Consider the following 115,343-nt stretch of genomic DNA (forward strand, 5'->3'; position numbering starts at 1 on the left):
TAAAAGATTTGGAAGGAATTAAAGGAGATTTTGTGAATGATTATCAAACCATACCCGTAAAATATGGAGAAAGATTTACAAAAATCTTAATTTCGGTGATCGTATTAGTGTCTTTGAATCCAATTTATTTTTTATGGAAGTATCCAGAGATTGGAGAAATGAAATATTATTTTTATTTAGTATTCGTGATTTTTTTGTTTTTTCCGATAGCTTTATGGAAAGCCGAGAGCATGAAACAATACAATATGTTACATAATATACTTAAATTTTTAATTGTGTTAGGAGTTTTAAGTTTGATGTTGATAGATACTTCTGTTTTGATATCTAGAGTTTTACAGAAAATATAGGGTGTTTTTCTTTTCCTAAATTTTCAAGATGTAAATCAATTTTTAACTGTATTTTTGCAAAAAATAAATTTTTTAAAATGAGTACAGAAAGAAACTCGTCGAGAGGACGACAACAACGATCTAATAATTCGGCACCAAAAAGAAAGAATACTTCTCAAGGGAGCTTTGATAAAAAACCTAGTGGATTCAAAAAACGTCCAAGTAAGTTTGAGAAATCAGCGCCTGCTAAAGTTGTAAAAAATGATGTTGGAGGAATTAGATTGAACAAGTATATTTCTAATTCAGGTGTTTGTTCTCGAAGAGAGGCAGATGTTTTAATTGCTGCCGGTAGTGCTATGGTAAACGGCAAGGTGATTACTGAAATGGGGTACAAGGTACAATTAACAGATGAAGTTCGTTTTGACGGAACCTTGATCAACCCTGAAACTAAGAGATATGTTTTGCTAAATAAGCCTAAGAATTATATTACCACTATGGACGATGAAAGAGGTCGTAAAACGGTAATGGAATTGGTACATATGGCAACAAAAGAACGCATCTATCCTGTAGGTCGTTTGGATAGAAATACAACAGGATTATTGTTGTTTACGAATGATGGTGAGTTGGCGAAAAAATTGACACATCCAAAGCATAATGTGAGAAAATTATATCACGCTTCTTTAGATAGAAAATTCGCGGTAAGTGATTTGCAAAAATTAAGTACAGGCGAGTTTATGGTTGAAGGGAAGAAAGTGTTTATTGATGATGTAGCGTATGTTGAAGGACAATCAAAATCAGAGGTAGGAATTGAAATCCATTCAGGGAGAAATAGAATTGTTAGAAAGATTTTTGATACTTTAGGATATAAGGTTGTAAAATTAGATAGAGTTATTTTTGCTGGGATGACCAAGAAAAATATTCAAAGAGGTCATTGGAGACATTTGACAGAACAAGAATTAAATAACTTAAAAATGATATAACACGAATCATTTTAGAGATAATAAAAAAGCCTTTTCCAACGAAAAGGCTTTTTATTTTTTAGTGATTTTTATTGCATGTAGCATTTCTCTCTTTCCAGGAGGTCCTGGGAGTCTACTTACGGTAAATCCAACAGCAATCATTGCTCTTCGTACACTTCCTTTAGCAGAATAAGTGACTAACACGCCATTTTCGTTTAGAGAATTGTACATTTTCTGAAAAATTTCTTCTGTCCAAAGTTCTGGTTGAACGCGAGCTCCAAAGGCATCAAAATAAATCAAGTCAAATTTTTCAACATCATCAATGTCTTTGATGAATTGTTGTCTTTTTGTTAGGTAAAAATCTTCGTGAATTTTTTGTCTTTTATTCCAATCGAATAGATGCATTTCCTCAAATTTATGAGAAAAATTTCTAGCTTCTAATTCTGAAACATAATTCAATTGAAGAATTTCATCCTCCTGAATTGGGTATGCCTCTACACCAGTATAATCAATTTTTAAGTTTTTTTTGGCAGCCTCTAACAAGGTGATGAAGCAATTAAGCCCTGTACCAAAACCAATTTCTAGAATTGATAAATCTTTTTTCTGATGTGTTTCTAATCCATTTTTAATAAAAACATGATAAGCTTCTTGAATAGCACCATGTTTAGAGTGGTACTGTTCGTCCCATTCAGGCATGTGTATGGTTGTAGAACCGTCAGAAGTTATGATGATTTCTCTTTTCAAAACGAATTATTAATTAGGTAACAAATATACCTAAAGCTTTTAGGATTGCTAAAGTTTTGATGTTTTATTTGTTTTCATAAAAATGATGTGTCAATTTGATGCGATAATTCATAGAAGAATATGCCTATTATCAATAAAAGTGTTATTTTTGTAGTCTTGTTTATAACAAACAATTTAGATCATGATATTAGACAAAACAACAGAAATCGACATCCAAAAAGTAGCAGAATCTAAAATCTCACAAATAGATTTTAGTAATCTTTCTTTTGGAAACGTCTTTACAGACCACATGTTAGAATGTGATTACAAAGATGGTAAATGGCAAGCTATTAAAATTAGACCTTATGGTCCTATTTCTTTAGATCCTTCTGCAAAAGTCTTTCATTATGGTCAAGCTATCTTTGAAGGGATGAAAGCATACAAAGATGAGAAAGATCAAATTTGGATGTTTAGACCCGATGAAAACCAAAAAAGGTTAAACAAATCAGCAGTGAGATTGGCAATGCCTGAATTTCCAGAAGGAATGTTCTTTGATGGCTTAGAAACTTTATTGAACATTGAAAAAGAGTGGATTCAAAAAGAAGAAGGAAGTTCTTTGTACATCCGCCCATTTGTGATTGCAACAGAGTCTGGCGTATCTGCCAATCCTGCAAAAGAATATAAGTTTATGATTTTATGTTCTCCAGCGCAATCTTATTACAGTGGAGAGGTTAGAGTATTATTTGCAGATACTTATAGCCGTTCGGCAAGTGGTGGTGTAGGGTTTGCAAAATGTGCTGGAAATTATGCAGGACAGTTTTATCCAACAAAATTGGCTAATGATGCAGGGTACCAGCAAGTAGTTTGGACCGATGCAAGCACGCATGAAAATTTGGAAGAAGCAGGAACGATGAATGTTTTCTTTAGAGTAGGAGATAAGTTAATTACAGCTCCAACTTCTGATAGAATTTTAGATGGTGTAACACGTAAAAGTGTATTAACCTTAGCTAAAGATTTAGGAATTGAAGTAGAGGTAAGAACTATTTCTGTTTATGAAATTGAAGAGGCCGCAAAAAACGGATCGTTGAAAGAAATGTTTGGAGCAGGTACTGCTGCGGTAATCAATCCTATTTTAGGGTTTAGTTTTAGAGGGACTGATTATGAGTTGCCTAAAACGGAAAATAATTATGCTTCGATTTTCAAAGAAAAAATTACAAGTATACAAACGAAAAAAGCCGAAGATAAATTCGGTTGGACATATAAGGTTAGAGAAATATAGTCCAGTGATAAAATGAATATAAAACTTGTGTAATTCAATTGCACAAGTTTTTTGGGATATAGAAGTGCCTATCTTTTTGATATAAATATTATGAATACTACATTAGAACAAGCTAAAAATAACATGATTTCTAAAGGTTTTTTGGATGTTGAAACTCCAGAAAAGATTGATTATGTTAAAGAAATCCAGAGATTAAAGAAGGAGAAAAATGCTGTTATTTTAGCACATTATTATCAAGAAGATGCAATTCAAGATATTGCAGATTTTGTTGGTGATAGTTTAGCATTAGCACAAGAAGCTGCAAAGACAGATGCTGATATTATTGTTTTCGCAGGAGTGCATTTTATGGCCGAAACTGCAAAAATTTTAAATCCAACAAAAAAGGTTTTACTTCCTGATTTAAAGGCAGGTTGTTCTTTAGCTGATTCTTGTCCTCCAGCTGATTTTAAAAAATTTACAGAAGCGCATCCAGATCATAAAGTGGTAACTTATATCAACTGTTCAGCTGAGATTAAAACAATGAGTGATGTTGTTTGTACTTCAGGAAACGCGGTTAGAATTATAGAATCTTTTCCTAAAGATCAGAAAATAATTTTCGCACCAGATAAAAATTTAGGAGATTACCTAAATAAACAAACAGGTAGAGATATGTTGTTGTGGGATGGGGCTTGTATGGTGCATGAAGCATTTTCAATTGAAAAATTATTGGATTTACATGCAGAACACCCAGATGCTGAAATTATTGCGCATCCTGAGTCTCCTGCACATATTCTTAAAACAGCTTCTTTTATTGGTTCTACTGCAGGTTTGTTGAAGTATGCTAGGGAGAGTAAAAAAGAAAAGTTTATTGTGGCTACGGAAGCTGGAATATTACATGAAATGATAAAGCAAGTACCTAATAAAGTATTGATCCCAGCTCCTGCAGATGAAGATAATACCTGTGCTTGTAGTGAGTGTGCTTACATGAAATTAAATACGATGAAAAAATTGTATACCTGTATGCAACATGAATTGCCAGATGTTGATGTGGCTCCTGAAATGGCGGCAAAAGCATTACTGCCAATCGAAAGAATGTTAGATTTGTCTTAATAGATACCTACTTAATATCTCTCAAAGAAAAAAAATGATCAAAACTGATTACCTTGTAATAGGGTCTGGTATTGCAGGATTAACCTACGCATTAAGAGTAGCACATCATCATAAAAATAGTAATGTCATTATTGTTACTAAAGATGATAAAAGCGAATCAAATACCAAGTACGCCCAAGGAGGGATCGCTACGGTGCATGATTTAAATATTGATTCTTTTGAGCAACATATTCAAGATACATTAATTGCTGGTGACGGACTTTGTGATGAAGAGGTGGTTCGTATGGTTGTGGAGGAAGGACCGGATAGACTTCAGGAATTGATTGATTGGGGAGTTCAGTTTGATGAGAATAATATAGGAGACTTTGATTTAGGTAAAGAAGGTGGTCATTCTCAAAACAGAATTTTACATCATAAAGACATTACAGGTTACGAAATTGAACGTGCCTTGTTAGTAATGATTTCTAAAACTTCGAATATTGAAATATTTGAAGAACACTATGCAATAGATTTTATAACAGAGCATCATTTAAAGCCTGATTTGCAAAATGAAAAATCTGGGATCACTTGTTTTGGAGCTTATGTGTTAGATAAAAGGGCCAATGAAGTTAAAACAATAGTGTCAAAAATGACGATGATTGCTTCTGGAGGAAGTGGACAGGCCTATACTACTACTACAAATCCGTTAATTGCTACGGGTGATGGAATAGGAATGGCATATCGTGCAAAAGCAGAAATAGAAGATGTTGAATTTGTTCAATTTCATCCAACGGCTTTGTATCAATTGCCACAAGAGTCACCAGCTTTTTTAATTTCTGAAGCGGTGAGAGGTTTTGGAGCTAGATTGAGAACTGCAAAGGGTGAGTTTTTTATGAAGAAATATGACGATCGTGAAGAATTAGCTTCTAGAGATATTGTTGCTCGAGCAATTGATACAGAATTAAAAGCTAGTGGAGATGATTATGTGTTTTTAGATTGCACTCATTTAAATTATAAAAAATTCAAAAAGCATTTTCCAAATATCCTAGATAAATGTAAGAGTTTAGGTATCGATATTAGAAAGAAATGGATACCTGTTGTTACGGCTGCACATTATATTTGCGGTGGTATTAAAGTGGATGTTCATGGTCAGACTTCCATAGATAATTTATTTGCATGCGGAGAGTGTACTTCCACTGGGTTGCATGGAGCAAACAGATTGGCTTCTAATTCATTGTTAGAGGCATTAGTGTACTCTCAGCGTAGTTACGTGAAAAGTATTTCTAGATTAGAAAGTATTGATTTAAATGAGAGTGTGCCTGATTGGGATACTGCTAATACCTCCCAAAATAAAGAGAATATTTTGATTACACATGGTCGTTCTGCTGTGCAAAAAATAATGAGTGATTATGTTGGGATAGTAAGGTCTAATAGACGACTAAAAAGTGCCGAAAAAAGACTTAGCTTTATTTATGAAGAAACGGAAGAATTGTATAAGGAATCAATTATTTCTGTTGAATTATGTGAATTAAGAAATTTAATCACTACGGCTTATCTTATTTGTAAATTTTCGATGAAAAGAAAAGAAAATAGAGGAGGCTTTTTTAATAAAGACTTTGTGTAATCTAGTTTTACAATAAAATTATAAAACTAGATGTACCTGTAAGAAGTTCTTTTTCATAGCAATCTTCCCAACGATTCTAGCAATTCGTTTACAGTCAAAGTCAATGCATTTCTCAATGGATTGAAAATAAATAGGATTATTCATACTATGTTTCTTTTGATTAAAAGATGTGTAATTACATCTTTTAAAAACATTCTTAGGGGTGCAACAAAGGTACTTGATTGTAGTAATTACAGCAATCCTAATTTATGTCATATTTTGAAACTCACTATTTTTAGGGAGTGTTTTTTTCGGTTGTTTGTTCTTGTGAATTTCGATCAAAAAATGCTGAATGTATGGCAGTGAAATGTGAGGATAGCTATTTGATTTATGAGTTTTCCTTGTTGGATGTTCGTTGTTTTTTGATAAACTAAGAGTTTAGGATTTCCTCGATATTTGGTTTGAAATAGTCTGGCCCTTTTAACACCTTTCCATCTTCACGATAAATAGGTTTTCCATCCTTACCAAGTTTACTCATATTGCTTCGCTGAATTTCGTTAAAAACTTCTTCAATTTTATGTTGCATTCCATGTTCTAAAATAGTTCCACATAATATATAAAGCATGTCTCCCAAAGCATCTGCAACTTCAACAATATCATTGTTCTCAGCGGCTTCTAAATATTCTTCATTTTCTTCAGCCATTAGATTGAATCGTAACTTGTTTTTTGCTGTTCCTAAATTTGCTATCGGTGCCTCATTGATTCCAAGCTTAAAAGATTCGTGAAATTCTTGTACTGCTTTTATTTTGTTTTTCATTTTAAAGTATGATTTTGAAATTGTTCTTTTTGTAGTTAAAAAGATAATTTTCCTTATTGTTTTGATTATTTTTGCCTAAAATACAAAATTATGTTTAGTAGTGGTCAATTGGCTTTTGCCGGTTTTTTTGTTGTAGCGTTTGTAGCTTTAATGATATGGAGTTATAGAAAAGATATACAGCGTCATAAATTACATTATAAAAATGTAGGCTACAAAGTAGGAATAACCTGTGTTGTGGTGATATTTGTATTTATAGTTCTGAGAATTTTAATACACTAATCTGCAGGTTCTGTTTGATTTAACAGGTCGTGGTCTAAAATGATTTGCCCCTCTTTACTGAATTTTACTGATGAGGTAAACTTGGTGTCAACTAGTAAGTTGTTAAAGGCATATGAGTGCATCTTGTATACTTTTTGGGCATATGATTCCTCGTGATATTGAAACAAGATATAAATATTTGCTTTTAGTTTTAAAAGTTCCTTGTTGCTGTATTTGTGCAAAGGACTGTTTTTATCAATTTTGTGAACTATGGTCCACATGGTTGGTAAATAAGAGACCTTGTCACGTTCTAATTCCAATTGAAAAAAGGATCTTTTGAACGTTCCTTTTTTATCCTTTTCAGTAATAGTTAAAGTAACTTTGATTTCAGGTTCAATCATGATAGTGGTTCGTTTGTTAGCGAGCCTAAACATGAGTGCTCTTTCTTCTTCAAAATCTCTTACTACTAAAGATTTGCTGAATTTTAATGATGGTTTTGGTTTAGAAAATCTACCATATAGTAAACCAGTAATAAAAGAAAAACTCATCAAGCCTGCCAAAGCTTCCAAAGAAGATACTACACCGCTAAGTATTCCCGTAGGAGATATAGCACCATAGCCTACGGTTGTAATTGTTTGGGCGCTAAAATTGAAAGCATTGAGAAAATTTTCCCACCAATAACCAGATGGTATGGTGAGTTCTTCAATTCCTATCCATAAATAGATGAGTGCAAAAAAAGTGTTTAATAATATAAATCCAAGACTCACCAATAAAAGAAATACTCCCCAAGACAGTCCTAGTAGATAGGTGTATAAGTCATCAAAATTTCTGGATCTATTGAGGTGAAGTACATTTGAAGCCCCTTCTGGAGTAATAAAACTCTGTACATTTTCGTTAGAGATGTATCCTAAACCTGGATCTTTTATTTTTTTTGCCATAACCTGAATTCCTGTCCAAGCAAATATAGGAACTTTGTGATAAATTTAATTTTTTATGCTCTGATGAAATTTGTAAATTATGCTGTAAAATAATGAATTATGGTTCTGAGGTATATCTGTTTTTGCTGTGTTGTGGTCTTTATGGTTTCATGTAAAACTACAAAAGAGAAAGTGTCTTCTCAGGTTGATTCTGAAGAGGTGGTTGTAATTGCAAATGATAGTTTAGAATATGAGATCATTATTATTGATCAAGGTTTTCAAACGTACTTAAATAGTATTGCAAAACCTAGATGGTATTATTCTGATGAGTTTTATAGAACAAAGAATAAATTTTACGTCACAGAATGGAATATTAGAGCTAGAAATCCGCAAAGGTATTCACCTAATATATACGAGCAACAAATTGATTATGATGTGAATATAGATTACGGTATAGAAGTAGATTATAAACTTTATAATTATTTCAAGTTTGTGGAATATAAATATAAAGTTAAACCGTTTTAGATTTTATAAATCCAACAAGTAGTGTGACCCATGATCCGATCAAAACCAATCCTCCTAGCGGGGTTATAAACCAAATTGATTTTGCTGGAATACCTCCAATGGTGATTGCATAAATAGAACCAGAAAACAAAAATATTCCTGCTAATAAAGCAAAACTGGTGTAGGTTTTAATCTTCTCAGATAGTATCTGAGTAGTGTTTATAAATAACAATACTAATACATGATACATTTGATAACGTACGGCAGTTTCAAAACTTTTTAAAGAGTCATCAGACAGAATTTCTTTAAAAGCATGAGCACCAAAGGCACCAAGTATAATGGTTAGTATGCCTAGAACTGCGGTCGTAATTAATAAGGTTTTTCTCATCACTGTTTTTGTCTAAATATATGGCAAGATATGTTATAATTATTAGAATCAAAAAAGAATGAATAATGAGTGAATAGTTCTTATTAAGGTAGAAAATAATATGTAAATTTAGAATCTAAAATAGATGAAATGAAACATAATTTTACGATAATACTTATAATTCTAGGGACTGTTTTTGGGGGGTGTCAAAGAAAAGTAGATCAATCAGAGGTAGATCTTTCTGTAACTGAATTTGCAATTCAAATAAGAAATGGAAATAGCTTTTTGTTAGATGTAAGAACGCCAGAAGAAGTGATCACAGGAAAAATTAAAGGAGCAAAAGTATTGAATATTCTAGGACCCGAATTTGAAGAGCAATATATGTATTTACCAAAAGATAAAAAGCTTTATGTGTATTGTAGGTCGGGAAATCGAAGTAGAAAAGCGGTGAAATTTTTAAAAGATAAAGGTTATAAGTCGGTTTATCATTTAGATGGGGGAATGAATGCCTGGAAAAAGGAAGGTATGCCCGTTGGAGATGAATAGGTCTATTTGAAGTAATCTAAGTATTCACTATTTATCAATAATTGTAAAAATGAAATCTGAAAAAGAAAAAATGTTGTTTGGTGAATTGTACAATGCGGCGGATAGTGAATTGGTTCAAGAAAGAATTAATGCAAGGGAGTTATTAAAAGAATTTAATGACTCTAGTGAGAAGGATTTGAAATTGCGTAAAAAACTATTAGGTGTATTATTGCCTGAGGCAAAAGAGGAGATAGAAATACAACCACCATTTTTTTGTGATTATGGCTACAATATTAAATTGGGAGCAAAAGTTTATTTTAATTTCAATTGCGTGTTGTTAGATGTAATGCCTATAGAAATAGGACCAAGAACGTTAATAGGTCCTAATGTTCATATTTATACAGCTACCCATCCGATGGGATATAAAGAAAGAGCTTCAGGTTTGGAGTCGGCTAAGCCAATTTCAATAGGTGAAGATGTTTGGTTAGGAGGTAGCTCAGTCATTTGTCCTGGTGTAACAATAGGAGATAGAGTTGTTATTGGAGCAGGAAGTGTTGTTACTAGAGATATTCCAAACGATGTGTTTGCAGCGGGGAATCCGTGCAGGGTGATTAGGAGTTTAGAGGTTTAAATTTTGTGTGTTTCCCTAGGGCGTTGAGAAATGGATGTATCAGGAATTTACATCTTTAAATAAAAATCTTTTACCAAGTTTTTATAAGCTTCGGTATAGATATGTCTTTCAATTTCTATAGTGAGGGTTTCTTCAATAACAGTCTTTTTTGTTAAAGAAAACTCTAGTAGACTTCTTTTGATTGGACTGCTTTCATTTCCTTTAACTCTACAGATTCGATTTAAATGTAGACTTTGCTGTTTTGCTAGTCCAATAAATTTTTCCTCTTCTTTGAAAGGTATAATTACTTCAAATCTACCATTGTCGTCTAATAATTTAGATGCAGCATAGGTTAAATGTTCAAAAGGCATGGCATCTTCATACCGTGCTGTTGCGCGTTCACTATTTTCAGATGGATTTGAATCTGTGAAAAATGGAGGATTAGAAATTATCAAATCATAAGTATCCTCAATTTCTTGAGCATATTCTTGTATAGAAGCATGGTAACAGAATAACCTATCAGACCAATTACTGTTTTCGAAATTAGTAACGGCTTGTTCAAAAGCAGGTCCATCTATTTCTACGGCTTCAATTATCTGAGCGTTGCTTCTCTGTGCTAACATCAAACTTATTATTCCGGTTCCTGTTCCTAAATCTAGTACTGAAAATTCATCAGCAACTGTAGCCCAGGCACCTAGTAAAACACCATCTGTCCCAATTTTCATGGCACATTGATCTTGTTCAATTGTGAATTCTTTGAATTGAAAAGGTTTACTCATCAGTAACGGAATAAAATTGTAGGTTTTTATAGGTACATGTCCACCAAACCTTCCGGTGTTTTTAAAAACATGATTTCGTTTTCTCGATCTACTTTTATGATAAATTCATCGAGCATAGGGATTAACATTTGTGCAGTCCCAAATTCAACTTCAAATAAAGGTTGAGCAGTCGTGGCATTTACACCAGTTATTGTGCCAATAGCTCCGTGCTTTTCATCTTCAACTTGGAATCCAATTATTTCATGGAAGTAGAATTTTTTACCAGTAAGTTTCGGCAGCATGGTAAGCGGTAGATAAATCCCAGCCTTTAATATAGCATCCGCATCTTCTTCATTTTCTATGGTTTCAAATCTAACGCGTAGTTGATTCCCTTTTTGTAGTAATGAAGATTCAATAAAAAATGGAATCAAGTTATTGCCAAGGTTGACAAAAACTGATTCCATTTCTTGGTACAATTCAGGTTCGTCCGTATCAAGTTTGATAACGACTTCTCCCTTAAAACTGTGTTTTCTAACGATTCTGCCTAAATAAAAACAATCTTCTTTACGCATATCGCTAAAATGATTTACTCAGCAGCTTTTTCTTCAGTTGCATCTGCTTCTGGAGCAGCTTCTTCAGTTGCTTGAGCAGCAGCTTCAGCTTTTAAAGCATCTTCAGCAGCCTGAGCGTCATCAATTCTTTTTTGGTTTACTGCTTGTTCAGCTGCGAAAGCTTTTGCTTTAGCCTCTGCCTCTGCTGCAGATAATCCATCTTTTTTAGCTTGGATTCTTGCTTCTTTTTCAGCAACCCATGCATTGAATTTTTCTTCAGCTTGCTCTTCAGTAATAGCTCCTTTACGAACTCCACCAACCAAGTGATTTTTCAACATTGCACCTTTGTAAGATAAAATTGCTTTCGCAGTATCTGTAGGTTGTGCTCCGTTTTGTAACCATTGTACAGCTCCATCAACATCTAAATCGATAGTTGCAGGATTTGTGTTTGGGTTGTAAGTTCCTAATTTTGCTAAGAATTTACCATCTCTTTTAGAACGAGCATCTGCTGCTACGATTGCGTAAAATGGTTTTCCTTTCTTACCGTTTCTTTGTAGTCTAATTTTTACTGACATAATTTAAATTTTAAGGTTCTCGACCTTGATTATTAATGAGCTGCAAAAATACACTTTTTTATCAATACAACGTAAAATTTCACAAAAAAATAATACTCTGTAATTCAGGTGGTTGTGTTGTGTGTATCTAGGGTGTTAGATGCAGTATGTTCTTGCAGTAAGTTCAAAACGTTTTACTTCTTCCAGGGCCCACCCGTCTGGCTTGTGGAGTTCTGTAGCTAATAGTTGAGCTATGATTGGAGCCACTGAGATACTTGCCTGTGCGTCTAAGAATAGAAGCCTTGTTCTTCGGGCTAGTAAATCTTCAATGGTTTTCGCTTTTTCGTATCGAATAGAGAAAATGATTTGGCCTTTGGTTATTTCGTATTTTGGATGAATTTTGTCTTGATACGATTTCTTTCCTTGAATTAATTTTTTAATTTCTATGGCGTCAGTTCCGTAGATACTTAATTCTTTATGAATCGTAGCGTTTTTATCGTAACCATGTAGTTTTAATGTAGCGGTAGGGGACTTTATTCTTGGCAGCGAAACTAAGGTTGAAGCAGTGTTGATTACATCTTTTGCCATTTTTCTATAGGTAGTCCATTTACCTCCCATGATACTCACTAGTCCGCTATCACTCACTTCAATTCGATGTTCTCTTGAAATCTCCGAAGTATTATTGGGATTTCCAGAGCTAGCTAAAGGTCTGATACCTGTAAAAATACTTTTGATATCTTTTTTTGTTGGGTTTTTGGTTAGGTATTGAGCCGCATGGTTTAACAGAAATTCGATTTCATTTTCTTGAGCAGTTGGATCCAAGGGGTATTTGTTAATGGGGGTGTCGGTTGTACCGATTAATAGTTTCTCATGCCAAGGAACAGCAAATAGTACTCTTCCGTCTTTGGTATGAGGTATCATAATGGCTTTGTTTCCGGGCAGAAACTCCTTGTCTAGAACTATATGGACGCCTTGACTTCCCTTCATTATTTTGGTGCTTTTGAGATTGTCTTTCCTTCTGATGTTGTCTGCATACACACCTGTTGCATTTATGATGACTTTTGCTGTTATGTTAGTTTTAGTTCCTGTTTCAATGTCCTCTATGGTTCCACCGTTTATTTTGTTTTTGGACTTTGTAAAGTTGTTGAATTTTGTATAATTTAATAAAGTGGCTCCGTGATTTTCTGCCGTACGCATCATGCTAATTAATAGTCTTGTATCATCAAACTGTCCATCGTGATATAATACGCCTCCTTGCAAGTTCTTTTGCTCTATCGTAGGCAGATGTTTTATCGTTTCTTGTTTAGATAGGAATATAGAATCTCCAAAGCTTTCTTTACGAGCTAGTAGGTCATATAATTTAAGACCAATGCCGTAGAAAGGGCCTTCCCACCAATCGTAATTTGGTACAATAAACTCTAAATCATGTACAATGTGAGGCGCATTCTTTTTTAAAATAGCTCTTTCTTTTAGTGACTCCATTACTAAACTAATATTCCCTTGTTGCAAGTATCTTACACCTCCATGAATAAGTTTTGTGCTTTTACTAGAAGTACCTTTCCCAAAATCACTTTGCTCAACTAAAAGTGTTTTGTAACCTCTAGATGCGGAATCAATTGCAGCTCCAATACCTGTTGCCCCTCCTCCAATGATAAGAACATCCCAAGTGATGCTTTCTATTTTTTTATTCATGTTTATGATGTGCTAATTGTTGTTGTAACCAAACGGGACGATCTGTTGTAATTGCGTCTGCTCCGAATTGTAGAAATTGTAATGCTTTTTGGGCTGTATTGATAGTCCATATATATTCTAGCAAATGATGATTTTTTATTTTTTGAATGTAATTTTTATTAGCAATAGCACCTGCCCATAGATTCAAGCCGTCAAAATTAGCGAGCTTCGCTTTTGTAATGTATTCATCAAGAGGAAGCATCTCTGATATTGTTTTGGATGTGTAATCTAAATCCAAAAGCCATAGACAATTAGAATTTGGGAATTTTTGTTTTATAATTGCTAAGGTTTTATAATTAAAGCAGATTAATTCTACTTTGCTGTGATGGACGTTTTTTAATTCTTTAATTAAAAAAGGTATAATGCTATGATTACTTTTAATTTCAATTACGAGAATACCATGTTTGGGGATTATTTTTATAATTTCTGAGATGCTTGGTATCCTTGTGTTTGCCCATTTTTCAGCTTTCCAATTCCCTACATCTAGAGTTTTTAATGTACTGAGGTTTTCTTCTTTAACAGTAAAGTTTTGACCTGAAATTTTTGATGTGTTTGCATCATGGATTGCAACAATTCTATTATCTTTAGTGAGATGAACATCAATTTCTACGCGAATTATATGTTGTTGCCAAGCAAGGGTGATTGCTGGCAAAGTGTTTTCGGGTGCATCATATGAGGCGCCTCTATGAGCAATTATTTTTGAGTTGATGTCTATCATCTGTTACAAGTTTAGTCAATATTCTTGAGACTAGGCAGAGTAATTTATTTAAAACAAAATAGTTTTTAGTGATGATAAAATAAAAACTATCAATTTGTTTTATGCGTTGGTTTTGACGATCTTTGAAGTATCAAAAAGAATAGAAATAATTTAAAACAAAATATAATGAAAAATAGTATTGGAATAGAAAAGGAAAAAGCAGAAGGGTTGGTTGTTAAATTGAATCAATTATTGGCGGATTATCAATTGTTTTATCAGAACGTAAGAGGGTTTCACTGGAATATTAAGGGAAAAGATTTTTTTGAATTGCACTTGAAATTTGAAGAGTTTTATGATGATGCAGTTATTAAAATTGATGAAATTGCGGAAAGGATACTAACTTTAGAAGGAGAGCCGCTTCATACATTTAGTGATTATTTAAAAAACGCCAAAATAGAAGAGGCTAAGGGGGTAACTGATGGAACAAAAGGAGTTGAAACAGTTTTGAAAAATTTTGCTGTATTAATTAGTCAAGAGCGTGCTATCTTAGCGCACGCTGGGGATGCAGATGATGAAGGAACAGCAAGCTTAATGAGTGATTATATTACTGAGACGGAAAAAACAATATGGATGTTGAATTCATATTTACGCTAAAAAATAATTTCTGAAAGAAAAAAGCAGTGTTTAGATACACTGCTTTTTTTTGATTTGTTTTTATTTTGTTTAGATAAGTTTGATTTGGTAATTAACAAATGATAATAATTGATTGTTTTTGGTAAATATATGTTAATAAATAGGTCGGTATTTAGTGAATCTTATTTTTTTTGAGCGCTTAGGTCTTATTTTTGCATTCAAGATGTTTGAGGAGAAATTTGTTCTCAAGGTTTTACTAACAATATTATTTTAGTTTTATGAAAGGCAAGGTATGTTATCAGTGTAATTCTAATGATCGTGTAACGAAGGAATCATTTGTGTTAAGTTTGTTGAGGGTTGTTGGTATAAGAAAATACCGATGTAGAAATTGCTATAGTAGATATGTATATCTAAGTTTAGTACATAGGTCATACAAATTTTAAGATTTGAAATAGTTTTTCCAATTACAAGAAAGAATTTAAAAATATAAAATAGGGTCAGATATAGTCTGACTCTATTTTTTTTGTTTGAATTTTTGAGTAGCCATTGTTGATAAAATTCAAACGGTTGGTCAATAAATATTTGTACTTTTAAACCTTCTTAATCACAGAGCACACCATACTTTTATGTATTTAATATTTGACACTGAAACTACCGGGTTACCAAAGAGTTATAAGGCTCCTATGACCGATATCGAAAACTGGCCTAGATGTATACAAATTGCTTGGCAATTGCATGATGATTTAGGGAATGTGGTAGAGCATGATAATTTTATGGTGCAACCAGAAGGATTCAATATTCCTTTTGATTCTGAGAAAATTCATGGTATATCAACAGAATTGGCGCAAGAGCAAGGAATCACTCTGAAAGAAGGGCTAGAGCGGTTTAATAAAGTATTAGAGCATACGAAGTTTTTAGTTGGGCAAAATGTAACATTTGATGTTAACATAATGGGAGCTGAATTTATTCGTGCTGGAATACAACCTAATTTTAAGGCATTTGAATTTGATAGTTTTAATTTAGAAGATTACAACTTTAGTACCAAAGCTCCAGCCAATAGAGCAATGTCTATTGATGATTTAAAGGAAGATGATAAAAATAGCTTAGGGATTTTAGATACCTGTACAGAAGTAACTGCTGCGATGTGTCAGATTCCTGGAGGTAGAGGAGGGAAGTTTAAGCTACCAACGCTAACGGAGCTACACAATTATTTGTTTGGAGTTGGTTTTGGTGAAGCTCATAACGCAACAGCTGATGTTGAAGCAACAACTCGATGCTTTTTTGAATTGCTAAGGAGAGAGCGTTTTACAAAAGAGCAACTTGATGTAACTCCGGAATATTTTGTTGATTTTAAAAAACAGAATCCAAACCCGATTGAGGTAATTGGATTGAAGCACTTAAATCTTAAACAAGAAAGTGATAAGATAAGAAAACGGCAGTCTGAACAAGAAGGAGCTGCAGGGAAAGGGATTAATGTAAAGGAAAGTCTTGAACAGTTAAAGAATGTGTCTTTCGGACATTTACATAATCACACGCAATATTCGATATTGCAATCTACTATAGAAATAGGAGCCTTAGTAAATACAGCGGGTAAGTATAATATGTCTGCTGTGGCCATGACGGATACGGCAAATATGATGGCTGCTTTTCATTTTACGAATGCGGTTGATAAATATAATAAAGGTCTTAAAGCAAAAAGAGAAGAAGCTGAAGAGGCAGGAGAAACATTTGAAGGAAAAGACTTAGTTCCTATTGTTGGTTGCGAATTTAATGTTTGTAAAAATCATTTAGACAAGTCTCAAAAAGATAATGGATATCAAGTTGTTCTTTTGGCAAAGAATAGAAATGGATATCAAAACTTGGCAAAAATGTCTTCTACGGCCTTTGTGGATGGTTTCTATTATGTACCTCGTATAGATAGGAATATCATTGAGAAATACAAAGAGGATGTAATTGTGCTTACAGGTAGTTTATTAGGTGAAGTACCTAGTAAGATATTAAATGTTGGTGAAAAACAGGCAGAAGAAGCTTTAGTTTGGTGGAAGGAGCAATTTGGAGATGACCTTTATATTGAATTAATGCGTCACGGTCAAGAGGATGAAAATGTTGTGAACAAGGTATTGTTAAAGTTTGCAGAACAGTATAATGTAAAGACTGTTGCAACAAATAATACCTTTTATATAAGTAAGGAAGATGCAAATGCACATGATATTTTATTGTGTGTAAAGGATGGTGAAAAGCAAGCTACTCCAAAAGGAAGAGGAAGGGGCTATAGATTTGGGCTGCCAAATGATGAGTATTATTTCAAGTCTCCGGATGAGATGAAAGAATTGTTTGCTGATATTCCTGAAGCTATCACTAATATCGAGGAATTGGTAGGTAAGATTACACCATTTACTCTTGCAAGTGATGTATTGTTGCCTGCGTTTGATATTCCGGAGCAATTTCAAGACAAGAAAGATCTTGAGGATGGTGGAAAGCGGGGTGAAAATAATTTTCTTGGACACCTTGTGTATGAAGGAGCAAAGAAGCGTTATGGAGAAATTACACCAGAGATAAAAGAACGCTTAGATTTAGAATTAGATGTTATTGAGAAAACCGGATATCCAGGTTATTTCTTGATTGTTGAAGATTTTATTAGAGCGGCTCGGGATATGGGAGTTTCAGTGGGGCCAGGACGTGGGTCTGCCGCAGGTTCGGTTGCTGCTTATTGTTTATGGATTACCAATATAGATCCAATAAAGTATGATTTGCTTTTTGAGCGTTTCTTGAATCCAGAACGTATTTCCATGCCCGATATTGATATTGATTTTGATGATGAGGGACGTGGACGTGTTATTGATTATGTAATTGATAAGTATGGAGCGAATCAGGTAGCACAGATTATTACCTATGGTACCATGGCTGCAAAATCATCTATTAGAGATACAGCGCGAGTTTTAGATTTACCATTATATGAGGCGGATAGAGTAGCGAAACTTATTCCAGGAATGAAATTGAAAAAGATTTTTGGACTGGATGATAAGGCATTAGCGGATAAATTACGCTCTGAAGAAATTGAAATGGTTAATGAGTTGAAGCGTATTTCAGATGGAAACGATTTGACTGCTGAAACTGTTAATAAAGCTAGAATATTAGAGGGATCCGTTAGGAATACGGGTATTCATGCTTGTGGGGTAATCATTACACCAGATGATATTACAAAGTACGTACCCGTTTCGGTGGCAAAAGATTCGGATATGTATGTCACCCAGTTTGATAACTCGGTGGTAGAGGATGCCGGTCTGTTAAAAATGGACTTCTTGGGTCTGAAGACCCTTACCTTAATCAAACATACTTGTAAAATTGTCAAAGCACGTCATAATGTAGATTTAGATCCTGAGTCTTTCCCAATAGATGATGTAAAAACATATGAGCTTTTCCAAAGAGGAGAAACGGTTGGTATATTTCAGTATGAATCTCCTGGGATGCAAAAATATATGCGTGAATTGAAGCCGACAGTTTTTGCGGATTTAATTGCAATGAACGCCTTGTATAGACCAGGACCTTTGGAGTATATACCTAGTTTTATCAATCGTAAACATGGTGTAGAGGAGATATTGTATGATTTGCCTGCTGAAGAGTACAAGAATCGTTTGGCAGAAACCTATGGTATTACAGTATATCAAGAGCAAGTAATGTTGCTTTCTCAAGATCTAGCTGGCTTTACAAAAGGTCAAGCGGATACCCTGCGTAAGGCGATGGGTAAAAAACAGATTGCGGTGCTAGCTAAGATGAAACCATTATTTGTCAACCAGGCCGCTGAAAGAGGACATGATGAAAAAGCTTTAGAGAAAATATGGAAGGATTGGGAGGCATTTGCATCTTATGCTTTTAATAAATCTCACTCTACGTGTTATGCATGGATTGCTTATCAGACAGCATATTTAAAAGCACATTACCCAGCAGAATATATGGCTGCCGTGCTTACGAATAATATGAATGATATCAAACAGGTTGCCTTTTTTATGGAAGAGTGTAAACGTGGAGGTTTAACCGTGTTAGGTCCGGATATCAATGAGTCGTACCTGAAATTCTCTGTTAATGAAGAAGGAGCAATCCGTTTTGGTATGGGGGCGATCAAAGGAGTAGGAGGGGCTGCTGTAGAAGAAATTATTAGAGAAAGAAAAGAAAATGGAAATTATACTTCCATTTTTGATGTTGTAAAAAGAATAGATTTAAGAGTTGCAGGAAAGAAAGCTGTTGAAGGTTTGATATTGGCCGGAGGTTTTGATTCTTTTAAGAGTACTCATAGAGCACAATATTATGTTCAAGATGAGAAAGGAGCTACTTTTCTTGAGAAAGCCTTAAAGTTTGGGAATAAGTACCAAGAAAGTCAAAATTCATCTCAGGTATCTTTATTTGGTGAAGCTTCTGCGGTAACTTTCCCAGAGCCAGATATTCCGGGTTGTGATACTTGGGGAACTATGGAATTGTTGGCTCGAGAAAAAGAGGTAACAGGAATGTATATCTCTGCACATCCATTAGATGATTTCAAAAATGAAATGCGTTTTTGTAATACAACGTTGGCTGCTTTTAAAGGAGATTTAACTAAATATTTGGGACATAAATTAAGTATTGGTGCTATTTTAACAGGAGTAGAGCATCGGGTTTCAAAAATGGGTAAAGGCTGGGCAACTTTTACGGTAGAGGATTATGGAGATAGTCATGAATTTAGAATTTTTGGAAATGAATACTTGCAATTCAGACCGTTTTTAACAGAGAATACCTTTTTGTATATCAACGCTGTTTTACAACCGGGATGGACAAATAAAGAAACGGGTGTTCAGGGGGAGCCGAGATTGAAGTTTACTAATTTCATGTTACTTCATGATGTTATGGACGAGAAATGTGAGAAAATAACAGTGCAGTTAAACATGAACGAAGTAACAGAAGAATATGTTCGGTTTTTGTATGAAGTGTTGTCGGATTATTCTATAGCTGGGAAACAAAAATTATCTTTTACCATACGAGAACAAAGAGAAAAAATTGATTTAACAATGCCAAGTAGAGGAATGAAAATCAATGCATCCCCAGAGTTTTTTAGTCGCATGGAGAAAGAAAATATTCGATATAAAATTAATTAATGGCCGGAATATATATTCACATCCCTTTTTGTAAGCAGGCTTGTCATTATTGTGATTTTCATTTTTCTACATCTTTGAAGAATAAAGAAGCAATGTTGGGAGCAATTCATAAAGAACTAAAGGATAGGTCTAAGGATTTCAAAGATCAGGAGATTAAAACAATTTATTTTGGTGGTGGAACACCTAGTTTGTTGTTGCAGCAGGAAATAGATGCTATGTTAGAAGTGGTTTTTGAGAATTTTTCTGTTTGTGAAACTCCAGAAATTACGTTAGAAGCAAATCCTGATGATTTAAATTTAGGAGCAATAAAGGAGCTTTCTGTGTCAAGGGTGAATAGATTGAGTATTGGTGTGCAGTCTTTTTTTGAGGAGGATTTAAAAATGATGAATAGAGCACACAATGCAATGGAAGCTAAAACTTGTTTGGAAGAAGCATCAAAGTATTTTGATAATATTACCGTAGATTTAATTTATGGAATTCCCGGTTTAACAGAGGAACGCTGGCAGCAAAATATGGATACTGTTTTTGATTTAGGGATAAATCATATTTCTTGTTATGCTTTGACGGTTGAGGAAAAAACTGCCTTGGCGAGTTTTATTAAAAACAAAGTGTATCCGCCTTTGGATGAAGCATTGGCTTTAAAACATTTCAACTCTCTAGTTTTTCAGGCTAAGAAAAATGGTTTTGTGCATTATGAGATTTCTAATTTTGGAAAACCTGGTTATTTTTCGGAACATAATTCTTCGTATTGGAAAGGAGATTGTTATTTAGGAGTTGGTCCTTCCGCTCATTCTTATTATGATCAAAAGCGCTTTTGGAATATCTCAAATAATTCAAAATATATTAAATCCGTACAATCTGGTGAGGAATATTTTGAAAAAGAGGTGTTGTCTGTTTGTGATATGTTTAATGAAACAGTGATGATTGGTTTGAGAACTATTTATGGGGTAAGCTTAGAACAGGTTAAGAACGATTTTGGGTTGACTTTTTATGATTACCTTTTAAATCAAGCGGATGTTTTTATAAAAGATGCTACCTTAGAGGTTGAAGCAGGAATTTTAAAAACAACTCAAAAAGGTAAGTTTTTAGCAGATGGTATCGCCTCTCAGTTATTTTTTATTCAGGATTAATTTGTAATTAAAGGAGGAGAATCAGGACAGAATACTTGTTCGGAATTGTTATGAAATATTTTAAAAAAAACATACACAGATTAAAAACTGCCTTAAAAAAAGGATTGACACCTCATCAATTGGCATTGAGTATATCCTTAGCAGTTATGTTGACTCTTTTTCCAATATATGGAATTACCATATTGATATTTACCATGATTACGGTTCCATTACGGTTAAATTTGAGTATCATGATTGCGGTTAATTTTTTGATAGAGCCATTGCGATTTATATTGTTTATTCCGCTTATGAAAATTGGGTTAGAAATAATGGGAGAGACAGTTGTGCCGTTTACTTTTGAAACTTTACAAAGGAGTTTTGATGTTAGTTTTTGGAAGACATTGCAGTCTTTCTCTAAAGCGTTTTTGCATGCCTTTGTTGGTTGGGTTTGTGTTGTGATCCCCATGTCTTTTGTATTGTATTTTAGTTTGCGAACGATATTTAAACATGCTAGGAAAAAGAAGGCTAGTTTAGGGTTTTAAGTTTAGAGAGTTCATTTTTATTATATATTATCAAAACATGTTTTTTTATGAATGTTGAAAAACTAAGAGATTATTGTTTGTCTAAGCCACATGTAACCGAGGAGTTTCCATTTGATGAGGTAACATTGGTGTTTAAGGTAGCTAATAAGATGTTTGCATTAACGGGATTAGAAAAGCTACCTGCCTCTGTAAATTTAAAATGTGATCCAGAAAAATCATTGGATTTACAGGATTCCTATGAGCAAATAAAACCAGGATATCATATGAATAAAAGGCATTGGATAACGGTTGAGTATACCAATTTACAAGATGCTTTTTTGTATGAGTTGGTAGATCATTCCTATGATTTGGTAGTGAGTAGTATGACTAAAAAAATGCGCAAAGAATTTAATTTGTAGAAATCAAAATTATTAACTTAAGTTCTGATGTTATTGAGATGTTTTTAATACATTTAAAATAATATTTAAAAGAGTTGACTTGTGTTTTGGTATCATGAAGATTTAGAAAGGTTGGAGAGAGAAATTGCATTGCTGGATGAAGATCCAAAAATGATATTTTATGGGAGTTCTTCGTTTAGGTTGTGGGATAATTTGACAAATATTTTTAAAGAGTATAAGCCGATTAATTTGGGTTTTGGTGGATCTACTTTAGGAGCATGTACTTGGTTTTTTGATCGAGTATTTGAAAACATCAAAAAGCCTGAGGCGATTGTAGTATATGCAGGAGATAATGATTTAGGCGACAATCGACACCCTGAAGAGGTGGTTCTTTTTTTTGAAAACCTACTTGCGAAAATTAGAGATAAATACGGAAATATTCCTTGTACCTATATTTCAATTAAACCAAGTATTAGTAGATGGTATTTGTCTGATAGTATTCGATATACAAATAGTAATATTAAAGAAATTTGTTTAAAGGACGAGAATTTTCATTTTGTAAATATTTATGATGATATGCTAGATGAAAATGGTTATCCTGATGGTAAATATTTTATAGAAGATGGGTTGCATTTGAGCAAAAAAGGATATCAACTTTGGGCTCAAAAGTTGAAAGAGAAAAAAGAAATATTTCCTGAGAAAATTAAAGTAAAAATGTGATGTAATCCAAATTATTCTAGATATATGCTATGAAAAGAGAATATCATAAATGGTATAGTCCCAATTTAGAAAAAGAAATGGAATTGCTTGTTTTTGGCCATTCTGGAACTAAAGTGCTTTTTTTTCCGCCTCGTATGGGGAGATTTTATGATTATGAAAATTGGAATGTTGTTGAATCTTTGTCGGATAAAATAGAGCAAGGTTTTTTACAGTTATATTGTGTTGACAGCGTCGATTTAGAGTCTTTTTATAATAATTTTAGTCACCCCGGCTATAGAATTTTTAGACATACTCAATATGAGAAGTATATAATAAGAGAGGTGGTTCCGTTAAGTGATAAGTTGAATTCTAGTTCTCATTTGATTTCTGCGGGTTGTAGTTTGGGGGCTTATCATGCGGTGAATATTGCCATGAGGCATCCTCATTTATTTTGTAAGGTGGTCGGTATGAGTGGGCGTTATGATTTGACTGAATCCAAAGGTTGTTTTCAGGATTTATTAAGTGGTTATCATGATACAGAGGTGTATTTTAATATGCCAAATCAATATTTAAAAAATTTGCATGATCCTCAGATTTTGAAGGAACTTAGACGTATGGATATAGTTCTTGCAATAGGAAAAGAGGATTTGTTTTTAGCTAGTAATTTTCTTTTGAGTGGCATTCTTAAATCTAAAAACATAAGTCATTGCTTGTATGAGTGGGATGAAGAAGCGCATAAAGCCAGATATTGGCGAAAAATGGTGAAAATTTATATTTAAACTAAGGTTACTTATTATAGAATGAAGTGGTTTTTTATTTTGCAGAAAGTTCTGTAAAGTATTTATAGAATAAAGGGATGGTTTCTATCCCTTTTAGAAAGTTGAATACTCCAAAATGTTCGTTGGGAGAATGTATAGCATCACTGTCAAGCCCAAATCCCATAAGGATAGATTTACTGTTTAGTTCCTTTTCAAACAAAGCTACAATTGGTATACTACCTCCAGATCTTTGTGGTATTGGTTCTGTGTTAAATGTGTCTTGATAAGCTTTTTTAGCTGCTAGGTATCCGATGGAATCAATTGGTGTTACGTATGGGTGGCCTCCGTGATGAGGGATCACTTTTACCCGAACAGATTTTGGAGCTAAGCTTTTGAAGTAAGTGGTGAATGATTTAGAGATTTGTTCGTGATTTTGACCAGGAACAAGACGCATTGATATTTTTGCATGAGCTTGTGATGGAATTACTGTTTTGGCACCTTCTCCGATATATCCACCCCAAATTCCATTCACGTCTAGAGTAGGACGAATGGAATTTCTTTCGTTCGTAGAGTATCCTGTTTCACCATGTATATCATTTATGTCAAGAGCGTCTTTATAGTGCTCCAAAGAAAAAGGTGCTTTGGCCATTTCAGTTCTTTCCTCTTTAGAAAGCTCTTCTACATTATTGTAGAAACCAGGAATTGTAATTCGGTTATCTTTATCCTGCAGTTTAGCAATCATTTGTGTTAATATGTTGATTGGGTTTGCTACCGCACCTCCGTATAAACCAGAGTGTAAATCTCTATTGGGTCCAGTTATTGAAACTTCCACATAAGAAAGTCCACGTAATCCAGTGGTGATGGATGGTTGTGTATTCGAGATCATTCCTGTATCAGAAATTAGGATAATATCATTTTCTAATTTTGTTGCATGTTCTTTTACAAACCATTCTAAGCTCGGTGATCCTATTTCTTCCTCTCCTTCGATCATGAACTTTACATTACAAGGTAGTTCTTCATGTTGAATCATGTATTCAAATGCTTTGATATGCATAAACATTTGTCCCTTGTCGTCACATGCACCTCTTGCGAAAATAGCACCCTCAGGATGGATTTCTGTTTTTTTTATCACAGGGTCAAATGGGGGGGAGTTCCATAGCTCTATCGGATCGGCAGGCTGTACGTCGTAATGACCATAAACAAGGATAGTTGGGAGTTCAGGATTTATAATTTTTTCAGCATAAACAACGGGATAACCAGGTGTGTCACATATTTCAACATTGTCACAACCCACTTGCTCAAGTTGACTCTTTACAAGGGTTGCAGTGTCCAAAACATCTTGATTGTATGCAGCGTCTGCGCTAATAGAAGGAAGTTTTAAAAGATCAAATAATTCTGATATAAATCTATCTTTTTGGTTATCAATGTATTGTTTTCTGTTTTTCATAGGCTAAAAAAAAATGTTTCTCAAAAATAAGAAAAAAGGAGAGAACTGCTTTGAAGTTTACTAGTATTGTGTATATTTGCAATCGCAATTATGCTGCAGGCGTGGTGGAATTGGTAGACACGCTAGACTTAGGATCTAGTGCCGCGAGGTGTGAGAGTTCGAGTCTCTCCGCCTGTACAACGTAAAACCTCAACTCTTTAAATTTAAAGATGTTGAGGTTTTTTTATGCTTTGGTTTGTACGATTTCTGTACGATTACAAGTGGTTTTAGTGTTTTTTCTTTATCAAAGTTTGGATTTCCTTGTTGTTGTCCTTAATGTTTTCATGGAAACTTTCATAGGATGAGGTTATAGCGTCAATGATCTTTATGAAATTTTCTATTTGTATTGCGTAATAGTTAGATGTGTCTATTATTTTTTTTTCTATTTCAAATAGATTAGCGGTTTGTCTGTTTGGCTTTAATGTCTTTAATGGGGTTAGCAGTTTTTTGTAAATTAAATCAAATTCCCTTTTATCGAAATCTTCATTGTTTATTTCTGTTCTTGCTGAAGTTAAAACTGAAAGATTATTATCTAAGGAAACAAGAGTTTTTTCCTTTTGTTTTATGTCAAGGTATTCTTCAAATAGTATTGCTAGGTTTTGATGTCCAGCCGTTATTTTTCTTTCGTATTCGTAAATTTCCTTCTTAGCGAATAAGAAATATTCTTCTGCTTTTATTATAGTATCATTTATGTTTAATAGGTGATTTTTAATTTTAATATATTCTATTTCAATTAAACTTATTTTTAATATTTCATCAATGTGACTATTTATAGAGAAGCCAACAGGTAAAATTGGAGGTGTTCCTTTTTTTATACTTGTATTTTCGATGAAGTCTGAGAATTTAGAAGATAGAGACTCTATTTTAGTGTCGCAAAGGTGCTTTACAAGTGCCAAAAACGTCTTCTTTTTGTTTTCTGTTTCTATCGATTTGGTATTGTTGTGGTAAAGTCTATTGAAAAAATAACCTAAGGCAAAAATTATAACTGATGTAACAGTTGGTATCCATATTTGTATAGACGAGATAGTGTCATTGTTTCTTAAGTATTCTTCATTTTTTTTGAAATAATAGTTTAATTCAGATTTAATATCTAATAGACTTGCGTTTAGTTCTTTTAGTTCTGTTGAGTGAATGTAAATAGTATCTGTACCTTTGGATTCAATGATTTTTTCTTTGTTGCCTTTCATAGCCTTTTTTTTAGCAATATTAAATAGAAGTTCTCGGTAAAAGAAATAAAGTAGTTTAAAATAAAAGTAATTACAATATTTTTACTTTATTGATTTAAATAAAAAGAGGTACAACTTTACGTCATACCTCTCTTTTGCTATAGATTTAAAACTACTATTCCAGTAGTTAATTGAAGTTACTTAAATAAAATTAATATTCAAAGCATTTTATTTTTAAATTGTTGAAACGGAATGAATTCTGCTTGTTCAATCAGTTTTTTTAGTTGTAAATATCTTTTTGTTGGCTTTCCTTTATAGTTTTTTCTGAAGTGTTTTTTGTTAAGTTCTTCGTAGTAAAGGTCAATGTTAAAGTGTTCTTTAAATTGCTTGTATAATGTTCTGTATTGTTTACTCTGAATTTGACTTTCATACATATGGTTTTTAAAGGCTTCACGATGTAAAAAGTATCTACCTACTAAATACAGTTTTCTGCAGGGTTTGTTTGTTGTGGGGCATAAGAAATACCAAATAGAACCCTTTCCAAGATTTGACTTCATTTGTATTAGTTTAATTTTATAGTCTGTTTGTTCTCCGTTTGCTACGTAGTTTAGTTCTAAGAAAGGTTCTTTACTTTTTGTATTAACAGTTATTGAAATTTTACCAGTTTCTTGTTCGTTTCTACTCCATTTAATTGTGCCGTTTATAATCTGATTTCCTTCAAGGTATTTCCATTCTTTAAGTTTAGTAATGCTGATTTGTTTTGCATCATCTAGTAGTATTGGGAATGTATAAGGTTTTGCCATTTCTTACTTTGTTATGTGTTTAATTATTTACGATTGTAACCTAGATAGTTAGGGAACATTAATATTTAATCTTTTAGTTTTTTTATGTCGTATGAAGGAATCATTCCTATTTCTTCTATAAAAACAGTGTTCATAATCTCAATAGCTTGGACTTGGTCTTCAATTTTGATAATAATGGAATCGTGAATCGTAAAAGGAACAATTCCATTATAAACAAGTTTCTTTGCTATGCAGTCTATAAACAAGTAACTCTCAAGTTTCTGTAAATAAATGGGTAGTATATTATGGGCTTTAACTTTTAACGCTTTTGTTACTTCGTAAACAAAGGGAAAAACACTTGAAAATAGTTTTTTGTCATCTTCATAAGGCACAAATTTTTTATACTTACTAAAGCATTCATTTTGAGAAAAAAGAACTTTAAACATCACATTCTTTACTTCTTTTCTTGTTGTAGCACCTGAATAGAGCTTAACAAAATCATCATACAACATACCTTTTATAACAGTATTATAAAACGTTCTAAATTTCACCAAATCATTGCTTTCTAAGTTTTGGTGAGATAATAAAACTTGCTTAATCCTTTTAATACCAAAGGCTTTGATTAGGTTCTCTTTATCTAAATAACAACATAAGGTATCCTTATTGTTTATTATACTATCTATTAATATACCTAATAAAAAAGGCTGTGAGTTCTTTAAGTCAATACTAACATAATCACCTTTGATAAACTTTTTTAAATCACTTTTTAAATTAGTCAGATTTGTATCAAGTCTCTTATTGGTTTTGTTTCTTTTGAAGTATCTAAACCTCTTATCTTCTATTTGATTTAAAGCGGTTAAATAATTTAATTTCTGTTTGTCATTTGCATTGATTTCAACCCATTCAATTGCTCTTTGATAGTCAATATCCACTTTCATTAATTCATCGTACATTGCCCTTAAATGAGGTTCTAATCTGTTAACGTGCGACCTCTTATTGCTACATTTCTTTAATAGTGTTTTGCTTAATTTGGACTCTTTGGTTAGCTCTATCTGTTGTATGTTTTTTATGAATACTGGATTTATCTTATAGCCTAAAGATTTGACTCCTATTTTATAATCATTATCGCATATTATAAACTCACCATTTTTTAATATTTTAATGTATCTAGTTATATTACTAACAGTTACACTTTTCAAAAACTCACTATTTAAAGAAAAGTATTCGTTCTTTTTGTCTTGTATTTGCTTTGTAGTCAAATAATGAATGACATAATAGAAATAAGTTATTTCAAATTTAAAATTAGGAGGACACTTACTTAAATAATTATGTAATTCTTTAACTAACAGATCGGGCAAATACAAGATTATTGGCTTGTAGACCCTCATCGCTAAAAGAGTTTTAATTGGTTAGAATTAGTAAGTTTTTCGAACTCGTCAGGGTTTGTGCTTAATAACTTTGCAGGATATTTTGTGTATGGACAAACCTCGTTATTGATGGATTCTTTTAAAAGACCGTTTAATTCGTAATTTCTTTTAAATCTACAAGCATTATCAATATTAATGTTCAATGATTTACAAAGGGCTTTTTTTGTTGTTGTGATGTGTCTTAAGGCAATATAAAACAAGTGTTCTTCTGAGTATTTCTTTTTTAGTTCTTTAAGAGATAGTCGTGTTCCTAGTTCAACTTGACTTTGAATGTATTGTAAGTTTAAAAACTTATCTTTACCTATTCCGTTTGCGTTCGGTGTTATAGGGTTATGTTTGTTGTTTGCATTCATAACCTTATTTTTTTAAAGGTTTCAAAGATTGCAACAACTCTGCTTTTTTGTAGTATCTGCGGTTACCTATTCCGTAAGCTATCACTTTGCCTTTGTTAGTCCAGTGCCAAAGAGTAGAGCTGTCTATTTGTAGATATTTGCACGTTTCTTCACGTGTTAACAAAGCATCAGATTCGTGTGTGTTAAATGCTTTTTTAAAGTCTTCTATTTGACTTTTTCTGTCGTCTTTGATTAGCTTTGCTAAATCATCAAGAGTTACATTTTGTAATAAAATTGAATTTTGCATTATTGCAGTATTTATGATTAATAATACCGCAAGATTGCCCTGTTGTTATGTTCTTAAAGAATAGGTATTGTATCTTTTTGGACACGCTTTGTGTTATCTATTGATTAGCCTGTTATGTGGTTGTATAGTGCTAATCTTTTTTCGTTCGCAGATGAATTGATATCTGTAAATCTGACTTTTTCAAATGAATCTTGATAGAATTCACTCATCCAATCTTGCATATTTTTATTTCCAACATTTTCATGAATTAATTTATTATACTTCATTATCTGAAACATGAAATCGATATCTGTTCTACTCGTAGTGGTGATTTTGAATTCTTGAAACATACTTTTCCAAATCTCAAAGGAATTATTTACAAAAACATTATTATAAAGTTCTTTTTTTGTTTCATTTTTGACCTTATCTGTTGTTTGAACGTCCTCAGGTCTATTTTCTTCAGGTTTTGTTAAATGATTAAGTTTATCATCCAAAAAGGCGGAATATCTCTTGCAGTATTTTAGAAGTTTTTGTTTGCTCTTGAAGGTATGATGTTTGTTTTTTTGTATGAAATCTTCTAAGCCATCAATTAAAACAGTTAGTTTTTTATATTCCAAAGAGATGAATTCTTTTTTTATCCAAATATCATTTATAAATAATTTTGTGTTTTGTTTTTCTTCTTTTAGATATTCTTCTAAAGCTAAATCATAGTACTCAGGTATTAAATCAGGGCAATTCATAGGGAATTTTAATTTGCCTTCGGTTAAATATATTTTTTCATAAAACTCTCTATCTGTGTAAAGTTTATTTTCTAGTCCTGAATAATAAAAATTTCCTTCATCACATTGTAGTGTGTAGTCTGTTTTTTCGTCTAGATGAACAAATATTTGTTTAATAGTGTTTTCGATAAATTCAATATCTGAATAGCTTAAGTGTCCTCTGAATTGCTGGTTTGTGATTAAATATAACGGTATTTGGAAATTGTTTGGTTTCAGAGAATCAATCTCTTTTTGGGTGTCAGAGATGTCTATGTTTTTTGATTCTTGGTCTGACAATATCAAGTAGAGTTCTTTTTTTCTACTGTAATATAAATTTAGAATTTGGTCTTTTATTTTTTTTACTACAGTATTGCAATTATCATAGAATTCCACCACGCTAACAAAATTATCTCTTTTCTCCGTTTGTTGATGTCTAATTAAGTGAACCTTTAATGTGTCAGGGTTTTTTATGAAACCTGATAGAATAATATTTAAATAGTTGGTTTTATTCATAGCGTTATTTTTTTAAAATTGGAGGTATGGGGTTGAAAGTTGTTTTTTAGTTGAAGTATTTGCCTATTTCTAAAGCTAAATCTTTATTGCTTTTGCCGATGTAATTCAGGAACATTACTTCGGTACTATGTCCTGTTATGTTTATTAATAAAGAGGTTGGTATTGTTGTGTAGAAATTTGTAGCAAAAGAGCGTCTGCCAATATGTGAGGTTACTAGTTCGTGTTTTTTATAAGTACCTGATTGTTTTCTGAAAACCTTACTTCCTTTTTTAGTTTCAATCATTTTACTTCCTTTGGTTGGTTGGTTTATTTCTGCTAGTTCGCAAACTGTTTTTATGAAGTTATTATATTTTTGGTCTGAAATTTTATAAGGAAACTCTCCGTTTCTTTTATTGAGTATTTCAATTACTTTAGGATGTAGAGGAACTGTCATATTTTTACCTGTTTTTACTTGTGTGAACTCAATTAGGTGTTTTTCATTTTCAATCCTAATTTGCTCCTTTCTAAACCTCATAAAATCAGATATTCTTTGCCCTGTATAACAACTAATAATTAGCCAGTCTTTTGCGTTATCTAAACTATCCGTTAGTTTTTCTTTAGTGATGTTCTCAATTTTAGTTAAATCTTCAAAGGTTAAGTAAATTTTATCTACTTTTTGTCTATCTACTTTTAAACTGTCCAATTGGTGGTGTGTTTCAATTCCTAAAAATTTAGCATGTTTACAAAAGGTTTTAATAAAAACAAACGCTCGTTGTATTGTGTTTTGAGCGTATAATTCATCTTTACAATAATTAACAAATTCATTTTTGAAATTATCGTTAATGTTTTTTATAAAGATGGTTGATTTTCTGTAGGCTTCAAAACGTATTAAGAGTTGTTTTATTACTTTTATTTTTTTTAACGTACTCTGAGTTGTTTCATTTTTACGGTAGTTAATATAAAAATCAATATAGTTTACTAAATCGTTAGGTGCTTTTTTGTTTTGTTGCGGAGGGGTGTAATAGTTGTCGATTTGTATTTGTAGCCACTCCTTATTTATTGAATTAATATTAGAAGAGTTGAAGGCTTTTAAAATATGGTTTTCAATCTTATTAAGTTCGGTGTTGATTTCAGCTTGTTTGTTTATGATGTCAATATCTTTTGATTTCTTTTTGTGTTGCTTAGTCCAATATGTTTTTGAGATTCTTAATAATTCTTTTTTTGTTTTAACGGCTAATACAAAATCGGTGTATGGTACTTCAATTCTTTCTCTTGTCTTTTTGTCTAATACCTTTGAAGGTATACTTGAGTTTCTATAAAGAAAACGTAATACTAGATTTTCTTGTTCTTTTGTGGATCGATATAGGAAGTTTACAGAAGCCATGATAAAAATGTTTACTGTACAAATATAGTATTTGTGTACGGTTTTTGTACGGCTAAATAAAAACTAATTCAAACCGAATCGAAATACATCAAAAATGAATATATTTGATTCTGTTGTTTTTATTGGCTTTTTTATTGTTTTGTGAATAAAAACAGTGGCGCTAAGGATTAGTGAATTTTTATTTTATGTACTCTCTCCGCCTGTACAAATAAAAAGCTTCTCTGTTTAGAGAGGCTTTTTTGTTTTAAGAAGGTTTTACTTTTCGAATTGAAATCTGTTATATAAGTTGTTTTTCTATTTTTAAGAGTAAGTTTCTTTCATTGAAATGATTCTAGAGTTTACTCTTTTTGACATTCCAATACTGTTTTTTTGTGTTGGGTAAAAAACTAAATAGTTGATTGTAAGCAATCTGTTTTAGAAGATGATTTTTTTGTAAATAAAAAAAACTCTCAAGAAATCTTGAGAGTTTTTTAGTAGCGTGAAGCAGAATTGAACTGCTGACCTCCGGGTTATGAATCCGACGCTCTAACCATCTGAGCTACCACGCCTTTTGCGGGTGCAAATATAGAATAAATTTGAGTTATTGCAAGGAAAAAATAAAAAAAATATCACCTTTTAAAATTATTTTTTTTTATTGAAAAAATAGCATACATTGTGGACATAAGATGTATAAATATGAGTAAGATTAAATTTGAATTAGAATTTCCAATTCATGCTTCGCCAACAATGTTGTATCAATATTTCTCTTCGCCTTCGGCGCTGGGAGAGTGGTTTGCTGATAATGTAAATTCAAGAGGTCCGATGTATACTTTTATATGGGATGGAGCTGAAGAGCAAGCAAAGCGTTTAGTTGATAAAACGGATGAAAGAACCAGGTATAAGTGGGTTGAAGATGAAGATCCAGATTCTTATTTTGAGTTTAAAATTCAGATTGATGCTATTACTAAGGATGTTTCTTTGATTGTTACTGATTTTGCGGAAGAAGATGAAATGGAAGAAGCTAAATTACTTTGGGAAAATCAAATAGGAGATCTAAAGTCAACAATTGGTGCATAGAGCTTGTTAGAAAAAATATTAACGCCTTGAACTTCTGTTCAAGGCGTTTTTTTTGTTTAAATTTGTCGCTCTAAAAAAAAGAAAATGGTTAATTATAACGGTGCACTTATTGAGAAAGAAACTTTTCATCTTTCTAAAAATAATAGAGGGTTTGCCTATGGAGATTCTTTATTTGAAACAATTAGAATTGAGGAAGGGGAGATATGTTTTTTAGAAGATCATTATTTTAGATTGATGGCTTCGATGCGTATGATACGTATGGAAATTCCTATGAAGTTGACCCTAGATTATTTAGAAAAACAAATCCAGAATCTTGTGAAACTAGTGGGAGAGGATGTTGTAACTAAAGTAAAATGCACTGTTTATAGAAAAGAAGGTGGATTATATACGCCCCAAACGAATGAAATTGAATTTCTTATTGAAGCGTTTGATACGGTTGCAGAGGTTAAAACTTCCTATGAGATAGATTTATATAAAGACCATTATTTAAACTCAGGATTGTTATCTACTTTAAAGTCTTCTAACAGATTATTGAATGTTGTAGCTAGTATTTATGCCAAAGAGAACGATTTAGATGCTTGTGTTTTGATTAATGAAGATAAAAAGCTTGTTGAAACAACAAATGCCAATATCTTTTTAATAAAAGACGGTGTGATCAGAACACCAAAATTATTAGACGGATGTATCAAAGGTGTTGCTAGAAAGAAAATTATTGAGATTATTGAAAAAGATGAGACCTTTGAGCTAAAAGAAGAGTCTATTTCGCCTTTTGATTTACAAAAAGCGGATGAGGTTTTTGTTTCGAATGCCATTGTAGGTGTTCAGTCAGTAACTAAATATAGAAAGAAGAATTTTGAAACTTCAGTGGGGAGTAGAATAGCAAAAGCTTTTAAAGCTTTGCCTAAAACTTAATTTAGTTTTGGGTCTGATGGTGCGTTTGCCCAAAGCGTGTATTTGCCACCGATTTCAAGAAGATGATTTTTCCAAAACGAATTGTTTTTTTCTTTTAAAATATTAGGATAACTGTTTTCTATGCAAAACCAAGAGTTGGTGTCCATTTCATCTAGTAGTTGATTGGATGACCATCCCGAGTAGCCAAGGAAAAAACGTATGCTACTGTTGTCAATCTTTTTGTTATTAAGTAAATCTACTAAAGAATTAAAATTACCGCCCCAGTAAATGCCATTACCAACCTCTATGCTGTTAGGGATGTGTTCTGGTATTTGATGTATAAAATAGAGGTTGTCTTGTTCAACTGGCCCACCTTGATAAACGATAAAATCACAATCAATATCTGGTATTAAATCACGTAGGGTATAGGATAGTGGTTTATTAAGGATAAAACCAATTGAGCTATCTTGAGAATGTTCCGTAAGTAGTACTACAGATCGATTGAAAGAACTATCATTTAAAATAGATGGTTCTGCAACTAAAAGTCTCCCTTTATGAGGTGCTAATGAGTCCATTTATGTTTGGGTTTAGATATGAAGATAGTGAAAATATGGAACAAAAAAAACTTCCTTAGAAAACCAAGGAAGTTTTTGATAAGATATTTTCTTATAATTAGTTTACTGAGTCGCTTAATCCAGCTCCTGCTTTAAACTTAACGATGTTTTTAGCAGCGATTTGAATAGTAGCTCCAGTTTGAGGATTTCTACCTTCTCTAGCTTCTCTTTTAGATACTGACCAAGTTCCCCATCCAACTAAAGCAACTTTACCTCCACCTTTTAAAGTTTTAGTTACGTTATCAGTTAAAGATTCTAATGCAGCTTTAGCAGCAGCTTTTGAGATTCCTGCGTCAGCAGCCATTTCACTAATTAATTCTGATTTGTTCATAATTATAGTTTTAAAAATTAAAAATTGGTTTTATATTTTTTGTTTTGTCTTAACAAATATAGCAGGAATAAGGGTTCGTGCAAGTGTTGGACATAAAAACACCCTACTTTGTTAATAAAAGAGGGGTAATTGTTAATAACACCTGTCTTTTTTACACTATTTCTTCAGTTTTTTATCAGTCCTACTGTGCTTTGGCTCCTTTTTCAAAGGTATAACCGTTAAGTAAACTAGCTGAATCCATGCGCTTTTTCCCTGATAATTGCAGGCCTAAGACTTTTAGATAGCCATCTCTAGTCGCTATTTTTAGGGATTTTTTATCGGTTATTATGGATCCTATTTCTTCGTTGTGTTGTTCAAATTCTTTCTCTACATCATAAATTTTCAATTTTGATTCCTTTGAGTCGTTTATGAAGTTTGTCCAAGCAGCAGGGTAAGGGTTCAATCCTCGAATAAGATTGTAAATCTCGTTTAAAGGTTTTGTCCAGTCTATCTTACAAGTGTCAGTATGGATTTTATAGGCAGCTTTTGTGATTTTTTCTGGTTGAACCGTTGTTGTTGCTTTGCCTGATTCGATTAGTTTTAAAGTATCTATCACAAGATCACTTCCAAGATGCATTAATTTATCATGTAATATCCCTACCGTTTCATCTTCGGCTATGTCTGTTTCTTTTTGAAGGATGATTGCACCCGTGTCAATTTTATCGTCTAGGAAAAAAGTGGAAACTCCAGTTTTTGTTTCACCATTGATAATTGCCCAGTTGATGGGTGCTGCTCCTCTGTAGTCAGGTAATAAAGAGGCGTGCAAATTAAAAGTTCCTAGTTTAGGCATGTTCCAAACAGCTTCGGGCAGCATTCTAAAGGCAACAATAATTTGCAAGTCTGCATTAAGGTCTTTTAATTCCTCTAAAAATAAAGGGTCTTTTAAATTTGTTGGTTGTAGAACTGGTAAATCATTCAGTAAGGCAAACTTCTTAACTGCAGATTCATTTAGTTTTCTTCCTCTTCCTGCGGGTCTGTCTGGAGCGGTAATAACTCCTACTATATTATAGTTTTCTGTAAGTAACTTGTCTAATATGGCCACCGCAAAATCTGGAGTACCCATAAAAACGATTTTTAAATCTTTCATGGTATGAATTATTGGAATGATAATTTCTAATGTTGCAAATATAGAGTTCTAATTGCAAAATTGAAGTTTGATTGACTTATTGTTTGTGAGAGATATCATAATATCCTAAGTCATTTAGTGCAACTAGATTTTGTTCTACTAATTGTTCTAAAGTGTTTAAAATGTCAATTTCTTGATATTGTGTAAGTTTTAAAACGAGTTCTCTAGATGTTGTAGCATTACTCGAATAAAGTAGGGTTAAAATGTGCTGGGCAAGGTTTTTTTCTGTGGTTCTAGTTTTATTCTTTAAACATACATCACAAATGCCGCAGTTTTCTGTTTTAGTTTCTTTAAAGTAGCTGAGGAGTTGCACGCTTCTGCATTTGTTTGTGTTTTCTACAAATGTAGCAATTGCAGAAGCCTTAAAGTCTTTATTATGTTGTAATCTTGATATGGCTTTTGCAATGGTGTTGATTGTTCTATCATCATCTCGAGCAACTAAAAATTTTAAATTTGCAGAATTACTAGCAGGATAATAATTGATGATTCCATCTTTAGCTAGTTTCTCAAAGTGTTTTAAAACCTGTTGTATGGGAAGGTTTAGTTTTTTTGCTAAGTTGTATTCATTCACTTGAACAGTGTTTTCAAAAATCCCGCCAAATGAACGTAGAATTGTGGTGATGAATTTATCAACTGAAGGGTATTGTTGGGTGTAATTTAAAACAGTATCACTAGAGGTTATAAATTTTACACTGGTTTTTTTTTGAAGTCCTTCTGAAAACGAAACTATTTGATGGGTAGCTAGTGTTTTCAAGGCGTTATATGTTTTAGTGTAGGGTAACTTATAACTATTGCAAAATTTATTTATTTCAAAGCTGAATTCTTCTAATGGAAGTTCACCTATGGAAATGGTGTAAAATTGGTTCAATTGAAAATAAATCTTTTTTAAATAATCAATTGTAACTTCTTGTTCTATATGGTTTTTCTTAAATAAATTAACATCGTTTTTTTGAAGTAACATTACGGCAAAAGCTTTTTTACCATCTCTTCCAGCCCTACCTGCTTCTTGTAAATAATTCTCTATACTGTTAGGGATTTTTAGATGAATAACGACACGGATATTTGGTTTGTCGATTCCCATTCCAAAAGCATTGGTTGCAATTATTGTTGGTGTTTTTTCTGTAAACCAGTTGGTATACGCAAGTTGTTTTTCATTGTTGCTAAGTCCCCCATGATAAAAAGTGGTTTTAAAACCTTGAGTGTTTAAAACATCGCTTATTTTTTTAGTCTCTTTTCTTGTATTCGTATAAATGATTGTAGGTGCATTTATTTTTGTGAGGATTTGTTTTATCTTAAAAATTTTATCTTCAACTTCAAATATTTGATAGGCTAAATTTTCTCTCTTAAATGATTTTTGAAAAATTTGTGGCGTGTCAATTTCTAATTGTTTTGACATGTCTTCCAAAACTTTTGGTGTGGCGGAAGCAGTTAAGGCAATAGTATTTGCATCCGGACATAATTCTTTTAGGATTTTTAGTTCTAAGTAGGAAGGTCTAAAATCGTGTCCCCATTCAGATATACAATGCGCTTCGTCTATGGCAACTAAAGAAATATTCAGTTGTTTTATTTTTTCTTGAATAAATGTGGTTTGCAGTTTTTCTGGAGATAGATATAGAAATTTTATATTATTAAACTGGATGTTGTCAAAAAGAATAATCGTGTCGTTTTGCGACATTGGTTTGTTTAACGCAACCGCTTTAATTTTTTTTCTATGTAGACTTTCAACTTGATCTTGCATCAAGGCTAGTAGTGGAGAAATAACTAAACAAACCCCTTTTTGAGCTAAGGCAGGAACTTGATAGCAAATGGATTTTCCGCCTCCAGTAGGGAGTAAGGCAATACAGTTTTTTTTAGCTAAAACGGTAGAGACTATTTCCTCTTGTAAAGGTCTAAAGGAATTAAAACCCCAGTATTTTTTTAATATGTCTTTAGCAGTATTCAGTCCTTGTAATGTATATAATTAAAAATACGAAAGTTTTTTTAATTGATGTTTTTTAATACAAAATCTACTCTGTTTTCGATGCTGTCTAATGGGATTTCTATAGCCTTGTAGCCATAATCTTGATAGCTTTTTAATAATTCTAAATGGATTTTTTTTGCTTCATCAAAGGATTCATAGCGTTCGTTGTCCGTGGTGTGTATTTTTTTCCATGGGGGGCATATAAAAACAAGATCATACGAATGCTTGTTTAAAAAATCATTAAAATTTATTTTGTGTTTGGAGTCTGCAAAATTTAGATATGCAATGATGTCAATGACACCTCTGTCAAAAAAAACAATTTCCGTTTCGTTTTTTTCAGCATTGAAAAATTGTTCAATTCTTTTTTCTAGCAAAATTTCACTAAACATAATAGGAGAATCTAGGAATAAATGTTCAATGCCTTTTTCTCTGGCCTCTAATATAACCTCCCTAGAAATTTCTGGCATGCAATGTTGTCCTTTTGAGATAAGAGCATTGATGATGCTTGATTTTCCTGTACTCGGACCACCAGTAATTATGATTTTTTTCTGCATGTTGCAAACATACTATTTTTACACTTGAAACGTTACTTAACAAAGCTGCAATCTTTGTATTGGAGCGTATTAAAATAAACAAAATCAACATTTCACAAGTCATCGATAATGTGTAATTTTGTGTTCTTTAAAATAAGAGAAGAAATCGTTTAGAAAATACTAGAATAATGAGTAAGCAATCAGAATTTTACGATAAGTTAAAAGAAAGTTTGGATAACGCATCCACTTTTCCGTCAAAATATCTATTTAAGTTTATAGTTCCAACTACTAAAAATCAATTAAAGGAGGTGAAAGATGTATTTGATTTACCAGGAGTAGTGATAAATACCAAAAATTCAAAGACAAACAAATACGTAAGTGTTTCAATTACTAAAGTTGTGAAAAGTTCTGATGAGGTAATTGCTAAATACAAAGAAGTTTCAGGAATTGAAGGTATTATTTCTTTGTGATACTTTTAACACAAAAAGACGTAACCATAGAATAACTTGCAAGATTGAAAATAGAATAGATTTACCACCTATTGTTTGTTTAAAATATGAAAAAATTTATGCTTAAGAAAATTAAAACCATTGCCTTTTTTTTATTGATAGGATCTTCTGTGATAGCACAGAAAAATAGAGATAAAGTTTTATTGAAAATTGACAAGGAAAAAGTATATGCTTCCGAATTTGAACGATTGTTTGGAAAAAATAAAAATTTAAAAATCCAAGGTGAAACCCCGAGTATAGATGAGGATGTTCAGCTTTTTGTTGACTATAAGTTAAAGTTGATAGAGGCAGAGGAGCTTCAAATGGACACCATAGCCTCTTATATTGAAGAGGTGGCAAGGTATAGAAATCAGTTGGTACTGCCATATTTGAATGATGATAGTTTAATTGATAGCCTAGTTTTAGAAGCTTATGATAGAACGTTGTCAGAAATACGTGCAAGTCATATTTTAATAAGAGTTGATAAAAACGCTACGGATACGGTAGCTGCTTATGAAAAAATTACTGCGATCAGACAAAGTATTATTGATGGAGCTGACTTTGATGCTGTAGCCAAAGAGAAGTCAGAGGATCCAAGTGCTAAAACAAATGCGGGTGATTTAGGTTATTTTTCTGCTTTTAGAATGGTATACCCTTTTGAAAGTGCTGCCTTTAATACTCCAAAAGGAGAGTTGTCTGAGGTTTTTAGGACACAGTTTGGATATCATTTCTTAAAGGTTGTTGATGTAAGAGAATCTATGGGAGAGATGGAAGTAGCGCATATAATGATTAGGGATACTACCGCACCTGGAACATCTACAATAAATAAAGTGTATGATGAGCTTTTGTCAGGTACAAGTTTTGAAGAGTTGGCAAAAAAATATTCTGATGATAAAAGATCTTCTGTAAACGGAGGGAAGTTAAATAGATTTGGTGTTGGTTCATTGCCGCCTCCATTTGGTGAGATTAGTTTTGCTTTGACACCAGAAAATAAATATTCTAAGCCTTTTAAAACGGCATATGGTTGGCATATAGTAAAATATTTAAACCATTATCCAGTAAGTAGTTTTGAAGAAGTGAAAGAGGAATTGCTTCAGAAAACTAAAAAAGATAGTAGGTCTAAAACATTGTCAAATCCTGTAGTTCTAAGATTAAAGAAGGAATATACCATTGAAATAAATGAAACTGCAAAAAAGGAATTTGAAAATCCTAGTTTTGTAGTTGTAGACTCTTTGAATACTTGGTTGGTTAAAATTCAAAATGATACTTTAACGCAAAAAGATTTTTCTAATTATATAATGAATAGAAGAGATCGTACGGCAATGCAAAATTTTAATCCTTTTTTGGATCAGGAGATTTTAGAGTATTATAAAGTGCATTTAGAGGAAACAGATGAGGAATTTAAAAATTTGTTTCAAGAGTATAAAAATGGACTTTTGTTATTTGATTTGATGAAAGAAAAAATTTGGGATGCTGCTCAAAACGATACTATTGGTTTACAAGAGTTTTATAAATCTCACAAAGCAGATTATATCAAGCCAGAATCATTTAATGCGGTTGTTGTGAGTACTAAAATTTCTGAGCAGGTAGAGGCTTTGAAGGAATTAGTTTCTGATTCAGATTCTATTGCAAAAGTAACTATGGCAGTTGAGAAGAAAGAAGGTGTTTTGATCAAGTCTGGTTCTTTTGAGAAAACTAATGCAATTTTTCCTAAAGAGGTGAATTTTGTTGTTGGTGAGACAAATGTATATCAGCAAGGTGATTATTCTGTTATTGTAAAAATATTTGAAAAAGAAGAAGCTGTACAGCAAGAATTTGATGATATAAAAGGGAAGGTTATAAGTGATTTCCAAAACCAAATTCAAGAAGACTGGTTGGCGGGTTTAAGAGCCAAACATGAAGTGAAAATTTATAAAAGGACCGTGAAGAAACTTGCCTCTCAAATGGAAATTTACAGTGAGTAAATATATTTATTACATATCGTTAATTGTAGTTTTTTCTAGTTGTGACTTCTTTCAGTCCACGCAAAAAAATAAGGATTCTAAGTTGATAGCTAAGGTGTATGACCATAAGTTTTATCAAGAAGATTTAGAACTTGTTTTTCCACATGATGTTGCTAAAAAGGATAGTGCAGAAGTTGCAAATAATTTAATTTTGGCATGGGCTAAGAAAAAATTATTGTTGCAAAAGGCAGAAGTTAATATGCCAAGTCAGAATGAGAATTTAGAATTGTTGGTCTCTCGTTATCGTGAAGATTTATTTATCAACTCATTTAAAAAAGCCTTAGTTCTAAAAGAATTGGATACGGTTGTTTCTCATGACGATTTGAAGAAATATTATGAGGAGAATAAAGCAAGTTTTAGAATAAATGAAGAGTTGGTGAAGTTTAAGTATATTGCTTTAAAACCAAATGATAAAAATAAAGCGAAATACAAGCGTTTGCTTTTGTCTAAGTCAATGAATGATTTGTTTATTTTAGATGAACAGACAGATAAAATGCAGAATGCCTTCTTAAGCGATTCTTTATGGTTTCGATATAAAGATGTGCAACGAAAGTTACCGGTCTTGAAAAATTATTCTAATACAACGGTGCTTAGACCTAAGAAATTTATTGCAAAAAGCTACGAGGGAGATCTGTATTATATTTATATTAAAGATGTTTTGAATAGAAATGAAATAGCACCTTTACGCTACGTGTCTAACACAATTGAGCAGATGGTTGTGCAGCAGCGAAAGTTACAGATGATTCATAAAGTAGAGGAAGTGTTGGTAGATGATGCCATGAAAAATAAACAATTTGAAATTTATTAAGATGATAAAAAGAATAATATCACTTTTACCAATTCTTTTTTGTGTGCTGGTTTTACAGGCTCAAAAAATTAAAGTGGATGGTGTTGCCGTAGTGGTAGGAGAAAATATTGTATTAGAATCAGATGTTGAAAAATTCAAGCAAGAGGTTTATAATAATAGTGAAGGGAAGATTACAATGTCTGATTGTGAGATGCTCGAGCAAATTATGTTACAGAAATTGCTAGCACATCATGCTGTTGTTGATAGTGTGATTGTCTCTGATGCTGAAATTGAATCTGGCGTAGAACGAAATATCGCTTATTTAAAACAACAATTAGGTTCTATAGAAAAGGTATATAAAATGTATGGTTTTGATGATGAAGATGATTTGAGAAAAGAATTGCTTCGTATTGAGAGAGAAAATACATTGATACAGAGAGAAAAACAAAATGTGGTTTCAGAGGTGAATGTAACTCCTGAAGAGGTTCGTGTATATTTTAGGAGTTTGGAGTCTCAAAATAATTTGCCTCAATTTGGTGCTGAAATAGAAATGGCCCAAATAGTGATGCATATAAAGCCATCTGAGAAAGAAAATCAAGAGGTTATCGAGAAGTTAAAAGGAATACGTCAAGATATTTTAAATGGGTCTAGTATGCGTATGAAAGCAGTATTGTATTCAGAGGATCCTGGGGTTACTCAAAATGGAGGAAAATATACCTTAACTAGAGAAAGTCAGTTTGTAAAGGAGTTTAAGGAAGTTGCCTTTAGTCTGGATGAAGGTGAAATTTCAGAGCCTTTCAAATCTGATTTTGGATATCATATTATTCATCTTGAAAAGATAAAAGGTCAGGAGTTGGATGTACGTCATATTTTAATTCAGCCAAAAGTAACACAAGAAAAGTTGAAAGAGGCAGAAGAGAAAATTACGCAAATAAGAGATAGTATTTTAGCAGATGAGTTGACCTTTGAAAAAGCGGTTTTAAAGTATTCTCAAGACAAAGGAACACGTCAAAATAAAGGGATTATTATCAACCCTCAGACTAATGATTCTAATTTTGAATTGACCAGAATGGATCCTAGTTTGTATGGGAGAGTTAGTTCTTTGAAAGTAGGAGATATTACAGAGCCTTTCTATGACGAAACGAGAGAAGGTTTAAAGATGTTCAAGTTAATTGTTTTAAGAGAAAAGAGAGAAGCTCATACAGCAGATTTCACAAGGGATTACGTGAAGATACAGCAAATGACATTGCAAAAAAAGCAAGAGGATGCTATGGAAAAGTGGTACAATGATCATGTTGTTGAAACCTTTGTTAAGATAAATGAAAGCAACAAAAGTTGTGATTATAAATACCTTTGGGGACAAGAATTATAAAAAAAGAGAGCTAGTTAGCTCTCTTTTTTTATAATTATTTTTCAAAAAAACTGAAGACATTACCACCGTATCTTTTTTCATAGGAGAAATTAGGGTGGTTGTCTAGTTTTGTTTGTTTTGAGTGCTCAACGATTAATAAACCATCTTCGTTTAACAAGTCCTTTTCAAAAATAACAGTTGCAATTTTTGAGAAGTCTTCATCAGAAAAATTATAAGGAGGATCTGCAAATATAATATCGGCTTTGATCTTCGTCTTGTCAATAAATTTGTAGACATCACTTTTTACAGTATTGATATCAAAGTCAAAATCTTTACAAACTTCGTTGATATATTTGATACATCCATAATGTTTGTCAACCGAGGTTATTTTTTCTGTTCCTCTAGAAGCAAATTCAAAACTAATGTTTCCTGTCCCGCTAAAAAGATCTAAGACTTCTAAATCTTCAAAATAATACGTGTTGTTTAGGATGTTAAAAAGAGATTCTTTAGCCATGTCAGTCGTAGGTCTTACAGGCAGGTTTTTAGGAGCACTTAGACGTCTTCCTTTGTGTTTTCCGGAAATGATTCTCATGTTTAATGAATCTGTTAATTATTTCAAATTAGTTAAAAAGTAAGCTGTGGTTGTGTTTAGACAGGCTAGCAAATTCGGCAGTATTTGGTAGGTTTTGAGCTTTGTGAAATGAAATGTTTCTGATGTAAGTATAAAGAATGGAAAATAATTCCGATTCTTTCTCGATACTACCCATTAATATCAAATGCAATTTTTCTGTGTCGAATTTTAATTGTTCTGCAGTAAAAAGAATATAGTAAATAAAATCTTGAGCAGTTTGAAATTCGAATCTATTAACGACTTGTAGTTGATCCTGTTTATAGGCTACCAATTCAAAATTTCTTTCATTTACATGGATGTAAATTTTATCAGAATTATTGGATGTGTGTAGTTTACTTGTGCTTTCTATTAGTTTGGTGAAGCTATGGAAGTATTCAAATGAACCGTATATATTAAATAGGAAGTTATTAATATTTACAAAAGGAATATAAACAGTATTTGCGTCTATACTACTCAGTTTATCGGCACAAATAAAATCTATTGGTAAAACCTTTACCGTATGGTTTAAATAAGATTTTAGGTTGTTTTCGTCGAACAGAGAATCGGGTACTAAGGTTGCCAATTCATTTTGATGTATAACTTCTATCTTTTTATAATCTTGCTTAAGAAATTCATTCTCCTCATAAATCGCTTCTATGTTTTTAAGTAGCGTTTCTGGAGTAAGCGCTTTGCTTTCAAATTCAAAAGACTGAAAAACAATAGTTTGATTTCTTAGTGGCGAATAGACGCAAAAAGAAAATCCATCCAAATTAATTTGGATGGACAATTGAGTTTCTTTTAAATCAGTGTTTTCAACTGATTTACAAATGATATTATTTACCCTTTTTGTCATAAAAAGGAGGCCAGTTTCCGTTTGAATTAACTTCTTCTAATGAACCTACAGATAAAAATGGACCTTTTACCTCGTCTCCACCAATAGCTTCTTTTTCTTGTCTTACCAAGTGTGGGTCTAAACCTTTTAAAATTACTTCTTTATCAACTTTGGCAATAAATACAGGAACTTCTAAACCTGCTACTTTAGTGATGTAACCAACTGTAATTTTAAATTCTTCGTTAGTGTCAGGTACTTTAAGCATTTGAGTATAGTCTCTACCTTTGAAAACTGTTTCTTTAACAGATTCATATCCGGTAGTATCAGTTACTTTTTCCTCAACCTCAACCATAATTGGTTGCCATTTAGTTCCTTTGTTAACTTGTTTGATTTCGTTGTGAGTATTAGTAATAGCAAATTCAGCTGAATCTAAAAACTTAATAAGTTTCTCTCCATTTCTCTCGAATTTACCTGTAATCGTTTTATGAGCATCTTGTGCATCACGAATCATTCTTAAATTCTCAATTACTTTTGCATATCGTACCTTCTTTTCAATGTTAAAACGAATCGGTCCCATAATACTATCATAGATAGAATAACCTAAATATCCTGCTACACCAAGTAGTACAATTGAAACAAGCCACTGAAGTTTTAAAGGAATGAATTTCATAATAAGGATGGCTAACAAAACTGCTACTGCAATCCCTGCAATTAAAGTAATTATCATTGTGATTTAAGTTTTAAAAATTGAATTAGACAAATCTACAATTTTTTTTGAACCATAAAAATTTTTAAGGACAAATCAATCCCTATCTTTGCTTTTTTTTGACCCTATGATTAAAACCTCTTCCAATTTTTACAAAGAATTGATAAAAACCTTCCCTTTTGAGCCCACAAGTACTCAAAATGAGCTCTTAATGATGTTGTCTGAATTTCTTTTTTCCAAAGATTCTGATGCTGTTTTTTTATTGAAAGGTTATGCGGGAACAGGTAAAACATCAACAATAAGTACGCTTGTAAATAATTTATGGAAAATTGGTCAAAAACCAGTTTTGTTGGCACCTACAGGTAGGGCCGCAAAAGTAATTTCATTATATTCTAAAAAGCAGGCTTTTACAATTCATAAAAAAATATACCATCCTAAAAAAACATCTAACGGTGGTGTAGAATTTACAAGACAGGTTAATAAACATACGAATACTGTATTTTTTGTTGATGAAGCGTCTATGGTTCCAGATGCACCTAGTAATTCTAAGTTGTTTGATAATGGTTCGTTGTTAGATGACTTAATGGATTATGTATATTCTGGTAAAAATTGTAAAATGATTTTAATCGGAGATACGGCTCAATTACCTCCTGTTAAATTGGAAGTTAGTCCCGCTTTGGATGAAGATAATTTAAGTTTTCATTACAGTAAATCTGTTTCGTTGATTGAATTAGACGAGGTAATGCGTCAACATAAAAACTCTGGGATTTTGGTAAATGCAACCCAGTTAAGAATGTTTATTAGTAATGATAGTTTTGCTGATTTTCAATTTAATTTAGAATATCCAGATGTGGTTAGGTTAATTGATAGTTATGATATTCAAGATGCGATTCATACCTCTTACGATCAACATGGCATTGATGAAACAGCCATTGTTGTAAGGTCTAATAAAAGAGCGAATCAATACAACCAACAAATAAGAACTAGAATTTTAGATAAAGAAAATGAGATTTCTATTGGCGATCATATTATGGCTGTTAAGAATAATTATTTTTGGTTAAAAGATTCAGCGGAAATTAGTTTTTTGGCAAATGGAGATACCTTTGAAGTGTTAGAAATTTTTAACACAAAAGAATTGTACGGTTTTCGTTTTGCTGAAGTAAAAATACGTTTGATAGATTATCCATCGCATCCTCCTGTGGAAACAGTTCTTTTATTAGATACATTGATGTCAGAGAGTCCTTCTTTGTCCTATGAAGAATCAAATAGGTTGTACCATGAGGTGGGTAAGGATTATGAGGATATCAAATCAAAATACAAAAAGCTTTTAGAGATTAAGCAAAATAAATATTTTAATGCTATTCAGGTAAAATATTCTTATGCGATGACCTGCCATAAATCTCAAGGTGGGCAGTGGGATACTGTTTTTATAGAAAAACCATATTTACCGGATGGACAAAGTGTTGATTATTGGAGGTGGTTGTATACGGCAATTACAAGAGCAAAAACAAAATTATATTTGTTAGGCTTTCAGAATGAAGATATAGAGGAGCTTTAATTGAATTTATAGGAAATTTGAATACTTCCATAAGTGTTTGTGTTTGCTTCAATCGTTTCTGTTTTTTTTGAATATTTGATCACAGAGTAAGAAAGATCAAATCTTTTTATGCTGTATCTCAATCCAAATTCTAATTCATAGATAATTGAATTGATGCCATAAGTGATAGGGCTATTGTCGTTGAAAAGACTTCCTTGGATGGTTGCGTTGTAAAGTGCATATCCAATTTGGGGTTTGATAAATAAAAATAGCTCGTTTTTTTGATTTTTATCTACCTTATTTAGGTTGCTTGCAAATAGTGAACTGTTTGCGTAATTGTTAAGAGGACGGTTAAAAAGGTTGATTCTACTATAGATATTTGTGTTTATTTCAGAAAATATGGTTCCTAGCTTTAAGGAAGTTGTTGATGTAAAATCGAATCGCTTTTTGACTTTTTTACTAAAGGGTTTTAAAAATAAAAACTCCATACCAATTCCTAGTGTATTTTCAATTTGATATTGCCATCCTTCTGCAGGAGAAAAGCCATATAGGTTATGGATTATGTTTTGTAGGTCTTGAGCCATGGCGGATGGGCCTAGTACACCGAGTTCTAAGGTAGACTTTAATCCATAATTTTTATCCGAAAAAAATAGTTGACTGTATTGGGCAAACGCATAGCCAGCATAAGGGCGATCTATTGCTTCTGGGAAATGCGAATTTGCAAATTGAGGTGTATACATTTGCTGACCGATTCTAAATTCATGAATTTTTTTGAGTTTGGACTTCTTACTAAGGTACCTGAAGTATAAAAATGTCCCATTGGTGTAGTATCGATCGTAATAGGTAGAGGTGTATAGATCATTATCGCTGATCAGCCCAAATTCTTTCGAAAAAGATTTTTGTGCTTGAATGTGAGAATTGTTAACCAAACAGAATAGTAGTATCAAAAAATATAAAGCGAAGCAGTTTCTCAAAGGCATGGTTTTTAAAATGATAAGATAGTAAAAAATACAAAAAAGCTCTGATTTAGAAATCAGAGCTTTTTTACTAACCAAACTTAATTTATGAAATGAAAGGTAACCACTCCCTTCGAAAAGAGTACTGCAATTACCGTGCCAAAAAAATAAATTTAGTTAATGTGTTTTTGCGCTTTGTAAGATGAACGTACCAAAGCACTACTTTCAACATGTTTAAAACCAAGTTCTAAACCTATAGTTTCGTATTTTTTAAATTGTTCTGGTGTGATAAATTCTTTTACGGGTAAATGTTTTTTACTCGGTTGCAAGTATTGTCCAATCGTAACAACATCTACTTTCGCTTTTGCTAAATCTTTCAAAGTTTCGATCACTTCTTCCTCGGTTTCACCCAAACCTAACATGATTCCAGATTTTGTTCTTCTTTGACCATTATCTTTTAGGTATTTTAAAACTTCCAAACTACGATCATATTTTGCTTGAATACGTACCTCGCGTGTCAATCTTCTAACCGTTTCTAAATTATGAGAAATAACTTCAGGTGCTGCTCTTAACAAGCGGTCAATGTTTTTTTCTATTCCTTGAAAATCAGGAATAAGAGTTTCTAGAGTTGTATTCGGGTTTGCCCTTCTGATCGCTTGAATAGTTTCTTCCCAGATTATAGAGCCACCGTCTTTTAAATCATCTCTGTCGACAGAAGTAATAACGGCATGCTTAATTTTCATGATTTTAATAGATCTTGCAACTTTTTCCGGTTCATCCCATTCTACTGTTTCAGGTCGTCCTGTTTTAACTCCACAAAATCCACAAGATCTAGTACAAACATTTCCTAAGATCATGAAGGTAGCAGTACCTTCTCCCCAGCATTCTCCCATATTAGGACAACTTCCGCTTGCACAGATTGTGTTTAATTTATATTTGTCAACTAGGCCCCTTAATTCCGTGTATTTTTTTCCTACTGGCAGTTTAACGCGTAGCCATTTTGGTTTTGTAACTTTATTCTCTTTAATTACTTCTTCTGACATAACCTGTTGTTTTAGGTGCATGCAAAGTTACAAATAAAGTATTTTATATGGTGTTGAATATAATCGAAAAAAACAGGCGAATATCTGTCAGATATTCGCCTGTAAAGTTGTTTTTCACAGTATTAATAAAGAGGAATCTTTTGAGAAGCAATTCCCTTGGATGTATTAAGTCTTATAATATATACTCCTTTGGTAATTTTATCGGTTGGTATTTGAGATAAATCTTCATAGCTCTCTATTACAACTCCAAGCGTATTAATTAATTCTATTTCTTGTATGTTTAAAGAATTTGGTTTCTCTATTTTTATGAGTTGTGAATCCGAGTCATAGTGTACAAATAAACCTTCGATAGTTACATTATCTTCATTAGATAGTGCTTCATCTTCTTTGAAAACAATTGAGAATCTATCTGAATATTTACCGGTTTCCAATTCTAATGAAATCAAATTATTGTCTGTGATATTAGAGAAGGTGTTATTCAGGTGGTCTTTAAGAAATATAGGGTATTCTACATTCAAATTTTCATCTAACATTAAATAACATTTACCTGAGTAATTCATGTTAATTGTTAAAGGAACTTCAAGGTCTTCCGATATTTCTTCAATCCCAGCGATTACATAAGCTTGTCTAGCGTCGTTAAATTGGAAATAAGCATCAGTACCATCTAAATCAAAAACTTGACTGTCGTAACCCGGATCATAGTCGAAGCTATTTCTTTCATCAAAGGTTACTGCAATTTGTCTATGTAAAAGAAGCCCGTCGTTATTGGTGTACTCAAAACCAAGTTTTATACCTATGATTTTATTTTCTTTTGTTTTTGGTTGTTTCGTTTTTCCTTTGAAAAATATTGAATTCGTTCCGTCAACAGCGATATGTTCTGCAGTTCCATTAGCATGAAGTCTTTGGGTATTTTTAAAGGTAATTGTTCCAGCAGTTTCGGCACCTTTTACAAAGAAGCCTTGACCCACAGGGATATAATCTTTCGGTTGGTCTGTTCCTGCTCCTATTCCACCTGGGGCTGCGCTTTCAACAGTAGCACTTGTTCCCATGGTTGCGGTTCTTGTCGCATATCCTCCTTGATAAGATCCTTGTGCATGTGAACCGTCAGATTGTTGCCAAAAATATAATGTTGAAATAATTGCATTTTCACCTACCGGGTTGTTGTCTTGAAAAAATGCATCAACATTAAGAGGTGATGGATAAGGGTTACCTATTAATGAATTATGTTGAGCGCTAATAGGGGTTGTATAATCACCATCGTGAGGTGTTCCAACAAACGTGTAGTTTTGAGGAGCACCTGGACTTTTTAAAATAAATGCTTCTCCTGACTCAAATGTTCCTGTTTCTTTTTGTTGAATCCAAGAAGTTGAACTGAGTCCGTTAAGGTAACTATAAATCCAATAATTAGCTAGCGTTAATGGAGTGTCTTCTGTTTTTAAGCTACCATCTAAATCACTTGCTGAGTTGTAGGATTTAAATACAATATCATCTGGGAAAGTACTTGGTGTAATCGGTGTTGTTCCGTCTTTTAAAACATCACCTACTGTAAAATTGTCTATTTGACCTAACGTTGCTACTGGGGAAGTAAGATAGTTGTATTGATATACCGTTGCAGCAGTAGCAGTCTGTTCTATGTAGAACTTACCTAGTCCTGAAACCATTGAGCTACCAGTGTGTGTTTGGATTAATTGAGCATCACCAATCATTTTTAAATCTCCGTCAAGTTGCAATTCATTGGCAACATGAAGATAATGACCAGAAGTTACACTTAGAGTAGATCCTGGTTTAATCCATAAACATCCAACTTCAACATCAGCAGAAAGGATAGCATCTTTACCTCCATTTGAATCGATAGTTAAAAGGTTACCTGGAGAGTCGTTGTCTGTATCGTCTGGTGTACCTCCGTTAGATCCTCCTGACCAAGTTTCCGAGGCTCCATCCCAAGTGATACCTGTAATTTCAGTGAATGTAAAATATTTAGTTCCATCAAAATCATAAGTTCCTGTCAGTTGGCTTGTTCCGTTAATGGTTTCACTACTTAGAGATACATATTCCACATTAGTAGTAAATGTTGGATCATCTGCAATGATAATAGCTATTTGGTCTGAGCTGAGAGTGTTTCTAATAGTTGTTTCGTCGGCTGCAATTTTAACGGTTTCAACATCTCCTGTTTCTACTACCTTCCAAATACGAGACATTCTGTTTGCTGTGCTGCAGAGAATAGATGAGGCTACGGTAGTGTTTGTGATAACTTCTGCGTTATTTCCCCACATCAAAAAATCTTTATCCGTACTAAAAGAGTTGTTATTTGCAGCGTTGCTATCAGCGATGGTGGTTTTTCCAATGGTTATTATGGCACCATCATTAATTGATTTTGATTGTTTTTGACTAAAATTACGAGTATCATCTCTACCGATTCCAGCGACATTATTGTGATAAGCTGTGTTGGATTGATAATTCCAAACTATTGTTGAGCCATTGGATAAAATGTAGTTTCCTTCTATTATCGAAGAATTACTATGGTCTGTTTGATCTAACGTAAAGCCATATTTAATCCCTAGATAAGATTCAATTAGTTGTCTCTCTTCATACGTATGTTCATTAGTAAACAACATTATTTCAGCAATACTACCTTCAATGGTTCTATTATCAATCCCTCTATCTCTACCGATAAAATAATTTGTTGTGTTATTTGATAAATTACTATCGAAAATTCTAGAATGTAATTCAAAATTATCAGGTCTAGCATGGGTTTTTAAATCTGTATTTAAGCCGTTTACAAAGTTTAAGTTACTGTTGCGTACATCGTTTGGTGTGTATGTTGTGTTAAAAACTTGAGTGTCGTCAGAATGACCGTGACCAATATTATTACTTAAATTAGTGAAAGGAGTTGTCCAAGAAGCTGTTGAAACGTCGTTGTAAACAATATACATCGTTCTAGGATTCATATTTGCACTTGTAATCGTCATTCGATCATTATTTCCAGGAGTAAATGTGATTACTGGATTGAAATTCAAAAGGTTTTGTGTAGAATTAGGCTCTGATCCGCCACTTCCAGTAAAATTATTATCATCCGTAAAAATGTCATTGTTATTTGTGTCACTTTGATCTTGCCATGAGGTGACTTCGGTTCCTCCAATTACTCCGATATCAGCTCTTAGCCATAATGTATTTCCTATACCTGCAGTAATGTCAATTAATTCATCTCTGAAATCTACATCACCTCCAGAATTTAAATCACTATCAGAATCAGGAAAACCAGTCAAGTTATCGATGATACCATTTACATCTAAATAATCGTTAGAAGGGTAGATGTAAGTGTCCAATCCATTAGTTCCAATTACTCCTGTTAAAAGATCCGATAAACCGGCTTCTACTGTGTCGTCTGCGCCTTCACTATCAGAGTCTGTGTTGAGGTAGTCTTCCGCTGTAGCATTCGTTGTGTTGTGTGGTGTTAATCCATTTGTTCCAGTGTAGGCATCATCTAATCCATCTGAATTATTTGTTCCTAAAGGAGTGATATAGCTACTAGTGGGTTGGGCTTCTAGGTTATCAGGTATTCCGTCATTATCTGAGTCCAAATCTAAAAAGTTTTGGATCCCATCATTATCTTCATCACAATTTACAAATAAGACTGAAAAAGGAATATTTGTTTCTGTAATGCTAGATGATGAATAAGTTACAGATAGCTCTTCTCCAATTAAGTTTTCATAAAACAAAACTTCAAAAGTATAAATACCCGGAGTTAAGGCTATTGTTCCTGTTTCCTTTCTAGGGGCATGGTTCCCATCATTGGTTACCACCTCAATACCTCCGATATACAATTTGGAACCATCATCCGATGTGGTAGAAAATGTGTATGTCTCAGAGGTGAAAATATTTATATAACCCGTATATCGTATACCAAAAGTTTCATTGTCGTCTGGAGTTATTAGTGCTTGTAATGAGGTTACATCAAAATCAGATACTGTCCCTGTTTGTAGACTTCCTGTTGATGGAATGTTGTCTACAGACGGAGAATAAGAGCCATCATAAAATTCATAGTTCAAACTTCCTGTACATGGACTACTTTCAGTGGTGTCCAATATTCCATCATTATCATCGTCAATATCATCGATGTCATCAATTCCATCGTTATCATTGTCACCACTGTTAGTGGCGTCCCTGTAATCAACATCACCACCTGCAAGCTTATCTCCATCATCATCAGGAAGGTCTGATGGGATGTCTATAGATCCATTTACATCAGTATATGTATCGGGATAATCTGGGCTGTTAGCTAACCCATTGGTCCCTACATTTGTGTTTAATGAAACGATTCCCGCCTCAGTAGTATCATCTGCACCTTGATTATCTGAGTTTAAATCAAGATAGTCGGGGTTATCCGTGTTATCGGTATTAATAGGGGTTAGTCCGCCGGTAGCTGTATATGCATCATCAACACCATCTAAGCTATAAGTTCCGAGTGGTTCAATATAATTTATAGTGGTCTGGGCTTCTACATTATCTGGGATTCCATCACCGTCAGAGTCTAGATCTAGATAATTGGGAATACCATCGCTGTCAGTGTCGGTTGGGTTACTTAGAGGATTGTTGTCTGAGTCTAAGTTTGCATCTTCTATAATGTCATAGATTCCGTCATTATCACTATCGATATCAGCATCATCTGCTACACCATCATCATCAGTATCCGGGAAACCACTGATTAATTTTATAAATATTGCTGAATCATAGGCGCTGTCAGAAACATCTGCGATTGCAAATTTCACCTCATATTTACCCCCAGGTACCAATCCAGTTGCAGAAGCTCTAATTTTTGTTGTAATTCCATCATATTGGATTTGAATATCACTCTCTGTAGCCGGGCTTTGCGGTGCAGGGTTGTTTATAAAATAACTAGCTTGTCTATTGTCACAGATGTCAGGGTCACCTTCATTAGCCCCCGCAACATAAGTTTCATTTCCATCGTTAATAGTTGCAATAGATACCGGATTAATGGTTCCTGGAACTAAAGCGATATTTTCAGTTGTACCATAGGTTCTTACTCCAAACTCATCCTCTTCATAATAGGTTACAAAATAGCCAAAGACATCATTAAAACTAGTACATGCATATTCATTATATTCCTCAGAAGCAAATTGATAATCGATCGTAAGAACGGTTGCGTCATAATCTAACTCAGCATCAAAAGTTAAAATCATTGGATCATTCATACTTCGGAAACCACCAGCTCCATCACTAGCTAGTTGAATAAAATCAGAATGTTCTGCATTGTCAGAAGGAAGGTTTGTGGAATAACTGTTACTGGTATTCCCTGAACTTGAAGCATTGAATGAATTGGCTACACTACCTGAAGTTAGGATAATTCCGTCGCTCACTGATAAGCCAATATCGTTTCCGTTGGTAAAAGTCCCATATTGGCCATTTGAACCAAAGGCAATAACGGGCGAAGTAAGGGTAACACCAGGGCCTTCTATGGCTGTCATTAGGTCTGTTGCACTTACCCCATCCCAATTGACATCTGTAGCAAAATCAAAGGCAAAAACGCCAGCTGCTTTATTTATAGCATGCGGTTTTATATTGTTTGTTTTTGAAGAAACGGTGTGCACCTTTCTTTGCATGACCTTTTTGTGAATAATTTTATCAATCATACTTCCTTTAAATACAAAAGACATATAGTTGAAAGTGGGGTGTATGATGTCGGTGTTTGGGTTGCTATTCTTAGCGAATAATGAGTTTAAACCAAATAAAAGAATGACGAGATAGGTTGGGGGACTATACTTTTGAAACAAGGTTGTTAGCTTTTTATTAGATTGGTCTAAATATAGCTTTTTTTTCTTTATTACCAGGGATAAAAACCTAAGATAAACGTGTTTATTACATTTGTTACTACAAGGTTTGCGTGAGTTGGTTTTTTTTGAGAAGATTTTTTCGATAAATATTATAATTTAGCGCCACAAAAATTTAGAAATAGAATTAAATTATTAAATTATCATGGGAATTATTTCATTTATTGGCTTTACTGCTTTGGTAGCCATAATAGCTTTCTTGGCAACAAGGAAGAACAAACAATCAGCTGATGGCTACTTTTTAGGAGGTCGTAGTTTAACAGGTCCTGTAATTGCTGGTTCTTTGTTACTTACGAATTTATCAACTGAGCAAATTGTAGGGTTAAATGGAGCTGCATTTGATGAAGGAATATTGGTAATGGCATGGGAAACCCTAGCGGCGATAGCTATGGTTGTGACCGCTGTGTTTTTGTTACCAAGGTATCTAAAAGGTGGGATTACTACCGTTCCTCAGTTTTTGGAAAGCAGGTATGATAAATTGACAAAGACTTTAGTTTCAGGATTGTTTTTATCAGGGTATGTAGTTGTATTGTTACCTATTGTTTTGTATTCTGGAGCGTTGGCAGTAAATACAATGTTTGATGTGCCTCAAATGCTTGGAGTAGATGAGTTTACAGGGTTGTATATTACGGTTTTTGCAATTGGAACGATTGGAGTTTTTTACGCTGTATTTGGAGGGTTGAAAGCGGTAGCTGTTTCAGACTCTATCAATGCAGTTGGACTTTTAATAGGTGGTTTGGCTATTCCTGTTTTTGGGTTGATGGCTATCGGTTCTGGTAGTATTGGAGAAGGATTGGATGTTTTAGTGTCTTATTCTAAACCGTTAGGAAAACTTAATTCTTTAGGAGGTCCTGATGCATCAGTGCCTTTCGGAACAATATTTACAGGTATGATGTTAGTTCAGTTATTTTACTGGGGAACAAACCAAGCAATTATTCAAAGGGCTTTAGGTGCTAAAAATTTAGCGGAAGGGCAAAAAGGATTGTTGTATGCAGCATTCTTGAAAATCTTGGGACCTTTAATGTTGGTTTTACCAGGAATGATTGCTTTTTATATGGCACAGCACCCAGAGAGTTTTAACTTTTTTGCAGCAGGAGATGCTATTAATAAAGATCAGGCATATCCATTATTAGTGAAGCAAGTTTTACCAGCGAGTATGGTAGGTTTCTTTGCTGCTGTATTATTTGGTGCAATTTTAAGTTCATTTAACGGAGGATTGAATAGTTCTGTAACTTTATTCGGGTTAGATATTTATAAAGCTCATATTAACACAGAGGCCTCTGATGCGAAGGTGGTTAAGGTTGGTAAAACTTTTGGTATCTTTTTAGCAATTGCTGCTATGTGCATTGCCCCATGGTTGATTAAAGCATCAGGAGGGTTGTTTGCATACCTACAAGAAGTAAATGGATGTTACTCGATTCCTATTTTTACAATTATTGTGGTTGGATACTTAACAAAAAGAGTTCCTGCAATTGCTGCAAAAGTTGGATTGTTTTCAGGAGTTGTATTGTATTCTATAAGTCAGTTTATTATCAAGCCTATGATGGTGAGCTCTGCTGTTGCTGATGCAAAGGCATCTGGGGTTTCTGATGCGCTAGAATTAGCGATGGTAGAAAGTACTGCTTATCCTCATTTTTTACATGTGATGGCCATCTTATTTGTGTTGAATATCATCATCATGCTTATTATTGGTAAGTTAAAACCGAGAGAAGTTGATTTTGTACAGGAGTATACAGAGCAGGTAGATATCAAGCCTTGGAGTATATTAAAACCAGTTAGTATTGTTATTTTAGTGATAGTAGTCGGAATTTATGTGTATTTTAGTTAAAACTTAAAAACACAAGATAAAAAAGAGCTAGTAATTAATTTTACTAGCTCTTTTTTATTGTAATCATAAACATATGTTGTTAAGAGAAATAAAAATGATATATTAGTGCCGCTTAAACACTAACTTAAATTATATATTATGACAACAGGATTTCATTTTTGGGATTACTTCATTTTTGTAGCTTATGCCATTTTAATTCTAGGAGTAGGATTATGGGTTTCAAGAGATAAAGATGGACATCAAAAAAATGCAGAAGATTACTTTTTAGCAAGTAAATCACTACCGTGGTGGGCTATTGGTACATCATTAATTGCGGCAAACATTTCAGCAGAACAATTTATTGGGATGTCTGGTTCAGGATTTGCCTTAGGGTTGGCTATAGCATCCTATGAATGGATGGCAGCTTTAACACTTATTATCGTAGGAAAATATTTTTTACCGATTTTCATTGAAAAAGGATTGTATACAATTCCAGAATTTGTTGAAAAAAGATTTTCTACCAACTTAAAAACAATTCTTGCAGTTTTCTGGATTGGATTGTATGTATTTGTCAATTTAGCTTCTGTTTTGTATTTAGGAGGTTTGGCTATTGAGACTATTATTGGTATAGACATGATTTATGCCGTAATTGGTTTGTCTCTTTTTGCTGCGGCATACTCTTTATATGGAGGATTGTCGGCTGTTGCTTGGACGGATATTATCCAGGTTGTTTTCTTGGTTTTGGGTGGTTTGATTACTACTTATTTAGCATTGAATACCGTTTCTGGAGGAGAAGGAGCATGGCAAGGAATGTTGGCTGTATATGAGGCAGCTCCGGACAGATTTAATATGATCTTAGAAGAAAGTAATCCGCAATATGCAAACTTACCTGGAATTGGAGTTTTGGTTGGGGGATTATGGGTGGCAAACTTGTATTACTGGGGATTCAATCAGTATATCATACAGCGTACTTTGGCTGCTAAATCATTAAAAGAATCTCAAAAAGGTATTCTGTTGGCAGCTGCATTAAAGTTAATTATTCCTTTTATTGTGGTGATTCCTGGAATAGCGGCTTACGTAATTGTAAATGACCCTGCGTTAATGGCAAGCTTAGGAGAAGTTGGTAAATTAAATATGCCAAGCCTTGATGCTGCAGATAAAGCATATCCTTGGTTGTTACAGTTTTTACCAACAGGATTAAAAGGAATTGCATTTGCAGCATTGGCAGCCGCAATTGTATCTTCTTTGGCGTCTATGTTGAATTCAACATCTACCATTTTTACAATGGATATTTACAAGCAATATATAAATAAAGAGGCGAACGATAAGACTACAGTAAATGTAGGACGTATTTCTGCAGCTGTTGCTTTGGCTATTGCAGCTGTGATGGCTCCATTGTTAGGAGGTATTGATCAAGCGTTCCAATTTATTCAAGAGTATACAGGAATTGTAAGTCCAGGAATTTTGGCTGTTTTTATGTTAGGATTGTTTTGGAAAAAAACAACAAACAAAGCAGCTATCTGGGGAGCTTTATTATCTATTCCAGTAGCAGTATTGTTTAAGATGACAAGTATGCCTTGGATGGATCAAATGGGATTGACAACCTTAGTAACAATGGCGATTATTATTGCTATTAGTTTTATGCAAAATAAAGGTCAAGATGATTCTAAAGGAATTGATTTGAGTAAAGGTGTATTTAATACTTCACCATTATTTAATATTGGTTCTTTTGCTATTATGATTGTACTTGTAGCATTGTATGCTATGTTCTGGTAAAATAGAATGCTTATAAAACAAAAAGCCACTCAAATGATTGAGTGGCTTTTTTTATAGTTAAAAGTTGAAGATTGTTAATCTTCTACTTCCTCTTCTACTTCCTCTTCGATTTCTTCTTCTAATTCTTCGCTTTCAGTTTTGTCACTGATTTCTTCAAATGAATCACTTGGTTCAAGCATACGAAGGTTTTCAGGTACTTCTTCATTTAACGGAGCTTCTTCTTCACCATCATAGTATGGAAATACATCAAGAATAGGAGATTCAACAACACTCGGGATTTCATAATTACTTACGGTATCTGTTAAGCTTGCTGCCAAAACATCATAAGCATCTTTTACATCATTTGCTTGCACTAAGATGTATGAATTCGCTCTTTTTTCTGATCCTTTTTCTTCATCTATCGTGATACAAGATAATTTACATTTAAACCATCTATCTCCCGCTTCATTTGGACAAATTTCTGCAAAGTTAGCAACCTTGATATTTGTAATTTTAAACTCTGTTGAAATGTATTGAGCCATTTCCTCATTTACTCTTGCTTCAGCTTCTGTAAAAGACATTGCATCAAATAAATAGGGCTGGTTGAATGTTTTTACTCTATCATCCTCGTCAATTCTGCTATATTTTATTTTACATTCGTACCACATAGTTGTTTGATTTATAGTTAAAAATTTGAAGAGCAAATATAAACTTTTGACCTAAATAGTTCCTGTTAGTAGTCTAAAATATTTATTAAGATTCTGTTTATAAATCACCACCAAGTAATAAAGAGTTTATGTGTGTTGTTTTTGTTGTCTTTTCTCCAGATTAAGGGACTTTTTTTTAGGTTGATTTGAACTTTTATTTCTTTAAGTATATCAGAAAATGAATGCCAGGTACTGTTGTTTTTTGGATGAACCAACCAATCTTGTTTACTAGGTATGTTGAAGCTTGAATCTATATACGGGTTAGACTTGAAATCTTTTATAGAAATATAAATACCACAGATTGCATTGGAGTTGATCTCTGAAAATTCTTTGGTTTCAAATGAAAAGGGAATGAATAGTTGTGCTTTGAAAAATATAGCTTGCCGAATGGATGAAATATTAAGCTTTATTTTTTCTTTAGTTTCTTCTTTGAATAGCAATGGGAATTGGTGAGAACTAAGTTTGTGGATTTTTTTTGAAAGATTGTCGTTCCGGTTAGGACCAATCCATTGATCAAGATTAGATCCTAGAATATTGGGGTCGAATAAATAGAATTTATAGGCGATTTCTACATGGAATAAATGATTGGTATTTTTGTTCTGTAAAATTATATCTAGTTCACCTATAGTTCTTTTTTCTTTTTGAATTTGAATATTTTCATAACAAATGGTGTAAAGATTGGCAGTTGTGATTTCTGAATGAAAAAAAACTTCGACTCTTTTACCTAGCATTAAAGATTTACTGATGTTAAAGTTCGGAGTTTCTGCGGTTTTAGAAATTTGGAATATTTCCTGCTCAAATGGATTGTTTTCTTTTGTGAAAATTGAAGGGGTATCAAGATAACCTTGGTATTGTAAATTGTTGGTTGTTTTTTCGTCCAATGAGGTACTAGTTTTAGCAAGTTGAATAATCCTAATGTACTACGAAGATAGTTTTTTATCATTACTTTTGTAGTAAATACACAAGAGACAAATGCCTGAGTTAATAAAAATATATGAGCAAAATATCAATCCAAGACAAATACAAAAAGCGGTAGATGTTTTGAGAAAAGGTGGATTGATTATATATCCAACCGATACTGTTTACGGTTTGGGATGTGATATAACAAACAAAAGTGCTCTCCAAAAAATAGCTCAGATAAAAGGTGTGAAATTAGAAAAATCTAACTTTTCTTTTATATGTAAGGATCTTAGCAATCTTTCTGATTATGTAAAACAGATTGATTCTTCTACGTTTAAGTTGTTGAAAAGAGCTTTGCCAGGGGCTTATACTTTTGTGTTGCCTGGGAGTAAAACCTTGCCAAATGCATTTAAGAATAAAAAAACTGTAGGGATTAGAGTTCCAGATAATGCCATTGCCATAGAGTTGGTGTCCTTGTTAGGAAATCCAATAGTTTCAACTTCTATTCATGATGAGGATGAAGTGTTAGAATACACAACAGATCCTGAGTTGATTTATGAGAAATGGCAATCTAAAGTGGATGTTGTTATTGATGGTGGTTATGGTGATAATCATGCATCAACTGTTATTGATTTAACAGGGGATGAGCCGGAAGTGATTCGAGAAGGAAAAGGAAGTTTAGAGGTGCTTTAAGCATAGGATGCTAAAATAACGGGTTGATTTTTGCATAAATTTTGATTCATAACTACTTCTAGACCTTAAAAAAGAGGGTTTGTTTTGTAACTATTTATCTTACCATATCCTGTTTTTGGAAACATAGATTTTCTTAATGGTTTCCATTTTTTAATATATTTTTCTACAAATTGTTTTTCCAAAGCTGCAGCTTCAATAATAGAGGGCAATCTGTTTTTTTCGAAGTTGATGGTTTTGCTCAGTTCTTTATCTGTTGCGCTAATAAACGTAAACGCTTCGTTGCATTCAATAAAACCTTTGCTGACTTTATCAATCAATGTTTTTATCTCCTGATCGGTCATTTCAGGGTTTTTAAACCTCTTTTGTTTTGCCTCAATATATTTGTTGTAATCGATAATTGAGATATTCAATTTCTTCACTATTTCGTTGTATTCTATAAAAGCAATGTTGTTTAATTTTGCTGCAATTACTTTTTTTGTTATTTCATTTGTTACACCGCACCAAATAATTCTTTTATTGCTTTCCTCTAGTTGTTGTTTGTCGTTCAGAAGGTCTTTTTTTTGGATGATTTTTTCGAAAGAATAATTGCCTTTTTGGTCGAGTTTTTGGAAGTTTTTTTCTTTGAATTCTATGTGTCTTATTGGGTTATCCATAAACTGCCATATCGGATCGAAAGGAATATGAGTTTTTATAAAATCTTTTGGGGTGATTAAAAAATATTTATCTCTAAAATGTCTGACATATCTATCTTCTTTGATGTACCCAGCAGACCAGGTAGTATCAATAAAATAATATTTTGAGTCGATTTTGATAGCATTCCAGGCATGCCCTATATCAGGAATATTCCCTTGATAGTCTCTTGTATATCCCACTATAATAAAAGTTTCTAGGCCAATTGATTGAGTCATATCAAGAAACAAATCAGCATAGTGTTGGCATACACCTGATCTTTTTTTTAGAACATAGTTTACACAGTCTTGTGAAGAGGTATACTTTGGGAGATTTTGTAGCATTTGATAATCATAAGAAATATTATGAGTAATCCATATGTAAATCGCTCTTGCTTTTTCTGTTTCAGTATGTAAGTCTTTTGTCAGTGCAGATGCAATTTGTTTCGAGGTATATAGTGAATAATCTACCTTTTTTGAAGCATTATCAATTGATGTGAAATCGGTTTGGGCGTAACTATAGCTACTAATATACATTAGTAAAATAAATACATTTTTTTTATCATAGCAATATGATGTTTTCCAGCATTTGTTGCTGGGCAATTATAAATTTTTTGATTTTCTTATGTTTAGAACAAAATGACTCCATACAATACTAGTGGTATTGTAGTATTTTAAATTGTTGTGTTTGAAGGTTCTTTTGGCAATCATTTTTTTTAGGTTACTGTAAAAACTGATATGCGATTTAATAATCGCAATCATATGGATCGGTCTTCCTTGCAGGGTAAAACGAATACCAGCAACAGCATCTAGTACCATTCTGATAAAAATAAATAAAATAACTTTGTTGGAGGGCAAGTTTTTTAATAGAGAATACAAACTGTTTCTGAAATTTAAAAATGTCTTGTAGGAGTTCGCTTCGCTTAAGGTAGCGCCTCCCACATGATAAACAGCAGAAGCTCCAACATATTTAATATCGTAGCCCAAATTGCTCGTTCTCCAACATAAATCAATTTCTTCTTGATGGGCAAAATAATCTTCGTCAAAACCATTTAATCGATGGTAGATTTCAGATTTAATAAAAAAACAAGCCCCAGAAGCCCAATTAATATTTATGGTATCGTTGTATTGACCTTTGTCTTTCTCTAAAGAATTGAAAATCCTTCCTCTACAATAGGGATAACCAAGAATATCTAAGAATCCACCTGCGGCACCAGCATATTCAAACTTTTTTTTGTTTTTGTAATCCAAAATTTTAGGTTGAATAATTCCTGTATTTGTGTTTTTTTCAAACTCTTTCTGGATTGGAACCAACCAATTTTCTGTTACAGAAACATCAGAGTTTACAAGAGCATAGATAGGTGCATTAATATGCTGAAGAGCATCGTTATATCCCTTTGCAAATCCACCGTTTTCTGCATTAGAAACCACCTGAACAGTAGGGAAGTTCTGCTTGATAAATGAAACAGAATCGTCAGTAGAAGCATTGTCTGCTATATAAATAGAGGCACCCTCACTGTGTTTTATTATTGATGGCAAAAACTCTTCTAGTAATTTTTTACCATTCCAGTTTAATATGACTACAGCGATTTTCATTCTTAATAAGTTGCCCGAAAGGCAAATAGCGATTGTTTCAAAAGTTGAATGCAAACATACTTTAAAAAAGCGAGTATTGTTACATGCAACTTAGTTAAAAGAATTAGAAATGTATTATTTGTAGGAAGGTATGTCTTTTAAAAAAGTATAAGCCTCTTTAATAGGGTCGATTTGACAATAAAAATGTGAAAGACCATTGGTAACTACCAAATAATTAGCGTTTAATTTTAGGTTATATCTTGCAATTTGATCAAAAGTGCTTTGGGTAATTTCAACAGAGGGAGCTTTGCATTCTACAATAATTTCTGGCAATCCTTGTTTGTTGAAAATTAAAATATCTGTTCTTTTTTTTAGTCCATTTACGGTCAGTTGTTTTTCAACGGACATAATAGATTCTGGATATTTTTTTTCTTTTCTTAAATAAGAAACAAAATGCTGACGTACCCATTCTTCTGGGGTTAGTACAATATATTTTTTTCTAAGGTTATCAAAAATGAATCGCTTATTTTCGCTACTTTTGATTTTGAATTTGCAAGGAGGCAAGTTTAAAATAGTCATAAAACAAAACTAAGTTTTTTAGAGGAGAAGCAATAGGCTTTTTCTAAAAAATAGAGACGCATGAATGAGGTAAATCAAATTGTATCAGATATAAAAAGTGGTAATGCCAAGCCTGTTTATATTTTAATGGGGGAAGAGTCTTATTACATTGATAAAATATCCGATTATATTGAAAATAATGTTTTGACTGAGGAAGAGCGTGGTTTCAATCAAATGGTTTTGTATGGAAGAGATGTTACTGTTGATGAAATTGTATCGCAGGCAAAACGTTTCCCAATGATGACAGAGAAAACTGTGATTATTGTGAAAGAAGCTCAAGATCTTTCTAGAACGATTGAAAAACTAGTTTCCTATGTAGAGAATTATCAGCCTACCACGGTGCTTGTGATCAACTATAAATATAAAACGTTAGACAAGCGAAAAAAGTTAAATAAAATTGCCTCAAAAGTTGGGGTAGTGTTTGAAAGTAAAAAGTTATACGAGAACCAAGTAGCAGATTGGATCCGAAAAGTATTAAATGGTAAAAATTACCAGATGGAACCCAAAGCTGCTCAAATGTTGGTTGAGTTTTTAGGGACTGATTTGAGTAAAATAAGCAATGAGTTGGATAAACTTGTTTTGATTTTGCCTGAAGGTACTATCATTAATCCTGAACACATTGAGGAAAATATTGGAATCAGTAAAGACTTTAATAATTTTGAACTTAGAAAAGCTGTTGGAAATAGAAATGTGGTAAAGGCAAATCAGATTATAAATTATTTTTCCAATAATCCCAAAAGTAACCCTACGGTGATGACTGTTTCTTTATTGAATAGTTATTTTACTCAATTGTTAATGTATCATGGCTTGCAAGATAAATCCAAAGCTAATGTAGCTAAGAATTTGGGGGTAAGCCCATATTTTGTTGATGATTATGTTGGTGCTTCAAGAAATTATCCGATGAGAAAAGTGTCTCAGGTTATTGGTTTCTTGCGAGATGCAGATGTAAAGAGCAAGGGAGTAGGAGCTTCTATTTCGCAAAATGATTTATTGAAAGAACTATTGTTTAAAATTATGCATTAATTTTTTTAAAATGTTTCGCTACTTATTATTACTATTTTTTGTGTTGGTTGTTTTTCCAAGAGTTACAGCTCAACAATCCATAAACCAATTAGATGCTAATGGGAAAAAGACGGGTGTTTGGATGAAAAAATATTCTAATGGTAATCTCCGCTATAAGGGGCAGTTTGTTAATGGGAAAGAAGTTGGGGTTTTTAAATTTTATACAGAGGCTTATTCAAGTCGACCATCAATAATTAAAACATACGAAAGTCAAAATCCAGTATGTAAGGTTCAGTTTTTTACAGACACAGGAGTTCTACAAAGCGTAGGAGGTATGATCGGTAGACAACGAACAGGAAAGTGGCTTTATTATGATGGTACCGGCAAACGCGTCATTCTTGAAGAAAATTATAAAAATGATAAACTTTCTGGAGAAAAAAAGATTTACTATCAAGATGGTACGTTAACAGAGGTAAGTCATTATAAAAATGGCTTATTGGATGGGGAAAGTCTTCGTTATACAGATCAAGGAAAATTGATCGAAAAAGTTCCTTATGTTCAAGGAAAAATCCATGGTAAAATATATTATTATCATAATACTGGTGTTATTAGAGAAACGGGGCATTATGATCATGGCAAACGCGTTGGTCGTTGGGAATTTTACATTGATGGAGAATTGGCAGGGTTTGAAGAACCGAATAAAAAAGTGGTGAAAAAGCCAATTAGCATGGAGGAGATAAATGCAAGAAAGCAAAAAAAATAGTTTCCTTATAGCTTTTTTAGGCTTTTAAACATAGGCTTTTATTCAAATACTATTCCGTATCTTTGCAGTCTTAAATTTTGAAGTAAATGAAACGTGTAGTTGTTGGACTTTCCGGAGGAGTAGATAGTAGTGTGGCGGCCTATTTGTTGCAGAAACAAGGGTACGAAGTTATTGGCTTATTTATGAAGAATTGGCATGATGACTCTGTAACAATATCTAATGAATGTCCATGGCTAGAAGATAGTAATGACGCAATGATTGTTGCTGAAAAATTAGGGATCCCTTTTCAAGTTGTAGATTTAAGTGAGCAGTATAAAGATCGAATTGTAGATTATATGTTCCGTGAATATGAAATGGGACGTACACCGAATCCAGATGTTTTATGTAATAGAGAGATTAAGTTTGATGTATTTATGAAAATTGCATTGGATTTAGGAGCTGATTATGTGGCAACAGGTCATTATTGCAGAAAAGGGACTTTAGAAAAAAACGGATCAGAGGTTTATCAATTATTAGCAGGAAAAGATACGAATAAGGATCAATCTTATTTTTTATGTCAATTGTCTCAAGAGCAATTGTCAAAAGCTCTTTTTCCAATTGGAGAATTAACAAAACCAGAAGTTAGAGAAATAGCGAAAGAACTTGATTTGGTTACGGCTGATAAAAAAGACTCTCAGGGTTTATGTTTTATAGGAAAGGTTAGGTTACCTGAGTTTTTACAACAAAAATTACAACCAAAGGAAGGAGTAATTGTTACCATTCCAGAGAATTCTGAAACTTACAATCAAGAGGTTCCTGATTTTAAAAATAAAGAAGAAGAACTAGCATTTTTTAGTAATAAGTTTACCTATAGTATTTCTGATGGTAAAACCGTAGGAAAGCATCAGGGAGCCCATTATTTCACAAAGGGACAACGTAAAGGTTTAGCTGTAGGAGGAACCGTTGAGCCTTTGTTTGTGATAGATACTGATGTTGAAGAAAATGTTATTTATACCGGTGAGGGAAAGAATCATCCTGGTTTGTATCGAAAGGTTTTATTCGTTTCTAATGAAGAATTGCATTGGATAAGAGAAGATTTAGCATTGAATGATGGAGAATCTCTTGAAGCAAAAGCAAGAATCAGATACCGACAAACACTAGAGGCTGCGACGCTTTATAAAGTGAAAGAAGGTTTGTATGTAGAATTTGAGAATCCTCAATCTGCTATTACTGAAGGACAATTTGTTGCTTGGTATTTAGAAGATGATTTGGCAGGATCAGGAGTAATTTCGTAAAAAAAAGTATCAATGAAACACTGGATTCAAGCAGCAAGGTTAAGAACACTACCATTATCATTGTCAGGAATTGTTTTGGGGGCTTGTTTAGCTGCTAAGTATGATAGTTTTGATGAGTGGATTTTTATTTTTTCAATTCTTACAACCATCGGTTTTCAAGTATTATCTAATTTTGCTAATGATTATGGTGACGGTGTTAAAGGAACAGATAATGAGCATAGAATTGGACCCGAAAGAGCGTTGCAGAGTGGTGCTATAAGTCCTAAACAAATGCTGAGAGGTATTTATATCACTGTTGTAATCACTTTGATGGTTGCTTTGTATTTGATTTATTTAGCATTTGGGGTTGAAAATTTCGGTTTTTCAGTTTTGTTCTTTTTTTTAGGACTTGCCAGTATAGCGGCTGCCATTAAATATACAATGGGGAAAAATGCTTATGGGTATAGTGGATTAGGTGATGTTTTTGTTTTTGTCTTTTTTGGATTGCTTAGTGTGGTTGGGAGTTTGTTCCTTTACACAAAAACGGTCGAGGTCAATAGTTTTTTACCTGCATTCTCAATTGGATTTTTAAGTGCTGCGGTACTGAATCTGAACAATATGAGAGATAGAGCATCTGATATTTTATCAAATAAAAATACTTTAGTGGTAAAAATGGGAGCTATAAAAGCAAAACAATACCATTATTCTTTATTGATTTTAGCCTTTGTCTCAGCGCTAGTTTATGTGGCATCTGAATATGAAAGCCCAATTCAGTTTTTATTTTTGTTAGCTTTTGTGCCCCTTGCTTTTCATTTTGTGCGAGTTGTTAAAAATAAAGAAGCAGAAGCGTTAGATCCTGAGTTGAAAATAGTAGCATTGAGTACCTTTCTGTTTTCTTTGTTGTTTGGTCTAGGACAATTTTTATAAGAGTACAAAAAAAGTTAGTTTCGCCAACCTAATGAAAAAGGAAATTGCAGCTTTATTTTTTTATATGCTTTACATGGTGGCCATGATGCGACCTGTTATGCCTATTTTGGAATATTATGCAAATTACGAATATGTTGCAACTGTTTTGTGTGAAAACAGAGATAAGCCAGCAATGGCTTGTAATGGAAAGTGTTATTTAGAGAAGGAGTTAATTAAGGTAGCAGCGAGTCCTAAGACCCAAAAACAGCAACACCATTCTAGCATTCCTCAAATAGATTTTACCAAGTATCCAGTGTCTCCAATTCAAAATACTCAATATGGGTTTGTAAAGGAGAACTATAAAGTTTCAGAAAACTGGTTTTACTTGATTGGAAAACCTAGACAAATTATAACTTCTATTTATAGGCCTCCACTTTCAGTGTAATTACATACGAATCAACATTTTTATGTTGAAAAATAAACCTTCTCATTTTTATATGAGTTAGGGAGGTATTAATTTATATTACACAAAACACAAATGCGTATCATAATATTGAGCTTTTTCCTATGTTTAGGAATAAGCTCGAACGCCCAAACGGCACAAAAAATAACAGCAACAATATTAGATAGTGAGTCTAAGGAACCAATTAGTTTTGCTTCTATTCAAATACATAACTCTAAGCAGGGAACAATAGCTGATCGATTCGGTTTCTTTCAATTAGAGATGGATACTTTAGCTAGGGAAATATTAATTTCTTCCATTGGATATAAGTCCAAAGTTATTAGTTTAAATAATATTAAAAACACTATTTATTTAGAAGAAGCAACTGACGTGTTGGATGTAGTAATTGTTTCTGCTAGTAGAAACAAACAATTAAGAAAAGAGATTCCGGTTGCAATGTCAACAGTATCATCAAAAGAACTTCAAAATTCTAAACCAGTTTCTATTGATGAGGTTTTGAATAAACAGAGTGGTGTCTTGATGGTTGATTTAGGAAATGAACAGCATATGATGGCAATTCGACAACCTATCAGTACTAAGGGAGTATATCTTTATTTAGAAGATGGGTTACCAATTCGACCAAGTGGAATTTTTAATCATAATGCGCTGCTTGAACAAAATATGGCTGCAGCTAGAAGTATAGAGATTATAAGAGGATCTTACTCTTCTCTTTATGGAAGTGAAGCAATTGGTGGCGCCATAAACTATTTGATAGCGAATCCTAGTCTAATTCCAACGGCAGAAGTAGGGTATCGACAAAATAATTATGGGTATTCTAGATTTGATTTCAAAGCTTCAAATACTATTGGTAAAACAGGGGTTTATTTCAGTGGTTATAAATCTAAGGTAGAAGATGGTTTTAGAGAGTATGGAGATTATAGTAAAGAGGCGTTTACTGCAAAAGTAGTGCATTCATTTTCTGATAATTTGATTTGGAATAGTTCTCTTACCTATGTAGATTACTTTAGTGAAATGAGCGGAAGTATTTCATATGATAAATTTATAGCTAAAGATTATACTTCAGATCATACGTTTACTTTTAGAGATGCCAAGTCAATTAGAGTAAAAATTGGATTGAAATATGATTGGAACAATAAACAATCAACTAGTTTAACCTTATTCTATAGAGATAACACAATGATTCAGAATCCGTCCTATAGAATTTCTAATAGAACGGAACACGATTCTTTTACAACAGGAGAATTGAATAACAATAGTTTTCATAGTTACGGCTTTGTTGGACAACATAATGTAATTGTCAATGATAAATTGAAAGGTAGTTTTGGGGTTAGTTTAGATAATAGTCCAGTTACATATGAGGCAGAGAGGACTTCTGTTTACAGAAATGATCAAGGAGTTTTTGAGAGTTATACTTTATTGGATCAAAAATTATCGGACTATAATGTAGATTTGATGAATACTGCGATGTATCTATTATGCGATTATAAGTTTACAGATTATTTTAGGGCAAATTTCGGACTTAGATTTGACCATTTTAATTATGATTTCACAAATCATTTGGGGATTGATGCAAATTCTTATAAGGCTCCAAATTCTGAAAATACTTATGCCGCTCTAACTCCAAGACTAGGGGTGCTGTTAGTAACTTCAAAAAATAATAGTTTATATGCTAATTTTAGCACAGGATTTAAACCTCCAAGTGTTGGTGAGTTGTATAAAGGAACAGATGTGCCTTTGTTAGAGCCAAGTAGATATAATAATTTTGAGTTGGGTGAGACTTTTGTTAATTCCAATAGAAGGTTTAACATGGAACTTGCTTTGTATTATCTAAGAGGAGAAAATGAGGTTGTATCTGTGAAGTTTTTAAATGATGATGGCATTGATAGTTCAGAAAATAGAAATGCTGGAGTGACAGAACATTACGGTTTAGAGTATCTGTTTAGATATAGACTTGTTGATGAAATTGAACTTAGAACAAGTGGATCGTATTCCAGACATAGGTATGTCGATTTTGTTACAAATACCAGACCCGATAAGGAAGAAGATTTTAGTGGGAATGACATGCCTGGAGCACCGCAATGGATAAATAATGCTGAAGTTAGCTATGAACCGCATTTTTTAAAAGGTTTACGTTTGGGGTTAGAAATACAGCATGTTAGCCCATATTTTACTGAAGATGCTAATGAAATAGATTATGTAGGATATTCTTTTTTTAATGTAAGAATGGGATATAGAACCAAACATGTTTATGTATGGTAAAATGTAAATAATTTATTTAATACAAATTATGCAACTAGGGTTTCAACAAGTTGGGGTAAAACAACTTATACGCCAGGTACACCCCAGACTTTTAATATAGGAATCTCTTATGCTATTTATTAATGAAAAAAATAATTTTTATCAGTTTGTTTCTGGTGGGTATTTCCTGTAAAAGGAATAAGGGAGCATCGGAAATTTCTCTTGGGGAGGTTTTTGAAATATCAACATTGGAAACTGAAAATGAAGGTGCTTTTTTAGCAGACGGTTTAAACAATGAAAAATTTATTTGTTGGACTGAAGAGTATAGTACAGGCAATATTTTTGTCTATAAACGGTATAAAGATCATGTGTTTATGGAGAAAGTTGTGGTGCCAACCACTCTTGGGTTACAGTCGCACCATGAAAGTATGGCTAAATTGGGTGTTACAAAAGAGGGACTTATTTTCTGTTTATTTCGCGTGGCAAATCCTACTAAAATGAATAAATATGGAGGGACCCTATTTTATACAACATCAAAAGATAATGGAAAAAATTGGTCCGAAAGGGAGAAGCTTGTGCTTGAGGAAGAATCTACAAGTCAAAGTTTTTTTGATATAGAAAGGATGAAAAATGGTGAATTGGCTATTGTTTGGTTAGATAATAGATTTTCTACTAGAGAGAAAAGAGGGAGCACGCTTTTTTTTAATCACACCACTTTTGGTAAAATTGTAGAAAAGGAAACACCTATTGCTTTTAATACTTGTCAATGCTGTAGAACTGATTTGTTGGTTGATGGAGCAGAATTAAAAATTGCTTTTCGGAATATAGTAGGAAAAAACATTCGTGATATGTTTTTTATCAGTTCCTCGGATGGAGGAGTCTCATTTAATGAGGCAAAACGGATTAGTAGTGATAATTGGGAGTTGGATGGTTGTCCGCATACAGGTCCCTCACTTGCAGTAAGTGGTTCTACTGCTGCGGTATGGTTTACTGCAGGTAAAGGCAATAAAGGCTTGTTTTTTGCAGAAAAAAAGAATAAAACAGCTGGGTTTGGAAAAAGAATTGAAATTTCAGAAAATGGAAATCATCCTCAAATGACATTTGCGAAAGGAAATTATTATGTAGTTTATGATGCCTATTATACGAAAGCAAATACAACCTTTCAACAAATCAAGTTACTTAAAAAGAATATATTTGCATCAGATGAAATTATTTCTTTGGCTATGGATGAAACGATGAATTCACATCCTGTTATTTCAAAGATTTCTGAAAATGAACTGCTTGTAGTTTGGACTAAATTAGATGGTAGAAATAAACAAATTCAAGCAATAAAAATTAATATTTAAAGGAATGAAAATTCATACTCGAATACTCGTTTTAATATTTTTTTTAGCAATTTTTTGTGCTAAAGGACAAGATAAAAGATGGTCTTCGGCACGACCTGATGGTCATGCTCCGATAGGTGTTATGGGAGATCATGTGCACCATAAAGGGGAATGGATGGCATCTTACAGATACATGAATATGAATATGTTTGGGAATATTTCTGGTACGGAGGAAGTTGGTTTTGATACTATATTTCAAAAGTATATGGTAGCCCCTCAGTCGATGGTTATGCAAATGCACATGATTGGAATGATGTATGCACCTTCAGATATATTCACATTGTATTATATGGGAAGTGTTTGGAATAATGATATGAGTTTGTTGACCCGAACGAAACTAAATTTTCAGACGAATTCAAATGGTTTAGGAGATGTGAAATTGGGTAGTTTGATCCAATTGTTTAATTCAGAGCGCAGAACGATGCATTTGAATGTTGGAGTTTCTTTACCTGTTGGTAGCATCACAAATGAGGGGGTGACGCCAGCTTCTGATCCAGAGGAAGTAAGGCTAGGGTATGCAATGCAATTAGGTTCAGGTACCTATGATGTAACTTTAGGAACTACTTACCTTAAGCAATATTACAATATGTCCTTTGGATTACAGACTACCTACCTTTTAAGAACTGGAGAAAATGTGGAGGGATATACTTTAGGGAATACTTGGAATTCAACTTTTTGGATGGCATATTATATTACAAAAAAATTCAGTGCTTCTGCAAGGTTGAATTATGATATAATTGATGCTATAAATGGTGCGGATAAAACGTTTAACCCAATGATAGCAACGGTGTATGATGCTAAAAACTCTGGGAAAAGGCAGTTGAATTTTTCTGTGGGTGGTAATATGGCTCTTTTTAAAGGAGATTTAAAAGGGCTAAGGTTGTCTGGAGAATTTGGAATTCCATTATATCAATATGTTGAAGGTATTCAAATGGAGGCGAATTTTTTGTTTACAATGGGCGTGCAATACGCTTTTGGTGGACATTAGTATAGGTTACTTTAATAAAATTTTGTGAAACGGTAAGATTTAATTCTTGCCGTTTTTTTTATTTTTAACCGCTTTAATAGAGTTCTCTTAATTAGATGTACTTGAAAGAGATAGTATTAAAAATTAAAGTAAATTTGATAAAATTCAACAAAATCTTCAGGATTAAATGAGATATCTATTGTTATTATTGTTTTTGGGAATTTCTACGCATAGAGTAGTCTCTCAAAAACCGGAAAAATTATCGTCAAATCAAATATTTGAAAAGTTAGAAGAATTTAATTTTTTAGGGACAGTCCTCTATATTGCTGCACATCCTGATGATGAGAATACCCGATTGATAAGTTATTTGTCGAATCAGGTAAAGGCTAGAACAGTTTATTTATCTTTAACTAGAGGTGATGGGGGGCAAAATTTAATTGGTCCTGAAATAAGAGAATCATTAGGAGTTATTAGAACTCAAGAATTGTTAGCTGCGAGACGTGTTGATGGTGGCGAGCAAAGATTTTCTAGGGCTAATGATTTTGGGTATTCGAAGAATCCAACAGAAACATTAGGTATTTGGGATCGAGAGAAAGTTTTAGCTGATGTTGTATGGGCCATCCGAACCATTCAGCCAGATGTAATTATTAATAGATTTGACCATAGAACTCCGGGTACAACGCATGGTCATCATACTGCTTCTGCGATGTTAAGTTATGAGGCATTTGATTTGGCAGGCGATCCTTCAAAATTCTCATCACAATTAGATTATGTGGATACATGGAATCCAAATAGATTGTTTTTTAATACTTCTTGGTGGTTTTATGGGAGCCAAGAAAAATTTAAAAATGCAAGTAAGGAAAACTTACTTCAATTTGATATTGGGGTGTATTACCCACAAAAAGGTGTTTCAAATAATGAAATTGCAGCACTGGCAAGTAGTCAGCATTTATGCCAAGGCTTTGGTCGTCTTTCTTCACGTGGTTCAGAAAGTGAATATGTAGAGTTTTTAAAGGGAGATTTTCCTCAGGATAAGTCTAATTTGTTTTCCGGGATTGATACCTCGTGGAATAGAGTAAAAGGAGGAAAGGAAATACAAGAGATTATTGATCCTATTATTGAAAATTTTAATTTTAAAAACCCTGCTGTGCATTTAAAACAATTGATGAAAGCCTATGCAAAATTATCAAGTATTTCTGATGATCATTGGAGGGAGTTAAAAGAAAAGGAGTTAGCTGATATCATATATGCATGTGCAGGCTTGTATTTAGAAGCCTCTTCTAAAGTTGCTTCATCTACACCAAATGGTTCTGTGGATGTGGCATTGGAGATTTTGAATAGATCTCAAAATGAAATTAAATTAAAATCTCTTACCTATCTTCCGAATGGTAAAAAAGAAGAGAAAGATGTTTCTTTATTAGAAAATAGCAAACAGTTGTATAAAGAGAAAATTTGGTTGAAAGCTGAAAAAACTACAAGTCCATATTGGTTAGAAGAATTAGGGAATCTTGGAATGTATACCGTAAAAGATCAGGCTTTAATTGGTCTGCCCAATACTCCAAGAAATATAAAGGTGGTTTTTGAATTGGAAATTGAAGGGGAATCTATTTCCTTTGTGAAAGATGTGGTTCGTCGTTATGCGAAACGAGATAAAGGAGAGTTGTATCAACCTTTTGAGGTATTGCCGAAAGTAACCGTTTCAATGGGGGATCCAGTAGTTGTATTTGAATCAGATGCTGCCAAATATGTTGAGGTTACTATAAAAGCAGGAGATCAAAATGTAAATGGAGTTGTGGAACTTTGTCATGCACAAGGATGGACAGTATCGCCAAGAGAGATAAACTTTTCAATTGAAAAGAAAGGTGCAACAAAACAATTTAAATTTAAAGTCACGCCACCAAAAAATCAATCAGAAGCACAAATTTCGGTGATCGCAAGGGTAGACGGCGAGGCGTATGATAAAGAATTGGTTGAGATCGCTTATGATCATATTCCAACGCAAAGTGTTCTGAAACATTCAGTAGCTAAAGTAGTACGAATGGATATAAAGAAAAAAGGAACTTCTATTGGGTATATTGAAGGGGCTGGTGATATGGTGGCAGAAAGCTTAGCACAAATTGGATATGTGGTTCATAAAATTGATCCAAAAGAAATACAGTTAGAATTGTTAAAAGGGTTTGACGCTGTGGTTGTTGGAATTAGAGCCTATAATACGATAGAGCAATTAAAGTTTAAGCAATCAATTCTGTTGGACTATGTAAAACAAGGAGGAAATCTTGTCGTTCAATATAATACAGCAGGAAGAGGTGGTGTAGATGTTGGGGCTCCCTTTACATTGGAAGTTTCAAGAGATCGTGTTACAGATGAACAGGCTGAAGTAACGTTTTTAAAGAAAAAACATGCTTTGTTGAATAAACCGAATAAAATTACAGGCAAAGATTTTGAAGGATGGGTACAAGAACGTGGATTGTATTTTCCTAATAAATGGTCCAATGAATATACCCCTATTTTAGCAATGAATGATCAAGGCGAACCTTCAAAAGAAGGAAGTTTGTTAGTAGCTCATTATGGAAAAGGAACTTATATTTATACAGGCCTGAGCTTTTTTAGAGAGCTTCCTGCGGGAGTTCCAGGGGCTTATAAGTTGTTTGCAAATATCTTATCTTACAACAAAAAATAGTGATATGGAGAAACCTATTTATAAATGGAAAAAGATTTACACTGTGGTTTTATTAGCCAATGTAATATACTTTGTTCTGTTTTATTTAATAATGAATCAATATTCAATTTAATATCAAGCTATGGAAATTGTAGATTGGTTAGTTTTAGTAGGAACTTTATTGTTCATTGTAATTTATGGTTCCTATAAAACAAAAGGAAGTAAAAATGTTCAAGAGTTTATAAAAGGAGGAAGTGAGTCTAACTGGTGGACAATTGGACTTTCGGTTATGGCAACCCAAGCCAGTGCGATCACATTTTTATCAACGCCTGGTCAGGCTTTTAATGATGGGATGGGGTTTGTTCAGTTTTATTTTGGACTGCCTTTGGCAATGGTTATTATTTGTTTGGTTTTTATTCCTATTTACCACCGGCTTAAGGTGTATACTGCTTATGAGTTTTTAGAAGATCGATTTGATTTAAAGACACGCTCCTTAGCTGCTATTTTATTTCTGATTCAACGAGGCTTGGCTGCGGGAATAACCATTTTTGCACCAGCAATCGTTTTGTCAGCAGTTTTAGGTTGGGATTTAATTCCTTTAAATATCGCTATTGGGGTGTTAGTTATTATTTATACGGTTTCTGGAGGTACTAAAGCGGTTAGTGTTACACAGAAACAGCAAATGGCTATTATTTTTTCGGGAATGTTTATCGCTTTTTATCTAATTTTAGATTACTTGCCAGAAAATATAACATTTACCAAAGCACTTGAGATTGCGGGAGCAAGTGGGAAAATGGATGTTCTAGATTTTTCTTTTGATCTGAATAATAGGTATACTATTTGGACTGGTATTTTAGGAGGAACCTTTTTAATGTTGTCTTATTTTGGTACGGACCAAAGTCAAGTTCAACGTTACCTGTCAGGAAAATCAGTAAGAGAAAGTCAATTGGGTTTGATTTTTAATGGACTGCTAAAAATTCCAATGCAGTTTTTTATTTTATTAGTAGGAGTTTTTGTTTTTGTGTTTTATCAGTTTAATTCGGCGCCATTAAATTTTAATCCGAAAGCAACAGAGGTCATCATGAATTCTGAGAATAGCGCTTTATATGCAGATTTAGAAAAGAGTCATAGGGCAATTGAAGAAACAAAAAAAAATCTATTGTTAGAAGATTTATCTACTTCAAATATTACCGAAATAAAAGCGCTAAATAAAAGAGATCGAGCTTTAAAAGAAGAGGCGAAAGAACTTATTTTAAAAACGGATGCTGATGTAGAAACAAATGACAAGGATTATGTGTTTATCCATTTTATTTTGAACAACCTTCCTAGAGGTTTGATTGGATTGTTACTTGCGGTGATTTTGTCAGCCGCCATGTCTTCTACAGCCTCAGAGTTGAATGCTTTGGCTTCTACAACAACAATGGATTTGTTTAAACGGAATGCAGTCCATCAGCATGATGATGCTTATTATGTAAAGGCAACCAAATGGTTTACTTTAGCCTGGGGGATTTTGGCGATTTTAGTGGCTTGTGTAGCTAATCTTTTTGATAATTTAATTCAGCTGGTAAATATCATAGGTTCTATTTTCTATGGAAATGTTTTGGGGATCTTTCTTTTAGCATTTTTTATAAAACGTGTCCAAGGAAATGCAGTTTTTTATGCGGCTATTTTTACTCAAATCATTATTATTGCAGTCTGGTTTTTAGATTTGTTACCTTATTTGTGGTTGAACCTGTTAGGTTGTATGCTTGTAATGTTGTTTGCGGTAATACTAGAGAAATTTAAGAAGAAAAACCTGAGACCGAATTAAAAAGAGAAAATGAAAAAGATAGCTTTAGTACTACTAATGGTAGTTTTTGGGAGGCAACTCTCAGCGCAAGAATCAATTGATATAGTAACTGTTTCTGGACATTTTGGAAGTCCACAACCTTATATCTCAGATGAAAATTCTAATTATAAAGGTGAGGCCACTGAAAGAGGAGCTATGGTAAATTTGGTTGTACCAGTAGTTTTAAATAAAAAACAGATTTGGTATAGTAGCGTCAATTATATGCAGTGGAATGTAAATAACAATGAAACAATGCCTGTAGGTATAGCGAACCCAATTCAAATTCATGGTTTGATTTTAAGAACTGGTTTTATTCAAAAATTTGACAATGGAAATTCTATTCAAGCTATTTTTATTCCACGATTGATGTCGGATTTTAAAAATATCAACGGAAAACATTTTCAATTTGGTGGAACCTTTATCTATGAAAAGGTTTATAATGAGAATTTAAAAATTGGATATGGAGCTTTATACAATCAAGAAACATTTGGTGTAAACATTGTTCCTTTGGTAAATCTAGAATGGAAAATGTCTGAAAGATGGTCAATGTCTGGTTTGTTACCTATTTACTCTAAAATTAAATATATGGTAAATGATAAATTAAATTTAGGGATACATCATTTTGGTTTGGTGACTTCATATCGCTTGGGAGAAGAAGCTTATCAAAATGATTATATTGAAAGAAGAAGTATTGATCTCGGACTTTTTGCGAGATATAATTTATTTGGAAATATTCATCTAGAAGGAAGATATGGCTATTCTTTTGGCAGAAGTTATGCGCAATATGACGAAAATGATAAAATTGATTTAGCACTACCATTAGCAACTATTGGCGATAACAGAACACAAAAAAATGCCAACTTTAACGATGGAACCTATGCTCATATTCGATTGGTATACGCTTTGAAACTATAAAATAAAAAAAGCCCAAATAATTTTATTTGGGCTTTTTTATAAGTGGAGTTTTTATATTTCTACGCCCCATTCTTTTAGTGAAGCGGTATTCATGTTTATATAATCTCTATTATTTGCCTTTTCTGCCAATTCCAAAGATTTTTTTGCTGCTTTAATAGCTCCTTTGGTATCTCCAGCTTTTGCATGAATTAATGATTGCTGTCTGATAACCCAAAATTTAGGTTTCTTTTTTTGTTGCTTTACTGCTTTATCAATCCATTTTTGAGCAATTTTTATGTCTTTATCATTGTTCAAGTAATATACTGCAGCAGCATAATAATCATTCGTTTTTTGTTCTCCATTCATAGTAGCTTCAATACTCGCCATTACAATTTTGTCTGTTGGAACTTCAAAGGGAATCGCGATATATGTTTTTTCCCAAATTAATTCTAAATGAGCACTAGCTCCTTTGATTTCGTTAAATCCTATAGCCATAGTCTCGACGTTAAAAGGTACAGGATATGATTTCACGCTAGTTTTGGCAACAACTTTTGTATCGTCCCATTTTTGAGGTGTTCCCCAGTTTTCAGAATCGCTATAAAAAAAGATTTCCCATGAGTCTTTATTTGGTTTTGTGTATAGAGCATAAGTACCTGCTTTTAATTCTTGACCGTCAACAGTGATTTCAGTGTCAATGGTGATTTTAGTGTTGGCATTGGCACCTGTTCTCCATACTTTTCCGTAAGGGACTAAGTCTCCAAAAATTGTTCTGCCCTTTACACTTGGTCTAGAATATTCTACAGTAACAGTGGTCATCCCAACTTTTTGAGAATTTGTTCCTAGCGGACTTGGCTGTGGTGTTTTTACCTGTGCAGTTAATGAGGTTAGCGAAATGGTGAAAAGCGCTAAAATAATTTTTTTCATAATTTTTAAAATTTGTTGATTATTCCTACCAAGATACGGACTTTTAATTAAGTGTTATTTAAATAAAAAGGTATCTTTACTTTACTATAATTATAATAGAATGATATGAAAATTACTTTTTTAGGACACGCAAGTTTTTTAATAGAAATAGAGGAAACTAAAATTATTGTAGATCCTTTTATAACTCCAAATCCATTAGCAGAAGACATTAATATTTCCGCTTTAAAGGCTGATTATATTTTAGTAACTCATGCACATGAGGATCATATTGCCGATGTAGAAAAAATAGCCAAACTTTCTGATGCAGTAGTCGTTTCTAACTTTGAAATTGTCAGTTATTTTGAGAAGTTAGGTGTCTCTGGACATCCTATGAATCATGGAGGAACATGGGAGTTTGATTTCGGGAAAGTAACCTATACGAATGCTGTTCATTCTAGCTCTTTTCCTGATGGAACCTACGGAGGGAATCCAGGTGGTTTTTTGATTGAGGGAGAACACAAAGTAGTTTATATTGCAGGGGATACTGCCTTGACAATGGATATGAAATTAATTCCATTGAAAACGAAATTAGATGTCGCTATTTTACCGGTAGGAGATAATTTCACTATGGGCGTAGAAGATGCTTTGATTGCAAGTGATTTTTTAGAGTGTTCTAAAATTATTGGTTGTCATTTTGATACATTTGGGTATATAGAAATTGATCATGATGCGGCAATTAAGAAGTTCTATGATAATGATAAGGATTTAATGTTGTTGAAAATTGGAGAACAAATTCAATTGTAAATAGTAATTCATGTTAAAAGCAACTTTTAAAAAATATATTTTAAATTTTAAACAAGCGAGTGGGACTTCACGAGGAATTCTCAAAACGAAAGAAACTTTTTTTATCAAGCTTGAAGAAGAGGGGAAAGAAGGTATTGGAGAATGTGGTTTGTTTAGAGGTTTAAGCATTGATGATCGTCCGAATTATGAAGATAAATTAAAATGGGTTTGTGATAATATAGGTTTAGGCAAGGAAACGTTGTTACATGAACTCCATGCGTATCCTTCTATTCAGTTTGGAGTAGAACAAGCTTTTTTATCACTTCAATCTAAAAATAGGTTTCAATTATTCGAGACAGATTTTGTTACTGCCAAACAACCGATTTCTATAAATGGTTTGATTTGGATGGGGGATGCCGCTTTTATGCAAAAGCAAATTGAAGAAAAGTTAAACGCTGGTTTTGGCACCATCAAACTAAAAATAGGCGCTATAAATTTTGATAAAGAATGTGACCTTTTAGGTTCTATTAGAGAGCGATATTCCGCAGATGAAATAGAGCTTCGGGTTGATGCAAATGGTGCTTTTTCTCCGGATGAGGCATTGGATAAATTAGAACGTCTTGCTAAGTTTGATTTACATTCTATAGAACAACCTATCAAACAGGGACAAATCTCAGAAATGGCAGATCTTTGCAAGAAAACACCTCTTCCAATTGCTTTGGATGAAGAGTTGATAGGTGTTTTCTCTAAGGCTGATAAAATAGCCTTGATAGATGAAATTCAACCACAGTTTATAATTTTAAAACCGAGTTTGGTTGGAGGGATAAATGGAAGTGATGAGTGGATTTCTATAGCTGAAAAAAATAAAATAGATTGGTGGATCACTTCTGCTTTGGAAAGTAATATAGGTTTGAATGCGATTGCGCAATATACAAGTAAATTAAATACAACAATGCCGCAAGGACTTGGGACTGGTGCTTTGTTTACAAATAATATTGAGGCTCCATTATTTGTTGAAAATGGTAAATTGTGGTATGATTCATCTCTAAAATGGGGTGAAATAAAATTTTAAGATGAGTTTTTTACAGAAAGGGTTTTTAGGAGAGACAAAGTGGTGGAAATATGTGTTGACCCTTGCTCTAGTATTTTTAGGGATGTTTATTTTTTCTATACCTCATAGCATAGCTATTGGAGTAAAAACAGCCTTGGGAGAAGTAGATACAAATCGCATGGAAGATGTGAATTATGTGATGAATTTGTTTGAATCTAATATTGGATTGGTTTATATGATTTTACCGTTTGTAGGAGGACTGTTAGGTTTGCTTGTTTCTGTAAAGTATGTACATCAGCAAAGCATAACAAACCTTACCACAGGAAGAGATAAAATTGATTGGAAAAGAGTTCGGTTTTCTTTTTTGATTTGGACTGGGGTAGTGGTAAGCTTTGTAATGATTCAGTTGCTTTTATCACCAGAATCCTTAGTGCTGAATTTTCAAATGAAACCTTTCTTGATTTTAGTTTGCATAGGTGTATTATTAATTCCGATACAAACTAGTTTTGAAGAGTATATGTTTAGAGGCTATTTTATGCAAGCTATAGGAGTATTGTCTAGAAATAGATGGTTTCCATTATTGTTTACTTCAGTTGTGTTTGGGGTACTGCATATCTCTAATCCAGAGGTAGCAAAATTGGGCTATGGCCTGATGGTTTATTATATAGGAACAGGTTTTTTTCTTGGGATTATTACACTTATGGATGATGGTATGGAATTGAGTTTAGGATTTCATGCGGCAAATAATTTAATTTCAGCCTTGTTGGTAACAGCAGATTGGCAAGTTTTTCAAACGTACTCACTATTTAAAGATGTCTCTGAACCCAATCTAGTTACTTCAATTCTTCCGTCATTGATTTTATTTCCAATAGCAACTTATATTTACTCGAAGAAATATGGTTGGTCTGATTGGAAGCAGAAACTTTCAGGAGAGATTGATGAACCATTTTTAGAAAAAAAATATGATTCATTTTAAGATACATACTTCCTTTAAATTAAATGGTTCCTCATTTCAAAATTCTAACCATTTAATATCTTTTTTGTTAGAACATCAGTTAGAGGGAGCTTCTTTTTTAGAAGCTTGGTTTGATGATAAGGAATATATTCTTGCAAAAACCTCGGGATCTACGGGAGTTCCGAAGGAAATACAAATCAGTAAACAGCAAATGCTTAATTCAGCTTCTGCAACAGGAACATATTTTGAGTTATCTCCTGGTATTAAAGCCTTGCTTTGTATGTCTTCTGATTTTATTGCTGGAAAAATGATGTGGGTTAGAGCCCTTTCATTAGGGTGGGAGTTGACTATGGTACCCGTTTCTTCCAATCCGTTAAAAGAAACATCGTTAGAGTTTGATTTCGTAGCGATGGTGCCTTTACAGGTAGAGAATTCCTTAGATCAATTGAAACGAATAAAAACCTTAATCATTGGGGGTGCTGTTGTTTCTAAGGAGTTAGAAAAAAAAATTCAAAATATAGAAACGGCTGTTTATGCGACTTATGGGATGACTGAAACCATTACTCATATAGCCATTAAAAAACTAAACAAAATAATTAAGGAGGAAGAAAAGCTATATCAGGCTTTACCAACTGTTTCTTTGTCTTTGGATACAAGAGGATGTTTGGTGATTGATGCTCCTTTAATAGCCAATGATAAAGTGATTACCAATGACTTGGTTCGTTTAGAGTCTTCGTCATCTTTTGAGTGGCTCGGTCGCTATGACTCAATTATTAATAGTGGAGGAGTTAAATTAATTCCTGAACAAATTGAGCACAAAATAGCTAAGGTTGTAAATACAAAATTTTTTATAGCTGGTGTTCCCGATTCTATTTTAGGAGAAAAAGCGGTTCTTTTTATAGAGCAAGAAAATACCAGAGCTAAACAAGATATAGATGTTAAAGAATTTCTTTCTAAGACAAGTTTAGAACGATATGAGTTTCCAAAAGAAATTTATTTTGTAGAAAAATTCTTGATGACAGAAACGGGCAAGATAAAAAGAGCGGCTACTTTAAAGAAGTATTTATAGGTTGCTTACAAATTCTTCTTGAAAAGCTTCCCACGAAATACTTAAGAAGTTTTGTTGAGAGAAATATTGCAAAATAGGTTCCATCTCTTTAGGTTCTAAATATCCAGCTAGTTTTTGAATCAAACGTTCGTCTTGATCCATAAAAACGGTAGAGGGAAAGCTCATTTCTCCGTGAAGTAGGTTTGCGGCAAGTTCATTGTAGCCTTTTCTACCTTGTTTGATAAATTTGTATTCTTTTCCTTTGTAGAAAATTGAGCTAGTCTGCTCAGCATCTAACTTAACAGCATAATAATTTTCATTTATAATAGTAACGATGACAGGATTTTCATAGGTGTTATGATCCATTTTTTTACAATACCCACACCACTCCGTGTACACGTCGATTAATATAGTTTTTGGGTTTTTACGATTTAATTCAATCGCTTTTTCAAAACTAATCCATTCAATTTTTTGTGCCTGAGTTGCTAGGCTATAAAGGAAAAAAATAAAAATAAATTTTTTCATAAAAGGTTATAGTTGTGGGTTAATGAACGCCGTGCATCAAAGATTTAATTTTTCTTGTTAACAAAATTACGATACAACCAGCTCCAACAGGAACTAGTGTGAAAATTAAGAAAAAGGTAGTAAGAGAATATTCAGCAGTAATTTTATCAATCATTCCTCCCATAGACCCAGCTACTTTATTTCCCATACCAATTGCAACATACCACAATCCAAACATTAATCCAATTTTGCTTGCAGGAACTAATTTTGATAAATAAGATAGTCCAACAGGTGATAAGGTCAATTCTCCCAAGGTATGTAAAAGGTATGCTAAAATTAGCCAAATAACACTAACAGATGCAGTTTGTGCTCCAGAAGGTATACCGGCAGACCCATATGCTAAAAATCCAAAACCAAGTCCTAATAAAATTAGACCGATACCAAATTTAACACTAGCAGGTGGGTTGAATTTACTTTCCCATATTTTTGAAAATAAAGGAGCAAAAGCAATAATATAAAACGAGTTTAATATTCCAAACCAAGAGGCTGGGATTTCAGTTGAGCTGTCGTTAAATTGGTTTTTTAGCATCCAAATTACAATTCCCCAAATGATAATAAAACTAGCTCCTAGAAATAAATTTGAAATGGCATATTTTTTAAAAGTCATTCTGAATAACAAGAATAAAACATAGGTTATTATGGCTAGAGGTACAACAGTTATTAAAGTATTGGTAATTCTAAAAACAGTAGCTGCAGTGCCATCTAATATTCTGTTGGTATAATCTTTTGCAAAAATGGTCATGGAACCACCTGCTTGCTCAAATGCAGCCCAAAAGAAAACTGTAAAGAAGGCTAGAATTCCAACAACAATATACCTGTCTCTTTGAACTGAATCGCTTACTGTAGTGATTTTTTCAATAGTTTCTTCCTTCGGAATTCTACCTTGTTGTTTTTTTGAGAGTCCAATATTTCCAAAGATATTCTGAGCAAACCAAAATTGTAACATTCCTAAAAACATAAAAATTCCGGCCAAACCAAATCCCCAATGAAAACCATAGGTTTCACCGATATACCCACAAAGTAAAATACCAAGGAAAGCACCTGCATTTACTCCCATATAATAAATGGTATAAGCCCCATCTTTTTTTTCTGGACGATCATCGTACATTTCTGAAATAATAGAAGTCATATTAGGCTTAAAAAGTCCATTACCAGCAATTAAACACGCGATTCCAATATATAAACTCGTTGGCGTATCAAAGGTCATAGCAGCATGACCTGCAGTCATAATTAAGGCTCCTAAAGCCACGGCCCATCGATAACCTAAAAATTTATCAGCTAAATAACCTCCAATAACAGGTGTAAAATAAACCAACATCGTGTAGGTTCCATATAAGCCAAGTGCTTCTTCTCTAGACCAAGCCCAACCTCCATCTAATAATGCTGAAGTTAAAAATAATACTAGAAGGGCACGCATCCCATAATAAGAGAATCTCTCCCACATTTCTGTAAAAAATAATACAAAAAGGCCAGCAGGATGACCGAGTACATTGTCTTTGAAAAATTGATCTGTGTTGTTTTGAGACATAAGGGGTGAATTTAATTTTTTAAATGTTTTTCAAGGTATTTTGTCATTTTATTGAATAAATGTAACCTTGTGTTTTGTCCTTTATAGATCCCATGAGTTCTATCTGGATATATCGCTTGTTCAAAATTTTTATTAGCTTGTATTAAGGCATTTGTCATTTGATACGTGTTTTGTACGTGCACATTGTCATCGCCAGAACCATGAATAATTAAATAGTTTCCTTGTAGTTTATCCGCATGAAATAAAGGAGAGTTTAGATCATATCCATCAGGATTTTCTTCAGGAGTTTGCATGTATCGTTCTGTATAAATACTGTCATAAAATCTCCAAGAAGTTACTGGAGCTACGGCAATGGCTGTATTAAATACATCAGCACCTTTGAGAAGACAATTACTTGCCATAAATCCACCATAACTCCATCCCCAGATAGCAATAGAGTTTTCATCAATATAAGCGTAAGTGCCTAATTTTTTTGCAACGTCAATTTGGTCTATGGTTTCATATTTTCCTAATTCTTTGTAAGTGACTTTTTTGAAAGCAGCACCTTTGTATCCCGTGCCTCGTCCGTCTACACAAGCCACAATAAAACCTTTTTGTGTTAACATATGGTACCAATAATCATTATAGCCATTCCAAGTGTTGGAAACACTTTGAGAACCAGGACCAGAATATTGCACCATTACCAAGGGGTAGCTTTTCTCAGGTGAAAAATCTTTAGGCTTAAGCATCCACATATTAAAGGTCCCATTGTTTGTGCTAATTTCAGAAAATTCTTTTTTTGAAAGGTTGTATTGAGCTAGTTTTTTTGAAAGCTCTAGGTTGTTTGAAATTTCTTTAACAATCTTTTTTCCATTAAATAATGAATAGCTTAATGGTGTGTTTGCATCGGAGTGATTTATGATAGCATAATTTTTTGTGCTGCTAAAATCAGCATCAGAAGTTCCTGATTTTTGACTGATTAGTTTTTTGCTTTTTCCGTTTAAATTAATAGCGTAAATAGTTCGTTCCGTGCTACCATCCTCAACGGATTGGTAAAAAAGTTTTTTTTCTTTGGAGTCAACGCCATAAAACTTAGTAACCTCCCAGTTCCCTGTAGTGATTTGTTTTATGAGTTTTCCACTTGAGCTGTAATGGAACAAATGATTGTAACCTGTTTTTTCACTTTGCATGATAAAACTATTGTTTTTCAAAAAATGGATGTCTGAAATTTTATCGACATCGACATAACAAGTATCATGTTCCTCTAGAATCAATTTGACCGTGCTGTTGTTGCCGTTTACAGTAAACAGTTTTAATTTATTTTGATGTCTGTTTAAGGTGACTACTGCCACATTTTCACTATTGTTAGTCCATTTTAATAAAGGAATGTATTCATAAGAATCTAATGTTATTTCTTTGGAAGCGTTCGATAATAAATCAGCAACATGTAAAGTAACGGTAGCGTTTTTCTCTCCGGCTTTTGGGTATTTAAAAGCAAAGGATGTAGGGTATAAGTTATTGCCAAAAATATCCATAGAAAAAGTAGGAACTTCAGTTTCATTAAATTTTAAATAGGCAATTTTATTACTGTCAGAACTCCATTCATAAGCTTTTACAAAAGAAAATTCTTCTTCGTAAACCCAATCAGTGATTCCGTTAATAATTTGATTTTTTTTACCATCGAATGTCACTTGATCGGTGGTGTTAGTTTCTAAGTTTTTTACGAAAATATTATTATTCTCAACGAAGGCTATTTTTTTACTGTCATTGGAAAAGGTAGGTTCTTGAATAGGATTATCCGAAACTTTGATGATTTTTTTAGAGGCAATCTCATAAATATAGAATATTGACTTTGAAGAGTGCCTGTAGATAGTTTCCGTATTAGTAGCTAATAAAATATGTGTTTCTGATGCATTAAAAGAATAAGCATCAAAATAGGCAATATTCTGAAGGTCTTTACTAGAAACAATGGTTTTAACTTTTTTTAGGGTAGCATAACTATATACATCAATATTGGTAGAGCGTGAGCTTCTATCATAATTTAAAAGACTATAAAAGTCTCCGTTCATCGGACTATAGGATTGTAAGTAGTTTTGTCTAAATTCTCCAGACCAAATTTTTTCGTTTGTAATTTGCTGTGATTGAGAGAATAAAAGAAAAGATGAAAAGATGAAAATGAATCTTAAAAGATACTGCATTTGCTAAATATATTTTAACGCTCAATTTATGAAAAATTAAATGAATAATAATCTCTAAATGTTGAGAAATTCATAGGTTTCTATTAAAGATTCTGATGTTGTTTTTTTGATACTATTGAAATATAAGTTATGTATCTTTGAATTGAGTGTTAGATCGAAAAATAAATTGAATTTTATGATAATTAAAGAAGTTAGAGGTTGTAAACCAACTTTTGGAGAAGATTGTTTTTTAGCAGAAAACTGTGTTATACTAGGAGAAGTTTCTATGGGAAACCAATGCAGTATTTGGTATAATGCTGTTGTTAGGGGAGATGTACATTTCATAAAAATGGGCAATAAAGTAAATATTCAAGATGGTGCTGTAATTCATGCAACTTTTGAAAAATCACCTACAACCATTGGGAATAATGTTTCTGTAGGTCACAATGCAATTGTTCATGGTTGTACAATTCATGATGATGTATTGGTAGGAATGGGGGCTATTGTAATGGATGATTGTATTGTTGAAAGTAATAGTATTATTGCTGCAGGTGCTGTTGTTGCAAAAGGAACGCATATCAAATCAGGATCCGTCTATGCTGGTGTTCCTGCGAAAAAAATAAAGGATATCAGCGACGAATTGTTACAAGGAGAAATTCATAGAATCGCTGAGAATTATATTAAATACGCAGGTTGGTTCAAAGAATAATAGATCTTTGAACTTGTGAAATCTCGTTTGTATTGGTGTTTTTAAAAGCCTAAATAAAAGGAAAAATAATTTTTCAATCGTTCGGTCATTTATGAATTAAGTTTTATTTTTGCGCATGCAAAATAAAGTACTTATTCTAGATTTCGGATCTCAGGTTACGCAGCTTATAGCGCGTCGAGTGAGAGAGTTGAACATTTATTGTGAAATTCACCCATACAACAGTGAAAAATTTAATTTTTCAGATTATAAAGCCGTAATTTTATCGGGTTCTCCTCATTCAGTAAGAGGTGAAGATGCTCCTAAAATTGACTTGTCTGAGGTAAAAGGTAAAAAACCTTTACTTGGGATATGTTACGGTGCACAATATTTATCACATTTTTTTGGTGGAGAAGTTGGAGCTTCTAACACAAGAGAATATGGACGTGCAAACTTATCTTATTTAGATCATTCTAATCCGTTGTTTGACGGAATAAATGAAGGAAGTCAAGTTTGGATGAGTCATTCGGATACAATTTTACATTTGCCAGAAAACTGTGAATGTATTGCAAGTACCGACGATGTTAAGAATGCTGCATATCATGTAAAAGGTGAAGATACTTATGCAATTCAATTTCACCCAGAAGTATATCACACTACAGATGGTTCTAAATTGTTAGAGAACTTTTTAGTGAAAATTGCTGAGGTAGCTCAAGAGTGGACTTCTGCAAATTTTGTTGAAACTACTGTCAAAGAAATTCAAGATAAAGTAGGAAACGATAAAGTTGTTTTAGGGTTGTCTGGAGGAGTAGATTCAACAGTAGCTGCAGTTTTATTGAACAAAGCAATAGGAGAAAATTTATATTGTATTTTTGTAAACAACGGATTGTTACGTAAAAATGAATTCCAAACGGTATTGAAAAGATACGAAGGAATGGGATTAAACGTAAAAGGAGTTGATGCATCTGCAAGATTTTTAGAGGAATTAAAAGGATTAGAAGATCCTGAAGAGAAGCGTAAAGCTATTGGTAAGGCTTTTATAGATGTGTTTGACGAAGAGTCTCACTTGATAGAAGATGTGAAATGGTTAGCACAAGGAACTATTTATCCTGATGTAATCGAGTCCGTATCTGCTGATGGTGGACCTTCAGCGACAATTAAATCTCATCATAATGTAGGTGGATTGCCTGATTTTATGAAATTAAAAATAGTAGAGCCTTTGAGAATGATTTTCAAAGATGAGGTTCGTAGAGTTGGAAAATCTATGGGGATAGATCCTGAATTATTAGGAAGACATCCTTTCCCTGGTCCTGGACTTGGAATACGTATTTTAGGTGATATTACTGCTGAAAAAGTAGCCATGTTACAAGAGGTAGATCATATTTTTATCCAAGGTTTGAAAGACCATGGATTGTATGATTCAGTTTGGCAAGCAGGAGCCATTTTACTTCCAGTTCAGTCTGTTGGAGTAATGGGTGATGAGCGTACTTATGAAAAAGCAGTTGCTTTAAGAGCTGTTTCTTCAACGGATGCAATGACTGCTGACTGGGTTGATTTACCGTATAAATTCCTACAAGAGATTTCTAACAAAATCATCAATAATGTGAAAGGTGTGAACCGAGTAGTATATGATATTAGTTCTAAGCCACCAGCAACTATTGAGTGGGAATAATACTTTAATTAAAAGTTATTTTTGAATATATTGTGATAGCCATTCTGAAGAAATTTGTAAATTGTTTCTTTAGAATGGTTATTCTATATAAAAGAGATTTTACATGAGAAAATTAGTATTGTTATTAAGCCTTAGCTTTTTTACATTTTTAGCGGCCTGTGGTCAGCAGAAGAAATATATTTCTTACAAGGTACAAAAAGGTGAAAGCGTAAAAGAAATAGCAAAAAAACATGATGTGAAGGCAAAATACATCATGAGGTTGAATCCGGGGTTGAAAAAGAAACCAGCTGCGGATACTGTAATTTTAATTCCAAACGTTAATTATAACGAAGAAGAAGAAAAAGCTAGGGTTGCTGCTGAAGTGGCTGCATCCGAAAATCATATAACACAACCCAAAGAGACTTTATACGGTATTTCTAAACAATACAATGTAAGCTTAGAAGCTTTGAAGGAGTTGAATCCGGATTTATCGATAGCGGGTTTAAAAATAGGAATGGTACTTAAAATTCCTAAAGAGAAAATGCTCACTCCGGAAGAATTAAAACAGAATGAATTAGATCATTGGGCTGAGCATTATGTTTTACATACAGTTATTAAAGACGATACACTTTATAGTTTAACACGTTTTTATAATGTTTCAGAGGAGGAGTTGTTGGAGTTAAACCCTTTGCTTTCTGAAGGTTTGAAATTAGGGTCTGTAATAAAGATTAAAGAAAAAGTTTCTGAGGAAAAATTAAAAGAGTTGGATGCTTTGGTTTTTAAAGATTCTATTGCAACTAAAGACACCATCAATGTTTCTATGTTGTTGCCCTTTAAATTCACAAAAAATGACACCTTATCAAAGGAGCAATTGTTTACAACCAAGAATAATTTGGTTTCTATTATTACCGATTTTTATTTAGGTGCTGATATCGCAATAGATTCAATAAAAAAACAAGGGGTTCATATAGATCTTAAAGTGTTTGATTCTGAGAATAATAGAGATACGATAAGAAAAATAATTAAAAGTGAAGAGTTTAAAACTACAGATGTTTTGTTTGGGCCTGTTTTTAATCATCAGGTTAACTATGTGGCAGCTGAATTAAAAGATATTCCTGTTGTTTTTCCATTTTATTCTAGCAAACAAAAATCTTTTGTAAAAGATAATATTGTTAAAACAGTGACTAGTAGAGATGTTTTAAAGGAAAAAGTATTATCCTATTTTACAGAAATATATACTAATGAAAAAATTCTGGTGGTAGGGGATGAAAAATTGACCTCAAGAAAAGAATTCAAACAAATTCAAAAGTTTTTAAAAGAAAACCACGATTCTATTAAAGAAGTTAATTTTTTACAGCCTGAAAATGGATATATTAGTAAAGATAGATTTGTAGAGAAGGTAGATACTTTGGGAGTTAACTGGGTTATTTTAACTACAAATAATAAAGTGGTTACAGCAGATGTAATTAATAATTTAAAATCTATACCTAATGATGCAGAGGTAAGATTATTTGCTTTTGAGAAGGCTGGTAATTTTGACAAAGTTGATAATAATATGCTTGCTACATTAGATTTTGTGTACGCTAGTTCTGGTGTTTTAGTAGATTCGTTGCCAGGTGTTTCTAGTTTCTATGCGCAATATTTGAAAAAGAATCAAGGATATCCAAGTGAATATGCATCAAAGGGATTTGATGTGGTATATGATGTTTTGATGAGAATGGCTTCTAATGATTCTTTAAACTTAAGAAGTAGCTTTGATAAAGGAACTTCAAAACGGGTGCGTAGTACGTTTGATTATCATCAGAAAGCTTATGGTGAGCCTGCTTATAATACAGCCGTGTATCTTAGAAAATACAATAGAGATTTGTCTATAGAGTTGTTGCAATTAAAACCAAAGACAGTGGAAACTCCATCTGAAAAACAAGAAGATGTTCCTGAAGTAGAAACTGAAAGTATTGTTACAACTGATGAGAAAAAGAAACCAATAGAAACAATCGGTAAGGAGTAACTCTTATCGATTGAATTCTAAATTATTTTTTAAGATAGGTGCTAGAAGTTTAATATTCTTTTTAGTGCCTATTTTTTTTAAGGTATTCAAATGATTCATATTGTGAGTATCCGACCCAGCGAAATCAATCATTCCTTCTTTCAATAATCTTTCTGCTGCTTTTTGAACTGATTTTCCATAATGTCCGGTTAAAGAAAGTAAGTTCAATTGAAATCTACATCCGGCATCTTTCAATTTTTGATATAGTTCAAAATCTTGGTGGTAAAACATATAGCGCTCCGGGTGTGCCATAATGGGTTTGTATCCCGCTAGCTGTATGTCAAATAGCATTTCATAAAGATTCACAGGAGCTTGTAAAAAAGACATTTCTACTAACAATGAATCTTCTTTTAAAGTGAGTAGATCTCTTGCTTTCAGAAGTTCACAAAATTCTTCGTCTAGCATATATTCAGCAGCAGCATCGAATTTTATGTAAGACATGTCTCTTTTTTCTAATTCTTCTAAAACCAAGTCTAATTTATCTAGAATAGTGTCACTACTATTTTTCCATACACTACCTAAAACATGTGGTGTTGTGATAAAGTTTTGAATTCCGTAACTATCCATTGTAGAAATCATCTCTATTGTATTCTCCATAGATTTTGAACCATCATCAATACCAGGTAGCAGGTGAGAATGAATATCTACAAAGTCCATTGGAAAAACCTCAGTGATAGGGGTTTCTTTTTTGAATAAGTTTAGCACAATCCTTGGTTTAAAAAAATTAAGACCACAAATTTAGGAAATATTATGTGAATTCGTGCAGGAAACAACCTGTTTCATTTGAGGTTCAAAAGTTGCTGTAAAAACTCCATAATTGCCCGATTGTTTTTCCATTCTTAGAATCAATAGCTTCTACTTTCCAAGTGTAGTTAGATTTGTTCTCTAAGGAGATTTCAAAAAAGGTTTCACTGATACCTGTAGCGACCTGTTCAAGGACTTCGTCTTTTCCTACAAACACGTTGTAGGTCAATACATCATTATCAATATCCGCACAGTTCCACTGAAGCGTAACAGTGTTTGAAGTGATGGCAGATTTTGATGCCGGTGCCACTAATTCTGGCATAAAAGGTAAGTGGTTTTCAAGAGGAATGTTTTCTGTGTAAAGATTCCATGTAGTAGAGAACTCACTTTTATTTCCTTTTAAATCAACTGCCTGAACTCTCCAGTAATAAGCTGTTTCTTTTTCTAGTACTAAGTTTTTATACGTCTCTTGCACTGTACCACTTTTAACAATTGCATTGAATGAATTGTCAGTAGATACCTCATAATAATAACGGATGGCATCTCCTTCTAAATCGGTAGAATTGGACCATTCAAATGTTAAATCACTAGAAATGCATAGCAAATTATTTGTAGGGTTTAGTAAATCAGGGACGGTTGGTGCTTCGTTGGTATCAGTTGTTTCTACTGCTTCTGAATTGTCAGAAGCACAAGAAATAATAAAAAGTATACTGATCAGTAATAAAATATTTTTCATGGTTTACTGTTTTAATATTTTAACGGTGTTTGCAGATGCACCGTTTGTACGAATAAAATAGATTCCGTTTTCAAGATGACTTAAATTGATACTTATGATTCCGTTTTCAATAAGCATTTCTTTTTGGTCAATGACTTTTCCAGTAGTATCCAAAATGGAAATTTCAATAGGGCTTGTTAAATTACTTTCAAAAGAGAGAATTAAATTGTTTTTTACCGGATTTGGATGTGCTGTGATGTTTGTTTGAAGGGTGATTAACTTTTCAAATTTTCCTTCACAATTAGTATTTGTTTCAATATAAATACTATCTCCTTTGTGAGTTTCAATATTGAAATTTTTATCACTAGTTTCTTTTACTTTAATAGCGTTAACGTAAACTGTGTATGGAGCAGTACCTTGTTTCATATCGATATTGGTTATGATGTTTTGACCATTAACGGTATTGCTTGTTTTAGCTAAAATGGTTGTTGCAGCATCGATGCTTAGTTCGTAGCATTGTTCAAAAGTAGCATCTTCTTCTGTATAAATGCAAAACTCATAAGTGTTCGGTGCTATGTCTTCAATATTGATTGAGGTTCTGAAATCATAAATTTGATCATTGAAATGCAATGAAAATTTAGAGTTTCTAATAGAGTTAATAGTAAGTGTACCGTTAGATGCTTCAGGACATGTTTCACTTGTAGATTTTACGCTGAAATTTGCTTTGTCAAGAACAAACAAGGCACAACCATTTTCATCTACGGTAGCTCCCTCAATTGTATTCGGACATAGATCCAGAATGTCATTTACTCCATCATTATCGCTATCGTCGTTTTCAGTTCCTCCTCTTGGATCATAAATTTTTGTGGAGGTGTATATTTTGTATTCACCAGCTTCTAGGTTTATGGAGTTTTGTAGTTCAGTAACTTCCAAAACTTCTCCACTAAAATATTCATACCAAGTTCCTGTATTGGTAAAATTTACCGCAATGGCACTGTCAATAATATCAAAGTTTCCTAAAATTATCACATCCATATTGGCTTCTCTAAGTACGATAGATTTTTCTAGTTTGGATGTGTTTAAAGTATAATCCTCAGTATTGAAAACAGGGTATTTGTTTTTTAACGCAATCAGGGTACTCCAAGTATCATAAATATGTTTCCTATTTGGGTTGTTTAAGTATTCCCATAAAACAGGCTTTTTTCCAGTCCGTCCATTTTGATCGATGCTAATTTCATACCCTAATTCTCCAAATTGCCAAATCATCTTTGGCCCAGGAATGCTAAATAGAAATGCGCCTGCTAATTCTTGTCTCTCTAAAGCAGTATTTAAATTTTTAACAGAATAGTTTTCTTCTTCTTTTCCGTATTCCAGGTTTTTATACATCATACGTTCTTCATCATGACTTTCCATGTAACCTAATACGGATGGAGAACTCCAATCGCGTTTTTTATAAGAGATCCAATCTATATTGTCACCATATCCCATGGTGTTTTCAGTGTAACTATGGTTTAGGTTTCCCCATAGTAAAATTCCATAATCAGCAAGTTCTTTTTCTTCTGAATTTTCAGCTAAATGTTCAAAAATCACATAAGGTTTGTCGTCAGGTGCAAAGTCCCATACATGATCGGTATATTCTTTTAATATTGCAATTCTTTCAGAATCATAATCGCTCGCCCAGTTGTTTTCCCCTTCGTAAATAGTGTTAGAGAATCCTTTTGTAAAGTCAAATCTAAAACCATCTATTTTGTATTCTTCCATCCAGTAATCTAATACATCTTTGAAAAAATCTTTCGTATAGCTGCTAGTATGGTTAAAATCATAGCCCCAATGTGCGGCGGTGTTATCTATGATATTATGATTTTCATTATACCACGGGTTGTCAGAAGCAGGTTTGTTATTAGAACTATTCCAATACATTTGTAATAGTGGAGATTGGCTAAAGGAATGATTGAATACAACATCCGCTAATACTGCAATTCCTCTAGAGTGGCAGGCATCAACAAAATTCTTAAAGTCGTTTTTTGTACCATATGCTTTGTCAAGAGCCATGTAGAATGAAGGATTGTATCCCCAACTATCATTTCCTTCAAATTCATTTATAGGCATTAATTCTATTGCATTTACACCTAGTGACTCTAAATAATCTAAATGGAGTAGTGCTTCTGAGTAGCTGCTTTTTTCTGTGAAATCACGAATAAGTAATTCGTAAATAACCAATTCACTTTGTTCAGGTCTGTTAAAATTGTTACTGCTCCAATTGAAAGTTGGTTCATTAATTATAAACGTCGAAACATTTCCTGTGGTTAAATCTGTAGGGTAGGATTTTAAATTGGGGTAGGTGTCATTTGTAATGTAGGAATCGTCTATTGGTGCTAATATTTTTTCAGAATATGGATCTGCTATTTTAATTTCATAATCAATCAAATATTGATAGGCAAACTCAGTATTAGGGTCTAAATCAGAAACCGTAATCCAAAAATAATCCCCGTCATGATGCATTAAATAATTTTCATCTTTAGTCCAGTTGTTAAAGTCTCCCAGGAGAATTACATCAGTTTTATTGGGGGCTAAAAGTACAAATGTGACTTCATTGTTGTTAATAGTAATTCCGCTTTTTTCGTTGTTTGGACGTGGGATGTTTTGTGTTGTTGTTTTTACAAATACTGAGATACTCGTTTCTTTTGTCTCATTTTGATTACTAGCGATAGCTTTTATAGTGTGGCTCCCCGCAGTGTCAAAAAGATATGACGTGCTTATGTTTGTTGCATTTGATTCTGTGGCAACTGATACGTCATCAACTAAAATTTGTAGTGCTGCGGTGGTAGTTGATTCCGCAGTAAGCGTTATGGTTTGATTTTGATCAAAAGAACTTTCCTCAGAAGGAGAAGTGATAGCAATATTTAAAGAATCATCAAAGATGGTGATAAATAAATCCGGTCCGTTTTTTAGATTACCGTCAGCTGATCTAATGACTAGAGATAATTCAGATATAGTTTTGTTAATTGCTACTCCGTAAAAAGAGTGAATATCTGGAGATATTATAAGTGTGTAAAGATTTGCATTTTCACTATCCCTTGTGAATTCAGGTTGTAAGGTGTTATTTCCCCAAGTTCCAATTACATTTTCCCATTTATTATTGTCAACTGTTACCCCTGTATGGGCATAGACTTTTCCAGTGTAACCCGCCAAAGGTGTTTCACTTGCGTCAAAAACAAGTGTAATTTCTTGATTAATGGTGGGGATTGCAGGATCCGTTGTGACTTGTGCTAATAGTCCAGTACAAGTTAATAATAGAAATATAATTAGTTTTTTCATGATTAGATATTTAAACAAAAGGCTGTTAAATAACAGCCTTTTGAATTAATAATGTGGTTGTAGAACTATTCGTTAGATAAACTAATAGTTTTAGCAATTGTATTTACTGTGATAGTATACGATCCTGGTGTTCCGATGAACTTGAAGTTTTTATCGCCATCCTCTGCATTTTCAAAATTTGCATCGATTGTGTATTCAGCATCTTGGTAATATGGATAGTTTCTACCTGATCCCCAATCTCCATTTTTAGTGAAAAATCTGAATGCATCCACGGCAAAAGTGGTAGTTGTTTCAAAATGACCATGTTTTATCCATGTCATTTCAACAGGAGTTGTCCAACCCCAACCAGCTTCTGGTACTGCAGCTCCAACCATAAACAATTGCGGTAAGTCTGTCGCTTCCATGGTAATTGTTAATGTGTTAAAGTCCACACTTATTTTATAATATCCAGTAGTACCAATAAACCTAAAGTTACTGTCTCCATCACCTGCATTTTCAAATAATGCATCAATAGATCCACCACTGAAATAAGGGTAGTTGTAAGACGTTGCTCCCCAATCTGGTGCATCAAAGAATCTAAAGCTATTACCACTTGTGAATTGAGCAATAGTTTCAAATGTTTTAGAACCTGTTGCAGCTACTTCGACCGCTTTTGCTGTGTCCCATCCCATCAAGGCATCCCCAATCATAAATATTGGATCAGAACTTTTTGCATAAGCAGTAATTTCAATTACAATAGGTGCAGACTCAGTTACTAAAGTACCTGAAGTTGCAATTACTTTAAATTGAATGTTTAATGGACTTCCTGCTTCAAAACCGTTATTAATTAATAATTTGTTGAGTTCCTCAACCATAAAAGTTTTTTCTTCGGTATTTACGGAAGCAGCAACAATTAAAGAACTAAAATCACCATTTTCCTCATCCATCAAAATTTGATAATTTGGAGTGGCAGTTGGTACACCATAGTCTGGTTTGTTCCAAGTTATTGAAAGTGCATCTTCTTGCGAGTTTTCTTCTAATAGGATAACTGAATTGTCTGAAGAAACTACAGTGATCGTAGTGTTTTCAGGGTTCGTGTCTATCATTACTCTGTCGTCTGTACTTGCACAAGAACCTAGAATTAGGGGTAGGGCAAGCCAGTATATATACTTATATATTTTATTTTTCATAATAAATAAGGTTGTTAATTAATAGTTTGGGTTTTGTGTTAAATTTGGATTTACAGCAATTACATTTGCAGGAATAGGGTAGATCTTTCTGTAATTATCTACTGCAGTACCATCAGGCACGTTTCCTTTAAACGGCCATAAATAATCACCTGTTGTAAATCTGTTATAACGGATCAAATCAGTTCTTCTTAGACCTTCCCAGTATAACTCTCGAGATCTTTCATCTAATACAAAGTCTAGTGTTACTTGACCAGAAGTAATATTGCCTGAATTATCTCCATAACCTCTTTCTCTCAATTCATTGATGTAATTTGTCGCATCTCCGATAGAACCGCCAGCTCCACCTCTTAAAACTGCTTCCGCATAGTTTAAATAAACTTCTGCCAATCTTATGATTGGTGTGTCCATATCCACTTGATCTCCATTTGGATCGCTACCAGCGTTTCCATCTTTATCAACGTTTTTAAATTTGCTTACAGCATATCCATCTTCAAAAGTGTTTTGAATTGTTGTGATTTCATAATTTTGAGCATCTGTATGAAACATCGCTCTTTTATCATTCCAACCAATTGGTTCACCCGCACCGTTAGTTGCATTAGCCTCAAATTTAGAAACCAAAGCTTTGGTAGTTCTAAGTCCAGCCCATCCACCGTTAACTCCAAAAAGAGTTGGGTCCATAGTTCCTCCGATAGAAGCATGAACTAGATAGGTAGTACCTCCCCATGTTTGAGACTCAATTCCATCAAAACTAATTGTGAAAATGAATTCATTCTGAGCTCCGTTTACATCACTGTCAGCTAAGAATAAATCATCATAGGCAGTTCCATTAGCGTTTACATCAGTATTATGAATTGAATATCCACCCGTAAATACCTTATTAGAATAAGTGATACACTCAGTGTATTTGGCTTGTCCAATTAATACTTCAGCATTTAGATATAATCTAGATAATAATGCCTGTGCAGCAGTTGCATCAACTCTACCGTATTCATTTGCTCTACTAGCTTTTAATAAACCTTCAATAGCTAGTAATTCTGATTCAACAAAATTGAAAATAGCATCTCTGTCGCTTTGTTCTGGTAATTCTGTTTGAATTTCAGTAACCAAGGGAACATTTGCGAATAAATCCATTAGGTTGTAATAAGCATATGCTCTTAGAAATCTAGCTTCTGCAATAAAACTTTTAACTTCATCATCAGAGGCTAAAGCTTCTGCATTTTTAATAAATGAATTTGCAAAAGATACAGATTGAGCCAATCGATAATACATTCCCTCAACGAATCCATTACTTGAAGTCCAGCTCATCGCATGTAAATCTGGTAATCCTGGGTTTCCCCATCCGTTAACGGCATGATCTGTTGTCAATTCTTGAAAGTTGTGTAACATTCTAGTGAATTGAGAAGAACCTTCATCAATACCGTCAATATCAGGATTTCCATCAGGACCTTTTTGTCCGGTTAAAGCAAAGGCTCCATATACTTTTGCCAAGGCTTTTTTCGCTTCTGCAGGATTTGCAAAAACATCAATTTCTGTAAAACTATCTGGATCGATCGGTGTTTGGTTTAGATCGTCAAGACATGAGATAAGTAGTGTCGAAACAAATACACTAAGTATTGTAGTTTTTATATATTTTATCATAATAGCTTAGTTTTTATTAAAAGTTAGCATTTAAACCTAACAAGAATGTTCTTGGTCTTGGGTAGAAGTTATCGTCAATACCTCCTTGAATTTCTGGGTCTAATCCTTCATAACTTGTAAATGTTGCAACATTTTGAATAGAACCGTAGAAACGCAATCCAAGCTTGTCTAAAGATTTGAACTTAGGAAGTGTATATCCTAAAGTAATGTTATCAATCTTGAAAAATGATGCATCTGTAACATAATAATCACTTAGTAGATTTGTATCCGTAATAAACTGGAAACCAGAGTTTAAGTAATCAGAACTTAGATTGCTTAAAATATCATTCTCAGTTGCTCTAGCTTCATAAGACATGGCTGATGCTGTGTTGTTATAGGCATAGTTTCCAATGCTTGCACGTGTAATGATGTTTAAATCCCAATTTTTATATTTTAAATCAGTGTTTATTCCCATTGTGACATCCGCATTTGGGTCTTCGTAAAAATAACGATCTAAATCTGTGATGTTTCCATCTCCATTTCTGTCCACATACACGCCTTCAATGGGTTTGTTGTTTTCATCATATACCTGCTGATATACATAGTAAGAAAATGCCGGTTGTCCTTTTTCATGTCTTTGAACTGTGTTTCCTGTTCCTCCGGAAATTCCACCTACATTTTGAACATCAGGCATTCTAGTTATTTCATTTGAATTATATGCTACGTTAAAGCCAATAGTCCATCTTAAATCTTCAGTTCTAACAGGTACAGCATTGATAACGAATTCAATACCTTTGTTTTCCATGTCTCCAATATTAGCATCAATTTTGTTACCGAAATTTGTAAAAGGATCTACCGTACTAGGAGCAATTAAATCTTTTGTGATTTTGTTATAAACATCTAAGGAACCATAAATTTTTCCTTCTAAGATACTATACTCAATACCTGCATTAAAGGTGCTACCAACTTCCCAACGTAAATTTTCATTGATTGGTTCTGGTCTGTAAGTTTGGTAGAATGCATCTCCAAATTGATATGAAGCACCATTCGTACTTTTCGAGTAACGTGTTAGGAATTGGTAATCTCCCAATCCATTTACATTTCCTACTTGTCCATATCCCAAACGAACTTTTAAATTGTCTACTACGTCAGAATCATTTAAAAAATCTTCATTTGTAACATTCCATGCCAAGGCTGCAGAAGGGAAGTAACCCCATCTATCATTTGGATTTAGCTTAGAAGAGGCATCTGCTCTTAAAGTCGCTGTAAGTAAGTATTTGTCTTTATAATTGTAGTTTGCTCTTCCAAAGAAAGATACTAGTACATTTTGACTTTTGTTTATTTCAGTTAACGAAGTATTTTGAGTTTGATCAATAAAATAGGCATCAGCAACAGATAAGTCGTCAAAAGAAAACTTTTGGTAAGAATATCCACCCATTACTCCGAAAGAATTGTCGTCATTGATGTCTTTGTTGTAGTTCAGGTAAAAATCTACTAAGCTGTTTGTTGCTTTATTTGTGTAGGTGTTTTTAGTTCCATTGAAATCAGAACTAGAAGCCGGCATGGAAGGGTCAACTATGGCAGAACCTTTTCCTTCAGAGGCATCAATACCAACGTTTAAAACTGCAGATAATTCTGGTAAAAAATGCATTTTGTAGTCCAACTTCGCATTAGCAATAAGCCTGTTTACATCAGAGTTGTCATCTTTTAAATTTAATAAGGCCAATGGGTTTGTTGGGGCTAAATTGTATTTGTTTCCTGTTGATGGATTGATCCATGTTGAATAACCTGCATATTTCGAGTTTTCATCATAAACAGATTGCGTTGGGTCGTAACCAACGGCAGAACCGATTGCATCTCTGTTTGCAAAATTATTTTTTATAAATGAAGCATTTGCATTTAAATCAACTTTTAAATGATCATCCAAGAATTTTGGTGTAAGGGTTAACTTAGCCGTTGTTCTTTTCATATTGTCCGTTTTTAAAACACCATTGGCATCTGTGTATCCAGCAGAAAATCGATAAGGTACTTTTTTAAGGCTTCCTGAAACACTTACATTGTTTTCTGTGCTGATAGCTTCTTGGTAGATTTCCTCTTGCCAGTCCGTATTTGCAGATCCTAATCTTGCGATTGCAGCTGGTGCACCAACCGTATTGACCAAATCAGTAAATTGACTTGTATTTAAAACAGAAACCTTGTTCATGATTTTTGAAGAGGCGATGCTAGAGTTGAATGTAATTTTCGTTTCTTGATCTAAATGCCCTTTTTTAGTGGTAATCATAATTACCCCATTGGCAGCTCTAGATCCGAAAATTGCCGTAGAAGAAGCATCTTTTAAAACAGTCATGTTTAAAATGTCATTTGGGTTTACAGAGTTCAAAATATTTCTTGATCCTCCAACTCCCCCATCATTCATAGGAACTCCATCAATTACGATTAACGGATCATTGGATAATGATAGTGATCCTGTTCCTCTAATTCTTATAGATTGTCCATCTCCTGGAGCACCACCATTTGTGGTGACGTTCACCCCAGCAACCTTTCCTTGTATTAATGAAGGTGCTGAAACTACAGGTCCTTTGTTAAAGTCTTTAACTCCCGCAACTGCAACAGATCCCGTTAGATCTTTTTTACGAGCGGTACCATATCCTACAACAACTACTTCGTCGAGTGCTTGAGAATCGTCTTCTAGTGATATGTTTAAATTTTGATTTGGTAAAGCAGCTTGCTCTACGGTTTTAAATCCTACGTAAGAGAAAACAAGAACAACATCGTCGTTGTTAGAATTTATTTCAAAATTTCCATCAAAATCAGTTGAGGTACCTGTTGAGGTTCCCTTTATGATTACGCTTACTCCAGGAAGTCCTTCTCCTGAGGCTTGCTCTACTACCTTACCTTTGAATACATTTTGAGCAAATGCACCAAAACTCATCAGGCAGAGAATTCCAATTGATAATAAATGTTTTTTATTCATACAGATTGATTCTTTAATTAACGTTTAATTTGGTTTAGATTTTAACAATACTTTCACTCTTCACACTTCGAAACTATAATTAAATGGTTGTAATAAAAAAATCAAAAAGGCACGAAAACGTTTTCGTGTTGATAACTTTTGTTACTCTAACGTTGTAGTGAATTTGATTTTAAATTACGCTTTTATTAAAATTAGGTTATTTTTTTTGTTAAATACGTAAAATATCAAGTTTATGATTGTGTTGTAAATAAATGTTAATGATTGGTTGAAAATTTAAAATATCATGTATGCCAAGATGATAGATGAGGACCACATAACCGGTCCATTTAGATTTAAATAACTTATTTTTGTTTTAAAGAATTAGAACCCATTAAACTACTGGAATCTAAATGAAGCCAAAAATTACTCTTAAAGCCATTGCCAAAGAATTTGGCGTTTCTATCTCAACAGTTTCAAAATCATTGAAAAATAGTAATGAAATTAGTTTAGAAATGCGGGAACGTATTCAAGCTTTTGCTAATTATTATAATTACAGGCCTAATAGTTTTGCTTTAAAGTTGAGGAATCAAAAAACTTTGGTGTTAGGTGTTGTGATTCCAGAAATCACACATCATTTCTTTTCAAAGGTGATTAGTGGTGTTGAGCAAGCCGCAAACCAACGCGGTTATAATGTAATGGTGTGTCTGTCTAATGAATCCCATCAGAAAGAGGTGATGAATTTAGCGATGATGGCAAATGGAAGTGTAGATGGTTTGTTAGTGTCTATTGCAAATGAAACACAAAGTAAAGGTGATTTTAAACATTTTCAAGAATTGATAGAAGAAGATATTCCTTTCGTTTTATTTGATAGGGTAGAAGAATCTATAGCTTGTGATAAGGTTGTGATAGACGATACTAAGGGGGGATATAGTGCTACAAAACACCTGATTGATTCTGGGGCAAAACGCGTCGCCATGTTGACAACACCTGACTATGTTGATGTAGGTTTTAAAAGAAAACTTGGGTATGAAAAAGCTATAGTGGAAGCCGATATAAAGGTTGATGAATCTTTGGTTCTAAGAGTTGATAAAGACAAGGATATTGATGAGCAAATCAATGCTTTAATTGCTAGAGAGGATTATCCGGATGCCATTTTCGCAGTGAATGAAATCTATGCAGCGATTGCGATCAAAGCAATTCAGAAAAGGGGATTGAATGTTCCACAAGATATTTCTGTAATAGGATTTACGGATGGTTTGATTTCGCAATACGCATCTCCTTCTATAACAACTATGGAGCAACATGGTTTTTCGATGGGAATGCAAGCTGCAAATATGTTAGTTGATAGATTGGAGACAGATGTGCATGCTCCTTTTTCTACAAAAGTTGTTCCAACAACCTTGAAAGTTAGAGAGTCAACAAAATAATTTTATTTTTTTTAGAAATACATTTTTCCCTTTTAGAATATAGGTTTGTTGAGAGTTTTAGAAGCCTTAAAATGTTGGTTTTTAAAGTTTTCTTGAATGATAATTTGTTTTTTAAGAAATTTATATTTTATCTTTGTACTTGAACATAGCGTTCATTTTTATCAATATTTCACTCTTCACACATTAAAATATAGATAAAGACGCTACTGTCCTTACTATATTTATATCGCAAAATTTTAAAGTAATTCGAAATCAAATTGATTTGATTTTAGAATACTTTTTGTTGATAACATTCAATTAATGTTAAATATAGATAAGATGAAGAAAAAAATTCTAAGTTTTTGGGAAATCTGGAACATGAGTTTCGGATTTTTAGGAATCCAATTCGGATTTGCTCTACAAGGAGGTTTTATGTCAAGAATATTTCAGACGTTAGGTGCTGATGAACATGACATTCCTTTATTGTGGATAGCTGCCCCATTGACAGGTTTGTTGGTACAACCCATTATCGGTTATTTAAGTGATAGAACTTGGCATCCTCGTTTAGGACGTCGTAGACCTTATTTTTTAATAGGAGCTGTTTTAAGTTCAATCGCTTTGTTTTTAGTACCTCATTCTCCTACTTTGTGGATTGCTGCAGGTTTTCTTTGGATTTTAGATGCATCTATAAATATTAGTATGGAGCCTTTTAGGGCTTTAGTGGCTGATAAATTAGATGATTCTCAAAGATCTTATGGGTTTGTGGTGCAAACGCTTATTATTGGTATCGGAACTTGGGTGGCAAGTAATTTACCTTGGTTTATTACCTATTTAGGAGTAAGTAATGAAGCTGCACCAGGAATGTTGCCAATGTCTGTGAAGATAGCTTTCGGAATTGGAGCCTTTGTTTTTATCACTAGTATCTTGTTTACAATTTTTACGACTTCAGAATATCCGCCAGAAGATATGGAGGCTTTTGAAGAAGAGAAGAAGAAGAAAGGAACCTTTATTTCTGATATCAAAGAAAATATTGGAAGTATGCCCTCTACCATGCGTAAGTTAGGATTAGTTCAATTTTTTAGTTGGTTTGCTTTTTTCACTATGTGGAGTCTGGCGACACCTGCTTTAACAGAATTTGTTTTTGATGCTCCTGCTCCGGTTGAAGCTAGGTACAATATGGAAGTTGAATCTGAAGCGGCTGCTTATTTAAAAGCGAGTGGTAGTTACCAAAACGCTGCAGATTTAGTTGGATCTTACATGGGAATTTATGGATTGTCCTCTATGGGATTTGCTCTTTTAATGGTACTCTATACCGCTAAAAAACGTATTAACAGAAAGTTAGTACATATGACATCTCTAATATTAGGCGGAATTGGATTTTTATCGATGTACCTAATTCCTTCTCCATCGTGGTTGATTTTATCTTTTACACTAATCGGAATTGCTTGGGGTAGTATTTTATCAATGCCTTACGCAATGTTATCTAGTTCTGTTGATCCCAAGAAAATGGGAGTAATCATGGGGATCTTTAATATGTTTATCGTATTGCCTCAAATTACTGCTGCTTTGGGTGGGGTTAATTTTGCATATAAATTAATAGGAGACGAGTCTATTTATGCAATGGTTGTTGCAGGTATTAGTCTTATTGTAGCTGGTCTTTGTAATTTACTAATTACAGATAAGAATGCAATTTCTTATCAATTACCAGAATAAGTATGGAAGGAAAAGGATTTATTTTCGATTTGGATGGAGTTATTGTAGATACTGCAAAATACCATTATTTGGCTTGGAAAGAGCTAGCGGATCAGTTAGGGATTAATTTTACAGAAGAGCACAATGAACTATTGAAAGGAGTTAGTAGGGGGAAATCTCTTGAAATACTTCTAGGAGTGGGGGGTGTCACTCTTTCTGATGCCGAAAAGGCTAAATACATGGAGGAAAAAAATACTCGTTATCTTGAGTATGTTGCCAAAATGGATGAAAGTGAAATACTACCTGGTATTAAAGAATTACTATCATTTTTAAAAGAAAACAATATTCCGTTTTCATTAGGATCTGCTAGTAAAAATGCAAGAGTAATCTTGGAAGGGGTTAATTTGTTGGATGCCTTTACAGCGATAGTGGATGGGAATGATGTTTCCAAAGCAAAACCAGATCCAGAGGTGTTTTTAATTGCTGCTCAAAAATTGAATTTAAAACCCAATAATTGCATCGTAATAGAAGATGCAGCGGCAGGGATTGAGGCGGCTAAAAGAGCCGCAATGAAAAGTGTTGGGATTGGAGAGAAGGATATGTTAGGAGCAGCGGATGTATTGTTAGATAGTACATCAAAACTTACAGTTGCATTAGCAAAGGAATTATTGAATTAAACAAATCAGTTTTATATAAATAAGATTTCAACCTAAAGAAACAGAGATCTTATATAAATAAATGTGAAATATCACATTTAGAGGTTAAACTTTGCCTTTACTAAACCGTAAAAGGCAGTAAAAAAATCTAGAAATGAATCAAAATTATATCATAGAAAACGAATGGTCAATCCTTGAGGAAGGTTTTGATCCTAAGAATGTTACTGCTTCAGAAAGTATCTTTAGTATAGGGAATGGAGTAATGGGGCAAAGAGCCAATTTTGAAGAAAATTATTCAGGAGAAACTTTTCAAGGAAGTTATATTGGCGGAGTTTATTATCCAGATAAAACAAGAGTTGGATGGTGGAAAAACGGTTACCCTGAGTATTTTGCAAAAGTATTAAATGCTCCCAACTGGATTGGAATAAATGTTTCGATTAATGGAGTGGAATTGGATTTGAATACTGCTAAAGTTTCAAACTTTAAGCGAGAGCTTCATATGAAAGAAGGTTGGTTGCAACGATCTTTTCAGGCGGAGTTATCAAATGGAAATGTGATTGAAGTAAACTCTCTCCGTTTTTTAAGTATGACAAGTTCTGAAATAGGAGCCATTCGATACAGCGTTACTCCTTTAAATTTTTCTGGTGAGATTGCTTATACGCCTTATTTAGATGGTGGTATTAGTAATGAAGATACAAACTATGATGAGTTGTTTTGGGAGGTTTTGAATATTCAACAAGAGGGAAATTATGCCTCTATTTTATCTAAAACTTTAAAAACAGAATATCATGTTAGTACTGGAATGCAAATTGGATTGCGTCTCGGAACAAACAAATTGGAGCTGACACCTGAAGTGTTGAGGGAAGAAAAAAGAATTTCATTGACCTATACGAAACATGTTTCTGAAAATGAAATTTTTACCATATACAAATATGGTGGATATGTCCATTCTATGAATTATTCTATTGAAGAATTAAATACTAAATCAAAAAAAGGAATTGAGAATGCTTCAGCTAAAGGTTTTGATAAACTTTTTGATGAGCAACTAGCATATTGGGCAAAGGCATGGGAGACTGCGGATATTGTTATTGAGGGAGATGTGAAAGCACAACAAGCTATTCGTTTCAACATATTTCAATTGAGCCAAACTTATACGGGTGAAGATTCTAGATTGAACATTGGTCCTAAGGGTTTTACCGGTGAGAAATATGGAGGAAGTACTTATTGGGATACCGAAGCATATTGTATACCATTTTACATGAGAACTAAAGATCCTGTTGTTGCACGAAACCTTTTGGTATATCGTCATAATCAGTTAGGGAAAGCTATTGAGAATGCTGAGAAATTGGGATTTACTAATGGGGCAGCTTTGTATCCTATGGTAACTATGAATGGAGAAGAATGCCATAATGAATGGGAGATTACATTTGAAGAAATTCATAGAAATGGAGCCATGATTTATGCGATAAATAACTATGTTAATTATACAGGAGATTATAGTTATATTCCAGAGTTAGGAATGGAAGTAATGATTGGTGTTGCACGTTTTTGGCACCAAAGAGCTACTTTTTCTCAAGATAAAGATCAGTATGTTATTTTGGGAGTTACAGGGCCAAATGAATATGAAAATAATATCAATAATAATTTTTATACTAATTATTTAGCAAAATGGTGTATTGAATATGCTGTTGAGAATCTAAAGAAAATAGAAAAGGAATACAGTCAGGATTATTCTAGAATAATGGAGCTGACAAACCTTACTATTGAAGAAATTGAAACTTGGTTAAAAGTATCCAGTAATATGTATTTCCCTTACAGTGATAAACATGAGGTGTTTTTACAACAAGATGGTTTCCTGGATAAGGAGTTGATTCCTGTTTCTGAGTTGTCTAAAGAAAATAGACCCATCAATCAGAAATGGTCTTGGGATAGAATTTTAAGATCTTGTTATATCAAGCAGGCTGATGTTTTACAAGGATTCTATATGTTTGAAAATCAATTTGACAGAAAGGAAATAGAGAAACATTTTGATTTCTATGAGCCTTTAACAGTTCATGAGTCATCATTGTCTCCTTGTATTCATTCAATTTTAGCAGCCTCTATCGATAGAATGCCGAAAGCCTATGAGCAATACCTTAGAACTTCTCGTTTGGATTTAGATGATTACAATCATGAAGTTCATGAAGGTTTACATATCACCTCTATGGCCGGTACTTGGATGGCGATTGTTGAAGGTTTTGGTGGGATGCGTGTTTGGAATGACGAAAGATTGACATTTAATCCGCAAATCCCAAAAGAGTGGAAATCTTATTCATTTAAGATCAACTTTAGAGGAGCGACCCTAAAAGTGGAAAAAACTCAGAGTGATTGTAAGTTTACAAATGAGTCTGATAAAGATGTAACTGTTTATATCGAAAATAATGAGTTTTTAGTTCCTGCTAACGAAAATGTAATTGTTGTTGGAGAGATAATATCATAATAAAATAATAATAATGAATAAACCATTCATTTTAATAACATTGTTAATTTCAATTGTTATGCAGTCACAAATCATTGAAAGAGTAGAACCAGCCAATTGGTGGGTAGGTATGGAGTATAATGAGGTACAGGTAATGGTTTATGGTAAAGGAGTTGCTAATTATACTCCTATTATAAAAGATAAGTTAGTTAGGTTGGTAAGTGTGGAGAAGTCTGAAAATAAGAACTATTTGTTTCTAAATTTGGACTTTTCACAATCTATTCCAACAACCTTTGAAATCAAATTTAAAAAGAAAGGAGTTCTAAATGATCTTAGTATAGATTATGAATTAAAAAAGAGGACTGAAAATTCTAGATTAAGAATGGGGTTTGATAGTTCAGATGTTTTGTATTTAATAACTCCGGATCGATTTGCTAATGGAAATAGTGCTAATAATATAGTTTCTGGATTAAAGGAGAAAAAAATTGATAGAAAAGATAATTATGCTAGGCATGGTGGTGATATACAAGGGATAATTGAGCATCTAGATTATATAGAAAATATGGGGTTTACGGCTGTGTGGCCGAGCCCATTATTAACGAATAATATGCATAAGCAATCGTACCACGGCTATGCAATGACAGATTTTTACGAAGTTGACCCAAGATTTGGTGATATGGAAACCTACAAATTGCTGTCTGAGAAAATGCAAGAGAAGGGGATGAAGTTAATTATGGATCAAGTACTGAACCATTGTGGTTTGGAACATTGGTGGATGAAAGATCTTCCTTTCAAAGATTGGGTAAATTATCAAGAAGTATTTGAGCAGGGAAAAGAATTACCTTACTCTAATCATAAACGAACAACAAATCAGGATTTATATGCTTCTGAAAAAGACGCAGAATTAATGACGGATGGTTGGTTTACAAAAGAGATGCCTGATTTAAATCAAAAGAATCCATTTTTAGCAAAATACTTAATTCAAAATAGTATTTGGTGGATAGAATATATGAATTTAGGAGGAATTCGTCAAGATACTTATCCATATCCAGATAAAGAGTTTATGTCTGATTGGGCAGGAACGATAATGAAAGAATATCCGAATTTTAGTATTGTAGGAGAGGAGTGGAGTTACAATCCTCTTTTGGTAGGCTACTGGCAAACAGGAGCTAATAATAGAGATGGATATGAGTCAAGTTTGACTTCTACTATGGATTTTCCGATGCAAAGAAAAATCATTCAAGGTTTAAATGAAAAGGAGACTTGGGAAACTGGTTTGATAAAAATTTATGAAGGTTTGGCTAATGATTTTCATTACGCTACTCCAAAAGATATTATGATATTTTCTGATAATCATGATATGAGTCGTGTGTTTACTCAATTGAACGGAAATGTAATCCATACAAAAATGGCACTAGGTTATATTTTATGTATACCACGAATTCCTCAGATCTATTATGGAACAGAAATTTTAATGAATGATTTTAACAAACCTGGAGATCATGGTTTGGTAAGAACTGATTTTCCTGGAGGATGGATAGGAGATAAAAAAAATGCTTTTACAAGGGAGGGGTTGACCGCTGAAGAAAAAGAGATGCAAATATTTCTAAAAACCTTATTGAATTATAGAAAGGAAAGTGAAGCAATTCATAAAGGAAAAACAATTCATTTTGCCCCAGAGGAAGGAGTTTATGTTTTGTTTAGAAAAACAGAGAATGAAATAGTAGCAATTATCTTAAATAAAAACACAAAAAGTATAACCCTAGATTTAAATCGGTTTTCTGAAATTGGATTGGAGGGTAAACGCATGAAAAATATCCTATCTAAGAACGAGTTTGTATGGGATAAAGAATTAAATTTAAGTTCAGAAGGGGTTTATATTATCACCACTAAATTGTAATTTTTTGAGAAAATTAATTGTTTTTTTTGTTGTTAGTGTTTTTCTTTTTTCTTGCAAGAAGAAAGGGAAGGAAGTACGCATGAAGAACATTTCGGTTCAGTTTTCAGAATATCCAGGAATAATTTCTAGTGGTCATATAAAAAGAATTGATAGTTTTCCTTCAAAATTTGTGAGACCAAGAAATGTAGATATTTGGTTACCGAAAACCTATGGGACAGATGAGCAATATGCCGTTTTGTATATGCATGATGGGCAAATGTTATTTGACAGTACGCTTACATGGAATAAACAAGAATGGAAGGTAGATGAAACGATTTCAGAACTGATGGATCAGAAAAAAATAAAAAACACCATTGTTGTTGGGATTTGGAACCATGCAGATATCCGACATTCAGATTATTTTCCACAAAAGCCATTCGAATCTCTTGGACAAAAATTTAAAGATTCCATTGTTCATAATGTAAAGAGAGGTACGGAGCCTGTTTTTAATGAAAATATTAATTCAGATAATTATTTAAAATTTATTGTTGAAGAGTTGAAACCTTTTATAGATACTAATTTTTCAACTTTAACGGAGCCAGAGAATACCGTTGTCCTTGGTTCTAGTATGGGAGGTTTAATTTCTATGTATGCAATGAATGAATACCCAAAGGTTTTTGGAAGGGCAGGTTGTTTGTCTACACATTGGATTGGAGTCTGGACAGCTGAAAATAATCCAATACCTGAATCTTTTTTTTCTTATATGAGGGACAATCTACCTTCATCAGAGAAGCATAGAATATATTTTGATTATGGCACTCAAACTTTAGACGCATTGTATTTATCATATCAATACAGAGTAGATGAAGTTTTAAAATCAAAAGGCTATTCAGAATTAAATTATAAAAATTTAAAATTTGAAGGGGAAAATCATTCTGAGAATTCTTGGAGTAAAAGATTAGCGATCCCGTTGGAGTTTTTATTAAAAAAATAAAACAGATGAAATACTTTATTTTAACCGGTTTACTGTTTGTTGGCTTAATTATTCAAGGCCAAAATTCAAATAGAATATTTGAAAGTTTTACGGAGGGGAATTCTGAAGTGAAAATTTTTACGAATGACGGTGTTTACTTTTTAAAAGTTCTATCAGAAGAAATCATAGAGACCACTTTTGTTCCTGAAAAAGAATTGCAGATACATGCGTCTCATGCTGTGGTATTGCACCCAAAAAAAGTATCATATAAAGTAAAGGAAACTGAGAATACGTTAGAGTTTTTTACAAAAGGTGTTTCAATGAAGCTTACAAAATCACCTTTTCAGATCCATTATTTTTATAAAGGGAAAAAAATAATATCTGAAGGAAGTGGTTATGTGGATAAAGATTCTTTAGAAGTGTTGAATTTTAATTTAGACAGAACTGAAACTCTTTATGGTGGAGGTGCAAGAGCTCTAGGGATGAATCGTAGAGGTCATAGATTAGAACTATATAATAAAGCGGATTATGGATATGAGGCACATTCTAAATTGATGAATTTTACAATGCCGATTGTGTTGTCCTCAAACAAATATTTACTTCATTTTGATAATCCTCAAATCGGATTTTTAGATTTAGACAGTCATCAAAACAACACTTTAAATTATGAAACGATTGGTGGTAGAAAAACATACCAAGTTGTTGTTGGAGATACATGGGAAGCTATTTTAAATTCTTATACTCAATTGACGGGTAAGCAACCTTTACCACCAAGATGGGCTTTTGGGAATTTTGCCAGTAGGTTTGGCTACCATTCAGAGCAAGAAGCAAGAGAGGTAGTTGCAAAGTTTAAAAAAGATGAGATTCCATTAGATGCAATTATTTTGGATTTGTATTGGTTTGGTAAGGATATTCAAGGCACTATGGGGAATTTTGAGTTTCTAAAAGACTCTTTTCCAACTCCTAAAAAAATGATTGACGATTTTAAAAAGGAGGGGGTAAAAACTGTATTGATAACGGAGCCATTTGTTTTGAATTCATCTAAGAAATGGGAGGAGGCAGTAGAGAAAGATATTTTAGCAAAAAATGAAAAGAGTGAGCCGTATGTCTATGATTTTTATTTTGGGACTACTGGACTGATTGATATTTTTAAAGATGAAGGAAAAAGTTGGTTTTGGGAGATTTATAAAAAATATACCAGCTGGGGAGTTGCTGGTTGGTGGGGCGATTTGGGAGAGCCTGAGGTTCATCCTAGTGATTTGATCCATGCAACAGGTATGGCAGATGAGGTTCATAATGTGTATGGGCATTATTGGGTCAAATTGGTTTCGGAAGGGTATAAAATGGATTTTCCAGAAAAACGTCCTTTTATACTTATGCGTGCAGGTTATTCTGGGTCTCAAAGGTTTGGAATGATTCCATGGTCTGGAGATGTTAATAGAACTTGGGGAGGATTGCAATCCCAAATGGAAATTTCTTTACAAATGGGAATGCAAGGAATGGCTTATATGCATTCTGATTTAGGTGGTTTTGCTGGTAATTATGAAGATGACGAATTGTATACTCGTTGGTTACAATATGGTGTTTTTCAACCAATATTTAGACCACATGCTCAAGAAGAATTGGCATCAGAACCTATTTTTAAAAAGGAAGAAACGAAATTGTTGGCAAAAAAGGCCATAGAATTACGTTATCAATTGTTGCCATATAATTATACACTTGCTTTTGAAAATAGCCAAAAGGGAACTCCGTTAATGAGACCATTGTTGTTTGAGGAACCTGATAATACAGTTATATATACTGTTTCTAAAACATATTTATGGGGACAAGATATTTTAGTACACCCAGTGGTTCATAAAGGACAGAAAAAGGATACTATATATTTCCCTAAGACTAATAATTGGTTTGACTTTTATTCTGATGAAAAATTTAAAGCAGGAACCTCACAAGTTATAAACCTAGTTAAAGAAAATATTCCTGTTTATATTAGAGGAGGTGCTTTTATACCAATGATTAAAACGATTCAGACGACTGAAGAATATTCTTTGGATCAGTTTGATTTGCATTTTTATTATGACAAAGAGGTAAAAGAAAGTAAAGGGAAATTGTATCAAGATAATGGAAAAACACCCAATGCATTTGAACATGGCGTGTATGAGATACTTCGATTTACAAGTAAACTTAAGTCGAACGAAATAGATATTTCTATCAAATCAGAAATAGGTGCCTTAAATAATAGAACGCCTAAAGAGGTTAATTTAATTGTTCACTCGATAGAGAAAACGCCTAAAAAGGTGTTGTTGAATGGTAGAAAAATAGAATTTAGCTATGTAGATAAGAAATTAAAAATAGTTGCAAAAATCACTAAAAAAGATAAAATTAAAATATGCTTGTAAAATCGAAAAATATTAAAGCCTTGACCATTCTTTTTATGGGGGTGTTAATGATCTCTTGCGTTGACCAAAGTACAACTAGAACAAAAGTGAAGGCTCCTTTTGTTTGGGAGGCTGCGAACGTTTATTTTATGCTTACAGATCGTTTTAACAATGGAGATCCATCCAATGATGTTAATTTTGGAAGGGTTGCAGAAACGGGGGTGTTGAGAGGTTTTGAAGGGGGAGATTTAAAAGGTATCACTCGGAAAATTGAAGAAGGATATTTTGACAAATTAGGTGTAAATGCTATTTGGATGACTCCGATAATGGAACAGATACATGGATATGTAGATGAAGGAACAGGAGCTACCTTCGGATTTCATGGTTATTGGATGAAAGATTGGACGGCTTTAGATCCTAATTTTGGGACCAAGGAAGATTTAAAGGAGATGATTGAAACGGCACATGCACATGGTATTCGAGTTTTGTTAGATGCGGTCATAAATCATACAGGTCCGAGTACGGAATCCGATCCAGCTTGGGGAGATGATTGGGTAAGAACAAGTCCAGCGTGTACTTATGAAAATTACGAAACAACTGTTTCTTGCACACTAGTTGAAAATTTACCTGATATTAAAACAGAATCGAATCAAGAGGTTAGGTTACCTAAAGAATTAGTCGCTAAATGGCAAGCGGAAGGAAGGTTAGAAAAAGAAATAAATGAATTGAGTACTTTTTTTGAAAGAACGGGACTACCAAGATCGCCAAGATTTTTTATTATGAAATGGCTTACAGATTATATAGAGGAATTTGGGATTGACGGGTATAGAGTGGATACTGTAAAGCATACAGAAGAGACGGTTTGGAAGGAGTTTAAGAAGCTTTGTAATGACTCATTTAGTTTATGGAAAAAGAATCATCCAGAGCAAGTTTTAGATTCTAACGAATTTTTTACTGTTGCTGAAGTGTACAATTTTAATATTAGTAACGCCACGGCTTTTGATTTTGGAGATAAAAAAGTCAATTACTATGAAAATGGATTTAATAGTGTTATAAATTTTGAGTTTAAATACAATGCTAAAAAGTCTTTTGAAGAGTTGTTCTCGAGATATAGTAATATTTTAACTGGAGAGTTGAAGGGGAAGTCTGTTATGAATTATTTTTCATCACATGATGATGGTCAGCCCTTTGATGCCAAAAGAGAAAAAAATTATGAATCAGCTATAAAGTTGCTTTTAACACCCGGTATTTCTCAAATTTATTATGGAGATGAGTCTGATAGATCTCTGATCGTAGAGGGGGCTAATGGAGATGCTACTTTAAGATCATTTATGAATTGGGAGCAGATAGCAAATGATCTACAAACGCAAGAAAAAATTAGACATTGGGGAAAATTAGGTCGCTTTAGGAGTCAGCACCCAAGTGTAGGTGCCGGTAGTCATGAGATGATTTCTATGGAGCCTTATTGTTTCTCTAGAAATTATAAGAAGGGTTCTTACGTGGATAAAGTTGTGATAGGTTTAAACTTAACAAACGGAATTAAAAGTGTATCTGTAGGAAATGTGTTTGAAGAAGGGATGGAATTGATAGATGAATATTCTGCTCAAAAAGGAGTAGTTAAAAATGGAAGTGTGGAAATAGATTCACCTTATGATATTGTTTTGTTGGCATTGAAAAATTAAAATATGAAAAAAGTAAGTGTTTGTTTAGTTGCGTTGTTGATTTTTTATTCATGTAATATGGAAACATCTAAAAAAGAGTTAACGCCTGAAATAGAGGGTAAAAAAGTGATTTATCAGGTGTTTACACGGTTGTTTGGAAATACAAATTCTACGAATAAACCTTGGGGAACTATTGAGGAAAATGGAGTAGGAAAATTCGAGGATTTTACGATAAAAGCATTAAGTGAGATTAAAGATTTAGGGGTAACTCATATTTGGTATACGGGTGTGTTACATCATGCCATGGTCACAGATTATTCCCAATATGGTATTTCTAATGATGATCCAGAAGTTGTAAAAGGAAGAGCTGGATCTCCATATGCAGTAAAAGATTATTATAATGTGGATCCAGATTTGGCTGTAAATCCGGAAAACAGGATGAAAGAGTTTGAGGATTTAATTGCAAGAACACATAAAGTAGGAATGAAAGTGATTATTGATATCGTTCCAAATCACGTTGCTAGAAAATATGAGGGGAAATCTAATCCAGAAGGTGTTTTTGATTTTGGAGCTAAAGATGATACTAGTGTTGCATATGAAAAAGATAACAATTTTTATTATGTAGAGGGGGAGGATTTCAAAGTTCCTGTACCCTTGAATAATTACAAACCTTTAGGAGGAGAGTTAAATAAAGATATCGATGGAGCGTTTTTTGAGAGACCTGCGAAATGGACGGGTAATGGTTCTAGACTGGCTCAACCACATTTTTATGATTGGTACGAGACAGTAAAAATTAATTATGGTATAAGGCCGGATGGTACGAAAGATTTTGAAGCTTTACCAGAAGGGTATGCACAAGAGTCTTATAGGAAACATTATGAATTTTGGAAAGAACAAGATGTTCCCGATTCCTGGGATAAATATAAAGACATAGCACTCTTTTGGTTGGCGAAAGGAGT

95 protein-coding genes and 2 tRNA genes (2 of these 97 cut by a window edge) are annotated in these 115,343 nt (G+C 33.3%); 53 read left to right on the forward strand and 44 right to left on the reverse strand.

The window, feature by feature from the left end; translation table 11 throughout:
- Both AC2DGP_RS14320 and AC2DGP_RS14325 read left to right on the forward strand, forming a co-directional pair.
- Positions 1 to 347, forward strand: partial view of a geranylgeranylglycerol-phosphate geranylgeranyltransferase gene (locus AC2DGP_RS14320; RefSeq protein ID WP_484490745.1) — the 3' portion only. The gene continues 592 nt to the left of window position 1, outside the view; only the last 347 of its 939 coding nucleotides appear in the window; its start codon lies beyond the left edge, outside the window; it ends in the stop codon at positions 345 to 347.
- 77 nt (positions 348 to 424) lie between these two features.
- Complete coding sequence (locus tag AC2DGP_RS14325; RefSeq protein WP_484490746.1) at positions 425 to 1,306, forward strand: pseudouridine synthase; 882 nt, start codon at positions 425 to 427, stop codon at positions 1,304 to 1,306.
- A gap of 51 nt (positions 1,307 to 1,357) precedes the next feature.
- Here AC2DGP_RS14325 and mnmC2 read toward each other — a convergent pair whose 3' ends face one another.
- Positions 1,358 to 2,029 carry a tRNA (5-methylaminomethyl-2-thiouridine)(34)-methyltransferase MnmC2 gene (gene mnmC2, locus AC2DGP_RS14330; RefSeq protein ID WP_484490747.1) on the reverse strand — a complete coding sequence of 224 codons (672 nt, stop codon included), beginning with the start codon at positions 2,027 to 2,029 and terminating at the stop codon, positions 1,358 to 1,360.
- 181 nt (positions 2,030 to 2,210) lie between these two features.
- On the opposite strand from mnmC2, the gene AC2DGP_RS14335 reads away from it, so the two are divergent.
- From AC2DGP_RS14335 to nadB, 3 genes are all read left to right on the forward strand, one after another.
- Positions 2,211 to 3,287 (forward strand): branched-chain amino acid aminotransferase, encoded by a 1,077-nt coding sequence (locus AC2DGP_RS14335; protein ID WP_484490748.1) that lies wholly within the window; start codon positions 2,211 to 2,213, stop codon positions 3,285 to 3,287.
- A 90-nt stretch (positions 3,288 to 3,377) separates the two neighbouring features.
- Complete coding sequence (gene nadA, locus AC2DGP_RS14340) at positions 3,378 to 4,376, forward strand: quinolinate synthase NadA (protein WP_484490749.1); 999 nt, start codon at positions 3,378 to 3,380, stop codon at positions 4,374 to 4,376.
- A 34-nt stretch (positions 4,377 to 4,410) separates the two neighbouring features.
- Positions 4,411 to 5,979 (forward strand): L-aspartate oxidase, encoded by a 1,569-nt coding sequence (gene nadB / locus AC2DGP_RS14345; protein WP_484490750.1) that lies wholly within the window; start codon positions 4,411 to 4,413, stop codon positions 5,977 to 5,979.
- Positions 5,980 to 6,388: 409 nt separating this feature from the next.
- On the opposite strand, the gene AC2DGP_RS14350 is transcribed toward nadB, so the two are convergent.
- Positions 6,389 to 6,775, reverse strand: coding sequence for a pyrophosphohydrolase domain-containing protein (locus tag AC2DGP_RS14350; RefSeq protein WP_484490751.1), 387 nt, complete (start codon positions 6,773 to 6,775; stop codon positions 6,389 to 6,391).
- A gap of 275 nt (positions 6,776 to 7,050) precedes the next feature.
- Positions 7,051 to 7,971: an ion channel gene (locus tag AC2DGP_RS14355; RefSeq protein ID WP_484490752.1), complete on the reverse strand. Its 921-nt coding sequence runs from the start codon at positions 7,969 to 7,971 to the stop codon at positions 7,051 to 7,053.
- A 99-nt stretch (positions 7,972 to 8,070) separates the two neighbouring features.
- On the opposite strand from AC2DGP_RS14355, the gene AC2DGP_RS14360 reads away from it, so the two are divergent.
- Positions 8,071 to 8,475, forward strand: a complete 405-nt coding sequence (locus AC2DGP_RS14360; RefSeq protein WP_484490753.1) for a DUF6146 family protein — start codon at positions 8,071 to 8,073, stop codon at positions 8,473 to 8,475.
- On the opposite strand, the gene AC2DGP_RS14365 is transcribed toward AC2DGP_RS14360, so the two are convergent.
- On the reverse strand, positions 8,462 to 8,842 hold the full coding sequence (locus AC2DGP_RS14365; protein WP_484490754.1) for a DUF423 domain-containing protein: 381 nt from the start codon (positions 8,840 to 8,842) through the stop codon (positions 8,462 to 8,464). The two genes, AC2DGP_RS14360 and AC2DGP_RS14365, sit on opposite strands and share 14 nt — an antisense overlap.
- A 129-nt stretch (positions 8,843 to 8,971) precedes the next feature.
- Here AC2DGP_RS14365 and AC2DGP_RS14370 point away from each other — a divergent pair, with 129 nt between their 5' ends.
- Together AC2DGP_RS14370 and AC2DGP_RS14375 are read left to right on the forward strand one after the other, a co-directional pair.
- Positions 8,972 to 9,367 (forward strand): rhodanese-like domain-containing protein, encoded by a 396-nt coding sequence (locus AC2DGP_RS14370; protein WP_484490755.1) that lies wholly within the window; start codon positions 8,972 to 8,974, stop codon positions 9,365 to 9,367.
- A 49-nt stretch (positions 9,368 to 9,416) separates the two neighbouring features.
- Positions 9,417 to 9,977 (forward strand): sugar O-acetyltransferase, encoded by a 561-nt coding sequence (locus AC2DGP_RS14375; protein WP_484490756.1) that lies wholly within the window; start codon positions 9,417 to 9,419, stop codon positions 9,975 to 9,977.
- Positions 9,978 to 10,024: 47 nt separating this feature from the next.
- On the opposite strand, the gene AC2DGP_RS14380 is transcribed toward AC2DGP_RS14375, so the two are convergent.
- From AC2DGP_RS14380 to AC2DGP_RS14400, 5 genes are all read right to left on the reverse strand, one after another.
- On the reverse strand, positions 10,025 to 10,735 hold the full coding sequence (locus tag AC2DGP_RS14380; RefSeq protein WP_484490757.1) for a tRNA1(Val) (adenine(37)-N6)-methyltransferase: 711 nt from the start codon (positions 10,733 to 10,735) through the stop codon (positions 10,025 to 10,027).
- A gap of 26 nt (positions 10,736 to 10,761) precedes the next feature.
- On the reverse strand, positions 10,762 to 11,286 hold the full coding sequence (gene rimM / locus AC2DGP_RS14385; protein ID WP_484490758.1) for a ribosome maturation factor RimM: 525 nt from the start codon (positions 11,284 to 11,286) through the stop codon (positions 10,762 to 10,764).
- Positions 11,287 to 11,300: 14 nt separating this feature from the next.
- On the reverse strand, positions 11,301 to 11,840 hold the full coding sequence (locus tag AC2DGP_RS14390) for a 30S ribosomal protein S16 (protein ID WP_484490759.1): 540 nt from the start codon (positions 11,838 to 11,840) through the stop codon (positions 11,301 to 11,303).
- A 135-nt stretch (positions 11,841 to 11,975) separates the two neighbouring features.
- The gene (locus AC2DGP_RS14395; protein WP_484490760.1) at positions 11,976 to 13,511 is read right to left on the reverse strand and encodes a glycerol-3-phosphate dehydrogenase/oxidase; all 1,536 of its coding nucleotides are present in this window, start codon (positions 13,509 to 13,511) and stop codon (positions 11,976 to 11,978) included.
- Positions 13,504 to 14,268: a glycerophosphodiester phosphodiesterase family protein gene (locus AC2DGP_RS14400; RefSeq protein ID WP_484490761.1), complete on the reverse strand. Its 765-nt coding sequence runs from the start codon at positions 14,266 to 14,268 to the stop codon at positions 13,504 to 13,506. The genes AC2DGP_RS14395 and AC2DGP_RS14400 overlap by 8 nt, the downstream gene beginning before the upstream one ends.
- Before the next feature lie 165 nt (positions 14,269 to 14,433).
- On the opposite strand from AC2DGP_RS14400, the gene AC2DGP_RS14405 reads away from it, so the two are divergent.
- The 7 genes from AC2DGP_RS14405 (at position 14,434) to AC2DGP_RS14435 (ending at position 23,512) form a co-directional block, all read left to right on the forward strand.
- Positions 14,434 to 14,901 carry a Dps family protein gene (locus AC2DGP_RS14405; protein ID WP_484490762.1) on the forward strand — a complete coding sequence of 156 codons (468 nt, stop codon included), beginning with the start codon at positions 14,434 to 14,436 and terminating at the stop codon, positions 14,899 to 14,901.
- 605 nt (positions 14,902 to 15,506) lie between these two features.
- On the forward strand, positions 15,507 to 20,006 hold the full coding sequence (dnaE, locus tag AC2DGP_RS14410; RefSeq protein ID WP_484490763.1) for a DNA polymerase III subunit alpha: 4,500 nt from the start codon (positions 15,507 to 15,509) through the stop codon (positions 20,004 to 20,006).
- Positions 20,006 to 21,136: a radical SAM family heme chaperone HemW gene (hemW, locus tag AC2DGP_RS14415; RefSeq protein WP_484490764.1), complete on the forward strand. Its 1,131-nt coding sequence runs from the start codon at positions 20,006 to 20,008 to the stop codon at positions 21,134 to 21,136. The genes dnaE and hemW overlap by 1 nt, the downstream gene beginning before the upstream one ends.
- A gap of 50 nt (positions 21,137 to 21,186) precedes the next feature.
- Complete coding sequence (locus AC2DGP_RS14420; RefSeq protein WP_484490765.1) at positions 21,187 to 21,657, forward strand: DUF2062 domain-containing protein; 471 nt, start codon at positions 21,187 to 21,189, stop codon at positions 21,655 to 21,657.
- Between the two features lie 47 nt (positions 21,658 to 21,704).
- Positions 21,705 to 22,055 (forward strand): MmcQ/YjbR family DNA-binding protein, encoded by a 351-nt coding sequence (locus tag AC2DGP_RS14425; RefSeq protein WP_484490766.1) that lies wholly within the window; start codon positions 21,705 to 21,707, stop codon positions 22,053 to 22,055.
- Positions 22,056 to 22,136: 81 nt separating this feature from the next.
- Complete coding sequence (locus tag AC2DGP_RS14430) at positions 22,137 to 22,754, forward strand: GDSL-type esterase/lipase family protein (protein WP_484490767.1); 618 nt, start codon at positions 22,137 to 22,139, stop codon at positions 22,752 to 22,754.
- A gap of 29 nt (positions 22,755 to 22,783) precedes the next feature.
- Complete coding sequence (locus tag AC2DGP_RS14435) at positions 22,784 to 23,512, forward strand: esterase family protein (protein WP_484490768.1); 729 nt, start codon at positions 22,784 to 22,786, stop codon at positions 23,510 to 23,512.
- 34 nt (positions 23,513 to 23,546) lie between these two features.
- On the opposite strand, the gene AC2DGP_RS14440 is transcribed toward AC2DGP_RS14435, so the two are convergent.
- On the reverse strand, positions 23,547 to 24,938 hold the full coding sequence (locus tag AC2DGP_RS14440) for a dipeptidase (RefSeq protein ID WP_484490769.1): 1,392 nt from the start codon (positions 24,936 to 24,938) through the stop codon (positions 23,547 to 23,549).
- Between the two features lie 95 nt (positions 24,939 to 25,033).
- Here AC2DGP_RS14440 and AC2DGP_RS14445 point away from each other — a divergent pair.
- Positions 25,034 to 25,115 (forward strand) — tRNA-Leu (locus tag AC2DGP_RS14445).
- Positions 25,116 to 25,204: 89 nt separating this feature from the next.
- On the opposite strand, the gene AC2DGP_RS14450 is transcribed toward AC2DGP_RS14445, so the two are convergent.
- The 8 genes from AC2DGP_RS14450 to AC2DGP_RS14485 form a co-directional block, all read right to left on the reverse strand.
- The gene (locus AC2DGP_RS14450; protein ID WP_484490770.1) at positions 25,205 to 26,164 is read right to left on the reverse strand and encodes a hypothetical protein; all 960 of its coding nucleotides are present in this window, start codon (positions 26,162 to 26,164) and stop codon (positions 25,205 to 25,207) included.
- A gap of 197 nt (positions 26,165 to 26,361) precedes the next feature.
- Positions 26,362 to 26,946: a hypothetical protein gene (locus AC2DGP_RS14455; RefSeq protein ID WP_484490771.1), complete on the reverse strand. Its 585-nt coding sequence runs from the start codon at positions 26,944 to 26,946 to the stop codon at positions 26,362 to 26,364.
- A gap of 65 nt (positions 26,947 to 27,011) precedes the next feature.
- Positions 27,012 to 28,124 carry a hypothetical protein gene (locus AC2DGP_RS14460; protein ID WP_484490772.1) on the reverse strand — a complete coding sequence of 371 codons (1,113 nt, stop codon included), beginning with the start codon at positions 28,122 to 28,124 and terminating at the stop codon, positions 27,012 to 27,014.
- Positions 28,125 to 28,315: 191 nt separating this feature from the next.
- Positions 28,316 to 28,705, reverse strand: coding sequence for a hypothetical protein (locus tag AC2DGP_RS14465; RefSeq protein WP_484490773.1), 390 nt, complete (start codon positions 28,703 to 28,705; stop codon positions 28,316 to 28,318).
- A 4-nt stretch (positions 28,706 to 28,709) separates the two neighbouring features.
- Positions 28,710 to 28,991, reverse strand: a complete 282-nt coding sequence (locus tag AC2DGP_RS14470; RefSeq protein WP_484490774.1) for a helix-turn-helix domain-containing protein — start codon at positions 28,989 to 28,991, stop codon at positions 28,710 to 28,712.
- A gap of 104 nt (positions 28,992 to 29,095) precedes the next feature.
- On the reverse strand, positions 29,096 to 30,241 hold the full coding sequence (locus AC2DGP_RS14475) for a hypothetical protein (protein WP_484490775.1): 1,146 nt from the start codon (positions 30,239 to 30,241) through the stop codon (positions 29,096 to 29,098).
- A 46-nt stretch (positions 30,242 to 30,287) separates the two neighbouring features.
- Positions 30,288 to 31,604, reverse strand: coding sequence for a tyrosine-type recombinase/integrase (locus AC2DGP_RS14480; protein ID WP_484490776.1), 1,317 nt, complete (start codon positions 31,602 to 31,604; stop codon positions 30,288 to 30,290).
- Positions 31,605 to 32,078: 474 nt separating this feature from the next.
- Positions 32,079 to 32,152: transfer RNA gene (locus tag AC2DGP_RS14485), tRNA-Met, on the reverse strand.
- Between the two features lie 127 nt (positions 32,153 to 32,279).
- Between AC2DGP_RS14485 and AC2DGP_RS14490 the strand changes: the two genes are divergently transcribed.
- Positions 32,280 to 32,660, forward strand: coding sequence for an START-like domain-containing protein (locus tag AC2DGP_RS14490; RefSeq protein ID WP_484490777.1), 381 nt, complete (start codon positions 32,280 to 32,282; stop codon positions 32,658 to 32,660).
- A gap of 84 nt (positions 32,661 to 32,744) precedes the next feature.
- Positions 32,745 to 33,572, forward strand: coding sequence for an aminotransferase class IV (locus AC2DGP_RS14495; RefSeq protein WP_484490778.1), 828 nt, complete (start codon positions 32,745 to 32,747; stop codon positions 33,570 to 33,572).
- On the opposite strand, the gene AC2DGP_RS14500 is transcribed toward AC2DGP_RS14495, so the two are convergent.
- The 5 genes from AC2DGP_RS14500 to AC2DGP_RS14520 all read right to left on the reverse strand — a co-directional run bounded on the left by AC2DGP_RS14500 (position 33,569) and on the right by AC2DGP_RS14520 (position 38,175).
- Positions 33,569 to 34,126 carry a YqgE/AlgH family protein gene (locus AC2DGP_RS14500; protein ID WP_484490779.1) on the reverse strand — a complete coding sequence of 186 codons (558 nt, stop codon included), beginning with the start codon at positions 34,124 to 34,126 and terminating at the stop codon, positions 33,569 to 33,571. The genes AC2DGP_RS14495 and AC2DGP_RS14500 overlap by 4 nt on opposite strands.
- A gap of 97 nt (positions 34,127 to 34,223) precedes the next feature.
- Positions 34,224 to 34,496 carry an HU family DNA-binding protein gene (locus tag AC2DGP_RS14505; RefSeq protein ID WP_300326038.1) on the reverse strand — a complete coding sequence of 91 codons (273 nt, stop codon included), beginning with the start codon at positions 34,494 to 34,496 and terminating at the stop codon, positions 34,224 to 34,226.
- A gap of 181 nt (positions 34,497 to 34,677) precedes the next feature.
- Entirely contained in the window at positions 34,678 to 35,622 is a 945-nt protein-coding gene (gene fmt / locus AC2DGP_RS14510; RefSeq protein WP_484490780.1) for a methionyl-tRNA formyltransferase, read from the reverse strand.
- Positions 35,623 to 35,698: 76 nt separating this feature from the next.
- Positions 35,699 to 37,603 (reverse strand): RecQ family ATP-dependent DNA helicase, encoded by a 1,905-nt coding sequence (locus AC2DGP_RS14515; protein WP_484492505.1) that lies wholly within the window; start codon positions 37,601 to 37,603, stop codon positions 35,699 to 35,701.
- Between the two features lie 38 nt (positions 37,604 to 37,641).
- Positions 37,642 to 38,175 (reverse strand): AAA family ATPase, encoded by a 534-nt coding sequence (locus AC2DGP_RS14520; RefSeq protein ID WP_484490781.1) that lies wholly within the window; start codon positions 38,173 to 38,175, stop codon positions 37,642 to 37,644.
- 167 nt (positions 38,176 to 38,342) lie between these two features.
- Here AC2DGP_RS14520 and AC2DGP_RS14525 point away from each other — a divergent pair, with 167 nt between their 5' ends.
- The 4 genes from AC2DGP_RS14525 (at position 38,343) to AC2DGP_RS14540 (ending at position 42,804) form a co-directional block, all read left to right on the forward strand.
- Complete coding sequence (locus AC2DGP_RS14525) at positions 38,343 to 38,624, forward strand: DUF493 family protein (RefSeq protein WP_484490782.1); 282 nt, start codon at positions 38,343 to 38,345, stop codon at positions 38,622 to 38,624.
- 86 nt (positions 38,625 to 38,710) lie between these two features.
- Positions 38,711 to 40,606, forward strand: a complete 1,896-nt coding sequence (locus tag AC2DGP_RS14530) for a foldase protein PrsA (RefSeq protein WP_484490783.1) — start codon at positions 38,711 to 38,713, stop codon at positions 40,604 to 40,606.
- Entirely contained in the window at positions 40,599 to 41,453 is an 855-nt protein-coding gene (locus AC2DGP_RS14535; RefSeq protein WP_484490784.1) for a peptidylprolyl isomerase, read from the forward strand. The genes AC2DGP_RS14530 and AC2DGP_RS14535 overlap by 8 nt, the downstream gene beginning before the upstream one ends.
- A 1-nt stretch (position 41,454) precedes the next feature.
- Positions 41,455 to 42,804 (forward strand): peptidylprolyl isomerase, encoded by a 1,350-nt coding sequence (locus tag AC2DGP_RS14540; protein WP_484490785.1) that lies wholly within the window; start codon positions 41,455 to 41,457, stop codon positions 42,802 to 42,804.
- Between the two features lie 34 nt (positions 42,805 to 42,838).
- Here the strand turns inward: AC2DGP_RS14540 and AC2DGP_RS14545 are convergent, their stop codons facing one another.
- The 3 genes from AC2DGP_RS14545 to AC2DGP_RS14555 are packed head-to-tail and all read right to left on the reverse strand — an operon-like array spanning position 42,839 to position 44,952.
- Complete coding sequence (locus AC2DGP_RS14545) at positions 42,839 to 43,375, reverse strand: RsmD family RNA methyltransferase (RefSeq protein WP_484490786.1); 537 nt, start codon at positions 43,373 to 43,375, stop codon at positions 42,839 to 42,841.
- 28 nt (positions 43,376 to 43,403) lie between these two features.
- A complete protein-coding gene (locus tag AC2DGP_RS14550; RefSeq protein WP_484490787.1) occupies positions 43,404 to 44,246 on the reverse strand; it encodes a DUF3822 family protein in 843 nt (280 codons plus the stop codon).
- A complete protein-coding gene (locus tag AC2DGP_RS14555; RefSeq protein WP_484490788.1) occupies positions 44,227 to 44,952 on the reverse strand; it encodes a hypothetical protein in 726 nt (241 codons plus the stop codon). Before AC2DGP_RS14555 ends, AC2DGP_RS14550 begins: the two co-directional genes overlap by 20 nt.
- 106 nt (positions 44,953 to 45,058) lie before the next feature.
- On the opposite strand from AC2DGP_RS14555, the gene AC2DGP_RS14560 reads away from it, so the two are divergent.
- On the forward strand, positions 45,059 to 46,489 hold the full coding sequence (locus AC2DGP_RS14560) for an ATP-dependent DNA helicase (protein ID WP_484490789.1): 1,431 nt from the start codon (positions 45,059 to 45,061) through the stop codon (positions 46,487 to 46,489).
- Here AC2DGP_RS14560 and AC2DGP_RS14565 read toward each other — a convergent pair.
- From AC2DGP_RS14565 to AC2DGP_RS14575, 3 genes are all read right to left on the reverse strand, one after another.
- Positions 46,486 to 47,442, reverse strand: coding sequence for a lipid A deacylase LpxR family protein (locus AC2DGP_RS14565; protein WP_484490790.1), 957 nt, complete (start codon positions 47,440 to 47,442; stop codon positions 46,486 to 46,488). The genes AC2DGP_RS14560 and AC2DGP_RS14565 overlap by 4 nt on opposite strands.
- Positions 47,443 to 47,597: 155 nt before the next feature.
- Positions 47,598 to 48,467: a lipoyl synthase gene (gene lipA, locus AC2DGP_RS14570; protein WP_484490791.1), complete on the reverse strand. Its 870-nt coding sequence runs from the start codon at positions 48,465 to 48,467 to the stop codon at positions 47,598 to 47,600.
- A gap of 122 nt (positions 48,468 to 48,589) precedes the next feature.
- Positions 48,590 to 54,142 (reverse strand): DUF8202 domain-containing protein, encoded by a 5,553-nt coding sequence (locus tag AC2DGP_RS14575; protein ID WP_484490792.1) that lies wholly within the window; start codon positions 54,140 to 54,142, stop codon positions 48,590 to 48,592.
- Positions 54,143 to 54,461: 319 nt separating this feature from the next.
- Between AC2DGP_RS14575 and AC2DGP_RS14580 the strand changes: the two genes are divergently transcribed.
- Entirely contained in the window at positions 54,462 to 56,144 is a 1,683-nt protein-coding gene (locus tag AC2DGP_RS14580) for a solute:sodium symporter family transporter (protein WP_484490793.1), read from the forward strand.
- A 138-nt stretch (positions 56,145 to 56,282) separates the two neighbouring features.
- Positions 56,283 to 57,899, forward strand: coding sequence for a sodium/sugar symporter (locus AC2DGP_RS14585; RefSeq protein WP_484490794.1), 1,617 nt, complete (start codon positions 56,283 to 56,285; stop codon positions 57,897 to 57,899).
- 74 nt (positions 57,900 to 57,973) lie between these two features.
- On the opposite strand, the gene AC2DGP_RS14590 is transcribed toward AC2DGP_RS14585, so the two are convergent.
- Complete coding sequence (locus AC2DGP_RS14590) at positions 57,974 to 58,546, reverse strand: DUF4494 domain-containing protein (protein WP_484490795.1); 573 nt, start codon at positions 58,544 to 58,546, stop codon at positions 57,974 to 57,976.
- A gap of 104 nt (positions 58,547 to 58,650) precedes the next feature.
- Entirely contained in the window at positions 58,651 to 59,466 is an 816-nt protein-coding gene (locus AC2DGP_RS14595; RefSeq protein ID WP_484490796.1) for a DUF1853 family protein, read from the reverse strand.
- Positions 59,467 to 59,557: 91 nt separating this feature from the next.
- On the opposite strand from AC2DGP_RS14595, the gene AC2DGP_RS14600 reads away from it, so the two are divergent.
- The gene (locus AC2DGP_RS14600; protein ID WP_484490797.1) at positions 59,558 to 60,178 is read left to right on the forward strand and encodes an L-threonylcarbamoyladenylate synthase; all 621 of its coding nucleotides are present in this window, start codon (positions 59,558 to 59,560) and stop codon (positions 60,176 to 60,178) included.
- Positions 60,179 to 60,243: 65 nt separating this feature from the next.
- On the opposite strand, the gene AC2DGP_RS14605 is transcribed toward AC2DGP_RS14600, so the two are convergent.
- The 3 genes from AC2DGP_RS14605 to AC2DGP_RS14615 all read right to left on the reverse strand — a co-directional run bounded on the left by AC2DGP_RS14605 (position 60,244) and on the right by AC2DGP_RS14615 (position 63,000).
- Positions 60,244 to 61,383 (reverse strand): transglutaminase domain-containing protein, encoded by a 1,140-nt coding sequence (locus AC2DGP_RS14605; protein WP_484490798.1) that lies wholly within the window; start codon positions 61,381 to 61,383, stop codon positions 60,244 to 60,246.
- 66 nt (positions 61,384 to 61,449) lie between these two features.
- The gene (locus AC2DGP_RS14610) at positions 61,450 to 62,442 is read right to left on the reverse strand and encodes a glycosyltransferase family 2 protein (RefSeq protein WP_484490799.1); all 993 of its coding nucleotides are present in this window, start codon (positions 62,440 to 62,442) and stop codon (positions 61,450 to 61,452) included.
- A 114-nt stretch (positions 62,443 to 62,556) separates the two neighbouring features.
- On the reverse strand, positions 62,557 to 63,000 hold the full coding sequence (locus tag AC2DGP_RS14615) for a type I restriction enzyme HsdR N-terminal domain-containing protein (protein WP_484490800.1): 444 nt from the start codon (positions 62,998 to 63,000) through the stop codon (positions 62,557 to 62,559).
- Positions 63,001 to 63,060: 60 nt separating this feature from the next.
- Here AC2DGP_RS14615 and holA point away from each other — a divergent pair, with 60 nt between their 5' ends.
- From holA to AC2DGP_RS14670, 11 genes are all read left to right on the forward strand, one after another.
- Positions 63,061 to 64,062: a DNA polymerase III subunit delta gene (gene holA, locus AC2DGP_RS14620; protein WP_484490801.1), complete on the forward strand. Its 1,002-nt coding sequence runs from the start codon at positions 63,061 to 63,063 to the stop codon at positions 64,060 to 64,062.
- A 10-nt stretch (positions 64,063 to 64,072) separates the two neighbouring features.
- Positions 64,073 to 64,804 (forward strand): toxin-antitoxin system YwqK family antitoxin, encoded by a 732-nt coding sequence (locus tag AC2DGP_RS14625; protein WP_484490802.1) that lies wholly within the window; start codon positions 64,073 to 64,075, stop codon positions 64,802 to 64,804.
- 86 nt (positions 64,805 to 64,890) lie between these two features.
- Positions 64,891 to 66,078 (forward strand): tRNA 2-thiouridine(34) synthase MnmA, encoded by a 1,188-nt coding sequence (mnmA, locus tag AC2DGP_RS14630; RefSeq protein WP_484490803.1) that lies wholly within the window; start codon positions 64,891 to 64,893, stop codon positions 66,076 to 66,078.
- A 12-nt stretch (positions 66,079 to 66,090) separates the two neighbouring features.
- Positions 66,091 to 66,984, forward strand: a complete 894-nt coding sequence (gene menA / locus AC2DGP_RS14635) for a 1,4-dihydroxy-2-naphthoate octaprenyltransferase (RefSeq protein WP_484490804.1) — start codon at positions 66,091 to 66,093, stop codon at positions 66,982 to 66,984.
- 31 nt (positions 66,985 to 67,015) lie between these two features.
- Positions 67,016 to 67,408: a hypothetical protein gene (locus AC2DGP_RS14640; RefSeq protein WP_484490805.1), complete on the forward strand. Its 393-nt coding sequence runs from the start codon at positions 67,016 to 67,018 to the stop codon at positions 67,406 to 67,408.
- Positions 67,409 to 67,501: 93 nt separating this feature from the next.
- Positions 67,502 to 69,685, forward strand: a complete 2,184-nt coding sequence (locus AC2DGP_RS14645; RefSeq protein WP_484490806.1) for a TonB-dependent receptor — start codon at positions 67,502 to 67,504, stop codon at positions 69,683 to 69,685.
- Between the two features lie 122 nt (positions 69,686 to 69,807).
- Entirely contained in the window at positions 69,808 to 71,010 is a 1,203-nt protein-coding gene (locus AC2DGP_RS14650) for a hypothetical protein (RefSeq protein ID WP_484490807.1), read from the forward strand.
- 4 nt (positions 71,011 to 71,014) lie between these two features.
- Positions 71,015 to 72,037 carry a transporter family protein gene (locus AC2DGP_RS14655; protein WP_484490808.1) on the forward strand — a complete coding sequence of 341 codons (1,023 nt, stop codon included), beginning with the start codon at positions 71,015 to 71,017 and terminating at the stop codon, positions 72,035 to 72,037.
- Positions 72,038 to 72,203: 166 nt separating this feature from the next.
- Positions 72,204 to 74,696 (forward strand): PIG-L family deacetylase, encoded by a 2,493-nt coding sequence (locus AC2DGP_RS14660; protein ID WP_484490809.1) that lies wholly within the window; start codon positions 72,204 to 72,206, stop codon positions 74,694 to 74,696.
- A 121-nt stretch (positions 74,697 to 74,817) separates the two neighbouring features.
- Complete coding sequence (locus tag AC2DGP_RS14665; RefSeq protein ID WP_484490810.1) at positions 74,818 to 76,485, forward strand: sodium:solute symporter family protein; 1,668 nt, start codon at positions 74,818 to 74,820, stop codon at positions 76,483 to 76,485.
- Positions 76,486 to 76,494: 9 nt separating this feature from the next.
- Positions 76,495 to 77,418: a DUF6268 family outer membrane beta-barrel protein gene (locus tag AC2DGP_RS14670; protein WP_484490811.1), complete on the forward strand. Its 924-nt coding sequence runs from the start codon at positions 76,495 to 76,497 to the stop codon at positions 77,416 to 77,418.
- Positions 77,419 to 77,469: 51 nt separating this feature from the next.
- Here AC2DGP_RS14670 and AC2DGP_RS14675 read toward each other — a convergent pair whose 3' ends face one another.
- Positions 77,470 to 78,321 carry a DUF2911 domain-containing protein gene (locus AC2DGP_RS14675; RefSeq protein ID WP_484490812.1) on the reverse strand — a complete coding sequence of 284 codons (852 nt, stop codon included), beginning with the start codon at positions 78,319 to 78,321 and terminating at the stop codon, positions 77,470 to 77,472.
- A gap of 105 nt (positions 78,322 to 78,426) precedes the next feature.
- On the opposite strand from AC2DGP_RS14675, the gene AC2DGP_RS14680 reads away from it, so the two are divergent.
- From AC2DGP_RS14680 to AC2DGP_RS14695, 4 genes are read left to right on the forward strand one after another with little or no spacing between them, the layout of a single operon-like run.
- A complete protein-coding gene (locus AC2DGP_RS14680; RefSeq protein WP_484490813.1) occupies positions 78,427 to 79,104 on the forward strand; it encodes a metal-dependent hydrolase in 678 nt (225 codons plus the stop codon).
- Between the two features lie 10 nt (positions 79,105 to 79,114).
- The gene (menC, locus tag AC2DGP_RS14685; RefSeq protein WP_484490814.1) at positions 79,115 to 80,155 is read left to right on the forward strand and encodes an o-succinylbenzoate synthase; all 1,041 of its coding nucleotides are present in this window, start codon (positions 79,115 to 79,117) and stop codon (positions 80,153 to 80,155) included.
- A gap of 1 nt (position 80,156) precedes the next feature.
- On the forward strand, positions 80,157 to 81,110 hold the full coding sequence (locus AC2DGP_RS14690) for a CPBP family intramembrane glutamic endopeptidase (RefSeq protein ID WP_484490815.1): 954 nt from the start codon (positions 80,157 to 80,159) through the stop codon (positions 81,108 to 81,110).
- Positions 81,097 to 82,158 (forward strand): AMP-binding protein, encoded by a 1,062-nt coding sequence (locus AC2DGP_RS14695; RefSeq protein ID WP_484490816.1) that lies wholly within the window; start codon positions 81,097 to 81,099, stop codon positions 82,156 to 82,158. The genes AC2DGP_RS14690 and AC2DGP_RS14695 overlap by 14 nt, the downstream gene beginning before the upstream one ends.
- On the opposite strand, the gene AC2DGP_RS14700 is transcribed toward AC2DGP_RS14695, so the two are convergent.
- The 3 genes from AC2DGP_RS14700 to AC2DGP_RS14710 are packed head-to-tail and all read right to left on the reverse strand — an operon-like array spanning position 82,153 to position 86,406.
- Positions 82,153 to 82,662 carry a thioredoxin family protein gene (locus AC2DGP_RS14700; protein WP_484490817.1) on the reverse strand — a complete coding sequence of 170 codons (510 nt, stop codon included), beginning with the start codon at positions 82,660 to 82,662 and terminating at the stop codon, positions 82,153 to 82,155. The two genes, AC2DGP_RS14695 and AC2DGP_RS14700, sit on opposite strands and share 6 nt — an antisense overlap.
- Before the next feature lie 19 nt (positions 82,663 to 82,681).
- On the reverse strand, positions 82,682 to 84,229 hold the full coding sequence (locus tag AC2DGP_RS14705) for a peptide MFS transporter (RefSeq protein ID WP_484490818.1): 1,548 nt from the start codon (positions 84,227 to 84,229) through the stop codon (positions 82,682 to 82,684).
- Positions 84,230 to 84,240: 11 nt separating this feature from the next.
- Complete coding sequence (locus tag AC2DGP_RS14710) at positions 84,241 to 86,406, reverse strand: S9 family peptidase (protein WP_484490819.1); 2,166 nt, start codon at positions 86,404 to 86,406, stop codon at positions 84,241 to 84,243.
- A gap of 175 nt (positions 86,407 to 86,581) precedes the next feature.
- Between AC2DGP_RS14710 and AC2DGP_RS14715 the strand changes: the two genes are divergently transcribed.
- The 3 genes from AC2DGP_RS14715 (at position 86,582) to AC2DGP_RS14725 (ending at position 90,729) form a co-directional block, all read left to right on the forward strand.
- On the forward strand, positions 86,582 to 87,094 hold the full coding sequence (locus tag AC2DGP_RS14715) for a gamma carbonic anhydrase family protein (RefSeq protein WP_484490820.1): 513 nt from the start codon (positions 86,582 to 86,584) through the stop codon (positions 87,092 to 87,094).
- A 115-nt stretch (positions 87,095 to 87,209) separates the two neighbouring features.
- Entirely contained in the window at positions 87,210 to 88,742 is a 1,533-nt protein-coding gene (guaA, locus tag AC2DGP_RS14720; RefSeq protein ID WP_484490821.1) for a glutamine-hydrolyzing GMP synthase, read from the forward strand.
- A gap of 103 nt (positions 88,743 to 88,845) precedes the next feature.
- A complete protein-coding gene (locus AC2DGP_RS14725) occupies positions 88,846 to 90,729 on the forward strand; it encodes a PBP1 and LysM peptidoglycan-binding domain-containing protein (protein WP_484490822.1) in 1,884 nt (627 codons plus the stop codon).
- A 3-nt stretch (positions 90,730 to 90,732) separates the two neighbouring features.
- On the opposite strand, the gene AC2DGP_RS14730 is transcribed toward AC2DGP_RS14725, so the two are convergent.
- The 6 genes from AC2DGP_RS14730 to AC2DGP_RS14755 form a co-directional block, all read right to left on the reverse strand.
- Entirely contained in the window at positions 90,733 to 91,473 is a 741-nt protein-coding gene (locus AC2DGP_RS14730; RefSeq protein ID WP_484490823.1) for a tyrosine-protein phosphatase, read from the reverse strand.
- An 85-nt stretch (positions 91,474 to 91,558) separates the two neighbouring features.
- Positions 91,559 to 92,248, reverse strand: a complete 690-nt coding sequence (locus AC2DGP_RS14735; protein ID WP_484490824.1) for a hypothetical protein — start codon at positions 92,246 to 92,248, stop codon at positions 91,559 to 91,561.
- A gap of 3 nt (positions 92,249 to 92,251) precedes the next feature.
- The gene (locus tag AC2DGP_RS14740) at positions 92,252 to 95,545 is read right to left on the reverse strand and encodes an alpha-amylase family glycosyl hydrolase (protein WP_484490825.1); all 3,294 of its coding nucleotides are present in this window, start codon (positions 95,543 to 95,545) and stop codon (positions 92,252 to 92,254) included.
- Between the two features lie 65 nt (positions 95,546 to 95,610).
- Positions 95,611 to 96,714 (reverse strand): SusE domain-containing protein, encoded by a 1,104-nt coding sequence (locus AC2DGP_RS14745; RefSeq protein WP_484490826.1) that lies wholly within the window; start codon positions 96,712 to 96,714, stop codon positions 95,611 to 95,613.
- Between the two features lie 18 nt (positions 96,715 to 96,732).
- On the reverse strand, positions 96,733 to 98,352 hold the full coding sequence (locus AC2DGP_RS14750) for a RagB/SusD family nutrient uptake outer membrane protein (RefSeq protein WP_484490827.1): 1,620 nt from the start codon (positions 98,350 to 98,352) through the stop codon (positions 96,733 to 96,735).
- A 16-nt stretch (positions 98,353 to 98,368) separates the two neighbouring features.
- On the reverse strand, positions 98,369 to 101,305 hold the full coding sequence (locus tag AC2DGP_RS14755) for a SusC/RagA family TonB-linked outer membrane protein (protein ID WP_484490828.1): 2,937 nt from the start codon (positions 101,303 to 101,305) through the stop codon (positions 98,369 to 98,371).
- Positions 101,306 to 101,694: 389 nt separating this feature from the next.
- On the opposite strand from AC2DGP_RS14755, the gene AC2DGP_RS14760 reads away from it, so the two are divergent.
- The 9 genes from AC2DGP_RS14760 to AC2DGP_RS14800 all read left to right on the forward strand — a co-directional run.
- Complete coding sequence (locus AC2DGP_RS14760) at positions 101,695 to 102,711, forward strand: LacI family DNA-binding transcriptional regulator (RefSeq protein ID WP_484490829.1); 1,017 nt, start codon at positions 101,695 to 101,697, stop codon at positions 102,709 to 102,711.
- Positions 102,712 to 103,029: 318 nt separating this feature from the next.
- The gene (locus AC2DGP_RS14765) at positions 103,030 to 104,403 is read left to right on the forward strand and encodes an MFS transporter (protein ID WP_484490830.1); all 1,374 of its coding nucleotides are present in this window, start codon (positions 103,030 to 103,032) and stop codon (positions 104,401 to 104,403) included.
- Between the two features lie 2 nt (positions 104,404 to 104,405).
- Positions 104,406 to 105,059, forward strand: a complete 654-nt coding sequence (gene pgmB / locus AC2DGP_RS14770; RefSeq protein WP_484490831.1) for a beta-phosphoglucomutase — start codon at positions 104,406 to 104,408, stop codon at positions 105,057 to 105,059.
- A 133-nt stretch (positions 105,060 to 105,192) separates the two neighbouring features.
- On the forward strand, positions 105,193 to 107,517 hold the full coding sequence (locus tag AC2DGP_RS14775; RefSeq protein ID WP_484490832.1) for a family 65 glycosyl hydrolase domain-containing protein: 2,325 nt from the start codon (positions 105,193 to 105,195) through the stop codon (positions 107,515 to 107,517).
- 58 nt (positions 107,518 to 107,575) lie between these two features.
- Positions 107,576 to 109,396: a glycoside hydrolase family 13 protein gene (locus tag AC2DGP_RS14780; protein WP_484490833.1), complete on the forward strand. Its 1,821-nt coding sequence runs from the start codon at positions 107,576 to 107,578 to the stop codon at positions 109,394 to 109,396.
- 4 nt (positions 109,397 to 109,400) lie between these two features.
- The gene (locus AC2DGP_RS14785) at positions 109,401 to 110,369 is read left to right on the forward strand and encodes an alpha/beta hydrolase (RefSeq protein WP_484490834.1); all 969 of its coding nucleotides are present in this window, start codon (positions 109,401 to 109,403) and stop codon (positions 110,367 to 110,369) included.
- Positions 110,370 to 110,374: 5 nt separating this feature from the next.
- Positions 110,375 to 112,744: a TIM-barrel domain-containing protein gene (locus tag AC2DGP_RS14790; RefSeq protein WP_484490835.1), complete on the forward strand. Its 2,370-nt coding sequence runs from the start codon at positions 110,375 to 110,377 to the stop codon at positions 112,742 to 112,744.
- Entirely contained in the window at positions 112,735 to 114,405 is a 1,671-nt protein-coding gene (locus AC2DGP_RS14795; protein WP_484490836.1) for an alpha-amylase family glycosyl hydrolase, read from the forward strand. The genes AC2DGP_RS14790 and AC2DGP_RS14795 overlap by 10 nt, the downstream gene beginning before the upstream one ends.
- A 3-nt stretch (positions 114,406 to 114,408) precedes the next feature.
- Positions 114,409 to 115,343 carry the 5' portion of an alpha-amylase family protein gene (locus tag AC2DGP_RS14800; RefSeq protein ID WP_484490837.1) on the forward strand. The gene runs 922 nt beyond the window's last position, so only the first 935 of its 1,857 coding nucleotides appear in the window; the start codon lies at positions 114,409 to 114,411; its stop codon lies beyond the right edge, outside the window.

The sequence above is a fragment of the Flavicella sp. IMCC45537 genome (genome assembly GCF_057197705.1).

Bases quoted from the DNA above. Each gene is read 5' to 3' on its own strand.
- AC2DGP_RS14550 (WP_484490787.1), bottom strand. From the start codon at position 44,246: ATGACAAAAAGGGTAAATAATATCATTTGTAAATCAGTTGAAAACACT.
- AC2DGP_RS14695 (WP_484490816.1), top strand. From the start codon at position 81,097: ATGATTCATTTTAAGATACATACTTCCTTTAAATTAAATGGTTCCTCA.
- AC2DGP_RS14665 (WP_484490810.1), top strand. From the start codon at position 74,818: ATGGAAATTGTAGATTGGTTAGTTTTAGTAGGAACTTTATTGTTCATT.
- AC2DGP_RS14745 (WP_484490826.1), bottom strand. From the start codon at position 96,714: ATGAAAAATAAAATATATAAGTATATATACTGGCTTGCCCTACCCCTA.
- AC2DGP_RS14370 (WP_484490755.1), top strand. From the start codon at position 8,972: ATGAAACATAATTTTACGATAATACTTATAATTCTAGGGACTGTTTTT.
- AC2DGP_RS14690 (WP_484490815.1), top strand. From the start codon at position 80,157: ATGAGTTTTTTACAGAAAGGGTTTTTAGGAGAGACAAAGTGGTGGAAA.
- AC2DGP_RS14525 (WP_484490782.1), top strand. From the start codon at position 38,343: ATGAGTAAGCAATCAGAATTTTACGATAAGTTAAAAGAAAGTTTGGAT.
- AC2DGP_RS14610 (WP_484490799.1), bottom strand. From the start codon at position 62,442: ATGAAAATCGCTGTAGTCATATTAAACTGGAATGGTAAAAAATTACTA.
- AC2DGP_RS14600 (WP_484490797.1), top strand. From the start codon at position 59,558: ATGCCTGAGTTAATAAAAATATATGAGCAAAATATCAATCCAAGACAA.
- pgmB (WP_484490831.1), top strand. From the start codon at position 104,406: ATGGAAGGAAAAGGATTTATTTTCGATTTGGATGGAGTTATTGTAGAT.
- AC2DGP_RS14675 (WP_484490812.1), bottom strand. From the start codon at position 78,321: ATGAAAAAAATTATTTTAGCGCTTTTCACCATTTCGCTAACCTCATTA.
- AC2DGP_RS14360 (WP_484490753.1), top strand. From the start codon at position 8,071: ATGGTTCTGAGGTATATCTGTTTTTGCTGTGTTGTGGTCTTTATGGTT.
- AC2DGP_RS14645 (WP_484490806.1), top strand. From the start codon at position 67,502: ATGCGTATCATAATATTGAGCTTTTTCCTATGTTTAGGAATAAGCTCG.
- AC2DGP_RS14380 (WP_484490757.1), bottom strand. From the start codon at position 10,735: ATGAGTAAACCTTTTCAATTCAAAGAATTCACAATTGAACAAGATCAA.
- menC (WP_484490814.1), top strand. From the start codon at position 79,115: ATGTTAAAAGCAACTTTTAAAAAATATATTTTAAATTTTAAACAAGCG.
- fmt (WP_484490780.1), bottom strand. From the start codon at position 35,622: ATGAAAGATTTAAAAATCGTTTTTATGGGTACTCCAGATTTTGCGGTG.
- AC2DGP_RS14680 (WP_484490813.1), top strand. From the start codon at position 78,427: ATGAAAATTACTTTTTTAGGACACGCAAGTTTTTTAATAGAAATAGAG.
- AC2DGP_RS14750 (WP_484490827.1), bottom strand. From the start codon at position 98,352: ATGATAAAATATATAAAAACTACAATACTTAGTGTATTTGTTTCGACA.
- AC2DGP_RS14555 (WP_484490788.1), bottom strand. From the start codon at position 44,952: ATGATAATTACTTTAATTGCAGGGATTGCAGTAGCAGTTTTGTTAGCC.
- AC2DGP_RS14790 (WP_484490835.1), top strand. From the start codon at position 110,375: ATGAAATACTTTATTTTAACCGGTTTACTGTTTGTTGGCTTAATTATT.
- AC2DGP_RS14605 (WP_484490798.1), bottom strand. From the start codon at position 61,383: ATGTATATTAGTAGCTATAGTTACGCCCAAACCGATTTCACATCAATT.
- menA (WP_484490804.1), top strand. From the start codon at position 66,091: ATGAAACACTGGATTCAAGCAGCAAGGTTAAGAACACTACCATTATCA.
- AC2DGP_RS14705 (WP_484490818.1), bottom strand. From the start codon at position 84,229: ATGTCTCAAAACAACACAGATCAATTTTTCAAAGACAATGTACTCGGT.
- AC2DGP_RS14465 (WP_484490773.1), bottom strand. From the start codon at position 28,705: ATGAATGCAAACAACAAACATAACCCTATAACACCGAACGCAAACGGA.
- AC2DGP_RS14450 (WP_484490770.1), bottom strand. From the start codon at position 26,164: ATGAAAGGCAACAAAGAAAAAATCATTGAATCCAAAGGTACAGATACT.
- AC2DGP_RS14470 (WP_484490774.1), bottom strand. From the start codon at position 28,991: ATGCAAAATTCAATTTTATTACAAAATGTAACTCTTGATGATTTAGCA.
- AC2DGP_RS14655 (WP_484490808.1), top strand. From the start codon at position 71,015: ATGAAAATTCATACTCGAATACTCGTTTTAATATTTTTTTTAGCAATT.
- AC2DGP_RS14395 (WP_484490760.1), bottom strand. From the start codon at position 13,511: ATGAATAAAAAAATAGAAAGCATCACTTGGGATGTTCTTATCATTGGA.
- AC2DGP_RS14735 (WP_484490824.1), bottom strand. From the start codon at position 92,248: ATGAAAAATATTTTATTACTGATCAGTATACTTTTTATTATTTCTTGT.
- AC2DGP_RS14640 (WP_484490805.1), top strand. From the start codon at position 67,016: ATGAAAAAGGAAATTGCAGCTTTATTTTTTTATATGCTTTACATGGTG.
- AC2DGP_RS14710 (WP_484490819.1), bottom strand. From the start codon at position 86,406: ATGCAGTATCTTTTAAGATTCATTTTCATCTTTTCATCTTTTCTTTTA.
- AC2DGP_RS14715 (WP_484490820.1), top strand. From the start codon at position 86,582: ATGATAATTAAAGAAGTTAGAGGTTGTAAACCAACTTTTGGAGAAGAT.
- AC2DGP_RS14355 (WP_484490752.1), bottom strand. From the start codon at position 7,971: ATGGCAAAAAAAATAAAAGATCCAGGTTTAGGATACATCTCTAACGAA.
- nadB (WP_484490750.1), top strand. From the start codon at position 4,411: ATGATCAAAACTGATTACCTTGTAATAGGGTCTGGTATTGCAGGATTA.
- AC2DGP_RS14725 (WP_484490822.1), top strand. From the start codon at position 88,846: ATGAGAAAATTAGTATTGTTATTAAGCCTTAGCTTTTTTACATTTTTA.
- AC2DGP_RS14325 (WP_484490746.1), top strand. From the start codon at position 425: ATGAGTACAGAAAGAAACTCGTCGAGAGGACGACAACAACGATCTAAT.
- AC2DGP_RS14700 (WP_484490817.1), bottom strand. From the start codon at position 82,662: ATGAAAAAATTTATTTTTATTTTTTTCCTTTATAGCCTAGCAACTCAG.
- AC2DGP_RS14760 (WP_484490829.1), top strand. From the start codon at position 101,695: ATGAAGCCAAAAATTACTCTTAAAGCCATTGCCAAAGAATTTGGCGTT.
- dnaE (WP_484490763.1), top strand. From the start codon at position 15,507: ATGTATTTAATATTTGACACTGAAACTACCGGGTTACCAAAGAGTTAT.
- AC2DGP_RS14575 (WP_484490792.1), bottom strand. From the start codon at position 54,142: ATGTCTTTTGTATTTAAAGGAAGTATGATTGATAAAATTATTCACAAA.
- AC2DGP_RS14530 (WP_484490783.1), top strand. From the start codon at position 38,711: ATGAAAAAATTTATGCTTAAGAAAATTAAAACCATTGCCTTTTTTTTA.
- AC2DGP_RS14795 (WP_484490836.1), top strand. From the start codon at position 112,735: ATGCTTGTAAAATCGAAAAATATTAAAGCCTTGACCATTCTTTTTATG.
- AC2DGP_RS14580 (WP_484490793.1), top strand. From the start codon at position 54,462: ATGGGAATTATTTCATTTATTGGCTTTACTGCTTTGGTAGCCATAATA.
- lipA (WP_484490791.1), bottom strand. From the start codon at position 48,467: ATGTCAGAAGAAGTAATTAAAGAGAATAAAGTTACAAAACCAAAATGG.
- AC2DGP_RS14545 (WP_484490786.1), bottom strand. From the start codon at position 43,375: ATGAGAATCATTTCCGGAAAACACAAAGGAAGACGTCTAAGTGCTCCT.
- AC2DGP_RS14540 (WP_484490785.1), top strand. From the start codon at position 41,455: ATGATAAAAAGAATAATATCACTTTTACCAATTCTTTTTTGTGTGCTG.
- AC2DGP_RS14435 (WP_484490768.1), top strand. From the start codon at position 22,784: ATGAAAAGAGAATATCATAAATGGTATAGTCCCAATTTAGAAAAAGAA.
- AC2DGP_RS14625 (WP_484490802.1), top strand. From the start codon at position 64,073: ATGTTTCGCTACTTATTATTACTATTTTTTGTGTTGGTTGTTTTTCCA.
- AC2DGP_RS14405 (WP_484490762.1), top strand. From the start codon at position 14,434: ATGAAAAATAGTATTGGAATAGAAAAGGAAAAAGCAGAAGGGTTGGTT.
- AC2DGP_RS14420 (WP_484490765.1), top strand. From the start codon at position 21,187: ATGAAATATTTTAAAAAAAACATACACAGATTAAAAACTGCCTTAAAA.
- AC2DGP_RS14440 (WP_484490769.1), bottom strand. From the start codon at position 24,938: ATGAAAAACAGAAAACAATACATTGATAACCAAAAAGATAGATTTATA.
- AC2DGP_RS14765 (WP_484490830.1), top strand. From the start codon at position 103,030: ATGAAGAAAAAAATTCTAAGTTTTTGGGAAATCTGGAACATGAGTTTC.
- AC2DGP_RS14480 (WP_484490776.1), bottom strand. From the start codon at position 31,604: ATGGCTTCTGTAAACTTCCTATATCGATCCACAAAAGAACAAGAAAAT.
- AC2DGP_RS14375 (WP_484490756.1), top strand. From the start codon at position 9,417: ATGAAATCTGAAAAAGAAAAAATGTTGTTTGGTGAATTGTACAATGCG.
- AC2DGP_RS14670 (WP_484490811.1), top strand. From the start codon at position 76,495: ATGAAAAAGATAGCTTTAGTACTACTAATGGTAGTTTTTGGGAGGCAA.
- hemW (WP_484490764.1), top strand. From the start codon at position 20,006: ATGGCCGGAATATATATTCACATCCCTTTTTGTAAGCAGGCTTGTCAT.
- AC2DGP_RS14390 (WP_484490759.1), bottom strand. From the start codon at position 11,840: ATGTCAGTAAAAATTAGACTACAAAGAAACGGTAAGAAAGGAAAACCA.
- AC2DGP_RS14425 (WP_484490766.1), top strand. From the start codon at position 21,705: ATGAATGTTGAAAAACTAAGAGATTATTGTTTGTCTAAGCCACATGTA.
- AC2DGP_RS14455 (WP_484490771.1), bottom strand. From the start codon at position 26,946: ATGGCAAAACCTTATACATTCCCAATACTACTAGATGATGCAAAACAA.
- AC2DGP_RS14520 (WP_484490781.1), bottom strand. From the start codon at position 38,175: ATGCAGAAAAAAATCATAATTACTGGTGGTCCGAGTACAGGAAAATCA.
- nadA (WP_484490749.1), top strand. From the start codon at position 3,378: ATGAATACTACATTAGAACAAGCTAAAAATAACATGATTTCTAAAGGT.
- AC2DGP_RS14500 (WP_484490779.1), bottom strand. From the start codon at position 34,126: ATGGACTCATTAGCACCTCATAAAGGGAGACTTTTAGTTGCAGAACCA.
- AC2DGP_RS14350 (WP_484490751.1), bottom strand. From the start codon at position 6,775: ATGAAAAACAAAATAAAAGCAGTACAAGAATTTCACGAATCTTTTAAG.
- AC2DGP_RS14740 (WP_484490825.1), bottom strand. From the start codon at position 95,545: ATGAAAAAACTAATTATATTTCTATTATTAACTTGTACTGGACTATTA.
- AC2DGP_RS14490 (WP_484490777.1), top strand. From the start codon at position 32,280: ATGAGTAAGATTAAATTTGAATTAGAATTTCCAATTCATGCTTCGCCA.
- AC2DGP_RS14650 (WP_484490807.1), top strand. From the start codon at position 69,808: ATGAAAAAAATAATTTTTATCAGTTTGTTTCTGGTGGGTATTTCCTGT.
- AC2DGP_RS14335 (WP_484490748.1), top strand. From the start codon at position 2,211: ATGATATTAGACAAAACAACAGAAATCGACATCCAAAAAGTAGCAGAA.
- AC2DGP_RS14505 (WP_300326038.1), bottom strand. From the start codon at position 34,496: ATGAACAAATCAGAATTAATTAGTGAAATGGCTGCTGACGCAGGAATC.
- guaA (WP_484490821.1), top strand. From the start codon at position 87,210: ATGCAAAATAAAGTACTTATTCTAGATTTCGGATCTCAGGTTACGCAG.
- holA (WP_484490801.1), top strand. From the start codon at position 63,061: ATGAATGAGGTAAATCAAATTGTATCAGATATAAAAAGTGGTAATGCC.
- AC2DGP_RS14365 (WP_484490754.1), bottom strand. From the start codon at position 8,842: ATGAGAAAAACCTTATTAATTACGACCGCAGTTCTAGGCATACTAACC.
- AC2DGP_RS14755 (WP_484490828.1), bottom strand. From the start codon at position 101,305: ATGAATAAAAAACATTTATTATCAATTGGAATTCTCTGCCTGATGAGT.
- AC2DGP_RS14400 (WP_484490761.1), bottom strand. From the start codon at position 14,268: ATGATAGACATCAACTCAAAAATAATTGCTCATAGAGGCGCCTCATAT.
- mnmA (WP_484490803.1), top strand. From the start codon at position 64,891: ATGAAACGTGTAGTTGTTGGACTTTCCGGAGGAGTAGATAGTAGTGTG.
- AC2DGP_RS14585 (WP_484490794.1), top strand. From the start codon at position 56,283: ATGACAACAGGATTTCATTTTTGGGATTACTTCATTTTTGTAGCTTAT.
- AC2DGP_RS14495 (WP_484490778.1), top strand. From the start codon at position 32,745: ATGGTTAATTATAACGGTGCACTTATTGAGAAAGAAACTTTTCATCTT.
- AC2DGP_RS14560 (WP_484490789.1), top strand. From the start codon at position 45,059: ATGATTAAAACCTCTTCCAATTTTTACAAAGAATTGATAAAAACCTTC.
- AC2DGP_RS14780 (WP_484490833.1), top strand. From the start codon at position 107,576: ATGCAGTCACAAATCATTGAAAGAGTAGAACCAGCCAATTGGTGGGTA.
- rimM (WP_484490758.1), bottom strand. From the start codon at position 11,286: ATGCGTAAAGAAGATTGTTTTTATTTAGGCAGAATCGTTAGAAAACAC.
- AC2DGP_RS14660 (WP_484490809.1), top strand. From the start codon at position 72,204: ATGAGATATCTATTGTTATTATTGTTTTTGGGAATTTCTACGCATAGA.
- AC2DGP_RS14615 (WP_484490800.1), bottom strand. From the start codon at position 63,000: ATGACTATTTTAAACTTGCCTCCTTGCAAATTCAAAATCAAAAGTAGC.
- AC2DGP_RS14590 (WP_484490795.1), bottom strand. From the start codon at position 58,546: ATGTGGTACGAATGTAAAATAAAATATAGCAGAATTGACGAGGATGAT.
- AC2DGP_RS14475 (WP_484490775.1), bottom strand. From the start codon at position 30,241: ATGAATAAAACCAACTATTTAAATATTATTCTATCAGGTTTCATAAAA.
- AC2DGP_RS14775 (WP_484490832.1), top strand. From the start codon at position 105,193: ATGAATCAAAATTATATCATAGAAAACGAATGGTCAATCCTTGAGGAA.